The 115,343-nt window shown below is 71.2% G+C and carries 101 protein-coding genes and 2 riboswitches (2 of these 103 only partly in view); of the genes, 72 read left to right on the top strand and 29 right to left on the bottom strand.

Going from position 1 to position 115,343, the window contains the following annotated elements; all coding sequences use genetic code 11:
* On the bottom strand, nt 1–283 hold the start of the coding sequence (locus tag ABD286_RS04150) for a glycosyltransferase family protein (protein WP_344190560.1). The gene continues 839 nt to the left of window position 1, outside the view; the window shows 283 of its 1,122 coding nt (coding positions 1–283); it begins with the start codon at nt 281–283; its stop codon lies off the left edge, out of view.
* A 143-nt stretch (nt 284–426) separates the two neighbouring features.
* Nucleotides 427–1,134 carry a GAF and ANTAR domain-containing protein gene (locus tag ABD286_RS04145; RefSeq protein WP_344190558.1) on the bottom strand — a complete coding sequence of 236 codons (708 nt, stop codon included), beginning with the start codon at nt 1,132–1,134 and terminating at the stop codon, nt 427–429.
* A 304-nt stretch (nt 1,135–1,438) separates the two neighbouring features.
* Between ABD286_RS04145 and ABD286_RS04140 the strand changes: the two genes are divergently transcribed.
* The 8 genes from ABD286_RS04140 to ABD286_RS04105 all read left to right on the top strand — a co-directional run bounded on the left by ABD286_RS04140 (nt 1,439) and on the right by ABD286_RS04105 (nt 11,613).
* A complete protein-coding gene (locus ABD286_RS04140; RefSeq protein ID WP_344190556.1) occupies nt 1,439–2,194 on the top strand; it encodes a sigma-70 family RNA polymerase sigma factor in 756 nt (251 codons plus the stop codon).
* A 97-nt stretch (nt 2,195–2,291) separates the two neighbouring features.
* Entirely contained in the window at nt 2,292–2,759 is a 468-nt protein-coding gene (locus ABD286_RS04135) for a DUF4396 domain-containing protein (protein ID WP_344190554.1), read from the top strand.
* A 233-nt stretch (nt 2,760–2,992) separates the two neighbouring features.
* On the top strand, nt 2,993–5,890 hold the full coding sequence (gene leuS, locus ABD286_RS04130) for a leucine--tRNA ligase (RefSeq protein WP_344190552.1): 2,898 nt from the start codon (nt 2,993–2,995) through the stop codon (nt 5,888–5,890).
* Nucleotides 5,891–5,899: 9 nt separating this feature from the next.
* Nucleotides 5,900–6,391 (top strand): anthrone oxygenase family protein, encoded by a 492-nt coding sequence (locus tag ABD286_RS04125; protein WP_344190550.1) that lies wholly within the window; start codon nt 5,900–5,902, stop codon nt 6,389–6,391.
* A 9-nt stretch (nt 6,392–6,400) separates the two neighbouring features.
* Nucleotides 6,401–7,285 (top strand): DegV family protein, encoded by an 885-nt coding sequence (locus tag ABD286_RS04120; protein ID WP_344190548.1) that lies wholly within the window; start codon nt 6,401–6,403, stop codon nt 7,283–7,285.
* Nucleotides 7,286–7,291: 6 nt separating this feature from the next.
* Nucleotides 7,292–7,936, top strand: coding sequence for a glycerol-3-phosphate 1-O-acyltransferase PlsY (plsY, locus tag ABD286_RS04115; protein ID WP_344190546.1), 645 nt, complete (start codon nt 7,292–7,294; stop codon nt 7,934–7,936).
* A 492-nt stretch (nt 7,937–8,428) separates the two neighbouring features.
* Nucleotides 8,429–9,166, top strand: coding sequence for a ComEA family DNA-binding protein (locus ABD286_RS04110; protein ID WP_344190544.1), 738 nt, complete (start codon nt 8,429–8,431; stop codon nt 9,164–9,166).
* A 107-nt stretch (nt 9,167–9,273) separates the two neighbouring features.
* Nucleotides 9,274–11,613, top strand: coding sequence for a ComEC/Rec2 family competence protein (locus tag ABD286_RS04105; RefSeq protein WP_344190542.1), 2,340 nt, complete (start codon nt 9,274–9,276; stop codon nt 11,611–11,613).
* 3 nt (nt 11,614–11,616) lie between these two features.
* Here the strand turns inward: ABD286_RS04105 and ABD286_RS04100 are convergent, their stop codons facing one another.
* Together ABD286_RS04100 and ABD286_RS04095 are read right to left on the bottom strand one after the other, a co-directional pair.
* Complete coding sequence (locus ABD286_RS04100; RefSeq protein ID WP_344190539.1) at nt 11,617–12,546, bottom strand: LysR family transcriptional regulator; 930 nt, start codon at nt 12,544–12,546, stop codon at nt 11,617–11,619.
* Between the two features lie 85 nt (nt 12,547–12,631).
* Nucleotides 12,632–12,949, bottom strand: coding sequence for a hypothetical protein (locus tag ABD286_RS04095; protein ID WP_344190538.1), 318 nt, complete (start codon nt 12,947–12,949; stop codon nt 12,632–12,634).
* Between the two features lies 1 nt (nt 12,950).
* Between ABD286_RS04095 and ABD286_RS04090 the strand changes: the two genes are divergently transcribed.
* From ABD286_RS04090 to ABD286_RS04070, 5 genes are read left to right on the top strand one after another with little or no spacing between them, the layout of a single operon-like run.
* Nucleotides 12,951–13,361 (top strand): DUF6318 family protein, encoded by a 411-nt coding sequence (locus ABD286_RS04090; protein WP_344190536.1) that lies wholly within the window; start codon nt 12,951–12,953, stop codon nt 13,359–13,361.
* Complete coding sequence (locus ABD286_RS04085; RefSeq protein ID WP_344190534.1) at nt 13,316–13,969, top strand: hypothetical protein; 654 nt, start codon at nt 13,316–13,318, stop codon at nt 13,967–13,969. The genes ABD286_RS04090 and ABD286_RS04085 overlap by 46 nt, the downstream gene beginning before the upstream one ends.
* On the top strand, nt 13,966–14,283 hold the full coding sequence (locus ABD286_RS04080; RefSeq protein ID WP_344190532.1) for a hypothetical protein: 318 nt from the start codon (nt 13,966–13,968) through the stop codon (nt 14,281–14,283). The genes ABD286_RS04085 and ABD286_RS04080 overlap by 4 nt, the downstream gene beginning before the upstream one ends.
* Nucleotides 14,284–14,316: 33 nt before the next feature.
* Nucleotides 14,317–15,597 (top strand): patatin-like phospholipase family protein, encoded by a 1,281-nt coding sequence (locus tag ABD286_RS04075; protein WP_344190530.1) that lies wholly within the window; start codon nt 14,317–14,319, stop codon nt 15,595–15,597.
* A 48-nt stretch (nt 15,598–15,645) separates the two neighbouring features.
* Nucleotides 15,646–16,536 (top strand): NAD-dependent protein deacetylase, encoded by an 891-nt coding sequence (locus tag ABD286_RS04070; protein ID WP_344190528.1) that lies wholly within the window; start codon nt 15,646–15,648, stop codon nt 16,534–16,536.
* On the opposite strand, the gene ABD286_RS04065 is transcribed toward ABD286_RS04070, so the two are convergent.
* Complete coding sequence (locus tag ABD286_RS04065) at nt 16,517–17,125, bottom strand: class I SAM-dependent methyltransferase (RefSeq protein ID WP_344190526.1); 609 nt, start codon at nt 17,123–17,125, stop codon at nt 16,517–16,519. The genes ABD286_RS04070 and ABD286_RS04065 overlap by 20 nt on opposite strands.
* Before the next feature lie 18 nt (nt 17,126–17,143).
* Between ABD286_RS04065 and ABD286_RS04060 the strand changes: the two genes are divergently transcribed.
* On the top strand, nt 17,144–17,668 hold the full coding sequence (locus ABD286_RS04060; RefSeq protein ID WP_344190524.1) for a GNAT family N-acetyltransferase: 525 nt from the start codon (nt 17,144–17,146) through the stop codon (nt 17,666–17,668).
* Between the two features lie 3 nt (nt 17,669–17,671).
* On the opposite strand, the gene ABD286_RS04055 is transcribed toward ABD286_RS04060, so the two are convergent.
* Nucleotides 17,672–18,556 carry an SGNH/GDSL hydrolase family protein gene (locus ABD286_RS04055; protein ID WP_344190522.1) on the bottom strand — a complete coding sequence of 295 codons (885 nt, stop codon included), beginning with the start codon at nt 18,554–18,556 and terminating at the stop codon, nt 17,672–17,674.
* Nucleotides 18,557–18,817: 261 nt separating this feature from the next.
* Between ABD286_RS04055 and ABD286_RS04050 the strand changes: the two genes are divergently transcribed.
* Nucleotides 18,818–19,231 (top strand): DUF4259 domain-containing protein, encoded by a 414-nt coding sequence (locus tag ABD286_RS04050; protein WP_344190520.1) that lies wholly within the window; start codon nt 18,818–18,820, stop codon nt 19,229–19,231.
* A gap of 30 nt (nt 19,232–19,261) precedes the next feature.
* On the opposite strand, the gene ABD286_RS04045 is transcribed toward ABD286_RS04050, so the two are convergent.
* Both ABD286_RS04045 and lexA read right to left on the bottom strand, forming a co-directional pair.
* A complete protein-coding gene (locus ABD286_RS04045; RefSeq protein ID WP_344190518.1) occupies nt 19,262–21,652 on the bottom strand; it encodes an FdhF/YdeP family oxidoreductase in 2,391 nt (796 codons plus the stop codon).
* Between the two features lie 207 nt (nt 21,653–21,859).
* Nucleotides 21,860–22,585 carry a transcriptional repressor LexA gene (lexA, locus tag ABD286_RS04040; RefSeq protein ID WP_056915027.1) on the bottom strand — a complete coding sequence of 242 codons (726 nt, stop codon included), beginning with the start codon at nt 22,583–22,585 and terminating at the stop codon, nt 21,860–21,862.
* Between the two features lie 239 nt (nt 22,586–22,824).
* Between lexA and ABD286_RS04035 the strand changes: the two genes are divergently transcribed.
* Nucleotides 22,825–23,244, top strand: coding sequence for a LysM peptidoglycan-binding domain-containing protein (locus ABD286_RS04035; RefSeq protein ID WP_344190515.1), 420 nt, complete (start codon nt 22,825–22,827; stop codon nt 23,242–23,244).
* 48 nt (nt 23,245–23,292) lie between these two features.
* Here the strand turns inward: ABD286_RS04035 and ABD286_RS04030 are convergent, their stop codons facing one another.
* Nucleotides 23,293–24,384, bottom strand: a complete 1,092-nt coding sequence (locus tag ABD286_RS04030) for a CHAP domain-containing protein (protein WP_344190513.1) — start codon at nt 24,382–24,384, stop codon at nt 23,293–23,295.
* A gap of 140 nt (nt 24,385–24,524) precedes the next feature.
* Entirely contained in the window at nt 24,525–25,613 is a 1,089-nt protein-coding gene (locus ABD286_RS04025; protein ID WP_344190511.1) for a winged helix DNA-binding domain-containing protein, read from the bottom strand.
* A gap of 47 nt (nt 25,614–25,660) precedes the next feature.
* On the opposite strand from ABD286_RS04025, the gene ABD286_RS04020 reads away from it, so the two are divergent.
* Complete coding sequence (locus ABD286_RS04020; RefSeq protein ID WP_344190509.1) at nt 25,661–26,080, top strand: SRPBCC family protein; 420 nt, start codon at nt 25,661–25,663, stop codon at nt 26,078–26,080.
* 41 nt (nt 26,081–26,121) lie between these two features.
* On the opposite strand, the gene ABD286_RS04015 is transcribed toward ABD286_RS04020, so the two are convergent.
* Nucleotides 26,122–26,730, bottom strand: a complete 609-nt coding sequence (locus ABD286_RS04015; protein ID WP_344190507.1) for a GNAT family N-acetyltransferase — start codon at nt 26,728–26,730, stop codon at nt 26,122–26,124.
* 69 nt (nt 26,731–26,799) lie between these two features.
* Nucleotides 26,800–27,561 carry an SDR family NAD(P)-dependent oxidoreductase gene (locus ABD286_RS04010; protein ID WP_344190505.1) on the bottom strand — a complete coding sequence of 254 codons (762 nt, stop codon included), beginning with the start codon at nt 27,559–27,561 and terminating at the stop codon, nt 26,800–26,802.
* A gap of 145 nt (nt 27,562–27,706) precedes the next feature.
* Between ABD286_RS04010 and ABD286_RS04005 the strand changes: the two genes are divergently transcribed.
* The 3 genes from ABD286_RS04005 (at nt 27,707) to ABD286_RS03995 (ending at nt 32,438) form a co-directional block, all read left to right on the top strand.
* Nucleotides 27,707–28,432 (top strand): ZIP family metal transporter, encoded by a 726-nt coding sequence (locus ABD286_RS04005; protein WP_344190503.1) that lies wholly within the window; start codon nt 27,707–27,709, stop codon nt 28,430–28,432.
* Between the two features lie 407 nt (nt 28,433–28,839).
* Nucleotides 28,840–29,352 (top strand): transcriptional regulator NrdR, encoded by a 513-nt coding sequence (nrdR, locus tag ABD286_RS04000; RefSeq protein WP_344190501.1) that lies wholly within the window; start codon nt 28,840–28,842, stop codon nt 29,350–29,352.
* Nucleotides 29,353–29,504: 152 nt separating this feature from the next.
* A complete protein-coding gene (locus ABD286_RS03995) occupies nt 29,505–32,438 on the top strand; it encodes a vitamin B12-dependent ribonucleotide reductase (protein ID WP_344190499.1) in 2,934 nt (977 codons plus the stop codon).
* Nucleotides 32,439–32,987: 549 nt separating this feature from the next.
* On the opposite strand, the gene ABD286_RS03990 is transcribed toward ABD286_RS03995, so the two are convergent.
* On the bottom strand, nt 32,988–33,830 hold the full coding sequence (locus ABD286_RS03990) for a protein NO VEIN domain-containing protein (RefSeq protein ID WP_344190497.1): 843 nt from the start codon (nt 33,828–33,830) through the stop codon (nt 32,988–32,990).
* Nucleotides 33,831–34,070: 240 nt separating this feature from the next.
* Between ABD286_RS03990 and ABD286_RS03985 the strand changes: the two genes are divergently transcribed.
* Complete coding sequence (locus tag ABD286_RS03985; RefSeq protein WP_344190495.1) at nt 34,071–35,081, top strand: aldo/keto reductase family protein; 1,011 nt, start codon at nt 34,071–34,073, stop codon at nt 35,079–35,081.
* A gap of 96 nt (nt 35,082–35,177) precedes the next feature.
* Here the strand turns inward: ABD286_RS03985 and ABD286_RS03980 are convergent, their stop codons facing one another.
* Nucleotides 35,178–36,056, bottom strand: coding sequence for a zinc metalloprotease (locus ABD286_RS03980; RefSeq protein WP_344190493.1), 879 nt, complete (start codon nt 36,054–36,056; stop codon nt 35,178–35,180).
* A 534-nt stretch (nt 36,057–36,590) separates the two neighbouring features.
* Between ABD286_RS03980 and ABD286_RS03975 the strand changes: the two genes are divergently transcribed.
* On the top strand, nt 36,591–37,925 hold the full coding sequence (locus ABD286_RS03975; RefSeq protein WP_344190491.1) for a nuclease-related domain-containing protein: 1,335 nt from the start codon (nt 36,591–36,593) through the stop codon (nt 37,923–37,925).
* 10 nt (nt 37,926–37,935) lie between these two features.
* On the opposite strand, the gene ABD286_RS03970 is transcribed toward ABD286_RS03975, so the two are convergent.
* Entirely contained in the window at nt 37,936–38,268 is a 333-nt protein-coding gene (locus ABD286_RS03970) for a TfoX/Sxy family protein (protein WP_344190489.1), read from the bottom strand.
* Between the two features lie 157 nt (nt 38,269–38,425).
* Between ABD286_RS03970 and ABD286_RS03965 the strand changes: the two genes are divergently transcribed.
* Complete coding sequence (locus ABD286_RS03965) at nt 38,426–39,895, top strand: HNH endonuclease signature motif containing protein (protein ID WP_344190486.1); 1,470 nt, start codon at nt 38,426–38,428, stop codon at nt 39,893–39,895.
* Between the two features lie 288 nt (nt 39,896–40,183).
* A complete protein-coding gene (locus ABD286_RS03960; protein ID WP_344190484.1) occupies nt 40,184–40,459 on the top strand; it encodes a hypothetical protein in 276 nt (91 codons plus the stop codon).
* A 49-nt stretch (nt 40,460–40,508) separates the two neighbouring features.
* On the opposite strand, the gene ABD286_RS03955 is transcribed toward ABD286_RS03960, so the two are convergent.
* On the bottom strand, nt 40,509–41,879 hold the full coding sequence (locus tag ABD286_RS03955; protein WP_344190481.1) for an MFS transporter: 1,371 nt from the start codon (nt 41,877–41,879) through the stop codon (nt 40,509–40,511).
* A 265-nt stretch (nt 41,880–42,144) separates the two neighbouring features.
* On the opposite strand from ABD286_RS03955, the gene ABD286_RS03950 reads away from it, so the two are divergent.
* The gene (locus ABD286_RS03950) at nt 42,145–43,020 is read left to right on the top strand and encodes a LysR family transcriptional regulator (protein WP_344190479.1); all 876 of its coding nucleotides are present in this window, start codon (nt 42,145–42,147) and stop codon (nt 43,018–43,020) included.
* 80 nt (nt 43,021–43,100) lie between these two features.
* Here ABD286_RS03950 and ABD286_RS03945 read toward each other — a convergent pair whose 3' ends face one another.
* Together ABD286_RS03945 and ABD286_RS03940 are read right to left on the bottom strand one after the other, a co-directional pair.
* Entirely contained in the window at nt 43,101–43,400 is a 300-nt protein-coding gene (locus ABD286_RS03945; protein ID WP_344190477.1) for a hypothetical protein, read from the bottom strand.
* A gap of 54 nt (nt 43,401–43,454) precedes the next feature.
* Complete coding sequence (locus ABD286_RS03940; protein WP_344190475.1) at nt 43,455–45,803, bottom strand: FG-GAP-like repeat-containing protein; 2,349 nt, start codon at nt 45,801–45,803, stop codon at nt 43,455–43,457.
* A gap of 245 nt (nt 45,804–46,048) precedes the next feature.
* On the opposite strand from ABD286_RS03940, the gene ABD286_RS03935 reads away from it, so the two are divergent.
* The 3 genes from ABD286_RS03935 to ABD286_RS03925 all read left to right on the top strand — a co-directional run bounded on the left by ABD286_RS03935 (nt 46,049) and on the right by ABD286_RS03925 (nt 50,017).
* On the top strand, nt 46,049–48,307 hold the full coding sequence (locus tag ABD286_RS03935; RefSeq protein WP_344190473.1) for a glycosyltransferase: 2,259 nt from the start codon (nt 46,049–46,051) through the stop codon (nt 48,305–48,307).
* A complete protein-coding gene (locus ABD286_RS03930; RefSeq protein WP_344190471.1) occupies nt 48,304–49,617 on the top strand; it encodes a nucleotide disphospho-sugar-binding domain-containing protein in 1,314 nt (437 codons plus the stop codon). Before ABD286_RS03935 ends, ABD286_RS03930 begins: the two co-directional genes overlap by 4 nt.
* Before the next feature lie 73 nt (nt 49,618–49,690).
* The gene (locus ABD286_RS03925) at nt 49,691–50,017 is read left to right on the top strand and encodes a putative quinol monooxygenase (RefSeq protein ID WP_344190468.1); all 327 of its coding nucleotides are present in this window, start codon (nt 49,691–49,693) and stop codon (nt 50,015–50,017) included.
* Between the two features lie 92 nt (nt 50,018–50,109).
* Here ABD286_RS03925 and ABD286_RS03920 read toward each other — a convergent pair whose 3' ends face one another.
* Nucleotides 50,110–50,343 (bottom strand): hypothetical protein, encoded by a 234-nt coding sequence (locus ABD286_RS03920; RefSeq protein WP_344190466.1) that lies wholly within the window; start codon nt 50,341–50,343, stop codon nt 50,110–50,112.
* Nucleotides 50,344–50,447: 104 nt separating this feature from the next.
* On the opposite strand from ABD286_RS03920, the gene ABD286_RS03915 reads away from it, so the two are divergent.
* The 6 genes from ABD286_RS03915 (at nt 50,448) to ABD286_RS03890 (ending at nt 56,051) form a co-directional block, all read left to right on the top strand.
* Nucleotides 50,448–50,876 carry a hypothetical protein gene (locus ABD286_RS03915; RefSeq protein WP_344190464.1) on the top strand — a complete coding sequence of 143 codons (429 nt, stop codon included), beginning with the start codon at nt 50,448–50,450 and terminating at the stop codon, nt 50,874–50,876.
* A gap of 75 nt (nt 50,877–50,951) precedes the next feature.
* Nucleotides 50,952–51,152, top strand: coding sequence for a DUF4177 domain-containing protein (locus tag ABD286_RS03910; protein WP_344190462.1), 201 nt, complete (start codon nt 50,952–50,954; stop codon nt 51,150–51,152).
* A 2-nt stretch (nt 51,153–51,154) separates the two neighbouring features.
* A complete protein-coding gene (locus ABD286_RS03905; RefSeq protein ID WP_425565312.1) occupies nt 51,155–53,539 on the top strand; it encodes an ATP-binding cassette domain-containing protein in 2,385 nt (794 codons plus the stop codon).
* 118 nt (nt 53,540–53,657) lie between these two features.
* A complete protein-coding gene (locus ABD286_RS03900; protein ID WP_344190460.1) occupies nt 53,658–55,211 on the top strand; it encodes an RNA polymerase sigma factor in 1,554 nt (517 codons plus the stop codon).
* Between the two features lie 41 nt (nt 55,212–55,252).
* On the top strand, nt 55,253–55,618 hold the full coding sequence (locus ABD286_RS03895; RefSeq protein ID WP_344190458.1) for a hypothetical protein: 366 nt from the start codon (nt 55,253–55,255) through the stop codon (nt 55,616–55,618).
* Nucleotides 55,611–56,051 carry a hypothetical protein gene (locus tag ABD286_RS03890; RefSeq protein WP_344190456.1) on the top strand — a complete coding sequence of 147 codons (441 nt, stop codon included), beginning with the start codon at nt 55,611–55,613 and terminating at the stop codon, nt 56,049–56,051. The genes ABD286_RS03895 and ABD286_RS03890 overlap by 8 nt, the downstream gene beginning before the upstream one ends.
* On the opposite strand, the gene ABD286_RS03885 is transcribed toward ABD286_RS03890, so the two are convergent.
* The gene (locus ABD286_RS03885) at nt 56,039–56,476 is read right to left on the bottom strand and encodes a nitroreductase family deazaflavin-dependent oxidoreductase (RefSeq protein WP_344190454.1); all 438 of its coding nucleotides are present in this window, start codon (nt 56,474–56,476) and stop codon (nt 56,039–56,041) included. The two genes, ABD286_RS03890 and ABD286_RS03885, sit on opposite strands and share 13 nt — an antisense overlap.
* A gap of 93 nt (nt 56,477–56,569) precedes the next feature.
* Between ABD286_RS03885 and ABD286_RS03880 the strand changes: the two genes are divergently transcribed.
* The 8 genes from ABD286_RS03880 (at nt 56,570) to hrpA (ending at nt 69,968) form a co-directional block, all read left to right on the top strand.
* The gene (locus ABD286_RS03880; RefSeq protein ID WP_344190452.1) at nt 56,570–56,881 is read left to right on the top strand and encodes a hypothetical protein; all 312 of its coding nucleotides are present in this window, start codon (nt 56,570–56,572) and stop codon (nt 56,879–56,881) included.
* A gap of 24 nt (nt 56,882–56,905) precedes the next feature.
* Nucleotides 56,906–58,144 (top strand): hypothetical protein, encoded by a 1,239-nt coding sequence (locus ABD286_RS03875; RefSeq protein WP_344190450.1) that lies wholly within the window; start codon nt 56,906–56,908, stop codon nt 58,142–58,144.
* A 75-nt stretch (nt 58,145–58,219) separates the two neighbouring features.
* Nucleotides 58,220–59,677 carry an FAD-linked oxidase C-terminal domain-containing protein gene (locus tag ABD286_RS03870; protein WP_344190448.1) on the top strand — a complete coding sequence of 486 codons (1,458 nt, stop codon included), beginning with the start codon at nt 58,220–58,222 and terminating at the stop codon, nt 59,675–59,677.
* Nucleotides 59,677–60,930, top strand: a complete 1,254-nt coding sequence (locus tag ABD286_RS03865; protein ID WP_344190446.1) for an FAD-binding oxidoreductase — start codon at nt 59,677–59,679, stop codon at nt 60,928–60,930. Before ABD286_RS03870 ends, ABD286_RS03865 begins: the two co-directional genes overlap by 1 nt.
* On the top strand, nt 60,930–62,318 hold the full coding sequence (locus ABD286_RS03860) for a (Fe-S)-binding protein (protein ID WP_344190444.1): 1,389 nt from the start codon (nt 60,930–60,932) through the stop codon (nt 62,316–62,318). The genes ABD286_RS03865 and ABD286_RS03860 overlap by 1 nt, the downstream gene beginning before the upstream one ends.
* Before the next feature lie 60 nt (nt 62,319–62,378).
* Complete coding sequence (locus ABD286_RS03855) at nt 62,379–64,127, top strand: L-lactate permease (RefSeq protein ID WP_344190442.1); 1,749 nt, start codon at nt 62,379–62,381, stop codon at nt 64,125–64,127.
* Nucleotides 64,128–64,280: 153 nt separating this feature from the next.
* Nucleotides 64,281–64,393, top strand: a riboswitch (SAM riboswitch).
* A gap of 110 nt (nt 64,394–64,503) precedes the next feature.
* Complete coding sequence (locus tag ABD286_RS03850) at nt 64,504–65,823, top strand: bifunctional o-acetylhomoserine/o-acetylserine sulfhydrylase (protein WP_344190440.1); 1,320 nt, start codon at nt 64,504–64,506, stop codon at nt 65,821–65,823.
* Nucleotides 65,824–66,020: 197 nt separating this feature from the next.
* Nucleotides 66,021–69,968 (top strand): ATP-dependent RNA helicase HrpA, encoded by a 3,948-nt coding sequence (gene hrpA / locus ABD286_RS03845; protein ID WP_425565311.1) that lies wholly within the window; start codon nt 66,021–66,023, stop codon nt 69,966–69,968.
* Nucleotides 69,969–70,103: 135 nt separating this feature from the next.
* Here hrpA and ABD286_RS03840 read toward each other — a convergent pair whose 3' ends face one another.
* Nucleotides 70,104–71,654 carry an MFS transporter gene (locus ABD286_RS03840; RefSeq protein ID WP_344190438.1) on the bottom strand — a complete coding sequence of 517 codons (1,551 nt, stop codon included), beginning with the start codon at nt 71,652–71,654 and terminating at the stop codon, nt 70,104–70,106.
* Between the two features lie 61 nt (nt 71,655–71,715).
* Nucleotides 71,716–72,345, bottom strand: coding sequence for a TetR-like C-terminal domain-containing protein (locus ABD286_RS03835; RefSeq protein ID WP_344190436.1), 630 nt, complete (start codon nt 72,343–72,345; stop codon nt 71,716–71,718).
* A gap of 258 nt (nt 72,346–72,603) precedes the next feature.
* Here ABD286_RS03835 and ABD286_RS03830 point away from each other — a divergent pair, with 258 nt between their 5' ends.
* Nucleotides 72,604–73,527, top strand: coding sequence for a PAC2 family protein (locus ABD286_RS03830; RefSeq protein ID WP_344190434.1), 924 nt, complete (start codon nt 72,604–72,606; stop codon nt 73,525–73,527).
* Nucleotides 73,528–73,628: 101 nt separating this feature from the next.
* Here the strand turns inward: ABD286_RS03830 and ABD286_RS03825 are convergent, their stop codons facing one another.
* Nucleotides 73,629–74,426, bottom strand: coding sequence for a DUF1206 domain-containing protein (locus ABD286_RS03825; RefSeq protein ID WP_344190432.1), 798 nt, complete (start codon nt 74,424–74,426; stop codon nt 73,629–73,631).
* A gap of 68 nt (nt 74,427–74,494) precedes the next feature.
* The gene (locus ABD286_RS03820) at nt 74,495–76,252 is read right to left on the bottom strand and encodes a DNA polymerase (RefSeq protein WP_344190429.1); all 1,758 of its coding nucleotides are present in this window, start codon (nt 76,250–76,252) and stop codon (nt 74,495–74,497) included.
* Nucleotides 76,253–76,432: 180 nt separating this feature from the next.
* On the opposite strand from ABD286_RS03820, the gene ABD286_RS03815 reads away from it, so the two are divergent.
* On the top strand, nt 76,433–77,959 hold the full coding sequence (locus ABD286_RS03815; RefSeq protein ID WP_344190427.1) for a S8 family serine peptidase: 1,527 nt from the start codon (nt 76,433–76,435) through the stop codon (nt 77,957–77,959).
* Between the two features lie 134 nt (nt 77,960–78,093).
* On the opposite strand, the gene ABD286_RS03810 is transcribed toward ABD286_RS03815, so the two are convergent.
* The gene (locus ABD286_RS03810) at nt 78,094–78,528 is read right to left on the bottom strand and encodes a SufE family protein (RefSeq protein WP_344193248.1); all 435 of its coding nucleotides are present in this window, start codon (nt 78,526–78,528) and stop codon (nt 78,094–78,096) included.
* A 26-nt stretch (nt 78,529–78,554) separates the two neighbouring features.
* Nucleotides 78,555–79,472 (bottom strand): sulfurtransferase, encoded by a 918-nt coding sequence (locus ABD286_RS03805; RefSeq protein WP_344190425.1) that lies wholly within the window; start codon nt 79,470–79,472, stop codon nt 78,555–78,557.
* 94 nt (nt 79,473–79,566) lie between these two features.
* Here ABD286_RS03805 and ABD286_RS03800 point away from each other — a divergent pair, with 94 nt between their 5' ends.
* From ABD286_RS03800 to ABD286_RS03775, 6 genes are all read left to right on the top strand, one after another.
* The gene (locus ABD286_RS03800; RefSeq protein ID WP_344190423.1) at nt 79,567–80,280 is read left to right on the top strand and encodes an EcsC family protein; all 714 of its coding nucleotides are present in this window, start codon (nt 79,567–79,569) and stop codon (nt 80,278–80,280) included.
* Nucleotides 80,281–80,289: 9 nt separating this feature from the next.
* Nucleotides 80,290–80,733: a YkvA family protein gene (locus ABD286_RS03795; RefSeq protein ID WP_344190421.1), complete on the top strand. Its 444-nt coding sequence runs from the start codon at nt 80,290–80,292 to the stop codon at nt 80,731–80,733.
* Nucleotides 80,734–80,930: 197 nt separating this feature from the next.
* Entirely contained in the window at nt 80,931–82,337 is a 1,407-nt protein-coding gene (locus ABD286_RS03790; protein ID WP_344190419.1) for a DUF4192 domain-containing protein, read from the top strand.
* Between the two features lie 96 nt (nt 82,338–82,433).
* Nucleotides 82,434–82,544, top strand: a riboswitch (SAM riboswitch).
* 15 nt (nt 82,545–82,559) lie between these two features.
* Nucleotides 82,560–83,696: a homoserine O-acetyltransferase MetX gene (gene metX, locus ABD286_RS03785; RefSeq protein WP_344190417.1), complete on the top strand. Its 1,137-nt coding sequence runs from the start codon at nt 82,560–82,562 to the stop codon at nt 83,694–83,696.
* 68 nt (nt 83,697–83,764) lie between these two features.
* Entirely contained in the window at nt 83,765–84,166 is a 402-nt protein-coding gene (locus tag ABD286_RS03780; RefSeq protein ID WP_344190415.1) for a universal stress protein, read from the top strand.
* Between the two features lie 232 nt (nt 84,167–84,398).
* The gene (locus tag ABD286_RS03775; RefSeq protein ID WP_425565309.1) at nt 84,399–86,018 is read left to right on the top strand and encodes an RNA polymerase sigma factor; all 1,620 of its coding nucleotides are present in this window, start codon (nt 84,399–84,401) and stop codon (nt 86,016–86,018) included.
* Nucleotides 86,019–86,108: 90 nt separating this feature from the next.
* On the opposite strand, the gene ABD286_RS03770 is transcribed toward ABD286_RS03775, so the two are convergent.
* Genes ABD286_RS03770 through ABD286_RS03760 form a run of 3 tightly spaced genes read right to left on the bottom strand, consistent with a single transcriptional unit; the run spans nt 86,109 to nt 90,793 of the window.
* Entirely contained in the window at nt 86,109–88,484 is a 2,376-nt protein-coding gene (locus ABD286_RS03770) for a transglutaminase TgpA family protein (RefSeq protein WP_344190413.1), read from the bottom strand.
* On the bottom strand, nt 88,481–89,740 hold the full coding sequence (locus ABD286_RS03765) for a DUF58 domain-containing protein (protein ID WP_344190411.1): 1,260 nt from the start codon (nt 89,738–89,740) through the stop codon (nt 88,481–88,483). Before ABD286_RS03765 ends, ABD286_RS03770 begins: the two co-directional genes overlap by 4 nt.
* A gap of 9 nt (nt 89,741–89,749) precedes the next feature.
* Nucleotides 89,750–90,793 (bottom strand): AAA family ATPase, encoded by a 1,044-nt coding sequence (locus tag ABD286_RS03760; RefSeq protein ID WP_344190409.1) that lies wholly within the window; start codon nt 90,791–90,793, stop codon nt 89,750–89,752.
* A gap of 443 nt (nt 90,794–91,236) precedes the next feature.
* On the opposite strand from ABD286_RS03760, the gene mraZ reads away from it, so the two are divergent.
* The 22 genes from mraZ to dnaE all read left to right on the top strand — a co-directional run.
* Nucleotides 91,237–91,668, top strand: a complete 432-nt coding sequence (gene mraZ / locus ABD286_RS03755) for a division/cell wall cluster transcriptional repressor MraZ (RefSeq protein ID WP_344190407.1) — start codon at nt 91,237–91,239, stop codon at nt 91,666–91,668.
* Between the two features lie 224 nt (nt 91,669–91,892).
* Complete coding sequence (gene rsmH, locus ABD286_RS03750; protein ID WP_344190405.1) at nt 91,893–92,882, top strand: 16S rRNA (cytosine(1402)-N(4))-methyltransferase RsmH; 990 nt, start codon at nt 91,893–91,895, stop codon at nt 92,880–92,882.
* Nucleotides 92,879–93,559: a cell division protein FtsL gene (gene ftsL, locus ABD286_RS03745; RefSeq protein ID WP_344190403.1), complete on the top strand. Its 681-nt coding sequence runs from the start codon at nt 92,879–92,881 to the stop codon at nt 93,557–93,559. Before rsmH ends, ftsL begins: the two co-directional genes overlap by 4 nt.
* A gap of 19 nt (nt 93,560–93,578) precedes the next feature.
* Complete coding sequence (locus tag ABD286_RS03740; protein WP_344190401.1) at nt 93,579–95,642, top strand: peptidoglycan D,D-transpeptidase FtsI family protein; 2,064 nt, start codon at nt 93,579–93,581, stop codon at nt 95,640–95,642.
* 17 nt (nt 95,643–95,659) lie between these two features.
* Nucleotides 95,660–97,288 (top strand): UDP-N-acetylmuramoyl-L-alanyl-D-glutamate--2,6-diaminopimelate ligase, encoded by a 1,629-nt coding sequence (locus ABD286_RS03735; RefSeq protein WP_344190399.1) that lies wholly within the window; start codon nt 95,660–95,662, stop codon nt 97,286–97,288.
* Entirely contained in the window at nt 97,285–98,721 is a 1,437-nt protein-coding gene (locus ABD286_RS03730) for a UDP-N-acetylmuramoyl-tripeptide--D-alanyl-D-alanine ligase (RefSeq protein WP_344190396.1), read from the top strand. The genes ABD286_RS03735 and ABD286_RS03730 overlap by 4 nt, the downstream gene beginning before the upstream one ends.
* On the top strand, nt 98,718–99,800 hold the full coding sequence (mraY, locus tag ABD286_RS03725; protein ID WP_344190394.1) for a phospho-N-acetylmuramoyl-pentapeptide-transferase: 1,083 nt from the start codon (nt 98,718–98,720) through the stop codon (nt 99,798–99,800). Before ABD286_RS03730 ends, mraY begins: the two co-directional genes overlap by 4 nt.
* A gap of 51 nt (nt 99,801–99,851) precedes the next feature.
* Nucleotides 99,852–101,381 (top strand): UDP-N-acetylmuramoyl-L-alanine--D-glutamate ligase, encoded by a 1,530-nt coding sequence (gene murD / locus ABD286_RS03720; RefSeq protein WP_344190392.1) that lies wholly within the window; start codon nt 99,852–99,854, stop codon nt 101,379–101,381.
* Nucleotides 101,382–101,383: 2 nt separating this feature from the next.
* Nucleotides 101,384–102,658: a putative lipid II flippase FtsW gene (gene ftsW, locus ABD286_RS03715; RefSeq protein WP_344190390.1), complete on the top strand. Its 1,275-nt coding sequence runs from the start codon at nt 101,384–101,386 to the stop codon at nt 102,656–102,658.
* Entirely contained in the window at nt 102,658–103,800 is a 1,143-nt protein-coding gene (murG, locus tag ABD286_RS03710) for an undecaprenyldiphospho-muramoylpentapeptide beta-N-acetylglucosaminyltransferase (RefSeq protein WP_344190388.1), read from the top strand. Before ftsW ends, murG begins: the two co-directional genes overlap by 1 nt.
* Entirely contained in the window at nt 103,797–105,236 is a 1,440-nt protein-coding gene (gene murC / locus ABD286_RS03705) for a UDP-N-acetylmuramate--L-alanine ligase (RefSeq protein WP_344190386.1), read from the top strand. Before murG ends, murC begins: the two co-directional genes overlap by 4 nt.
* A gap of 176 nt (nt 105,237–105,412) precedes the next feature.
* Nucleotides 105,413–106,141, top strand: a complete 729-nt coding sequence (locus ABD286_RS03700) for a cell division protein FtsQ/DivIB (RefSeq protein WP_344190384.1) — start codon at nt 105,413–105,415, stop codon at nt 106,139–106,141.
* A 305-nt stretch (nt 106,142–106,446) separates the two neighbouring features.
* Nucleotides 106,447–107,697, top strand: a complete 1,251-nt coding sequence (ftsZ, locus tag ABD286_RS03695; RefSeq protein ID WP_344190382.1) for a cell division protein FtsZ — start codon at nt 106,447–106,449, stop codon at nt 107,695–107,697.
* Nucleotides 107,698–107,846: 149 nt separating this feature from the next.
* A complete protein-coding gene (gene pgeF, locus ABD286_RS03690) occupies nt 107,847–108,572 on the top strand; it encodes a peptidoglycan editing factor PgeF (protein WP_344190380.1) in 726 nt (241 codons plus the stop codon).
* On the top strand, nt 108,569–109,270 hold the full coding sequence (locus tag ABD286_RS03685; protein ID WP_344190378.1) for a YggS family pyridoxal phosphate-dependent enzyme: 702 nt from the start codon (nt 108,569–108,571) through the stop codon (nt 109,268–109,270). The genes pgeF and ABD286_RS03685 overlap by 4 nt, the downstream gene beginning before the upstream one ends.
* Nucleotides 109,271–109,337: 67 nt before the next feature.
* Nucleotides 109,338–109,826 carry a cell division protein SepF gene (locus tag ABD286_RS03680; protein ID WP_344190376.1) on the top strand — a complete coding sequence of 163 codons (489 nt, stop codon included), beginning with the start codon at nt 109,338–109,340 and terminating at the stop codon, nt 109,824–109,826.
* A gap of 42 nt (nt 109,827–109,868) precedes the next feature.
* The gene (locus ABD286_RS03675) at nt 109,869–110,153 is read left to right on the top strand and encodes a YggT family protein (RefSeq protein ID WP_344190374.1); all 285 of its coding nucleotides are present in this window, start codon (nt 109,869–109,871) and stop codon (nt 110,151–110,153) included.
* A 109-nt stretch (nt 110,154–110,262) separates the two neighbouring features.
* Nucleotides 110,263–111,480, top strand: a complete 1,218-nt coding sequence (locus ABD286_RS03670; protein WP_344190372.1) for a DivIVA domain-containing protein — start codon at nt 110,263–110,265, stop codon at nt 111,478–111,480.
* A 189-nt stretch (nt 111,481–111,669) separates the two neighbouring features.
* Entirely contained in the window at nt 111,670–112,488 is an 819-nt protein-coding gene (locus ABD286_RS03665) for a TraR/DksA family transcriptional regulator (RefSeq protein WP_344190370.1), read from the top strand.
* Nucleotides 112,461–113,162 carry a signal peptidase II gene (lspA, locus tag ABD286_RS03660; RefSeq protein ID WP_344190368.1) on the top strand — a complete coding sequence of 234 codons (702 nt, stop codon included), beginning with the start codon at nt 112,461–112,463 and terminating at the stop codon, nt 113,160–113,162. Before ABD286_RS03665 ends, lspA begins: the two co-directional genes overlap by 28 nt.
* Nucleotides 113,155–114,078: an RluA family pseudouridine synthase gene (locus ABD286_RS03655; RefSeq protein WP_344190365.1), complete on the top strand. Its 924-nt coding sequence runs from the start codon at nt 113,155–113,157 to the stop codon at nt 114,076–114,078. The genes lspA and ABD286_RS03655 overlap by 8 nt, the downstream gene beginning before the upstream one ends.
* A gap of 157 nt (nt 114,079–114,235) precedes the next feature.
* Nucleotides 114,236–115,343 carry the 5' portion of a DNA polymerase III subunit alpha gene (gene dnaE, locus ABD286_RS03650; RefSeq protein WP_344190363.1) on the top strand. Its footprint extends 2,504 nt past the window's final position, so the window shows 1,108 of its 3,612 coding nt (coding positions 1–1,108); its start codon is at nt 114,236–114,238; its stop codon lies beyond the right edge, outside the window.

The following is a 115,343-nucleotide window of genomic DNA, read 5'->3' as shown; positions in this document are numbered from 1 at the left end:
GGAGCGCGGCCACGACGGAGCGGAGGTCCTCCGGCGACACGGCGTCGAACCCGAAGTGCACGTGCATGACGTCGAACTCGTCCGCGTGCTCGTGGACCCACTCGGGCGTGAGCATCCGCGGCGGCCACCACGGGGAGTCCGGAGACGACCCCGATGGCGGGTCGGGCAGCCGCACCACGGCCGGGCTCCCACCCGGCGCAGCGGTCGGGCGGGTGGCAGGGACGGGGGACAGGTGCCGGACGTAGACGTGACCGGACGGGACCGAGGCGACAACCGTGCTCAAGACTTCCTCCAGGGAGGGGAGTCGAGCCTGCGTCAGCAGAGCCCGACAGGGCAGCTGGCGCGTGGTTTGACCGGCTAGTGGTTACTTCTGCCCAACCTAGACCCCTGCACCGACAACGGCGACCCGCGAGCACGGGGACGGGGTCAGGACGTGCTGCGACCGTGGCTGCCGGTGATCTTCTCGGCGATCGCGGCGAGCTTGGTGTTGGTGCGGCTCGAGGCGCTGCGCAGGATGTCGAACGCCTGGTCGGCATCGACGTCGTGGGCGGCCATGATCAGACCCACGGCCTTGCCGATCTCGCGGTTGCTGTCGAGACCGCGACGCAGGTTCTCGACGTCCGCCTGCCGCTCGGCGGCCGTGAGGGCGATCGAGGTGAAGGCGGCGAGGACGGCGCCGATGTCGGCCGACTCGCTGGTGAGGGCGCCGGGAGTGTCGGAGAAGACGTTGAGCGCGGACCGGCCGTCGGTGCCGTGCTGCAGGCGGTAGCCGATCATGCCGCGGACCGGGGTGCGGCCGATGGTGAGCTCGGCGAGGGCCGGCCAGGTCGAGAAGCTCGTGATGTCGTCGTCACGCTGGAAGGACTCCTCGACGATGCTGTCGAGGCAGGGACCCTCACCTGCCTCGGTCTCGAGGCGGTCCATGAGTGACGCCACGTCGTCGCTGGCGGCCCGGGAGATCAGGGCCTGGTCCTTGCCCAGCGTCGCGATGGAGACGTGGTCGGCACCCGGGATGATGTCGACGGCCCGTCGACAGATCGTGTCCAGCACCTCTTGGTGGTCGGCGCCGGAGTAGACGAGCTCGGCCAGGGAAGCGAAGGCCTCGGTGGCCTCGAGGGGGATGCTCGGTGACATGGGAGCAGTATCACTCGCGTCGGTCGCCGGGCACAGCCCGGGGAGGCTCCCCTGTTGCGGGTGGGGCTCTACGGTGGTTGTGTTTAAACGAAGACACGTGGTCCAACAGAGGCGCCATGGTTCTCCTCCACGTGATGGGACCCTCATGGCCGCACGACCCGCTTCATCGATCGCACTCCGACCCCAGAGTCCGGCTCCGGGCACCAACCCCCTCACTGGGGCCGTTTCGGCTCGGGCCGCCAAGCCATCCTCGAGCACCAACCCGTCTTCGGGTGGCAGCCCTGAGGACGGCACCAACCCTCCGTTGACCGGTCACGAGCTGGCTGACCAGCTGCTCGCCCAGGCCGAGGGTTGCGGGGACTCTGCCATGGTGGGCAGGCTGCGCCAGCAGGCGGTGCTGCTCACCCTCGACCTGCCCGACCGGGTCGCTCGCCGCTACCGCGGGCGCGGCATCGACAGCGACGACCTCGTCCAGGTCGGCCGCATGGCCCTGGTCAAGGCCGCCAACGGCTATCGCGTCGGCGCCGGCAACGGTTTCGTCTCCTACGCCCTGCCGACCATCCTCGGCGAGGTGAAGCGCCACTTCCGCGACACCGGCTGGGCCGTTCGTCCTCCCCGCCGCCTCCAGGAGGTCCGGGTCCAGGTCATCGCCGAGGAGGACAGGCTGAGCCAGGACCTGCGGCGCTGGCCCACGCCCGGTGAGCTCGCCGTCGCCCTCGCCGTCGACGTCGAGGAGGTGCGCAGCGCCCGGCAGTCCGGCGCCGCCTACACCGCGGTCTCGCTCGACCTGCCCGGTGACGAGGACGGTGGTGGGGTGGACGTCGTGGCGCGTGAGAGCGCCGACATCGACAGCCTCCTGCGCTCGCGCGTCGTGTGCGACGGCGTCCGTCGCCTCACCGAGCGCGAGCGGCTCATCGTGCACCTGCGCTTCGTCGAGGAGCGCACCCAGTCGGAGATCGGCTCGGTGCTCGGGGTGAGCCAGATGCAGGTGTCGCGGCTGCTCACGTCCATCATCGACGGCTTGCGACGAGACCTCGTCGACGTGGCGTCCGCGGCCTAGCCCGCGGTCCCGGTTCCCGGTCGGGACGGCGCGCCGTGACCCAACCGGCCTCGCCGCCCCGTGGAATACACCCCCTGGGGGTATCGTTCGACGAGTCATGGGCACCCATGAGATGACCAGTTCCGGCAGCTCCCTGTGGCAGCAGGCCGTCGCAGCGACCCTGCACTGCCTCACGGGATGCGCCATCGGTGAGGTGCTGGGCATGGTCATCGGCACCGCGCTCGGCCTGCACGACCTGGGGACGGTCGCCCTGTCCGTCGCCCTGGCCTTCGTCTTCGGCTACGCCCTGACCATGCGGTCCGTGCTCGGCTCCGGGCTGGCGCTCAGGGCCGCCCTCGGCGTGGCACTGGCCGCCGACACCGTGTCGATCTCGGTCATGGAGGTGATCGACAACGCTGTCATGCTCGTCGTGCCCGGCGCGATGGACGCAGGCCTGGCCGGCTGGCTCTTCTGGGGCGCCCTGGCCACCTCACTCGCGCTCGCCTTCGTCGTCACCGTGCCGGTCAACCGGTGGCTCATCGCCCGGGGCCGGGGCCACGCCGTCGTCCACGGACTCCACCACTGACGCGCGGTCCGTCAGCGGGCGCGTGCTCCCGATCTGCCCGAACTGGGCTGCGCTAACCTAGGCGCATGGCACGGCAGCTCCTCCTTCGATAGCCGCGTCGGCCCCCGGACCACCGAGGCCGCCGCGGCCAGCCCCTCCTGCGCGAGGGGCTTTGTTGTGGGTACCGCCTGTCGTGGGTACGAGCAGCGAGAGCAGCACCCCGTCCGCCAGACGCGACACGACACGAGGATGAGATGAGCGAGACGCCGCACCGCTACACCGCCGAGATGGCCCAGCAGATCGAGCTGGCCTGGCAGGACCGTTGGGAGGCCGAGGGCACCTTCCGCGCGCCGAACCCGGCCGGTCCCTGGGCCGAGCCCGACAAGGTCGCCGACCGCGAGAAGCTGCTCGTCCTCGACATGTTCCCGTACCCCAGCGGTGCGGGCCTGCACGTCGGCCACCCGTTGGGCTACATCGCGACCGACGTCTTCGCGCGCTACCACCGGATGACCGGCAAGAACGTCCTGCACTGCCTGGGCTACGACGCGTTCGGCCTGCCCGCGGAGCAGTACGCCGTCCGCACGGGCCAGCACCCGCGCACGACGACCGAGGCCAACATGGTCGTCATGAAGCGCCAGCTCCGGCGGCTGGGGCTGGGTCACGACGACCGTCGCACCATCGCGACGATCGACCCTGGCTACTACAAGTGGACCCAGTGGATCTTCCTGCAGATCTTCAACTCCTGGTACGACCCGGAGGCCGTCCGTCCGGACGGGGGAGTGGGGAGGGCCCGTCCGATCGACGAGCTGGTGCAGGAGTTCGTATCGGGCGCGCGCGCGGTTCCCGGTGGCGCCGACTGGGCGGGGCTCACCCCCGCCGAGCGGTCCGACGTCCTCGACGACTTCCGCCTGGCCTACACCTCCGAGGCGCCCGTCAACTGGGCTCCGGGCCTGGGCACCGTGCTCTCCAACGAGGAGGTCACGAACGACGGTCGCTCTGAGCGCGGCAACTACCCCGTCTTCAAGACCAACCTGCGCCAGTGGATGATGCGCATCACCTCCTACTCCGACCGCCTGGCCGACGACCTCGACCGCGTGGACTGGCCGGAGAAGGTCAAGGCCATGCAGCGCAACTGGATCGGTCGCAGCCAGGGTGCTCGAGTTGCCTTCCCGGTCGTCGGCCACGACGCCTCGATCGAGGTCTTCACGACGCGGCCCGACACGTTGTTCGGCGCGACCTTCATGGTCTTGGCCCCCGAGCACCCGCTGGTCGACACCCTGGTGTCCGACGGTGACTGGGCCGAGGGGACCAACCCGGCGTGGACGTCCGGTGAGGCGTCACCGTCGGCGGCGGTCGCGGCATACCGGTTGGCGGCGTCGCGCAAGAGCGACCTGGAGCGGCAGACCGAGGGCAAGGACAAGACCGGTGTCTTCACCGGCGCCTTCGCGACGAATCCCGTGACGGGACAGCAGGTCCCGGTGTTCATCGCCGACTACGTCCTGATGGGTTACGGCACCGGCGCGATCATGGCCGTGCCGGCGCAGGACGAGCGCGACTGGGACTTCGCGGCGAAGTACGAGCTGCCGGTCATCCGCACCGTGCAGCCGTCCGACAGTCACCCGGAGGACCAGGCGTTCACCGGCGAGGGTGCGGCCATCAACTCGTCCAACGACGAGATCTCGCTCGACGGCCTGCCCGTCGCCGACGCCAAGGCCGCGATCATCGAGTGGTTGTCCGCCAAGGGGTTCGGACAGGGCACGGTCAACTACAAGCTGCGCGACTGGCTGTTCAGCCGGCAGCGCTACTGGGGTGAGCCGTTCCCCATCGTCTTCGACGAGGACGGCGTCGCCCACGCGGTGCCCGAGTCGATGCTGCCCGTGGAGCTGCCGGACGTCCCTGACTACTCTCCCAAGACCTTCGACCCCGAGGACTCGTCCTCGCAGCCCGAGCCGCCGCTGGGTCGGGCGCGCGAGTGGGTCGAGGTCGAGCTCGACCTCGGCGACGGCCGCGGCGTGCAGAAGTACCGCCGTGAGACCAACACCATGCCCAACTGGGCCGGCTCCTGCTGGTACTACCTGCGCTACCTCGACCCGGCCAACGACGCCGCGTTCGTCGACCCGGAGAACGAGAAGTACTGGATGGGGCCGCAGGCCACCACCGTCCCGGGTGCTCCCGAGGGCGTGACGGATCCGGGCGGTGTCGACCTCTACATCGGTGGCGTCGAGCACGCGGTGCTGCACCTGCTGTACGCCCGGTTCTGGCACAAGGTGCTCTACGACCTGGGTCACGTCAGCAGCGACGAGCCGTTCCGGAAGTACTTCTCCCAGGGCTACATCCAGGCGCCCGCCTACCGCGACGACCGGGGCCAGATCGTCCAGGCGACCGAGGTCGTCGAGGTGCCGAACCACGACGGTGGCGAGCCCTCCTACACGTGGCAGGGCCAGCCCGTCACGCGCGAGTTCGGCAAGATCGGCAAGTCGCTCGGCAACGTCGTCAGTCCCGACGAGATGTGCGAGCAGTACGGCGCCGACACCCTGCGCGTCTACGAGATGTCGATGGGCCCGCTCGAGCTGAGCAAGCCCTGGGAGACGCGGGCGGTCGTCGGGGCCCAGCGGTTCCTGCAGCGCTTGTGGCGCAACGTGATCGACGAGGAGACCGGTGAGCTGCGGGTCGTCGACGCACCGCTCGACGACGCTACCGCCCGAGCCCTGCACAAGACGATCGACGCGGTGTCGCGCGACTTCCCGACGCTGGGCTTCAACACGGCCATCGCGCGGCTGATCGAGCTGAACAACGCCCTGACCAAGCTCGACGCCGTGCCCCGAGAGGCAGCGGAGAAGCTCGTCGTCATGACGGCTCCGCTGGCGCCGCACATCGCCGAGGAGCTGTGGTCGAAGCTGGGACACGACGAGACGGTGACGTTCGAGCCGTTCCCGGTGGCCGACCCGGCGCTGCTGGTCGAGGACACCGTGACCTGCGTCGTGCAGATCAAGGGCAAGGTCCGCGACCGCCTCGAGGTGCCTGCCGACATCAGCGAGGACGCCCTGCGCGAGCAGGTCCTCGCCCTCCCCAAGGTCGTGGCAGCGACCGAGGGCGGCATCCGCACGGTCATCGTGCGGGCGCCCAAGCTCGTCAACGTCGTGCCGGTCTAGGTCGCTGCGATGAGCTGGGTCGAGGTCGTCGTGGCGCTGACCGCGCTGGCCTCGGCCCTGCTCTCGGGAGCGCTGTTCTCGTTCTCCGCGTTCGTGATGCGCTCCCTGGGTCGCCTCGACGTGCCCGAGGGGATTCGCGCGATGCAGCGGATCAACGAGGACGCACCCCGGAGCCTGCTCATGGTGCCCCTGGTGGTCTCTGCGGTGGGCTCGGTCGTCGTGGTCATCGCCCCGGTCGCCGGCTGGGTCGCGCCCGGATCGTCACTCTCCGGTGACGGCATCCTTCTCGTCCTCGGCGGCCTCCTCGGCATCCTGGCGTTCGTGGTGACGGCCGCGGCGAACGTGCCCCGCAACAACGCCCTCGCGACCCTCGACTCCGGTGACCCGCGCGCCGCGGGTGAGTGGGCGGCATACCGGGCGTCGTGGACCCGCTGGAACCACGTCCGGGTGGTCCTCGCCCTCGGCTCGGCGGTGCTGCTCGCCGTGGCCCTGCACGGGTAGCCTTCGGACGTGTCCGTCGCCATCGTCACCGACTCCACGGCCTACCTGCCGCAGTCGGTCGTCGACGCCCACCACATCCACGTGGTCCCGCTGCACGTGGTCATCGGCGGCACGGAGTTCAGCGAGGGTGTGGACGTGACCACCTCGCAGGTCGCGACGGCGCTGCGTGCGTTCCGGCCGGTGTCGACGTCCCGCCCGTCGCCGCAGGCGTTCCTCGAGGCGTACGAGAAGGCTGCCGCCGGGGGCGCGGACGCCGTCGTCTCGGTCCACATCTCCGCCGACATGTCCTCGACCGTGGAGTCCGCCCACCTCGCAGCGAAGCAGTCCCCGGTCCCCGTGCACGTGGTCGACTCGCGTTCGTTGGGCATGGCGATGGGGTATGGCGTCGTGTCCGCCGCCCTGCTCGCTGCCTCCGGCGCCTCCGCGGAAGAGGTTGCGGCACAGGCACTTTCGCGTGCCGCGGGCGCGCGCGTGGTCTTCTACGTCGACACCCTCGAGCACCTGCGCCGAGGCGGCCGGATCGGTTCGGCATCGGCGTTCCTCGGGTCGGCGCTGGCCATCAAGCCCATCCTCGAGCTCGTCGACGGACACATCAGGCCGCTGGAGAAGGTGCGCACCTCGACCCGCGCCCTGGCCCGGCTGGAGGAGATCGCAGCGGCGGCGGCGACGGCGGCGACCGGTGCTGTGGACATCGCCGTCCACCACCTCGACTCCGCGGCGCGCGCCGAGGACCTGGCCGAGCGGCTGCGGACGCGGGTCCCCAGGGCCCACGAGGTGTCGGTGGTCGAGCTCGGCGCGGTCGTCGGGGCGCACGTCGGCCCCGGCACGCTGGCAGTCGCGGTGTCGCCACGCCCGGCACCGGGGTCCGCGACGGACGTTCCGCAGGAGGGCTGACCGGTCGTGGTCTCGCTCGTCCTGCTGGAGCACGCGTCGTTCTGGGAGCTGGCGAAGGTGCCGGTGGCTGCGGCCGTGGCCTTCGTCCTCGGTGCCGTGAACCCGGCGACGATCCTGGCCAAGATCCTCGGGAAGGACCTGCGCACGTCGGGGTCGGGCAACCCGGGCGCCACCAACGCCGGACGTGTCCTCGGCGCCAGGTGGGGCGTCGTCGTCGGCGTCCTCGACGTCCTCAAGGGGCTGCTGCCGGTGCTGCTCGCGGCGCACTTCCTGGGATCGATCACGGCGTTGGTCGTCGGACTGGCCGTGGTGCTCGGCCACATCTGGTCGCCGTTCCTCAAGGGTCAGGGCGGCAAGGGCGTCGCGACGTCGCTGGGGGCGATCCTCGCGGTGGAGCCGTGGTTCGCGCTGGTGATGGTGCTGGTGTTCGTCGTGCTCGTTTGGCGGCTCCGCTGGGTCGCGGGCGCCTCGGTGTCGGCCTGCCTGCTGCTGCTCGCGCTGGGGGTGGTGTCCTGGCTGGAGTGGGTGCCGTTCGGGTCGCGGGACACCGGGGCCTGGTGCGTCGTGCTGGCGCTGCTGGTGATCTACCGGCACCGCCGCAACATCGAGCTGTGGGTCTCGGCTCGCCGCGACGCGTCGTCCACACCCTGAGTCCTCGCTGACCGTTGTCCACAGGGATTCGTCCGTGGGTGCGGTGGTGAGGGGTTGCCTTCCTAGCGTGCTCGTATGCCGCTGCGTCGCCGCCCGCCCGAACCCTCACCTCGCCTACGTGCCCTGCTCGCCTCGACCTCGGTGTCGCTGGGATCGGGACAGGGCCCGGAGGGGACTGCGGGGCCAGGTGATCGCACGCGTGACACTGCAGGAGAGCGTACGTCGTCGTCCGGCAGCCGTGTGTCGGCGACCGGGCGAACGCGGGCGTCCGATCCGTCGCTCACGCCGTGGCAACCCGATCGCGACTGGATCGCGGGCACCGGCGCGGGCACCGACGTGGGCGCCGTCACCGGCGATGGCGCCGAGCGCCCCCGGGGCGCTGCTCGCGGCGGGCGGCACCGTCGTCCCGGGCCGCCGCACCCAAGGTTTCTGACGCTGCCCGAGGCCTTGGCCGGCGCTCGGTGGACTGGTCCGCGGGCAGCGGTCGCTGGATTGCTCGTCATCGCCGTCCTCGCGTCGGTGGGGTTCGGGGTCCGGGTGGCCTGGGCGCGCGCTGCCAGCACCCCGGAGGTGATCGCCCCGGCCCAGCCGGGGTCAGCAGTGGTGGGCGGCGGCACGGGAGCGACCGGGTTCGCCTCATCGAGCACGGCGTCCGGGGGCGGCGGTCCGCCCGGCGCAGCGGCAGCGACCGGAGGCGGGGCGACCAGGGCTGCCGGGCTCACCGTCCATGTCGTCGGTCAGGTGAAGAAGCCCGGCATCCTCACGCTGCCCGCAGGCTCCCGCGTGGCCGACGCCGTCGCCAAGGCGGGCGGTGCTCTCAGGGGTGCCGACCTGGCCGCGGTGAACCTGGCTCGGCCGCTGGTCGACGGCGAGCAGGTGCGCATCCCGAAGCCGGGGGAGTCTGCGCCGCCCGCCGATGGCACGGGCGCAGCCGGAGGTGGTGCGGGTGGCTCAGGTGGCTCAGGTGGCTCCGGCGGCAGCGCCGGTGGCTCGACTGGGGGTGCGGCCGTTGGAGGAGGAACAGGAGGTGCAGCAGGGGTGAAGCTCGACCTCAACCGGGCGACGGCTGCCGAGCTCGAGGAGCTTCCCGGTGTCGGCCCCGTGCTGGCCCAGCGCATCCTCGACTGGCGCACCGAGCACGGTCGGTTCGCGTCGGTCGACGAGCTCGGTGAGGTGAGCGGCATCGGCGAGAAGATCTTCAGCCAGCTCCAGCCCAAGGTGACGGTGTGAGCGACGCCAGGAGGTCGTCAACGCCGGTGCCCTCAATGTCGTCAGGGCCGTCGTCCCCGCAGCCGTCGTCCCCTTCGTCGTCGACCTTCCTGGGTCAGCCCAACTCCTTGGACCTGCGGTTGCTGGTCCCTGCCGTGGTCGCGTGGTCGTTCACGGCAGCGGTCCTCGCCTGGCCGGTGGCCGCCCTGCTCGTCGTGGCGGCAGGAGCGGTGGGCTGCGCCGCCGTGGTGATGACCCTCGGCGGCCGAGGGCGGGGCCGCTCGCCCGCGCGGACGGTGGTGGGACTGTGCCTGGCCGCCGTCGCCCTCGTCGGTGTCTCGACGGCTGGGCACACGGCAGCTCGGACGGCTGGGCCGCTGACCTCGCTGGCGCGGGCCCACGCGGTGGTGACCGTCGAGGGGGTGGTCGCCACCGAGCCGACGGTCCGCACCCTGCCGGGGCGGGACACCGTGCTGGTCCGTTTCCGGCTCACCGCCACCGAGGTCTCTGCTCGCGGCACCCGGTCGGCGGTTCGGACCCCGGTCCTCGTGATGGCCGACGAACGATGGCAGCACGTCCAATGGCGTGAGGGCCTGCGCGTCAAGGGCAGGGTCGTCCCCGCCGAGGGCGGTGACGACGTCGTCGCGGTGATCCGGCCGATGGGCGGCCCGGTCTCCACCCATCGACCGGGACCGGTGGAGCGCGGGGCGGAGCATCTCCGTGCCGGGCTGCGCGAGGCCGCCGAGCCGTTGCCTCGGGATGCGCGAGGCCTGTTGCCTGCGCTGGTGATCGGCGACACCAGCCGGACGCCCCAGGACCTCACCGACGCGATGCTCGCCACAGGGATGACCCACCTCAGCGCCGTCTCAGGGAGCAACGTCGCCATCGTGCTCGCGTTCGCCCTGGGCGCAGCCGGGCTGCTCGGCGTGGGCCGTCGATGGCGACCGCTCGTCGCCGGGCTCGCGCTGGCAGGTTTCGTGGTGCTCGCGAGACCAGAGCCCAGCGTGGTCCGAGCCGCGACGATGGGGGCGATCGGCCTGATCGGCCTCAGTCGATCGCGCCGGGCCGCCGGCATCCCGGTCCTCTCGTCGGCAGTGCTGGTCCTGCTCGTCGCCGATCCCTGGTTGTCGCGCTCCTACGGTTTCGCACTGTCGACGCTTGCCACCCTCGGCCTGCTCGTGTTCACCCGGTCGTGGGGTCGGGCCATCGGGCGGCGGCTGCCACGTCGTATCCGCTCGTGGGGTCCGGCGATCGCGATTCCCGTTGCAGCACAGGCGATGTGCGCGCCGGTCGTCGTCCTCCTCCAGGGCAGCGTCTCGGTGGTCGGGGTGTTCGCCAACCTCCTCGCTGCCCCACTGGTCGCGCCAGCCACGGTCACCGGCGTCGCGGCAGCCCTCGTCGCACCCTGGTGGCCCTGGGGCGCCACCGTCCTGTGCTGGCTCGGCGCACTGCCCACCCAGGGCATCGCGTGGGTCGCACGCACCTGCGCGACCATCCCGGGCGGGACCCTTCCGTGGCCCGACGGCGCTCCCGGCGCGGTGCTCCTGGCGGCGGTCACTGCACTCGTCATCGCGTCGGGACGCTGGTGGGCCCACACGGCCCGCTCGAGGCCGGTCGCGATGCTGTCAGCCGCGTTGCTGGTCCTTGCTGCAGCGGCGCCGACCTCGTCCGCGACGTGGCCTGCCGAGGGCTGGAGGTTCGTCGCGTGCGACGTCGGGCAGGGTGACGGGTTGGTCCTTGCCACCACGCCTGGCCACGCGGTGCTCGTCGATGCCGGTCCCGACCCGGCTGCGATCGACGCGTGCCTGCGACGGCTCGATGTCGAGGTGCTCGACTCGGTCGTGCTGACGCACTTCCACGCAGACCACGTCGACGGGCTTCCGGGAGCCATCGCTGGGAGGGAGGTCCGTGAGGTGCTGGCGACCCCGGTCCGCGATCCCGACCACCAGTGGAAGGAGGTGCAGTCGTGGACGCGGGCACGCGGCATACCCCTCCGGGAGGTGGCCGTGGGGGACCACCTGGCCTGGCCCGGCGTGACGGCCCAGGTGTGGTGGCCGCAGCGACGCATCTCCAGCGGGTCGGTGCCGAACAACGCCAGCGTCGTGCTGGCCGTCCGCTCGGGTCCGGTGGACCTCCTCCTGCTCGGCGACGTCGAGCACGAGGCTGCGCACGCGGTGCTGCTGGCGCTGAGGCGGGACCCGCAGTGGCAGGCGCAGGCCGGGGAGTTCGACGTGGTCAAGGTTGCCCACCACGGCTCCGGCAACCTCGACGAGGAGCTCATGGCGGTGGTCGCTGCGCCGTTGGCGGTGATCAGCGTCGGCAAGGACAACGACTACGGCCACCCGTCACAAAAGGTGCTGGAGGTGTTGCGGCGCAACGGTTCTGCGGTGTTCAGGACCGATCAGCGCGGTGACGTCGCGGTCGTCGCCGACGAGGGGGCGGTGGGGGTGACGTGGCGGAAACGGTGAGCGTCAGTTGCTGGCGAGGACGCGCGGCTTGGCCTTCGCTGCCTCGCAGAGGGCGTCGATGGTGGCCTGGACCGCGGGCACCCGCTGGAGGTCAGCGGTGGTGACGACGCTGATGGTACGGCGCGAGGACGGGGTGATCGGAAGCGTCACCACGTCGTGGTGGTTGGCCGTGCGAAGGATCAGGTCGGGGATGAGCGCGACGCCGAGCCCCTCGGCGACGAGGCCCAGGACCGCGACATAGTCCTCGGTCTCGAAGCCGACGTTCGGCGTGAAGCCCTCGTTGGCGCACATCTGCAGGAGGTGGCCGCGACAACGGGGACAGCCGGCGATCCAGTTCTCGGTGGCGAGGGCCGACAGCTCGATGCCGTCGCGATCGGCCAAGGGGTGGGTGCGAGGCAGGGCCAGCCGGACCTCGTCGTCGAGGAGCTTGTGGGTGACGAAGAGGTCCATGTCCTCCTCGCCGCGACCGACGTCGGTCCCCTCGTACGCGAAGGCCACGGCGAGGTCGCACTCCCCGGCCTTGAGTGCTGCGAGGGACTCAGGCGGCTCGCCCTCGGTGAAGGTGACCTGGACGTCGGGGAAGCGCTGCTTCACCAGGGCCAGGGCCCGGGGGACCAGCGTCGCCGAGCTGGAGGGGAACGCCATGAGGCGCACCCGCCCGGCGCGCAGGCCGGCGATCGCGGCGACCTCCTCCTCGGCTGCGTCGAGGGCGGACAGCACCGCGACAGCGTGGCGGGCGAGGACCTGACCGGCCTCGGTGAGGCGGACGTTGCGGCCGACACGCTCGACGAGGACGGTGCCGGTGCGCTGCTCGAGGCGGCGGACCATCTGCGAGATGGCGGGTTGGGAGTACCCCAGGGACAGGGCGGCGCCGGTGAAGCTTCCCTCGTCGGCGATGGCCTTCATGACCCGCAGGCCGGCAGCGTCAATCATGCCGCTGATCATAACGGGTGGTTATCGAATCCAGTAGTTGATGATGCAATGGTGATGGGTTGGTGACGAGTGTGGCCGGTGTGATCTATGGGTTCAGGGTGGTTTGCCTGTGGATGAAGATCTGGCCCAAATGGTCGAAATCCGTAGAATCCATGCGATCGGCCGCCTCAGCCGCGGCTGTTCCGTGAATCGCAAGGGGGAGTGGCGTGCACTCACGACGTGGGTACGTGGTGGCGATGGTGCTCGGGGGAGCACTCGTCGCCGGGTGTACCGATGGGAGCGATCTCGATCCGACGACGTCGTCGTCGGTCTCGTCATCGGGGTCGAGTCCGACGACGAGCTCGCCCAGCTCGACGACCAGTGCACCGTCCACGACGACCAGCAGCCCGTCGTCGGAGGCCACGGTGGCGGTCCCGCCTGCTGCGACGAAGAAGACCCCCGAAGGCGCCGAAGCCTTCGCCCGCTTCTACTTCGAATCCGTCGGCGACTCTTACGTCTCGGGTAACACGGCCCTCATAGAGAAGATGGCCGACGATTCATGCGAAGGCTGCGAAGGATTTGTGCGAGCCATCAATGACAGGGCATCGAAGGGTCAGCGGACAGACAAGTCGTCGATCCAAGTGAAGCTCGCCCAGGCCACCTCCGGAAAGGCGCCCAACCTCATAGTCGAGGTAGCGGGACAGGAAGTTCCCGTCCGTGTTCTTGACGCCAAAGGAAACGTGGTCGAAACCTCGAAGCCAGGAGTCTTTACCGCCGTCACGTCCGTGACATGGCGCGAGGGTGGCTGGCACGTCATGAAGTTCGTGGCGATCTGATGCGGCTCAAGGCGTCTCTCCTCTGCCTCGCGATCGTCGTGACTGGCGTGGTCCTTGCTTCCCCCAGTCACGCTGCCGGTAAGTCATGCGGCACGGGACTTGCTTTCGTCGACTTGGCGAACGATGCGGCGGCGGCCAAAGCTGCGTGCCAGCCAACTTCGTCGGATGACGATGCCGCCTCAGTGCAGACCGCTGCATCCAAACAGAGCAAGTACATTTACCAGGTGGTGTTGGCGTGTCGGCCGGCGCGCATCTCGGACACGGCCGGTGGTGAGGCCACTAACTGCTCGTATGCGATGACTGCGTGCTCGTTCCGCAATCCGCCGTCGGACGAGGTGCTGTACTGGGTGCAGTCGCGGCCCCGGGCCAACCCGAACGCTGCCTGGACGACCGTGAACACGATGTGCGGCCTGGATGACGTTCCGCCCGGGGTTCCTGCGCCGCCGCCGATCCCGACGTTAGGGCAGATCCAGACGGCGTTCAAGCAGCTGCCGTTCTCCAAGCCGAGGGTGGCGGTCCAGCCGGCGGGCAATGTCACCCTGGTCAACCTGCCCACCTACTACCGCGCCACCTGGCCCAACGATGCGGTCTGCAGCCGGGTGAGGTGAGCAAGGCGGTGCAGCTGTTGTCGTGGTCGGTGGAGTTCAAGATCGCGCCGCGGTCGTACGAGTTCCACTACGGCGACGGCTCGAGCAGCGGCCCCGTGACCGATGCCGGTGGGGTGTACCCGGATGGCGCGATCCGGCACACGTACGCCGAGCCCAAGGACGCAGCCAGGGTGAGTGTCGACTCCACGCTCACCGGCCAGTACCGCGTCAACGGCGGCTCGTGGACCGACATCAACGCCATCGCCGACCTGCAGAACGAACCCGTCACCACCCTGCAGGTCCGCGAAGCCGAGGCCCGGCTCGTCGAGCGCTGAGTGTCGGCGTCCTCTGGTTACATCGGATCCACGATGCACCCCGAGCCCACCGCCACCAGCCACGCCGCACATGAGCCCTTCGACGGCGACCACCCCGCGGCCGATCAGCCATCGGCTGCCGAGGGCAACCGTCGCCGCGGCAAAGCCCTGTGCCTGTCCGGCGGCGGCTACCGCGCCGCGTTGTTCCACCTCGGCGCGGTCCGGCGGCTCGACGAGCTCGGCATCCTGAGCCAGCTCGACACCATCAGTGGGGTCTCGGGTGGTTCGCTCGTCGCGAACCTCCTGGCCGATGCCCGTCTCGAGTTCCCGAGCGACCCAGCCGCAGGGGAGCGCGTGGGTGGCCTCGACGACCTCGTCGCAGAGCCGCTGCGACGACTCACCTCGCGCAACATCCGGACGGCCGCCCTGCTGAGCAAGCTCAAGCCGTGGCACTGGTTCACCGACGACGCGGCTGTTCGCGCCCTCGCCGACGAGCTGGCCGAGGTCGTCGAGTGGTGGTCGATCCCCTTGCGCGACAACGCAGTAGCCGGCCCAGCGATCATCACCGGCGCGACAGAGATCGCCTACGGCGTCAACTGGGTCTTCGAGGACCCCACCGCTCACCGCCCGCACGGCCGGGTCGGCGACTACCGCCTCGGGTATGCAGCGCCGCCGCCGTCCCTGCGCATCGCCGACATCGTGGCGGCCTCCTGCGCCTACCCGCCGTTCTTCGCACCGATGGTGTTCGACGGGGACGGGATGGCGCTCACCGGGGGACACCCGGGGCTGGAGTCCCCGCAGGAGCGGCAGCGGATCAGGAGGCACATCCGGCTCACCGACGGCGGGGTGTACGACAACCTCGGCCTCGAGCCGGTCTGGAAGTCGCACCACACCGTCCTGGTCAGCGACGGCGGCGGCGTGTTCCGGGCCCGCACCGAGCGCACGATCCACGGACGCATGCTGCGCATCCTCGGCATCGCCACCAGTGGCGGCCAGTCCGTGCGCAGCCGGTGGCTCCAGGCGGGGTACCACCGTGACGTCCTCGACGGGACCTCGTGGGCGCTCGACACCGCCGCCGACGGCTGCTACCCGCGGGAGGTCACCGAGCTCATCAACGCCGTCCGCACCGACCTCGACGCCTTCTCGACGCAGGAGCAGCAGATCCTCGAGCGCCACGGGTACATGGTCGCCGAGGCGCAGGTCTGCAGCCACGCGCCAGAGCTGATCACCCGCGACGTGCCCGCCGTTCCGCCGCACCCCGAGGTCGCCGACCCCGCCGTGGCGAGCGCGGCCCTCGAGGACTCCTCGATGCGGCGCCTGCTCGGCCGGTCGTGAGCCCGGCGCGGCTCGGCAGCCCGTGACCCGCCCACGTAACCTGAGGTGGTGACCGAGGCGACGCGTGTGGACGAGACCACCGAGCGAGGCGCCCCCGCCGAGCTCGGGGCCGGGCTCGATGCCCAGCTCGATGCCGTCGTCGACCTCCTGGCCCACGGCAACGTGCTCGCCCTCACCGGTGCCGGCATCTCGACCGAGTCCGGCATCCCCGACTACCGCGGCCCGGACGGCAAGCGCAGGGTCACACCGATGCAGTTCTCGGAGTTCGTCGCGTCCTCCGAGGCGCGCCAGCGGTACTGGGCCCGCAGCTACGTCGGCTGGCAGCGCTTCAACCTCGCCCGCCCGAACGCCGGTCACGAGGCCGTGGCAAGGCTCCAGCGCAGCGGTCACCTCGGTCCCGTCATCACCCAGAACGTCGACGGCCTGCACCAGGAAGCCGGCGCCCACGAGGTGACCGAGCTGCACGGAGCCCTGGCGCGCGTCGTGTGCCTGACCTGTGGCGACCGTTCGAGCCGGTGGGACCTCGACGAGCGCATGCGGGTCTCGAATCCCTCCTTCGAGGTGACGAGCAACGAGATCCGGCCCGACGGCGACATCGCCCTGAACGACCTCGACGTCCTCGGGTTCACCGTGCCGCTGTGCCTGGTCTGCAACCACGACACCCTCAAGCCGGATGTCGTCTTCTTCGGAGAGTCAGTCCCGAAACCCTTGGTGGAGCACTGTTTCCAGCTCACCGAGGACGCCGACGTGCTGCTCGTCCTCGGGTCGAGCCTCAAGGTGATGAGCGGCTACCGGTTCGTGCGGCGCGCCGCAGCACGCGGCATACCGGTCGTGATCATCACGCGCGGACCCACGCGCGGCGACGCGGAGGCGAGCGTCCAGGTGGATGCGTCACTCGGGCCCACGCTCAGCGCGCTGGTCAGCCGGCTGGGCGCCTAGCCACGAGCACGACGTCGATGGCGTCGCCGGCGTCGGTCGGCCTGACGACCTCCTCGCAGCGTTCCACGGTCAACCCGGCCGTCGCCGCCCGCAGCGCCTCCGCGGTGTGCAGCAACGCGGGGTCGGAGGGTCCGCCGACGCCGTCGGTGAGGTTGCGCAGGGCATGGCCCACGACGACGAGCGCGCCGCCCGGTGCGAGCCACCGTGTGGTCCGCGACAGGACGTCCTCGGGCAGGTGCAGGTACGCGACGAGCACGAGGTCGAACAGCACGTCGTCGGCGGGCTGCCACGAGCGCGCGTCGGCGACCGCCCAGTCGACCCGCAGGCCGCGCGCACTCGCCTCGGCCTCGCCCTTGCCCAGCCCGACGGCGGAGAAGTCGACGGCGGTCACCCGCCACCCCCGCGCTGCGAGCCACACCGCATGACGGCCCTCGCCCGCGCCCAGGTCCAGTGCGCGACCGCCACCGGGGCCGGTGCGGTCGGGGTTCCACCCGCCGACGATGCGCTCGACCTCCGCGTTCGGCCCAGCGCTCCAGACCCGGTCGCTCGCTGCATAGCGTTCGTCCCACCTGCGCTGCCGGTCGGTCATCCCCCTAGCATCGCCGATATGAGGCCGACCGCCACCGTGACCGACGACGCGACGACCGTCCGCGACGCCACCGAGGCCGATCTCGAGGCCATGGCGGCGATCTACGACGAGCAGGTCCGCACGTCGGTTGCGACCTTCGACACCGAGCCGCGCGGGCTCGTCTACCTCGGCGACAAGCTCGCCCACGCCGGTGGCAGCGACATCGTGCTGGTGGCCGTCCGCGCCGGAGAGGTGCTCGGCTACGCCTTCTCGGGCCCGTTCCGACCGCGACCTGCCTACGACGGGACCAAGGAGGTGTCGGTCTACCTCGGCGCCGGTGCGCGGGGCCTCGGCCTCGGGAGCCTCCTGTATGGCGCGCTGCTCGCCCGCCTCGACGACCTCACCGAGGTGCACACGCAGGTCGCGGTCATCGCGCTGCCCAACGACGCGAGCATCGCCCTGCACCGGCGGCACGGGTTCACCGAGGTGGGCGTGCTGCGGGAGGTGGGACGCAAGTTCGACCGGTGGGTCGACACCGCGTGGTACCAGCGCAGGGTGGGCTGAGGGTCAGCCGGCCGGCAGGCCGAGCAGCCGCGCGACCTCGGGCCAGACGGCGCGGGCAGTCCGTTGGTGACCAAGGACCGACTGGTGTCCGAGGTCCGACCCCAGGCCGTCAAGGGAGTCCTTCACGCGGGCGGCGGCACCGCCGTCGGTGTGGCACTGCGGGATGCCCGCGCACGCCCGGGCGAGCTCGGCCTCGTAGGCGTCCATGAGACCCGTGAGCCGGGCGACCTCGCTCGGGTTGACGACCCGGTTCGCCGAGAAGAGCGCGCAGGGTCCCGAGCCCACGAGGTCCGGCGGGGTGGTGGGCAGGGAGGCGATGGCGGCGGCATACCTCGCCGGGCGTCCCGCTCCACCCACGAGGACGACGGTGACCCGAGGGGAGGAGGTGACGAGGACGGCGACGGCTTCCCGCACGGCGGCGCGGAACTCCGCGAAGTGGTCGGGATCTGTTCCGTCACAACGGATGTCGTTGTCCATGATCTGCACCAGGGCGAGCCGTGGCGTGGGGACGATCCGCAACGCGTCCTGCGCCTGGTAGGTCAGGCCATCGGCACGGGCGCCGTTGCGGGCCGTGTTGGCGACGTGGTCACCGGTCTCGGGAAGGGCTCTGCGCAGTCGCGCGAAGACGCTGTCGACGACGGGGTTCGTGCCGGTGGCCCACGAGTTCGCGAGGGCGTTGTCCTCGGGGTTGGCCGGGTCCGAGCGGAAACCGGTCAGGCCCGAGTGGCCGATCGCGACGACCCCCACCGGGTGGGCGGGGTCACCCGTGGACGTCCCTGCCGGTTGGACGGAGGCCGTGGTGACCGTCGGGCGGGCGCCGCGGTCCGTCACGACAGGGGTGCCGTGCGCGCAGGCGACCAGGGCGACGGCGCAGGAGACGACGAGCACCACGACACCGAACCGGCGCCTGCGTGGCGCACGATGAGCAGACACTGCGTCCGGACAAGGGCGGGGTGTTCGCACGTGGTCCTCCCGAAGGATCGGGGTTCCCTGCACCTCGAGGCTAGACCCGGCGAGGCGGGACGTCCCACCCCGTCCGGACTAGTCCCGAATCGACCGAACGACCACTGGCGTGTCGTGGGGATCTGTTGGCACGCTCGTCGGGTCAGGCTGTCGAGCCGCTGCACGACCGACCACAAGGAGGCCGGTATGGGAGCTACCGGGACGGGACCGTTCGAGAACGACGACGCGCTGGACTTCCTCGATGCGCTCGAGGACGCCGGGCCGGACGAACGTCGGGCCAAGGTGGAGCACGCCATGGGCCGCGTCGTCGGGTCACGGGCCTACATCGAGGCGCCGGAGATGGCCGAGGCGATCGCCGCGGCGGTCGTGGTGGCGGCCAGCGACGACTTCGAGAGCGCGATCCGGGAGCCCTACCTGCCGCGGTGGATCGAGGACGAGCCCATCGAGGTCGACGAGGGCCTCGAGGACCTGGCCACGAAGGCGCTCCACCGCGCCCTGCGCCCGGAGGACAACGAGTGGTGGGAGCTGTGGGACGAGGCCCGCGCCACCGACGACATCACCGAGCGCCTGAGCCGGTACCTCGAGACGCTCGGCGACTGACGCGCCGTACGTCCCGAGGCACCGCTCGGGTCAGGACAGGTGCTCCGGCTGCGGCTGCTTCTTGTGGCTCCAGTCGGCGCCGGTGGCGTCCTGCGTCGCGGCGTCGGAGTCGGCGGCCGCGTCGCTCCCACCGGTGTGCTCACCGGCGGACGGCGTCAGGGACACCACGACGGACTTCGACGTGGGGGTGTTGCTGCCGATCGCGGTGGAGTCCAACGGGACCAACGGGTTGGTCTCGGGGTAGTAGGCAGCCGCCGAACCGCGAGGGGTGTCGTAGGAGACCACCCGGAAGCCGTGCACGCGACGGACGACGTCGTCCTCGAGCCACCGCGTCGTGATGTCGACGAGCTGACCGTCCTGCAGGCCGAAGGCGGTGATGTCGTCGGGGTGCAGGAAGATCACCTTGCGGCCGCCCTCGATGCCGCGGTAGCGGTCGCTGAGCCCGTAGATGGTGGTGTTGTACTGGTCGTGGCTGCGCATCGTCTGCAGCAGCACGTGACCCTCGGGGACGTGGACGACCTCGATGGGGGAGGCGACGAACTCGGCCAGCCCCGACTTCGTGTCGAAGGTCCGTGAGTCGCGCGGCGGGTGCGGCATGATCATGCCGCCGGGACGACGGACGTTGACCTCGTAGTCCTCGCAGCCGGGAACGACGCGCGAGATGTGGCGACGGATGACGCGGTAGTCGTCGCGCATCGCCTTCCACTGCAGGTCGTACTGGTCCCCGAGGGTGGCCTCGGCGATGCGGGTGACGATGTCGACCTCGGACTTGAGCTGCGGTGAGGCCGGCTCGAGCGGACCACGGGAGGCGTGCACCGAGCAGGTGGAGTCCTCGACCGAGATCCACTGGTCGCCGCTGGCCTGGACGTCCTTCTCGGTGCGGCCCTTGGTCGGCAGGATCAGCGCGGTCTCGCCACAGACGAGGTGGGAGCGATTGACCTTGGTCGACACCTGCACGGTGAGCCGGAGCTTGCGCATGGCAGCCACTGCGGTGTCGGTGTCGGACACGGCCTGGACGAAGTTGCCGCCGAGGGCCATGAAGAACTGGACCTTGCCGTCGCGCATCGCGCGCAGCGAGTCGACGACGTCGAGGCCGTGCTCACGCGGCGGGTCGAAGCCGAACTCCTTCTGGAGCGCGTCGAGGAAGTGTGCCGGCGGGCGCTCCCAGATCCCCATCGTGCGGTCGCCCTGCACGTTGGAGTGGCCACGGACGGGCAGCAGCCCGGCGCCCTCGCGCCCGATGTTGCCCTGGGCCAGGGCGAGGTTGACGACCTCCTTGATGGTCGCGACACCGTTGCGGTGCTGCGTCAGGCCCATCGCCCAGCAGTAGACCGTGCGGGTCGAGCCGCGGAGCATCTGCGCCGCCTCGGTGATGAGCTCGCGCGACAGGCCGGTCACCTCGATGACGTGGTCCCAGTCGACCGCCGAGACGTGCTCGCGCCACTGGTCGAACCCGGTGGAGTAGGTGTCGATGAACTCGTGGTCCAGCGCGTCCCACTCGACCAGCAGCGAGCCGATGGCCTGGAAGAGGGCCAGGTCACCGTTGACCTTGACCGGCAGGTGCAGGTCGGACAGGGCGGTCCCGTGCCCGATGACGCCGCTGGGCTTCTGGGGGTTCTTGAACCGCACCAGCCCGGCCTCGCGCAGCGGGTTGATCGAGATGATCTTCGCGCCGTTCTCCTTGGCGATCTCCAGGGCGGAGAGCATGCGCGGGTGGTTGGTGCCGGGGTTCTGCCCGGCGATGACGATGACCGAGGCGGTGTGGACGTCGTCCAGGGTGACGCTGGCCTTGCCGATGCCGATCGACTCCTGCAGCGCGATGCTCGTGGACTCGTGGCACATGTTCGAGCAGTCGGGCAGGTTGTTCGTGCCGAAGGCACGCACGAACAGCTGGTAGGCGAAGGCGGCCTCGTTGGAGGTGCGACCCGAGGTGTAGAAGGTCGCCTCGTCCGGGCTGGCCAGGGAGCGCAGCTCGGCGGCGATGAGCTCGAAGGCCTCGTCCCACTCGATGGGCTCGTAGTGCGTGGCGCCGGGGCGCTTGACCATCGGGTGGGTGATCCGGCCCTGCTGGCCGAGCCAGTACTCGGAGCGGGTGTCGAGCTCGGCGATGCTGTGCTCGGCGAAGAACTCGGGGGTGGCCCGGTCGCGGGTGGCCTCCTCGGCCACGGCCTTCGCGCCGTTCTCGCAGAACTCGGCCGCGTGGCGGTGGCCCACGTCGGGGTCCGGCCAGGCGCAGCTCATGCAGTCGAAGCCCTCGGCCTGGTTGAGCTTGAGCAGGGTCTGCGCGGTGCGCTTGATCCCCATGTGGTCGATGGCCCGCTTCATCGAGACCGCCACCGCCGTGGGTCCTGCTGCGTGGTCCTTCTGGCCCTTGACCCTCAGGTCTGCCTCGGAGTAGTCGCCTTCGTCGTGCTTGGCCATCGTCGAACCTCGCTGTCGTGGTGCCGGGCCGCCCGAACTGCCCCGGGCCGCACCTTTCGTGTCGAACGTACCCACTGCCGCGCCGGACCAACCACTCGGAGCCCGTCGGAGGTGGGTGTCACGCACGGAGTGCGGTGAGAACCACTCGGAGGTCGCCACGGGGGTCGGTCCGTGGCGACCTCCGAGGGAGATCGGGGTGGGAAGGTCTCAGACGCGGCGCAGGACCGCGGTGACCTTGCCCAGGATCGTCGCGTGGTCGCCGTCGATGGGCTCGAACGCGTCGTTGTGCGGCATCAGCCACACCTTGCCGTCCTTGCGCTTGAACGTCTTGACCGTCGCCTCGTTGTCGAGCATGGCCGCGACGATGTCGCCGTTGTCGGCGGTCGGCTGCTGGCGCACGACGACCCAGTCGCCGTCGCAGATCGCGGCGTCGATCATCGACTCACCGACGACCTGCAGGAGGAAGAGCTGTCCCTCGCCGACGATCTGGCGCGGCAGCGGGAAGACGTCCTCGACGGTCTCCTCGGCGAGGATCGGCACACCGGCGGCGATCCGCCCCAGGACCGGGACGTAGGAGGCCTCCGGGCGACGGTCGTTCATGCCCGTCTCGTCGAACACCGCGGTCTCGTCCTCGACGCTCGCGCCGCCGCGGTAGCCGCGCATGTCGGCCGTCGAGTCGGGGGAGACGACCTCGATCGCCCGGGGGCGGTTGGGGTCGCGGCGCAGGAAGCCCTTGCGCTCCAACGTCGAGAGCTGGTGGGCCACCGAGCTCGGGGAGGTGAGGCCCACGGCCTCGCCGATCTCGCGCAGGCTCGGCGGGTACCCGCGGCGGTCGACCGAGTTGCGGATGACCTCGAGGACCCGTCGCTGGCGGACGGTGAGACCGTCGCCCCGATCGCGGTCGGGGAGCTCCTTGACGTTGTCCTCGCTCATGCCGGTTCCTCGTTTCCGCAGGTCAGGTGGCGTCTGCCGGTGCTGATCAATGACTGCTGGGTCGTGTGACAGGGGTGACTGTCAGTGGCCTCTGATGTGCTTGAGGCATGGACACAGCGTATGGCGTTCGAACGCCAGTACCAAACATGTGTTCGAGGCGTGTCTTGCTCGGTTCGAACAAGCGTGCTAGAAATCAACCAAGAGGCACTTCGTACAACCGTTCGAAGAGCGTCGACCAGATGACCACCACGGAGGACCAGATGAGTGCAGCAGTTGCTTGGGACATCGCCCCCGCACCCGTGCGTATGCCGGTTCGGCCGGTGCGCCCGCAGCTCGTCTCGGTGCCCACGGGTGAGGACGTCGTCATCCGTCCCGCCGCCCCGTTGCGGCTTACCCGCGCCGGACGCCTGGCCGTCACGATGACCGTCGTGGTCGTCGGCGTGGTGCTGGCGATCAGCCTGCTGTCGGGCGGTGCGTCGGCAGTGGTCATCGACCACTCCACGACGGTGCAGGCCGGCCAGACCCTCTCCGAGGTCGCGGCGACGCAGCTGCCGCAGCTGCCGATCAACGAGGCCGTCGCGCAGATCCAGATCGCCAACGACCTGGCCGGGTCCGACGTGCACGCCGGTCAGACGCTGCTCATCCCCGCCGCCGGCTGAGCCCGACACGGCGGGACGTGACCGCCGAGCGAGTCGGCACTCCTGCTCTCAGGACCCGATCACGATGTTCGGGAGCACCCTGACGGCCTTGATGTGCCGGTACCGCAGGGCTCCGGTCGTGGTGGCGTTCTTCAGCGCGACGTGGTCCACCAGCACCGGCGGAGAGAGCTCGGTGATGGGCAGGGTCGTCGAGTAGTAGGCGACGCCACCCTTCATCCGGTACTTCACACCCTTGGTGGTCGTGAGCATCGTCGTGTCGGCCGGCTGCGCGCGCATGCGGTTGTAGGCACCCCCGCTGCCGGCCTTGTCGATGGCCACCTGGTCGACGGTCGTGTACCCCTTGGTGCCCCCGACATTGGCCCACGCGGAGACGAAGATGGGTGCGCCGCCGGCCATGCGGTAGACCTCGCCGCGCTGGGCGCCCCGGATGAAGGTGCCGTCCGGGATCGTCGCCGGCAGCGAGGCCAGGGCCGTCGAGGAGATCGCCATCGTCGCCTTGGTCCCCCCGAAGGCGGTCCAGGTGGAGACGAACACCGGCGTGCGGCCGACGAGCCGGTAGACGCCGCCGTTCTCGCGCACCTTGAGGAAGCTGCCGGACTTGGGTGGCTGGTACGGCTGGTCCTTGAAGTGCAGGAAGTTGCTCGGCCAGTTGGCATCGCCGCGGGGGATCTTCATGCGCGAGGAGTACCCGCTCCACGCCGAGTCCGACACGACGATGTAGGAGGTCGTGACCTCCTCGACGTACCCGACGTGCCCGTTGGAGGGGGCGTAGTGGCTGCCGTAGTTCCACTGCGCGATCGACCCGACGGCGGGGGTCTTGTCGACGGGGATGCCGCGGTCGCGTGCGCTGGTGGCCCAGCTCCCACCGCTGCCCATGGAGCTCTGCTGCTTCACGCCGTTCTTCATCAGGCGGTACGCCGCGTAGTTGACGCAGTTGTTGCCGGTCGAGTTCACGGGATAGCCCCAGACGGACTTCCCCGCGTAGCCGGAGAACGAGATGCAGGCGATCGAGCTGGCCTTGCACTCTCGGGAGAGGGTGGCCGCGCCAGCCTGCGGAGCGCTGACCGCGAGACCGGTCAGGGCGAGGAGGGCGACAGAGCCTGCGCGGGCGAGGTGGGGGATCAGGCGGGAGCGCAGCATGACTTCCTGGGGGTGGGGGACAGGTCAGCGCCAGGAGACGCGGTGCCGTACCGACGTGGGGTGTGGGCAGGGCAACCGGTCCAGAGTGGACGGCGGGTGTCCGGTTTGTCAGGCAGACCCGATAAGTCCAACCGTGTAATTCAGCCGAGCCCCTGCGTGAACCTCAGGTCCTTGTCCAGGAAGTCGGCCAGCCGTTGCGCGGCTTCCGCGACGGCCGCCCGTCCCGCGTCGTCGACGCTGGGAGCGAGCCGCACCTCCACCTCGACCGCGTCACCGGTGACCGTGCGCTTCCACAGCCCCACGTTCTCCTGGTGGAGCACCACGCGAGCCCAGAACGGGTCCGGGTGCTCGCCGTCCGGATGGTCAAGCGCCACAGGGAAGTTCACGCTCGGATAGCTCAGGACCGCTTCGTCATAGACGGGGAAGAGGTATGCAGCCGGCGCGGCCGCGCTGCGCCGTGGGACGTTCGTGGGGTCGAACCAGTGCGGTGTCCCCTCGACGTCGACCTGCTCGAGCACGTCGCCGAGGTCGGCCAAGGAGGCTCGGGTACCGGCGACGGGGAGGGACGACCACCGGGTGAAGTCCTTGACGGAGGCCGGTCCGTGTCCGCGGAAGAACCGCTGCACCAGCTCCCGGTGGGCGTCGTCAGGGTCGAGGGACGGCGTCGGCTCGACCACCTCGTCGACCAGCGCGTACGAGTGGTGGACGCCCTTCGTGGGGCCTGAGCAGATCAGCCCTTGCAGCTCGGCGACCATGAGCAGGTGGCCCAAGGGCTCCCCGGCCCGGATGGGGGAGTGTCGTTCGGCGAAGGCCTCGCCGAGCTCGGGCCGGGTGTGGAAGTGCTTGTCCTGCAACAGGTCTGACAGCAGGGACAAGCCGCGGTCGAGCCGCCTGGGCTCGTCGAGGCCGAGCTGGCGGTGTCGCGCCGCCATGCTGGACAGGACCCGCACGGAGGTCAGGCCGAGGATCCAGCGCAGGTCCTCGGCAGCGACGAAGTGCCAGGTGGGGCGCAGGATGTGGGTGCGCACGAAGGTGCCCTGGTCGAGCTCGGCGCGCACGGCTGCATACGTGGTCCGACGGGTGCGCAGGCCCAGGGAGAAGAGGGCGTGGTCGCGCTCCTGGCTCTGGACGCAGGTGAGCAGGCGCACGGCCTCGGTGGCGGTCGGCAGGGGACCGGAGGCGAGGCGTTGCGTCGTGAGGCGTTGGGCCAGGACGCGGGCGGTCTGCATGGCCCCATCCTCTCGAAACGAGGCGTCGACTGGGCGATCATGGAGACATGGAACAGAGCACGACCATCGACATCGCGGCGCCGCCGGCGCGGGTCTGGGAGGTCCTGTCGGACGTCGAGCGGTGGCCGGACTGGACCGACACGGTGCGCTGGGTCCGCCGGATCGACGACGGGCCGTTGCGCACCGGGTCGACCGCCAAGATCAGCCAGCCGAAGATCCCCACCGTCGACTACGTCGTGACCGAGCTCGAACCTGGCACGTCGTTCACCTGGGTCAGCGGAGGCGGGGCCGCCAGGACCACGGCGAGCCATGTCATCGCCCCGCTGCCCGGCGGCGGGACGCGGGTGACCCTGGCGGTCCGGCAGGAGGGCTGGCTCGGGTCGACGGTGGGGCGGCTGTACCGCGGCCTCACCGACCGCTACCTCAAAGGGGAGGCCGCCGGGCTCAAGGTGCGCTCGGAGGCCTGACGCCGCATCGGCGCCCGTGGTCCGAGGGGAGGCCCACCTCGTCAGAGGTCGCGGCGCATCTTCAGTCGGGGCATCTTGCTGGCCACCGCATCAGTCGTCCCGATGACCTCGAACCCGGCCTTCTCGAACATCGCCCGGGTCCCGACGAACGCCATCGTCAGGTCCATCCGGCCCTTCGGGTCCACGGGGTGGGCCTCGACGGCGGGCGCGCCCTGCGACGCGGCATACGCCACCGCACCCTTGATGAGCTGGTGGGTGACACCTTTCTTGCGGTGACCCGAACGCACCACGACGCAGATGATGCTCCAGACCGGGACGTCGTCAACCGGGCGGATGAGGCTGGAGGACTGCAGGCGGGGGATGTCCGCGAGCGGGCTGATGCTGCACCACCCCACAGGGGTGCCGTCGAGGTAGGTGACGACGCCCGGCGGGTGCTCCCGCTCGCAGAGGGCGCGGGCGGCCTGCTCGCGACTGCCACCGCCGAGCTCCTGGATCTGTGGCGCCTTGAGACGGTGGGACAGGCACCAGCAGTGGGTGTCGCGACGGTTCGGGTTGATCACGTCGGCGAAGTCCTCGAACCGGTCCGGCGTGACCGGGTGCGTCTCCCACTTCTGCGCGGTCACGTCCTTGTGGTCGTCCTTCGTCCCCATGGAGCCACTCAACCACTGCGCGCCGACAGCGTGCAGCAGCTGGCTGAGGCCGGGTGGGGCAGGCGGACCTCAGCGGGCGAGGTAGCCGCCGTCGATCGGGTAGTAGGTGCCGGTCGCGAACGAGGCGCCGTCGCTGGCCAGCCAGGCGACCAGCTCGGCGACCTCCTCGGGCTCGCCGATGCGTTGGAGCGCGTGCTGGGTGCCGAGGTAGTCCAGTGTCGCCTGGTCGAGGTGCTGGTCGAGCAGGGGAGTGCGGATGAAGCCTGGCCCGACCGCGTTGACGCGGATCTGGTCGCCGGCGTGCTCCCACGCGGCTGCCTGGGTCATGCCGACCACTCCGTGCTTCGCCGCGGTGTAGGCGCTCGCCGTGGCGTACCCCACGGCACCCAGGATCGACGCCATGTTGACGATGGAGCCCCCGCGCCCACCGGCCTTCATGGCGCGGATCGCCGCGCGCTGCGTGTAGAAGACGCCGTCGAGGTTGATGCCGATGACCCGGTGCCAGGCCTCGTCGGTGTAGTCGCCACTGGTCAAGGCTTCGCCGCCGATCCCGGCGTTGCAGACGGCGATGTCGACGTGGCCGAGGTGCTCGACGACCGAGTCCATGGCGGTGTCGACAGCGGCGGAGTCGCTGACGTCGACGACCGCTCCGTGGGCCCGGCACTCGAACGCGTCGAGCTCCTTGAGCACCACGTCGATGGCGCCCTGGTCGAGGTCCCACACCGAGATGTCGGCGCCCGACTGCGCGAGGGTGTGGGCGCAGGCGCGGCCGATGCCGGATGCCCCGCCGGTGATGACGGCGACCTTGCCGCCGAGTCCGTAGTGGTTCATGCGTGCTCCTCTGGGTTCGGCCGCGCTCTGGCGTCCTGCTGCCACTGTCGGTGAAGGAGTGCGGCGTCGATAGGGTCCAAGGACCCTGACCCACGCAGCGCCGCACCGCCGCAGGTCGACGGCGGTTCTGCGACGGGAGAAGCACGTGTTCGAGGCAGCATTCTGGGGATTCGTCGGCGGCGCCGCGCTCCTGATCGGCGCGGCCGCCGGCATCTGGCTGCCCACGTCCAAGCGGGTCATCGGCTGGGTCATGGCGGTCGGCTCCGGAGTGCTCGTCAGTGCGCTGACGTTCGAGCTCGCCGGAGAGGCGTACGACAAGGCCGGCGGCATCGCCACGGTCCTGGGGCTGCTGGGCGGATCGGTCGTGTTCTTCCTCGGCGACTGGTGGATCGACAGCCGCGGCGGTCACCGCCGCAAGAGCCCCAACGGTCCTCAGGCCGGCGCGGCCGGGTCCGCGCTCGCGCTCGGGGCCCTGCTCGACGGCATACCGGAGTCGGCGGCGATCGGCGTGAGCACCATCGGCGGGGGAGGCGTGGGGGTGGCCGTGGTCGCCGCCGTGTTCTTGTCCAACATCCCCGAGGGCTTGTCCTCGTCGGCCGGTATGCGGTCCGCGGGGCGCAGTGCGAAGTCGATCATGGGTCTGTGGTTGGGGGTGGCCGCCGCGGCGACCGTCGCCGCCGCGCTCGGTCGCGTGCTGCTCGACGGGGCCGACCCGTCGGTGGTGGCCACGATCCAGGCGTTCGCGGCGGGCGCGATCCTCACGATGCTGGCCGACACGATGGTCCCCGAGGCGGTCGAGCACGCGGGTCGGCTCGTCGGGCTGCTGACCGTGGTCGGGTTCAGCGCGGCGTTCCTGCTCTCGATGGCCTGAGCCGGGCCCGATCGCCGGGATCGCGTGCGGAGCGGTCCACGACGTCGCGACACCAGATGTAGGGACCGATTCGTCCCGCACACCCCAGATGTGGGTGCCTCCGACGCCACAGACGTCACACCAGCACCACTTCGGGCGTGTCGCGCAGGACGTCCGCAGGGCCCTGACCTGCACAGATGCACACTGCCGGAGGAGTTTCCCGGAGCCGCTTGCGTCCCGGGTCACAGCGAGGCAGACTATCCCTACATCTAGTGGTTACACGGCTGTAGTTCGTCCACATGTAGTGCACAGGGCGAGGCCGGTTCTCCACACGTTGTCCCCAGAAGGTCCACACGCTCGTCCACAGACGAGGCGTGCGAAGTACACCAGAACCCGTCCCAGACCCCCGATGAGGGAGGAGCGCCGTCATGCACTGTCCGTTCTGCCGGCACACCGACTCGAGGGTCATGGACTCGCGCACGACCGACGACGGCAGCTCCATCCGCCGGCGTCGCCAGTGCCCCGAGTGCGGGCGCCGTTTCACGACGATCGAGACGGCCAGCCTCACGGTGACCAAGCGCTCCGGCGCGAGCGAGCCGTTCAGCCGGGGCAAGGTCCTCGTCGGGGTTCGCAAGGCCTGCCAGGGCCGTCCGGTCACCGAGGACGACCTGGCCCTCCTCGCCCAGCGCGTGGAGGAGTGCATCCGCCAGCAGGGGCAGGCCGAGGTCGAGGCCCACGAGGTGGGCCTGGCGATCCTCGGACCGCTGCGCGAGCTCGACGAGGTCGCCTATCTGCGGTTCGCCAGCGTCTACCAGGCGTTCGAGAGCCTCGAGGACTTCGAGGCCGCGATCACCCTCCTTCGCGCCGAGCGCGAGGCGACGGGGACCGAGCCCGAGCCGCAGGCCGGACTTCAGACCAAGGCGGGTATGCCGCCGGGCTGAGGCCCGCGGCATACGCCACCTCTCGCAGCACGCACCACCGCACGAGCACGTCCAGCACCAGAGCAGCACCACCCGGCACCGACCCTCACTGTCGGTGCCGCCACCCAGAATTGACACCAGAGCATCACCAGGGGCTAGGGAGGCCACCAGAAATGACTGAAACCGCAGGCGCACGTGCAGGTGCCCGCAAGAACGCCGGCAAGGGCGTCAAGGTCGAGCGCATCTACACCACTCCCGGTGTGCACCCGTACGACGAGGTGACCTGGGAGAAGCGCGACGTCGTCCAGCAGAACTGGAAGACCGGCGCGACGATCTTCGAGCAGCGCGGTGTCGAGTTCCCCGACTTCTGGTCGGTCAACGCCTCCACGATCGTCACCACCAAGTACTTCCGCGGCGCCGTGGGCACCGAGGCCCGTGAGACGGGCCTCAAGCAGCTCATCGACCGCGTCGTCCTCACCTACGTCAAGGCGGGCAAGGAGCACGGCTACTTCTCCAACGCCGAGGACGCCGAGATCTTCGAGCACGAGCTGACCTACGCCCTGCTGCACCAGGTGTTCAGCTTCAACTCGCCGGTGTGGTTCAACGTGGGCACCAAGAGCCCGCAGCAGGTCAGCGCCTGCTTCATCCTCGCCGTCGACGACTCGATGGACTCGATCCTCAACTGGTACAAGGAGGAGGGAAAGATCTTCCAGGGCGGCTCCGGTGCCGGCCTGAACCTCTCCCGCATCCGCTCCTCCAAGGAGCTGCTGTCCTCCGGTGGCACCGCCTCCGGCCCGGTCTCCTTCATGCGTGGTGCGGACGCGTCCGCAGGGACGATCAAGTCCGGTGGCGCCACGCGTCGTGCGGCCAAGATGGTCGTCCTGGACGTCGACCACCCCGACATCATGGAGTTCGTCGAGACCAAGGCGCGCGAGGAGGACAAGATCCGCGCGCTGCGTGACGCCGGGTTCGACATGGACCTCGGTGGCAAGGACATCACCTCGGTCCAGTACCAGAACGCGAACAACTCGGTCCGTGTCTCGGACGAGTTCATGAAGGCCGTCGAGGCCGGCACCGACTTCGGTCTGCGCTCGCGCACCACCGGTGAGGTCATCGACACCGTCGACGCCCGTGAGCTGTTCACCAAGCTCGCCGAGGCCGCGTGGGAGTGCGCAGACCCGGGCATCCAGTACGACGACGTCATCAACGACTGGCACACCAACCCCGAGACCGGCCGCATCACCGCGTCCAACCCGTGCTCGGAGTACATGTCGCTCGACAACTCCTCCTGCAACCTGGCCTCGCTGAACCTGCTCAAGTTCCTCAAGGACGACGACACGTTCGACGCGGTCACCTTCCAGAAGGTCGCCGAGCTCGTCATCACCGCGATGGACATCTCGATCTGCTTCGCGGACTTCCCGACCGAGGCCATCGGCGACACCACGCGTGACTACCGCCAGCTCGGCATCGGCTACGCCAACCTCGGCGCGCTGCTCATGGCCACGGGCCACGGGTACGACTCCAACGGTGGCCGCCAGCTCGCCGCCTCGATCACCTCGCTGCTCACCGGCGCCGCCTACAAGCGCTCCGCCGAGATGGCCGGTGTCGTCGGCGCGTACGCCGGGTACGCCCGCAACGCGGACGCCCACAAGCGCGTCATGCGCAAGCACCAGAGCGCGAACGACTCGATCCGCCCACTCGACACGATGGACACCACGATCCACCGCGCGGCCACCAAGGTCTGGGACGACGTCGTCAAGCTCGGCGAGAAGAACGGCTACCGCAACGCGCAGGCCTCGGTGCTCGCGCCGACCGGCACCATCGGCTTCATGATGGACTGCGACACCACCGGTATCGAGCCCGACTTCTCCCTGGTGAAGTTCAAGAAGCTCGTCGGTGGCGGGTCGATGCAGATCGTCAACCTCACCATCCCGCGTGCGCTCAAGAAGCTCGGCTACACGGGCGAGACCATCGAGGCGATCGTCGAGTACATCGCCGACAAGGGTCACGTCATCGACGCCCCCGGCCTCAAGACCGAGCACTACGAGATCTTCGACACCGCCATGGGTGCGCGCTCGATCTCGGCCATGGGCCACGTGCGCATGATGGCTGCCGTCCAGCCGTTCCTGTCCGGTGCGATCTCCAAGACGGTCAACCTGCCGGAGAACGCCACGGTCGAGGAGATCGAGGACGTCCACATGCAGGGCTGGAAGCTCGGCCTCAAGGCGATCGCGGTCTACCGCGACAACTGCAAGGTCGGCCAGCCGCTCTCCGACGGTGGTTCCACCGCCAAGGACGCTGCCGCTGACAAGGCGACCGCTGCTGCCGAGGCCAAGGTCGAGAAGGTCATCGAGTACCGCCCGGTGCGCAAGCGCCTGCCGAAGCGTCGTACCTCGCAGACCACGTCGTTCGCCGTGGGTGGCGCCGAGGGTTACCTCACCGCCGGCACCTACGAGTCGGGCGACCTGGGCGAGATCTTCCTCAAGTTCGGCAAGCAGGGCTCGACCCTCGCCGGTGTGATGGACGCCTTCTCGATCGCGGTCAGCATCGGCCTGCAGTACGGCGTGCCGCTGGAGACCTTCGTGGAGAAGTTCACCAACCTGCGGTTCGAGCCTGCCGGCCTCACGGACGACCCCGACGTGCGGATGGCGCAGTCGATCATGGACTACGTGTTCCGTCGCCTGGCGCTGGACCACATGGACTTCGACACCCGTTCGTTCATGGGCATCCACACGGCCGCCGAGCGTGCGCGTCAGCTCGAGACCGGTTCCTACCAGGCCGCCGAGTCCGACGAGTCGGACGAGGAGCTCGAGGACGAGCTGGAGAACTTCAGCCAGTCCGCCCCGGTCTCTGTCACCAAGCCGGCCGCCGCCTCGACTCCCGTGGTCGAGGGCAAGTCGCTCAAGGCCGACACCGTGAAGTCCGGTGCCGGTGCGGCCTCTGCTCGTGAGGTCTCGGCAGAGGTGCACTCGTCCGCAGAGCTGCTGGAGAAGTTCCAGGGCATCTCGGCCGACGCGCCGATGTGCATGACCTGTGGGACGAAGATGCGCCCCGCTGGTTCCTGCTACGTCTGCGAAGGCTGCGGAAGCACCAGCGGCTGCAGTTGATGACGAGTTGCGCGGAAGTGTCACGCACGAGTTGCGCGGAGTGTCACGTAGTTGCGTGAGTGACAGTTCTTATCGTTATCGCTTCCCGAAGCGATAACGCCGACAAAGCCGTCGCCCCGGGCCCCTCATGGGGGTTCCGGGGCGACGGTCGTTGTGGAGAAGGAATGTCAGAGCAATCTGATCCACTTCTCCCCGGACAAACAGAACGCCCGGCCTTGCCGGGCCGGGCGTTCTCAAAGCTGCGAGAGGTGGTCTCGAGCGTTGGTGTCAGAACCAGCATGAGACCACTTCTCGCGGGACATATGCAAGTCCACACCCGCGGGAAGGAGGTAAAGGTTGTGCCCAGGAACTCGAAACAGACGGGCGCCGCTGCTGCACGTGCAGCGAGCCGGACTCTGACGAGTCGTTCGGCGTCGAAGTCGGCCAAGACGGCCGCTGCAAGCGCGCTCGCGCAGACGCCGAAGCGCAAGAAGTAGCGAGTGGCGGCCGGCGTCCGGCGTCGGTTGGACGTCGGCCGCTGTCGGGGATAGATGCAGAGAGCCCTGACGCCTAGCTCGCACGCTTCCGAATCGGCTGAGCAACGTATGAGTCAGGCACTAGGAGCGCCGTCTCTTTGAGAGAGCCGGACATCTCGTAGAAGCCCGGATTTCGCTCGAGATGAAAGACCCTTACAAGGGTGAATCTATCTTGCGCTTCCTCGGAGAAATCAACCTCGTTGGCACTGACATAGAAGGGCTGCCGCTGCGACCTGATGGTCGTCTTCACTTCCAGGAATCGTTCTTTACCGGTCGGATCGAAAGATCTCACGTCGTAGCCCAGCCCATCACCGTCCTCAACTGAAACATGGCGTACAAGCTTCGATAGGTCGGGACGACCAAGGTCAGCCAACAACCGTCTCTCCCTGTGAAGCACCATCAGTTCCCCCGCGAGGCCACGTGCGGAGTTCGTGGCTTCCAGAGCGTTGAAGTCCACTGACCGACCGCGCCGCGATCGGGTGGCCGTTCGGTCAGGCAGAACGAGGTCATCAGGAACAGGAACTGGGTCACCCAAGGCGCGTTCGCCGTCGGTGGGTTCGCTAGCCGCTAGGTGGATCATGAGGCGACGAAGTTCAGGGTCACCAGCGAGGCGCTCCTGGGCGCGGGTGCGAAGGAGTTCTTGCACATTCGCAAGGGGCTTGTAGCCCTCAACGAAGGTCGCGCCCATCTCCGCTAGCACCGCCGACACGTTGCTGAACTTGTACCCAACGGCGTTCTCGCTGCGACCGATCGTTTCGCTCAAAGGCCGATAGAAGTCAACCTTGCGATACGTGTCCCCCGCCAACTCCAGACGAAACATTTCGAAGTAGGCGTCAAGCGTGCGCTCAACCTCACTCTCGCTCCACCCCTCGCTCACGGTCGGGAGTCTTACAGACCGCAGCGTGGGATGGGAGCGATTGCCCGATGGAACTCCTCGGAATCGAGGATTCGGGCGGGGTGACTGACTTCCGATGACCGTCCCGAATCGTTCCAATGGCGCTGCCATGCCTGCACGACAACGGACGCGCTGTGCCCGACGTCCGCGCGAACCGCCTAGGTCCCCAGCGCGCGGGGTGCCGGGCGCGCGGCGCCGAGCCGCGCGGCATACGGTTGAAGCATGGAATTCCGATACCTCGGCAACAGTGGTCTCAAGATCTCCGAGATCACCTACGGCAACTGGCTCACCCACGGCTCGCAGGTCGAGAACGACGTCGCCACGCAGTGCGTGCGCGCGGCTCTCGACGCGGGCATCAGCACCTTCGACACGGCCGACGTCTACGCCAACACCAAGGCGGAGACCGTCCTCGGCGACGCCCTCAAGGGCGAACGGCGCGAGAGCCTCGAGATCTTCACCAAGGTCTATTGGCCGACCGGCCCGGGCGGGAAGAACGACACCGGCCTGTCCCGCAAGCACATCATGGAGTCGATCAACGGCTCGCTGCAGCGCCTCCAGACCGACTACGTCGACCTCTACCAGGCGCACCGGTACGACACCGAGACGCCGCTCGAGGAGACGATGACGGCCTTCGCCGACGTCGTCCGCCAGGGCAAGGCGCTCTACATCGGCGTCAGCGAGTGGACCGCCGACCAGATCCGCGAGGGTGTGAAGCTCGCCAAGGAGCTCAATATCCAGCTCATCTCGAGCCAGCCGCAGTACTCCATGCTGTGGCGCGTCATCGAGGACGAGGTCGTCCCCACGAGCAAGGAGCTCGGAGTCAGCCAGATCGTCTGGAGCCCCATCGCCCAGGGCGTGCTCACCGGCAAGTACCAGCCCGGCCAGAAGCCGCCGGAGGGCTCGCGCGCCGCGGACGAGAAGGGCGGCGCCGACATGATCAAGCGGTTCATGAACGACGACGTGCTCACCCGCGTCCAGAAGCTCAAGCCCATCGCCGACGAGGCGGGCCTGTCGATGGCCCAGCTCGCTGTCGCCTGGGTCCTCCAGAACGACAACGTCGCGGCCGCCTTGGTGGGTGCGAGCCGTCCCGAGCAGGTGCACGAGAACGTCAAGGCCGCCGGCGTGAAGCTCGAGGCCGCGCAGCTCAAGGCCATCGACGACGCGCTGGGTGACATCGTCGAGCGCGACGCCGGCAAGACCAAGGAGACTGCGCCCCAGTCGCGTGTCGCCTGAACCCAGACAGGGCAAAACCCAAGCAACACCAGCAGGTATGCCGCGGGGCGGCCGGTTCACGACGAACCGGCCGCCCCGCGGTGTGTCAGGTGACGGTCACGAGGTGAAGCAACGACCGACCCCGAGCTGCCTCAGGCCTTCGAGGTCGCCGTCGCCGAACGTGGTGCGGCCGTCGTTCCTCGCAGCCATCAGCTCGCCCGGGTTGGCGACGTGGGTGAGACCGACGAGGTGCCCGAGCTCGTGCATGACGATGGCGCGGGCCTGGGCCCAGCCGTCGGGGCGCCGCAGGATCGCCCGGAACGTCGGACCATCGAGGTAGACCAACCCACTGACCCAGTGCTGGTCGATACTCTTGGCGTACGTCGCGCCGTCCGGTCCGCCGAGCCCAGCGACATCCCCCGCGAGCCGGGGGACGACGGTCGGGTTGGTCCAAGCGAGCAGCACCGGCGACCAGCGGTTGCCGTACCTCGCGCCGTCGATCGCAGGACGTTTCTCCGACGGAGGTTCGTCGGTCGGACCCTCGACGACGAACTGAAGACCGGTCGCCCTGCTGATCTCGCTGGCGCCCTCGGCGAGCAGGCGGTCGGCCTCGGGCGGTGCATCGGCCGCGTTGACGACGATGTGGATCGGGCGGCACGGGTCCCACGCGACCGGTGCACTCGTCGGCCCGCCGGTCCGCTGCATGAACACGTAGTCGGTGGAAGTCGACCGGGACAGCGGCGGTCGTCCGAGCGGCTCGTCCTTCGCGTCGACGGGCACGGGCGGCCACATGGCCCGGATGCCCTGCACCGATCCCGGCACGACGGGATCGGGTTGTGAGTAGTCGATCCCGTTGGTACCCCACGTGATCCCGCTGATCGGCAGCGACGACCTGTCAGCGCCCATCAGCTGGGGAATGCCCCACAGTGCGCCACCGACGATGACCGCGGTGAGCAGCAGGGAGACCACGGTCCGCGGGCGGCCGCCACGCGCCATACGTCGTCTGCGGCCGTGACGAACGCCCCTCTCTCCATCGATCACCTGGAGGTGAGTTGGCGCGGCAGACCAGTCGTCGCCTGAACGGTCGGCGGCGAAGGCACCGGACGGGCCGGGGGAGGTGAGGGCGAGCTGCTCCGGCCATTCGGTGACCGAGTGACGACGTCGGGGGCGGGGACGTCCGGCCTGCACGTCCGCCAGGCACCACAGGCACACCGGCGAGGGTTCGGCCGCGAGCAGGCCGGCGCGTTCGCCCGCTCGCAGCGGCTCACCGCACGCACACTGCGTCGGCCGCTCCACGTGGATGATCTCCACGCGTCCGTCGGTCCCCACCTGGCCTGCCCCCACATCCGTGCCGATTGCTCCCGAGGATCGTAAGTCGGACGCGAGCCGCGCGGCCGGGAAACCGGACCTTCGCCCACGGCGGACCCCGGTTGGCGACCCTTCCTCGGGCAAGCAGCCGTGAACGACCTTTCGTGCCAAGTTGCCTTAAACCGTGCACGCGAACCCGACCGACACGGCACCATCGTCGGCGTGGTGAGTGCAGGGGGCAGCGCGGACGAGCACGCGAAGAAGCTGAGGGACGAAGCCGCTCGGTGGGAAGCCGGCGCCGAGGGGGAGCGTCGGGTCGCGGCAGCGCTGGCCTCCCTCCCCGCCGGCTGGACCGTCGTCCATGACCGACTGCTGCGTCCCGGTCGCTCCGAGGCCAACCTCGACCACGTGGTCGTCGGCCCCACCGGCATCTACCTCGTCGACGCGAAGAACCGCGCCGGACGGGTGACGGAGCACGAGGGTGGCCTGTTCCAGCACCGGCACCGCGACGGTCGATCCGAGAGCGTGAGCCTCGCGAGCGAGCTCACCAAGGTGCACGGCATGGCGGCTTACATGGCAGCCGAGAGCGACCGGCCGGTCACGCCTGTGTTGTGCCTGGCTGGCTCGCACGCGGGCGAGTTCGGTGAGCCTCGTATGGTGCGGGGAGTCTGGGTGGTGCCTGTTGCGGCCCTGCCGGGCTGGTTGCGAGCTCGTCCGGTGGTCCTGTCGCCCGAGGTCGTTCCCACCGTCGCGACCCGGGTCATCACCGACTTCCCCTCGACCACGACCGACCAGCTCCTGCTGTCGGCCATGGCGGGCAAGCCGCCCGGTCGGACCGCGCGGAAGCGTAGCCCTCGACCCTCGCCGGCCCGCCCTCGTAGAGCGGCCCGACGCCTGAGGAAGGCGTTCGTGGGCGGGCTCATGGTGGTGGGTTTCCTTGTGCTGCTGAACAACCTCCCGGCGATCCTGACGGCCGGCGTCGAGTCGCTGGCGACGGCAGGGCAGCCCTCGACAGCAGCCGGGAGCCCGTCACCGACGACGGCAGCGGCGGCGGCCAAGCCCGTCGACCTGAAGAAGAGCCCGACGAAGGGTGCTGCCGCGAAAAAAGCCGCCACACCGACGAAGTCCAAGGCCCGACCCAAGCCGCTTGGACCGCCGGACTGTGCTGACGCCTCGGCTGCTGAGATCAAAGCCATCATCAAGCGCAGTGTGAAGCCGGTCGTCACCAGTCAGGGATGTGCGTGGGGAACGCGACTCGACGACCCGTCGACCGTCCTGGTGACCATCACGATGGCTGCCGAGCACAACTCCTGGGACACGAACCTGTCAACGTCGGTCCGGCAGAAGAGGGTCGTCTTCTCTAGTGGCTATGACTCGTCGTACCGGTCCGCGACGACGGCATCTGTGGCGACGGGCCAACCGATGATCAAGGGCGTCAAGCCGGTTCGCGCTCGAGCGGACACCGTCGTGAAGGTGGCGTCGGAAGCGCTGGGCGTCTCCGACGACCGCGCGAGGCAGATGGCGGTGGCAATCGCGGCTGCGGCCAACGGTGGCTGAGCGGCTCGTCCTACTTGTGGGGGAGGGTCCTGGCGAACTCGATGCTGCGGTCGACCCACTCACGTAGCTCGTCGTCCGTCGCGTACCCCGCCTCGGTCACGCGCAGCCAGCCCTTCATCGGCCGGTCCTGCATCACCATCGGCGTCACCACCGGCGGATCGAGCAGAGGGGTGGCGTCATCGATGTCGAGACGGACCATGAGACCGCCACTGCCGCTCACCGCGACAGACATGTTGCCGTTCACGAGGAACGCCAACCCGCCGAACATCCGCTTCTCCGTCACGTCCAGCTCGCCCACGACGAGCTCGCGGATCCGCTGCGCCACACCCTCGTCGTACGCCATGCGACCCATCATGACAGGCCTGCGCGCCTAACGGGAGGTGCTGGTGTGACCAGTGGTTCGATGTACTCGCGGATCACGAATATCGCTGACCTGCAACGACTTCGGGGTGTCTGCGGAGCCAAGGGCGTTGTCAGTGGTCGCCGATAGTGTCCTTGGTATGGCGACGACTCCGGACTCCCCGCACCCCACCTCTGGTGGTCGTGTCGGTGGCGCGCGCCTGGGTTCCCGGTCCGTACTGGGCTCCGCACAGGCGGCACTGCGAGAGTTGACCGAGGAGCTGAGCCGACCCGATGCCGCGGGTCTGTGGGAGCTCCAGGACGGTGAGGTCGCGCAGGCGCTCGGCGTGCTCGCGGAGGTCGTGGCGGCGGCGCGGGCACAGGTCGCAGCAGTGCTGGCCGAGGCCAAGGGGCGCAGCCTCGGCGCTGGGCAGGGCTGGGGCCCCGTGGACTGGGCCCGTGCCGTCGCGCCGGCACTGACCGCACGCGAACTGCTCGACGCGAATGTCGTCGCGACGGCGGTGGCGTCCCTCGGCGGTGCTGCTGGCCCGGGGGTCGGGGGCGACGCGCGGCTGGAGGGCCTGGTCGACGCGGTGCTGGGGGCGGCATCGCCGGACCCGCAGGAGCGGGTGAATGCTCTGGGGTTGGGCAAGGCCGCGCAGCTCTGCCGGTTCCACACGAGCATCCGGGGTCTGGCTGCACCCGACGACCTGGCGGAGGCGTTCGCCGCGCTGGTCGAGGTGGCGCGGGGAGACGACGGGATCGACGAGCGCCGGCTGGGGTTCGCGCTGCAGCGCGCTGGGGAGGTGATCCGCCCCGACGCCGCGGTCGAACGCGACGCCGATCGGCGGCGGGCGCACCGGTCGCTGGTCAATGGCAGGGGACCCGTCGGGATGAGCCGGTACACGCTGGTCCTCGACGAGGAGGGGGCGGCGATCGTCGACGCCGCCGTCGACGCCCTGGCCAAGCCCCGCCGCGACGAGGACACCGGTGAGCACGACCCCCGCACCCCTGCCGCCCGACGGGCCGACGCGCTGCTGGACCTCGTGGGTCGGGCCGTGTCCGCCCCTGACGGGATCCCGCGCCAGGCCAAGACCTCACTGGTGGTCACGGTGCCTTGGGAGGTCCTCAAGGGGCAGTGTCGCGGCGCGGGCCTGACGCTCGACGAGCAGGCGTTGACCCCGGGTGTGGTGCGTCGGCTCGCGTGCGACGCACAGGTCGTCCCAGCGGTCCTCGGGTCGGCCGGTGAGGTCCTCGATCAGGGGACAGCGGTCCGGTTGTTCGATCGCGCCCAGATCCGACACCTGTGGCTCAGGGACGGCGGATGCACGTTCCCGGGTTGCTCGAAACCGGCGGCGTGGACAGACGCCCATCACCTTGTGCACTGGGTCGACGGCGGGCCCTCGGACATCGACAACGCCGCCCTGCTCTGCCGGGCGCACCACACGGTCGTGCACCAGCAGCGGTACGCCGGTCGGGTCGTCCGGGACGGTGGCGGCGGCCACCCCGGGGTCGGGGAGAGACAAGGGCGACCACGGGTGGTGTGGGATCTGGCTGTCGGGTCCTACGACACCGCGCTGCGTGACTGGCGAGAACGAACTCGGCCCCGCTCCGTACCCGCTGCAGCCTGAGCGGGCGATGGGTCACGCCACCGTGCGGCCCGCCGTCGTGCCCCACCCGGCGTCCTGCTGACCGAGCGTCCCTTCGCGGTTGGCCTGCTGCTGGGGGGTTCCGCTGCTGGGTGGCCGGCTGACTGACGGCCGGCTGCTGGGCGCTCGGCTGCTTGGCCGGCTGACTGCTGGCCGAGCGCATCCTGCTTGTGGCTGGACGGCGGCACGACCAGCTACTGCGCTTGCAGGGAGGAGATCCTCCACCGTTCGTCGGAGGCAGGGGTGGACCGATCGGGCCATGATCGGCAGATGCTTGACCACGACCGGATCGACGCGACGCACACCTGGGTGGTCTACGAGGGGCCACCGTTCGCCGACCCTCTGCTCCAGCGCCCGGGACCTCTCGTCGCCGCCTGTGCCGCCATGAGTGATGCCGAGCTCGAGGAGCTCTGCGGTCACTGGGAGTGGCGAGCAGGCGTCGCCACCGAGGAGATCGACCGGTGGTGGAGCTGGACGGTCGTGCGGTTCGGGCAGCGGCTGCTGGCCGGGCGCCGGGCTGCCCAGTGGCGCGAACAGGCTTCCTGACGCAGGCGGTACTGCCTCACGCGTAGTGGTTTGCCGCAGCCCCTGGGGTCTAGCCGCGCGAAGTGACGCTGACCCGGGGCAGCCGCACCGAGATCGTCGACAGGCTCACCCGCAGCGACCCGAGGTGGGCCAGGTGCCGGCACACGAGCACGGTCACCAACGCGGGTACGGCACCAGAGACGAGCAGGGCCACGCGGGCGCCATACGCCTCGGCGAGCCAGCCCACGACCGGTCCGCCGACGGCGCCGCTGCCGATGAACACGAGCATGTAGAGGCCGACCACGCGGCCGCGCAGGTGGGGGACCGTCGCCAGCTGGACGAGGGACTGCGCCTTGGTGAGGAAGCCGAGGTTCGCCGCCCCGACGAGCACGAGCAGCAGTGTGAAGAGCAGCTGCTGCGGTGCGGCGGCAGCGAGCAGGAGGGCGCAGGCGAGGGCCCACGCGGCGTACCCGACCGTGCGGAGCCGCAGCGGACGTTGGCGGCGTGCAGTCGCCAGGGCGCCACCCATCGCACCAAGCGCCACCATCGCGTTGAGCAGACCGAGTCCGCTCGCCCCGGTGTGGAACTCGTCCTTGGCGAAGGCCGCCAGGGTGACCGGCAGGCTGATCGTGAAGAACCCGAAGGCTCCTGCCATGACGATCGGCCACAGCACCGTCGAGGTCTGCAGGGCGTAGATGACCCCAGCGCGTGCCCCGGGCGCCGCAGTCGGCGTGGCTCCCGGCGCCCCCGAAGCTGCACCCACCTGCTCCGACGAACGGGCGACGGCGCCACGACGACGGATCGGGGTGCCCCGCATCATGGACAGGGCGATGATCGGGGCGACGAAGGTCAGGGCGTTGAGGGCGAAGGCGTACCCCGCGCCGACGGTGCTCATCAGGACGCCACCGATGACCGGGCCCGTCATGGCACCGATCTGGAAGGTGCACGACACGAGGCTGATGGCGTTGGGCAGCTGCGGCCCCTGCACGACCTCGGACACGAACGACTGGCGGGTCGGGTTGTCGACGGCGGCGATGATCCCCAGGACGAAGGCCAGCGCGAACACGTGCCAGACCTGCACGACGCCCGTGAGGGTGAGGACGGCCAGGGCGGCAGCGGTCAGTGACATCGAGACCTGCGTGGCCAGCAGCAGCGCCCGCTTGGGCAGGCGGTCGGCGAGCAGGCCGCCGTGCAGACCCAGCAGGATCGTCGGCGCGAACTGGAACGCCGTGACGACTCCGACGGCGGTGGGGCTGTCCGTCATCGTCAGGACGAGCCAGTCCTGCGCGATGCGCTGGATCCAGCCTCCCGTGCCCGAGACGAGGAGCCCGGACAGCAGGAGTCGGAAGTTACGGTTCTCCAGCGAGGGGAAGGTCCGCGAAAGACCTCGCGGGAGAGTCAGTTTCGGGAAGTGGACTGGGGCGGAGGCGGCGGAGCTCATGTCGTCCTGGCGAGAGTTGCGTTCGGGTGGAGTCGTGGGGCGGTCAGGTGGGGTCGCGGTCAGCTGGGCAACAAGCCCGGCGGTGGAGAGATTCCGGAGCGACGAGGCGACCCGTCAAGTGTGCTCCTCCAGTCGGCGTGCTCGCGGTATTCTGAGACAGAATCAGTCCTATAAGTGCCATTGCGAATCGCAATGAGCCAGCATGAGCCATCACGAGTCACCACGAGTCACCATGAGCCATCGCGAGTCGGCAGGAGGAGCTGGGATGTACGAGCCCGAACAGCTGCGGACCTTCCTCGCGGTAGCCCAGACCCTGAGCTTCACCAGGGCCGCGGAGTCTCTCGGGATCCGTCAGCCGACGGTGAGCCAGCACGTGCGACGCCTCGAGGAGGCGGTCGGTCGACCGCTGTTCCTGCGGGACACCCGCAGCGTCACGCTGACCTCAGACGGTGAGGCGATGGCGGGGTTCGCGCGCGAGATCATGGCGGCGCAGCAGCGGGCCGTCGGGTACTTCACCGGCTCGCACCTCGCGGGCCGCCTGCGGTTCGGGGTCACCGACGACCTGGCCCTCACCCCGCTGCCGAGGATCCTGCGCGACTTCCGCCAGCTGTACCCGCGCATCGACCTCGAGCTCGCGGTCCTGCAGAACGACAGCCTCATCCGCCGCATCGAGTCGGGCCACCTCGATGTCGCCTTCGTCAAGCGCAGCCCGGGCACCCCCACGCCGACGCGCGGTCAGCTCGTCCGTCGCGACCACCTCGTCTGGGTCGGGACCGACGGCACCCGGCTCGACCCCGAGCAGCCCGTGCCCCTCGTCGTCTACCAGGCACCGAGCCTGTCCCGGGCGGTCAGCGTCCAGGCGCTCGAGAAGGCCGGTCGGCGCAGCCGCATCACCTGCACCGTCCGCGGCGTCAACGGGGTGCTCGCCGCCGTCCGGGCCGGGCTGGGGATCGCGGTGATGGCGCGCACACTCACGCCGGCCGACCTCATCGAGCTGCCCCCGAGCCTGGGCCTGCCCAAGCTGCCGCACCTCGACCTCGTCCTCCTGACGAACAAGGCCGCCCCGGCCGAGCCCGCGAAGGCCCTCACGTCCGCGATCCTCGCGAGCGGCGCCCCCCTCGGTCCGGTCACCGGTCGCTGACCCGCACCCCGCTTCGAACGCACCACACTCCCTACGCGCCACCCTCCATCTGCCCGGGGGAGCAGGGCGGGCAGAGGGGCTCAGCGGCGCTGGAAGTCCCAGGCCAGCCGGATGGCTTCGCGTATGGCGTCCGCGTCACCGTCGAGCTCGGCCTGCACCTTCTGGTGCGCCTCCCACCGGGGCGGGACCCCGAACGTGCCGGGGTGGGCGTCGACGAGGCGCTCACGGTCGGCGAAGTCGACCCGGACGAGCACCGTCCCGGGCAGGTCCTGGCGCACGACGAGGCGGTCGTCGACGTACCACGCGACCCGTCCCGGGTGACCCTTGCGCCGGCAGCCGGGCAGGGAGGTGGCGAACTCGTCCACCTCGTCGAGGGTCACCGCAGGCTCCTGCGCCGCACGCCGCCCACGCTACGCCCGTCGCTCAGAGCCGGGTCAGCGCACCGCGACCAGTCGGGTGGTCGCCGCCCACGGGGTCGCGATCTTGCGTCCCGACAGGAAGCCGCCCCTGCCGTTGCCCGGGTAGACGAGGGTGACGTTCGCGGTGCTGCGGGCCAGCAGGTCCGGCCGGCCGTCACCGGTGAGGTCGCCCATGGACACGATCGACGCGTAGGACTGCCAGCCACGGCTGAGGACCTGGCCGGGCTGGTACCCCAAGCCGGAGGTCCCGGCGCCGGTGCCCCGGTAGAGGTAGAGGTTGCCGTTGGTCGCCCGGGCGACGAGGTCGACCCGTCCGTCCCCGTCGAGGTCGCCGGGGGTGGCGAAGTCGGTGAAGATCTGCCAGCCCGTGCCGATCTTGCGCGCCGTCCCGACGAACCCGCCGCGGCCGTCGCCGGTGAGCAGCCAGAGCTCACCGTTGACCTTGCGGGCCAACAGGTCCGGCTTGCCGTCGCCGGTCCAGTCGCCGGGTGCGATGAGCAGGGTGGTGGTCTTGAACCCGCTGCCGACCACGACCTTGCCGGCCTTGAAGGAGCCGCGTCCGTTGCCCCGGTAGAGCAGGACGTCGCCACCCTTGGTCAGGGCGAGCACGTCGGAGAAGCGGTCGCCGTCCCAGTCACCGGGGGAGAGCACCTGGGCGAACCCGCCCCAACCCGTGCCGGCCTTGGCGCCCGTGACGATGCTGCTGCCGATGACGGGGTAGAGCACGAGGTCGCCCGAGCGGGTCCGGCCGAGGAGGTCGCCGCGACCGTCGGAGTTGAAGCCGCCGCGTGAGGTCGCGGTGAGCGACAGGACGCGGGTGTAGTTCAGTCCCGACAGGGCCTTCCAGTCGTTCGCTGCGACCTTGCCGGTCACGGCGACGCGCGCTGCCTTCTGGAACGCCGACACCCCGGCGGTGGTCTTCGCGCCGAACGCGCCGTCTGCCGTCCCGACCGCGTAGCCACGGCGGTTCAGCTCGAGCTGGAGGTCGCGGACCGACCAGCCGGTCGCGCCGGCGGCGAGGGTGAGCGAGCCGTACGCGGCATACAGCTTCTCGGTGGTGACCGGTGCGGGCGGCGGGGTCGTGACGGGCGCCGGGGTCGCGGCCCAGGTGGCCGCCTCGCTGCGGATGGTGTCCATCTTCGGGTAGAGGTAGCGGCCGGGGCAGAGCGTGTAGGACGTGTTCTGGTGTGCGTGGACCGTCGGCAGGGTGACGGTGACACCAGCGGCGTACTTCGCCCCGGTGCCGCCCTGCGAGGTGAGCTGCGTCGTCCCGCGCGGGTTCACGCCGTACTGCGACAGCTTCCACCCGGCGACCCGCGCCAGTGCGTCGACCATGACCGTGGGGGCGCTGGCGGTCTCGTAGTTGCCCATCGCGGCGATGCCCATGGTGTTGGTGTTGAAGCCCATCGAGTGGGCACCGCGCACCGGCTCGGTGATCGACCCGGCGCGGCCCTCGTACACGCGACCCCACTTGTCGACGAGGAAGTTGTACGCGATGTCGGCCCAGCCCAGGCCCAGGGTGTCGTACGCGTAGATGCCGCGGACCTGGGCGGCTGCGGTCTCCGGCGTGTAGTCGTTGGTGCCGGCGGTGTGGTGGATGGTGATCGCCTTGACGGTGCTGCTCAGCGTCTTGCTGCCGCGCAGGCTCTCGTCGGCGCCCCACTGGGCCCGCGTGATGATCGTCGGCTGGGCGGCGGTCGTCGCCGCGGCCGCCGAAGCGGTGGAAGCGGGCGTCTTGGCGGTGAGGTCGTCGTCGGCGGGGGAGGTGCCGGGGTCGATGGTGCTGACCTTGAGGTCGGGCAGCCGGAGCCCGCCGGCCGTGTCGACCCGCACCTGGACGGCGGTACCGCCCTCGGTGACGATCGGGGTGGTGCCCAGGCGTGCACCGACGGCCTCGGCCGTGCCCGCCTCGGGACCGTCGTCCGGCACCGGGAGCACCTCCCACGCCGTCCAACCGTCAGCCTCCTTGACACGGATCCGCACGGTCACGTCGTCGGCCGACAGGTCGGTGGTCCCGGCCCAGGACACTCCGGCGACCGAGAACCGCGGGCGCTTCTGCTCGCCGGTGAGCACGGTGGTGACCTGGCCGGTACGACGGGCGGGGGCCTTGTCGCGGGGGTCCGTGGCGGCGGCGGCGGAGCGTGCCGCGTCGGAGGTCACCGTGGCGGCGACCCGACCCGTGGCGAGGCCGCGGCCGGCCGCGGCCTCACGGTGCGAGGCCGCGGGGTCGATGCCCGAGAGGGGGGTGCTCACGATCGTGGGGCGCACCGGCCGGGGGGTGTCGGTGCTGGCGAAGGAGACGGTCGGGAGGGCGACGAAGGCGGGGGTGAGGGCAATCGCGAGGGCAGCAGAGATCAGTCGCATCAGGGAAGTCCGGAGGGTCAGCAGGGGCGGGTGTGACGACAGTGAAGACTCGCACCCGACGGTGGCGCAGACCGGACTAGTACAAAAAGATGAGCCATTCGGACGACCCGCCCACCGGCGTGTCGCTTCGGCCACCCGCGTGTCGCGTATGGCGCGGGTCAGCGCCGCCGCTGGCCTCCGAGGGCGGGCTGAGACGGCCCGCCCGCTGGGGTGCGGCCCCCACCGCCCCGACCTAGGGTCGAGACGTGAGTGGCAACGCGGCCCGGTCGACGCATCCGGCACGAGCGGTGCGCGAGGCCCTTGAGGCCGTGCGCAGCGCACCGACCATCCTCGAGGCGCTGCGGCGGGTGGCCGCAGTCTCGGCCGCAGCAGCCGACGACCACGCCGGCGCCGGGCTGACCGACCTCCGGGAGGCCAGCAACGACCGCGATGCCGTCGTCGCCCTCGCCGCCGTCCACGCTCTGGCGGCCCTCCCCGTCGCCGACACGGCCACCCTGGTCCGGCTCCTGGACTCCGGCGACCCCTTCCGCGCCGAGCACGCGGCGTGGGCCCTGCACCTCGCCGCTCCCGCAGCCGAGGCCGCGCCCGCCCTGGTCGAGCTCGTCCGCGCCGGCGGCGTGACCGGCATGCTGGCCCAGCGCACCCTCGAGCAGTGGGCGCCGCAGGCGCCGGACACCGTCCTCGGCGCGCTTGCAACAGCCCTGACGACGCGGCGCCCGACGACGAACGGCGTGGTTGCCGGCGGCACCGACGACGTCGCGCGGACCCGGCTCGTCGAGACCGTCGGTCTGGTTCCCGGCATGGCAGCGACAGCGCTGCTGCTCGGGGTGGTCGACGACGACACCGAGTCCCTGTCCACCGTGACGGCGGCGACGGCGGCGCTCGGTGACTGGTTCACCTCGCGTCCCCGTCGTGGTGCGGCTGGCCGCGGTGCCGGCCCCGCGGCATACCCGGGGACCGGTCTGACGGTGGTGCAGCTGTTCCTGCACGCCGACATCGACGGCGAGCTGAGCAGCGCCGGCAAGGGCGACACCGGGGGCATCGCCACCCTGCTCGTCCACCTCGGCAACGCCCTGCTGGAGACCCGGGCGGTCGAGCGAGTCGTGACGATCTCGCGCGGGCGCCTCGGCAGTGACGTCGTGCCCGACGACCTCTCGGCCCCCGGTCACCACTACGCCCAGGTGCCCCTGTCGGGACCTCCCGTCGGCATGGCCGACGCCTGGATGCACCGGGTGGCCGTGCGCCGCGGCGTACGTCGCATCCTGCGCGCCGCCGGTCACGTCGATGCGATCCACCTGAGGATGGCCGATGTCGGGTCGTTCGCCGCTGCCGAGGCGGCCCGCGAGCTCGGGGTGCCGGTCGTCTTCACCGTCGCGCCGGATCCGCACGCCCTGCTCGCATCGCGAGAGGCCTCGGGCGCGTTGACCCGAGAGACATTCGCAGCGGCAGATGCGTTGGAGCACCTGACATTCCGCGATCACCTGGTGCGTTCGCTGGCGCGGGACGCCGACCAGCTCGTGCTGTTCCCGCGGCCCGAGCTCGAGCGCGACAGCAGGGACCTGCTCGGCCTCGACCTGGCCGTGGACGGTCACCGTTCGAGCGTCGTCGCCGAGGGGATCGACTTCCGCGCCGTCGACCGGGCCGGTGCTGCCCAGAAGCGCGGCGCCGCCGCTGCCGACGACGTGACCGGTCAGGCCATGGCTGAGCTCGACACCCTGTTGTCCGCGCTCCCTGCCGAGCGCAGGCACCTGCCCCTCGCCATCACGGTCGGACGCCTCAACCGGGTCAAGGGCATGGCCACCCTCGTCGAGACCTGGCACGGGGACGCCGACCTCCACAGCCGGTGCAACCTCCTCGTCGTGGGCGGCGACCTCGACGACCCGTCCGGGGACGAGGCGGCCGAGCTGGCCCGCATCGACGCCGTGGTCCCACGCTCCACGGCCGCTGCGGCCGGTCTGCTGCTGCCCGGCCACCGCCCGCACTCGACGGTCGCGGCGTGGCTCGCTGCGACCCTGCGCGGGCGACGGGGTCTGGCCGGCTCGTCGGGCGTGTACGTCTCGGCCAGCCTCAAGGAGGAGTTCGGCCTGGCCATCCTCGAGGCGATGGCGGCCGGACTCGTCGTCGTGGCCCCCGACGGCGGTGGACCGGCGACGTACGTAGAGCCGGGCACCACCGGCGTCCTCACCGACACCTCGTCCCGCCCCGCGCTCGCCGACACCGTCCGCGAGGCGCTCGTCATGGCCGCGTCGCCCGCGACGGCGATGCGCCAGCGCCGGGAGCTGGCGACGCTGCGGGACCGTTTCAGCATCACCACGATGGCCGGCGCGCTCGCCGAGGTGTATGCCGCCGCGGCGCTGCCCGCGGGCGCCGGTTCTGTGGTCGTCGGATCCGGGTTTGCAGGATCCGCGTCCCTGGGAGCCGCCGGCGCCCCACCGGTGGGCCGACCCGCTGCCGGGCCGCCGCGCGGTGACGACCACGTGTCACCGGCCGGGGCTGCCTCGTGACGCTGCTGGTCATCAGCCCGGACTACGCCTCCCACCTCTACCCGCTCGCCACCCTGGCGACGGCGTGGGCGCAGGAGGGGGAACGCGTCGTCGTCGCGACGGGGCCGGCCACCGACGCGATCGTCACCGGCTTCGGGTTCGAACGGGTGCACCTCCAGCTCGGTCGCGGCTCCAACCCGGGCGTCATCCGGGCCGAGGAGCAACCCACCGGTGAGGACGACGCCCTCCGCGGGTTCTTCGACGCGACCCGGCGAGGAGCGTTGGAGACACTGGAGTTCCAGGCGAGGGCTCGGGCCGACGACCTGCTCTGGGAGCCGGTGCAGGTCGGCCGCGCGGTGCTCGACGTCGTCGATTGGGTGCGCCCCGACACGGTCATCGTCGACCACCTCGCCTTCTCGGCGAGGTTGGCCCTGACCGCTGCCGGGGTGCCGCACGGCGACGTCGTCCTGGGCCACCCGACGGCGCTCCCCGTGGGCGAGGAGGTCTACGGCTGCCCGCCCGCCTTCCCCGCAGCCTTCGACATCGACCCCGACGCGCTCGCCCACCTGCGCAGCCTCTGCGAGGACGTCCGGGACGCCTTCACCCGCGAGTGGAACGCCGCGTCCAGGGCGCTGTCACCGTCCGCGGTCGCGGTCGGCGACGCGTTCGCCGTGACCGGTGACGTCCTGCTGCTCAACTACCCCGGTGAGCTGCACGACCCCGCCCGCACCGCGCTCCTGCCACCGCACCGGTTCCTCGGCTCAGCCGTCCGCGGCGAACCCACCGATCCCGAGGTCTCGCAGTGGCTGGCGTCCAGCGACCAGCCGGTCGTCTACGTCAGCCTGGGCAGCTTCCTGTCCGTCCGCGGCGACGTCCTGGCTCGCGTCGCCGACGCGCTGAGGGGCCTCGACGTCCGGGTCGCCCTGGCCCACGGATCGACCCCGGCCGGCGAGCTCGGCGATCTGCCGACCGGCTGGCTCGTCCGTGAGGTCCTGCCGCAGGTGACCCTGCTGGAGTCGGCAGCCCTGGCCGTCACCCACGGTGGCAACAACAGCGTGACGGAGGCCCTGACGGCCGGTGTCCCCATGCTTGTCCTACCGCTGTCGACCGACCAGTTCGCGGGTGCTGCATCGCTGGAATCGGCAGGAATGGCAACGGTTCTGGCGCCAAACACGGCGACACCGGCTGAGCTGCGCGACGCCATACGGGACCTGCTCGAGTCCACCGACACCGCCGCGCGCCTGCGCGACCTGGCGAGGGCCCTCCACGCCCTGTCCGGGGCGCAACGTGCCCGTGCAGCCCTCGCCGCGGTGCAGGCTGCGGGCTCCTGACGGCCGTGGCAGGGTGGGACGGATCCCCGCGTCCCAGCGGCGTGGACCCACCCGTCGACCAAAGGAGCTCTCCTTGATCTTCATCACCGCCAAGTTCCCCGTGAAGTCCGAGCACGCCGACTCCTGGCCGGAGCTCAGTCGTGCCTTCACCGAGGCCTGCCGCGCCGAGGACGGCTGCCTGTGGTTCGACTGGTCACGCAGCGTGGACGACCCGAATGAGTACGTCCTCATCGAGGCCTTCCGCGACGACGAGGCCGGTGGCGCGCACGTGCAGTCCGACCACTTCAAGACCGCGACGCAGGAGCTCCCGCAGTACCTGTCGGCCACGCCCCGCATCGTCAACACGACGATCGAAGGGACCGGCTGGTCCGAGCTCGGCGAGATGGCCGTCAAGGACTGACCCACGACGCAGCGGGCCGCGGCGTCGTCACCACCGGTGGCGGCGCCGTCGTGCTGGGGTGCCGGACCTTGGCGCTTGGAGGGGTGCTGGCCTCAGCTGGTGAGCCAGGACTCCTCGGTGCCGAGGCCTTGGAGCTCGGCGTCGAGCTGGCCGATGGCGCGGACGGCGAGCAGGCGGTTGACCAGCAGGTCGGCGGAGGCGGCCACACGAGCCGTGTGCTCGGGGGTGCCGACGGCGGCAGGGGCGTCCTGGGGCTGCTGGGAGCTTGCGCGGTCGTTGTCCACGAGCAGGACGGTATTGAGCCCGCGACCGGGTCTGGATGCCAACGGCGATGTCCTAGGCCGAACGTATGAGCAACCTCCCCGAAAGGGACGAGCCGGGCTGGGGATAACTCGGAAGGGGCGGCTCCGAATCGCGGCACCATGCCGTCATGAGCTACCACGACCTGCCCCGGGACCTGCTTTCCGTCCCCTTGACCGACACCGAGCTGCAGGGGGACGTGGTCGACCTCGTCCTCGGCATCGAGGACTGCCGCAGCGGGGCGCTGGCCCTGATGCTGTGCGACGAGCAGGACCGCGGCGTCCAGCCGGTCGTCCTCACGGACCTGCCCGAGCTCGGTGCGGTCGAGGACCTGCGGCAGGTCCTCGACCTCCTCCTGCCGCTGGTGGGGGAGCGGCAGGGGGCGGTCCTCGTCGGGCGAGGACGCCGTCGTGGGCTGTTGCCCACCGACGTCGACCGCGCGTGGCACCAGGCCACCATCGAGTCCTGCGCCCGGCACGGCGTCCGCCTCCTCGGCTACCACCTCGCCTCCCCGGACGGCGTGGCCGCCCTCCCGGCACCCCTGCAGGAGGCCTCCTGACGTGCCACCGCGCACCCCTCGATCGAGGTGGCCGAACCCCTCCACCACGAGCCGTGGGCGAACTAGTCTGACGCCATGTACGAGTACAAGGTCGTCCAGGTCCGCGAAGGTCTCATCGGCGGGAAGATGTCCGCCGACAAGCTGGAGAAGGTGCTCAACGAGTGGGCCGCCAAGGGATGGCAGCTCAAGTCGATCACCGCGGTCGAGGTCAAGGGCCGGATCGGTCCCGGGTCGACCGAGGGCGTCCTGGTCACCTTCGAGCGCCCGACCCGCTGACCGTGGCAGCGAAGACCGCCGCCAAGACCGCCGCCGCGCACGTCGCCGATGCCCACGACGTCATCCGGGTCCAGGGCGCCCGGGAGAACAACCTCAAGGACGTCTCCGTCGAGATCCCGAAGCGACGCCTGACGGTCTTCACCGGGGTGTCGGGCTCGGGCAAGAGCTCACTGGTGTTCGGGACGATCGCCGCCGAGTCGCAGCGGATGATCAACGAGACGTACAGCACCTTCGTGCAGGGGTTCATGCCCAACCTCGCCCGTCCCGAGGTCGACCTGCTCGGTGGCCTCACCACCGCCATCATCGTCGACCAGGAGCGGATGGGCGCCAACCCGCGCTCGACCGTCGGGACCGCCACCGACGCCAACACCATGCTGCGGATCTTGTTCAGCCGCTTGGGAACTCCGCACATCGGCCCGCCCACGGCCTTCGCCTTCAACGTCCCCACCCGGGTCGCCAGCGGCGTCATGCGCACGGACAAGGGCGGTCGCGAGGAGAAGTCGGTCGTCCGCGACGCGGTCTACCAGGGCGGCATGTGCTCGCGCTGCGAGGGCATGGGCGCGGTCAACGACTTCGACCTCACCGCGATCTACGACGCGAGCAGGTCGCTGTCCGACGGGGCGCTGCTCGTCCCGGGCTACAGCATGGACGGCTGGTACGGCCGCATCTTCAGCGGTGCGGGCCTCCCCATGGACAAGCCGGTCGAGAAGTTCACGGCCAAGCAGCTCGACAAGCTCTTGTACGGCCAGCCGGAGAAGATCCGTGTCGACGGGGTCAACCTCACCTACGAGGGCGTCCTGACCAAGGTGCAGAAGTCGATGCTGTCCAAGGACCTCGAGGCGATGCAGCCGCACGTGCGCCGGTTCGTCGAGCGGGCGGTCACGTTCACCACCTGTCCGGACTGCAAGGGGACGCGTCTGTCCAGGGAGGCGCTCTCCTCGAAGATCAACGGCAAGAACATCGCCGAGCTCTGCCAGATGCAGATCAGCGACCTGGCGGTCTGGCTGCGGGACCTCGACGCCCCGTCGGTGGCCCCGCTCGTCGGTGGGCTGCAGCACCTGCTCGACTCCTTCGACGAGATCGGGCTCGGATACCTCTCCCTCGACCGGCCGGCCGGCACACTCTCCGGTGGTGAGGCCCAGCGCACCAAGATGATCCGGCACCTCGGGTCCTCGCTCACCGACGTCACGTACGTGTTCGACGAGCCGACGATCGGGCTGCACCCGCACGACATCGAGCGGATGAACCAGCTGCTGCTCCAGCTGCGGGACAAGGGCAACACCGTCCTCGTCGTCGAGCACAAGCCGGAGACGATCGCGATCGCCGACCACGTCATCGACCTCGGGCCCGGCGCCGGCACGGCGGGTGGGACGGTCTGCTTCGAGGGCACGATCGAGGGGCTGCGGGCCAGCGACACCACGACCGGTCACCACCTCGACGACCGCGTGAGCCTCAAGGAGTCGCTGCGGGCCCCGACCGGCGCCATGGAGGTCCGTGGCGCCTCGGCGCACAACCTCAAGGACGTCGACGTCGACCTCCCGCTCGGGGTCCTGTGCGTCGTCACCGGTGTCGCCGGGTCAGGCAAGAGCTCGCTGGTGCACGGCTCGGTGGCGGGCCGGGACGGCGTGGTGGTCGTGGACCAGGGCGCCATCCGCGGGTCCCGCCGCAGCAACCCCGCGACGTACACCGGGCTGCTGGAGCCGATCCGCAAGGCGTTCGCCAAGGCCAACGGAGTCAAGCCCGCGCTGTTCAGCTCCAACTCCGAGGGCGCCTGCCCCGCCTGCAACGGTGCCGGGGTCATCTACACCGAGCTCGGGGTGATGGCGACGGTCGAGTCCACCTGCGAGGAGTGCGAGGGCCGCCGGTTCCAGGCCGCGGTGCTCGAGTACCGGCTCGGCGGCCGCAACATCGCCGAGGTGCTGGCGATGCCGGTGGCCGAGGCGTTGGCGTTCTTCGGCGAGGGGGAGGCGCGCACGCCTGCCGCCCACACGATCCTCGAGCGGCTCGTCGACGTGGGGCTGGGCTACCTCACCCTCGGCCAACCACTCACCACCCTCTCGGGCGGCGAGCGGCAGCGCCTCAAGCTGGCCACCCAGATGGCGGAGAAGGGCGACGTCTACGTCCTCGACGAGCCCACGACCGGCCTGCACCTCGCCGATGTCGAGCAGCTGCTCGGCCTGCTGGACCGCCTCGTCGAGTCGGGCCGGTCCGTCATCGTCATCGAGCACCACCAGGCGGTCATGGCGCACGCCGACTGGATCATCGACCTCGGTCCCGGGGCCGGGCACGACGGCGGTCGGGTGGTGTTCGAGGGAACCCCCGCCGACCTGGTCGCCACGCGGGCGACGCTCACCGGCGAGCACCTCGCCGCCTACGTGGGCAGCTGACCGTGCTCTAGCGGCCGGACCGCGCTCTAGCAGCCGGACGGTGCGATGGCGGGGATCCGACGTGAACACGGCCGAACGGATGACCCCGGCAGCCGACGATCGGCCCGATACTGGTGACGTGCTGGGGAGCGCGTTCACGGGAACGTTCAGAGAAGCCCAAGCCGGGGACGAGCAGGCGTTCACCCGGCTCTGGCGCGACGCCAACCCCCTGATGGTCCGCTACCTGCGCGTCATCGACGCGGACGACCCGTACGACGCCGCCTGCGAGGGGTGGATCACCGCGGTCCGCGGCCTGGCCGGCTTCTCCGGCGACGAGTCGGCATGGCGCGTCTGGCTCCTCGCCTGTGCGCGCCAGCGCGCGGAGCAGGGGACCGAGCGCCAGCGCTGGGCGACCGTCACCCCCATCGACCGCCGAGCCTTCTCGGTCGCCTCCGCGGCGTCGTCCGCCGCCTCGGCGGCCAGCGCCGCGACGGCCGCGACGATGGCGAGCAGGTCGCGCACGGAGGACGACGAGCTCGACATCGACGCCCTCCTCGACTCGACTCCGGACATCGATCCCGAGCACCGGGGCCTCGGCGACACGGTCACCGCCCTGCGGGCGCTGCCCCTGGGGCAGGGCGAGATCCTCGTGCTGCGGCTCGCCGGACGGCTTCCCGTCCACCTCGTCTCCGACATCGTGGGCTCCGACGCCGAGACCGTCCGTCGCTCGGAAACCCGTGCCCTGGAACGGCTCGGCGCCGATGCAGAGCTCATCGCCTGGTCGCTCGACGCCCCCGCCACGCCCGCTGAGCTCGCCGACGAGCGGGTCGCGCTCGGTGCCTTCCGCAGCATCCCGAGGCCGCCGTCCTGGTCCGTACCCCGTACCCGTGTCGTCACCGTCGGCAACGCCCCCTCACGTCGTGGGGACGGTCGCCACCACCGGGGGATCGCCAACGCCGCCGGCCGCTCACGCACGGCGTTGCTCGGCATCGCCGCGGTCTCCGCATCGATCATGTCGCTCGGTGGCCTCAGCGCTGCGGCGTACGTCGGCGCGCTCCCCAGCGGGATCCAGCAGGTCATGTCCGACGCCATCGGGGCCCCGGCTCCGCCATCGACCACGTCGTCGGTCAAGAAGGCCCCGGGCTCGCCGACCGCGTCGGGCCGTGCGAGCGAGGGTGGCGCCGGCGTCGGCCCCAAGGCCGACTCGAGCTCCGACGCGGGGCAGTGCCGAGCCTGGAGCAGCGACCGTGCCAAGGGCCTGTCCCGCGACCGGTCGGTCGCCTTCCGCAACCTCGCCGCCGCCGCCGGGGGAGAAGGCAAGGTCGACTCCTACTGCGCCACCGTGGCCGGCAACCCTGCGGTCCAGCCCACCGCGCAGGTCCCCAAGCCGACCAAGAGTGTCGGGAAGCCGACGAAGACGCCGGCCGCGACGACGCCCACCAAGACGGGTTCGACCCCGAAGGGCACGGGCTCGCCGACGCGCACCCCGTCCTCCTCCACCGTCACCAAGGCGCCTGCCGCCCCGGCGCCCCAGGCGACCCGCACCAAGGCTCCGTCGACCAAGTCCACCCGCACCAAGGCCCCCGGCGGCGGGACGACGAAGACCAAGGCACCGACCGTCGACGAGGGGACGGCCACCACCACGACGGCGCCGGGCCCCACTTCGACGACCGACGTCACCCCCGTCGGCTGAGCCGTCGATCCGCCGGGGTCGTGCTCGCGTAGGCTTCCCGCGTGCTCTTCCCCCTGACCGTGGTCGTCCTCGTCACCGCGGTGGCCCTGCTCGCGGTCGCGGGCGTGTATGCCGCGCGCACGCGTCTGGTCGACGACCGCCTCCTGCTCGTTGCGGCGGTCCTCGAGCTCGGGCTGCTCGTCCAGGCCGGGGTGGCGCTCGCCCGCCTCGGCAGCGTGCCCGGCGACGACGCCGAGACGGCGACGTTCGCGGCCTACGCGATCACGTTGCCGTTCCTGCCCCCCGCGGCAGTGTTCCTCGCCCTCAAGGACAAGACCCGCTGGACCATGGGGGTCGTCGCCGTCGCGGCCTTCGCCGTCGCGGTCATGACCGCCCGCCTGCACCAGATCTGGAACCTCGATGGCTGACGCGCCCCGCTCGACCCGTTCGGGCCCGGGCATCGTCCTGGTCGCCGTGTACGGGCTGCTCGCCCTGGCTGCGACCGGTCGCTCCGTCCTGCAGATCACCGAGTACTTCTCACGGGCGCCGCTGGCCTACGTCCTGTCGGCCGTCGCCGCCGTGATCTACCTCGTCGCCACGGTGGCCCTGGCCCGGGGCGACCGCACCTCCCGGCGGGTGGCGACGGCCGCCATCACCGTCGAGCTCGTGGGCGTGCTCGTGGTCGGGCTCGCGTCCTTCGTCGCCGAGGAGGCCTTCCCGGACAAGACGGTGTGGTCGCACTTCGGGTCGGGGTACGGCTACGTGCCGCTGGTGCTGCCCGTGCTCGGCCTCTACTGGCTGCGTCGGACTGCGACGCAGCCAGTGAGCCGCAACACCACCGGACCGGCTCAGCCCTCGTAGGGCTCGAGCAGCAGCACGGGGATGAGGCGGTCGGTCTTGACCTGGTACTCGGCGTAGGGCGGGAAGGCTGCGACGCACCGCTCCCACCACTGCTCGCGCTCGGTGCCCTCGATCTCGCGGGCCCGGACGGTCCACGTGCGGTCGTCGTCCTGGAGGTCCAGGACAGGGTTCTTGCGCACGTTGGCGTACCACGCCGGGTGCTCGGGGGCCCCGCCCTTGCTGGCCACGGCGGCATACACACCGTCGTGCTCGACACGCATCAACGGCACCTTGCGGACCTTGCCGGACACCCCGAGCATCGTCAGCATGACCACCTCGCGGTCCTGCACGCTCACCGAGCGGGTCGTGCCGGTCTCCTCGATCTTCTCGACCTGCTCGCGGACCCACGCGGTGGGACTGGGGACGTACTCACCCTGAATCGTCATGGAGCCATGCAAGCACGCCGTCCCGACCGGCGCACGACCGGGACCTGTGGACAACGGGCGGGCAAGGTCCCGCACCCGTCCTAGCCTCGGAGCATGCCCACGGGTTCGAGCACATCACGGATCGAGGTGCAGCCCGGTGCGGTCGCCGCGCTCGGGGTGGCGCTGTCCCTCGTCGCCACCGACCTCCAGTGGCACGCCGCCGCCGCGGCCGACGCGTCGTGGTCACTGGGCCCCGGCCACAGCGCGGCAGCGCTCACGGAGGTGCTCGGGGACTTCGAGCACCAGCGGCTCGTGCTCGGTCGGGCGCTGGACGAGCTGGGGAAGGCTGCCCGCCACGCGGGGGCGCTGTACGTCGAGGTCGAGCAGCAGGTCGGGGGCAGGTTCGGCCCCGGAGCACCATCGTGAGCGCCGTCTCGTGAGCGCCGTCTCGTGAGCGACCTCGGGGGAGGCGTCGTGCTGGCGCCGATCAGCGGCGACCCCGGGGAGGTGCGGCGGGTCGCGGCGGGGCTCGGCGCCGAGGCGGACCTCCTCGCCTCCCTGGCGCGCACCGTCCGCGGGCTCGCCGACCCGTCGATCACGGTGTGGGCGAGCCCGTCGGGGCAGGCGTTAGCGCAGCGCGCAGGAGCCGTGCCTCAAGTCGTCGAGCGGGTGTCCCGCCGGTACGGCGTGGCCGCCGCCGCACTGCGCACGCTCGCCGAGGCCCTCCAGGAGGCGCAGGCCCAGGTGGCCTGGGCCCAGCGGGTGCACGAGCAGTCGTGGGGACCCTTCCTGGCGGCCGGGGAGCAGATGGGGATCGCCGAGGGCAGCGCCGACCCCGCGCAGCGAGCCCTCGCCGGTCGGCACCGCGCCGAGATGGTGGCCCACGGTGAGCGCGTCCAGCTGGCGGTGCGCAGGCACGCAGACGCCAGGGACGCGTTCGGCGTCGCCGATCGGGCCTGCGCGGCAGTGCTGCGCGGACTGCTCGACGACGGGCTCGCGGACAGCCGCGCGTACGACGTCCTGACGGGGACGGGCCGCGTCGCGGGCGAGGTGTCGGAGGCGGCGGGCTACGCGTCCCTGGTCCCGGCCCTGCGACCGCTGGGGGTGGTGTCAGGGGTGGCCGGAGGGGTCGGCGTCACGGCCGACGCCGTCGTGCTGGCGGCCTACGGCGACGGCGACGTCGTGAGCCTGGCCCTGGCGGCCGGCTCGGCGGCCACGGGCGGGCTGGGCTCGGTCCTCAAGGCCGGTGGGCGGGCGACGAACGCGCCTGCAGTGGCTGCGGCCACCTCCCGGTCCGCCCGCCGGGAGCTGCGGCTGACGGCGCGTGACCGGATCGCGACCGGAGTGCTGGGCAGCCGCGCCACGGCCGCGAAGCAGGTCCGGATCGTCGCCCTCCCGGCGAAGACGCCGGCGCCGCGGTGGACTCCGCCACCCCGGTCGGCGACGGCCCTGCGCCCGTGGGTGCGCGAGCAGACCGAGGTCCGCGCGGTCCAGTGGGCCCGAGCCCGGTGGGTCGATGACCTCGCCGTGGTCCTCGGCGCGAAGGGCGCCTCCGCACGCTGGTACGGCGCGGGGCTGGTCGCCGATGGCACGGCCGCCGGGCTGGACCAGACCGGGCGGGTGCGCGGGAGGCAGCTCGACGCGCGCGAGGAGGCCGACCTGCGCCAGAGTGGGGACCGGCACCGTTGACCTGTCCCGTATGCCGGAAATAGGCTCCGTGGTGCAGAAGCCGTTTTCCGCTATGTGGAATCGTGAGGCACCCCCATGGACACCGATGTCCTTGCTCGACGGCTGCGCGCCCTCGTGGGCGAGCACGCCGTCATCACCGACCGCCAGCAGCTGCGCACCTACGAGTGCGACGGGCTGACCCACTACAAGGTCGTCCCCGCCCTGGTGGTGCTGGCCGAGACCACCGTCCACGTGGCTGCCGCCGTCACCGAGTGCGCGCGTGAGGGCATCCCCTTCGTCGCCCGCGGCTCCGGCACCGGTCTGTCCGGTGGGGCCCTGCCGCACGCCGACGGGGTGCTCATCGTCCTCAGCCGGATGCGCCAGATCCTCGAGGTCGACCGCGCCAACCAGCGGGCGGTCGTCGAGCCCGGGGTGATCAACCTCCAGCTGAGCGACACCACCCGCTCCGAGGGCTACTACTACGCGCCGGACCCGTCCAGCCAGCAGGTCTGCTCGATCGGCGGCAACGTCGCGGAGAACTCCGGGGGAGCGCACTGCCTGAAGTACGGCTTCACCACCAACCACGTCACGGGGCTCGAGTTCGTCACCCCCCGGGGCGACGTCGTCGTCCTCGGCGGGAAGGCCCCCGACCCGACCGGCTACGACCTGCTCGGGGCGGTCGTCGGCTCCGAGGGAACTCTCGGCGTCGCCACCCAGGTCACCGTGCGGCTCACCCGCACCCCGGAGGACGTCAGCACCCTCCTCGCGGCGTTCGCGTCGACCGACCAGGCCGGGGCTGCCGTGTCGGCCATCATCGGCGCCGGGGTCATCCCGGCGGCGATCGAGATGATGGACGCACTCGCGATCGAGGCCGCGGAGGAAGCCGTCCACTGCGACTACCCCGCGGGCGCCGGCGCCGTCCTCATCGTCGAGATCGACGGCCCGGCCGCTGATGTCCAGCACGTCTTCGCCGAGGTCGAGCGGCACTGCCGGGAGGCCGACGCCTTCGAGATCCGCATCGCCGCCGACGACGCGGAGCGCGCGCTGTTCTGGAAGGGCCGCAAGTCCGCGTTCGCCGCCGTGGGCCGGATCAGCCCCGACTACATCGTCCAGGACGGCGTCATCCCACGGACCGCCCTGCCCGAGGTGCTGCGCCAGATCGCAGCGCTGTCAACAGATTCCGGCGTGCGCGTCGCCAACGTCTTCCACGCCGGCGACGGCAACCTGCACCCGCTCGTGCTGTTCGACGAGTCCAGGCCGGGCGAGGGGGAACGGGCCGAGGAGGTGTCCGGCGCCATCCTCGACCTGTGCATCGAGCACGGCGGCTCCATCACCGGCGAGCACGGGGTCGGCAGTGACAAGGCGAAGTTCATGCCGCGCATGTTCACCGACGACGACCTCGACACCATGCAGCTCGTGCGGTGCGCGTTCGACCCCGACTCGATCTCGAACCCCGGCAAGATCTTCCCGACGCCGCGCCTGTGCGGCGAACGCCCCGGCCGCCACCAGGGTGTCCACCCGCTCGCCGAGTCCGGCGTGGCGGAGGTGTTCTGATGGCCGCCGCACCCGAGGCGCTGCTGCGCGCCTGCGACGGGTACCTCACCGAGGCATCGGACGACGACGCCGTCCTCGGTATGGCGCCGCGCTGGGTCGCGTCGCCCGGCACCACCGCGCAGGTGTCGGCCGTCATGGCCGCGGCCACTGCCGACGGGCTGGCTGTCGTCCCTCGCGGCACCGGGAGCAAGCTGGGCTGGGGCAACCCCCCGCGCCGGCTCGACGTCGTCCTCGACACCACCCGCCTCGACACGCTCGTCGAGCACGCGGCCGGCGACCTCATCCTCGTCACCGGCGCCGGTCGCCGGCTGACCGCGTTGCAGGACGATGTCGCCGGCTCCGGCCAGCGCCTCGGCATCGACCCGACCCGCAGCGGCACCATCGGTGGCACCGTCGCCACCGGCACGAGCGGGCCGATGCGGTTGCGGCACGGGGCAGTTCGCGACCTCGTGATCGGCATGACGCTGGTCCGGGCTGACGGCGTCGTCGCCAAGAGCGGTGGCAAGGTCGTCAAGAACGTCGCGGGCTACGACCTCGCGAAGCTGCTCACGGGGTCCTTCGGCACCCTCGGCGTCATCACCGAGGTCGCGTTCCGCCTGCACCCGGTGCCCCCCGCCCGACGCTGGGTGACCCTCGCGGTCGACGGACCGGAGCAGGCCCAGGCCGCCGTGCAGGAGCTCGCCCACAGCCAGCAGGCGCCGGTCGCCGTCGAGGTGGACTGGGCCGAGGGCCGCGGCGAGGTGAGTGCCCTGCTCGAGGGGCACGCGGACGCCACGGAGGACTGCGCCGAGACCGTGGCGCGAGGTCTGGGGGACGGTGCCCGCGTCGACGACCACGCCCCCGACTGGTGGGGGACCGACCTCGGCGCTGCCGACCTCCATGCTGACGGCGCCGGACGCACCCTCGTCCGCACCACCCACGAGATCGCCGGGACCGGCCCGCTGCTCGGGTCGATCACGTCGCTGTCCGAGGCCCCCGGGGTCAGCGCCGCCTACCGCGGCTCGCCCGCCGTCGGTGTCGGCTGCGCCCTGCTCGTGGGTGAGGTCGATGCCGTCGTCGCGGCGACCGAGGGGCTGCGCGCCGCAGCCGCGGCGGTCGGTGGCGCGGCCGTGGTCCTCGAGGCGCCGGACGACGTCCGGGCCCGGGTCGACGTGTGGGGACCAGCCACGGCCCTCGACCTCATGCGCTCGGTCAAGGCGCGCTTCGACCCCGAAGGCACCCTCGCCCCCGGCCGCTTCGTAGGAGGCATCTGATGACCAGCACCGCACGCCCCGCCGGTGGCGGCGGCCCCGTCGACCCGCAGGCCCACGGGGCGTTCGACGCCCACCGTCCACCGTCCGCAGAGCTGCTCGCCGACTGCGTGCACTGTGGGTTCTGCCTGCCGAGCTGTCCCACCTACGTCCTGTGGGGGGAGGAGATGGACTCGCCGCGGGGCCGCATCCACCTCATGTCGCAGGTGCGCGAGGGTGAGCCGCTGACCCAAGAGGTGGCGGGGCACTTCGACGCCTGCCTCGGCTGCATGGGGTGCGTGACCGCCTGCCCTTCGGGCGTCCAGTACGACGAGCTCATCACCGCCACCCGTGCCCAGGTCGAGCGGAACACCAGCCGGCCGCCGGCTCAGCGCCTCCTGCGGTCGGCCATCTTCGCCTTCTTCCCCTACCCGCGTCGCCTGCGTGCCCTGCGGGGACCCTTGCGGCTGCACCAGCGCTCCGGCCTGTCCCGGCTGCTGCGCAAGAGCGGTGTGCTGCAACGGATCTCACCGCACCTGGCTGCGATGGAGTCGTTGGCGCCGCCGCTGGGTGCCGCCGAGCCCGTCCCCGAGGTCACGCGGGCCGCCGGGCCCAGGCGCGGCACCGTCGGCCTGCTGCTCGGGTGCGTGCAGCGTGAGTTCTTCCCCGGGGTCAACGCCGCCACCGCGCGGGTGCTGGCGGCCGAGGGTTTCGACGTGCTGGCCCCCGCGAGCCAGGGCTGCTGCGGCGCCCTCTCCGCGCACAACGGGCGCGAGCCCGAGGCGGCCCGCTTCGCCAGGCGCCTCATCGACACCTTCGAGTCAGCGGGGGTCGAGCACGTCGTGGTCAACTCGGCGGGGTGCGGCTCCTCCATGAAGGAGTATGCCGCGCTGCTGGCCGACGACCCCGCCTACGCCGCCCGCGCGGAGGCGTTCGAGGAGAAGGTGCGCGACGTCAGCGAGTTCCTCGCCGAGGTCGAGCCCGTCGCCACACGGCACCCGCTCGAGGTGAGCGTGGCCTACCACGACGCCTGCCACCTCGGCCACGCCCAGGGGATCCGCAGCCAGCCCCGTCAGCTGCTCGGCGCCATACCGGGGCTGGAGGTGCGGGAGGTCCCGGACGGGTCGCTGTGCTGCGGCAGCGCGGGGATCTACAACCTGCTCAACCCCGGCACGGCGCGCGAGCTCGGTGACCTCAAGGCGGCGAACGTGCAGCGCACCGGCGCCCAGCTCCTCGTCACCGCCAACCCCGGCTGCCTCATGCAGATCCACTCCTCCCTCGAGCGGGCCGGCACCCCCATGCCGCTGGCCCACACCATCGAGGTCCTCGACGCGTCCCTGCGGGGACGGCAGCCGTCCGACCTCGGGGTCCCCGGCGCCACGCGCAGCACCGGGGGGTCGCCGACGCCCTAGACGCACGAACTCCCGAATCCCGATGTCGCACAACGACATGTCTCACAACGAGGTGACCACGTGTACAGACCGGAACTCGATGCCGTCGCCGGCTCACTGACCATCACCGCCCTCGTGGCGATGCTGCCCCTGCTGACCCTGTTCGTCCTGCTCGGCGTGCTGCGCCTGGCCGCGTGGAAGGCCGCCCTGATCTCGCTGGCGGTCTCGCTCGTCGTGGCCCTGGCTGCCTACTCCATGCCGGTCGGACCGGCCCTGTCCGCGGGGGTGGAGGGCGCTGCGTTCGGCTTCTTCCCGATCCTGTGGATCGTCATCAACGCGATCTGGGTCTACAACATGACCGTCGAGACGGGGCACTTCGACGTGCTGCGGCGCTCGTTCGCCAAGGTGAGCGACGACCAGCGGATCCAGGCCGTGATCATCGCATTCTGCTTCGGTGCGCTGCTCGAGGCGCTGGCCGGGTTCGGCACCCCCGTCGCCATCACCAGCGTCATGCTCATCGCGCTGGGCTTCCGGCCGATGAAGGCTGCCGTCGTGGCCCTGGTCGCCAACACGGCGCCGGTTGCGTTCGGGGCGCTGGCCGTGCCGATCACCACGCTGGCCACCGTCAGCGGTGAGTCGGAGAAGGTGCTGTCGCAGATCGTCGGGCGCCAGACACCGCTGCTCGGGGTGTTCGTGCCGATGGCCCTGGTCTACATCGTCGACAAGGGCAAGGGCGTCCGCGCCACCCTGCCGGCGACCCTCACGTGCGGCATCGCCTTCGCCGTGGCGCAGTTTGCGACGAGCAACTACCTCTCGACCCAGCTGACCGACATCGTCGCCGCCCTCGTGGGTGCGCTCTCGGTCGTGATCCTGCTGCGCGTGTGGCAGCCGTCGGACACCTACGTCGAGACCGAGACCGACAAGGACGAGCTCGTCGGTGCCCGCAGCAGTGCGTCGTCCTCCGGTGGGTCCTCCCGCTCCACCGGCTCGGCGTCCACGCGCCGCGGTGAGTCCCGTCGGCACGACGAGCCCGTGCCCTCGACGACGGTCAACGACCTTGCGGCCCGCGACGCCGGGAAGGTCGACAGCACCGGCGAGGTGGTCAAGGCCTACGCGCCCTACCTCATCATCATCGCGCTGTTCATCGTCGCCCAGCTGCCCGGCATCAAGGGAGCGCTGGACGCCCCCACACGGTCGTTCGCGTGGCCCGGCCTCGACGGCCTCCAGACGGCTGCGGGCAAGGAGTCGACGCTGCCGACGTTTAAGCTCAACTGGCTCAGTGCCGCCGGCACCCTGATGCTCATCGCCGGACTGTTCACGATCCCGGCGATCGGCATCTCGCCGGCCAAGGCGCTCAAGGCCTACGGCGCGACGTACAGGCAGCTCGCGTCGGCGATCCTCACGGTGATGGCGGTCCTCGGCCTCGCCTACGTCATGAACGCCTCGGGTCAGACCGCGACGCTCGGCTCGTGGATGGCCGGTGCGGGAGCGGCGTTCGCGATCCTCTCGCCGATCCTCGGCTGGCTGGGGGTCGCGGTGACCGGGTCCGACACCTCGTCGAACTCCCTCTTCGGTGCCCTCCAGGTCTCGGCGGCCAAGGACGTCGGACTCAGCCCTGCGCTGATGGCCGCGGCGAACTCCTCCGGTGGTGTCCTCGGCAAGATGATCTCGCCGCAGAACCTCGCCATCGCCGCCGCCGCGGTCGGTCTGTCCGGCCGCGAGGGCGACCTGTTCCGCAAGGTCGTCGGGTGGAGCCTGGGCTTCCTCGCGTTCATGTGCGTCATCGTGTTCCTCCAGTCCACCTCGGTGCTCGGCTGGATGCTGCCCTGACCGGCGGTGGCCGCAGCCTGACCGCGGCCTGACCGCGGCCTGACCGTTGTCCGACGGCGGCAGGACCGGCGCGCTCCGGGAGGAGCGGACCGGGTCCGCGATGAGAGACGGGTATGCCGCGTCGGCGACGACGCGGCATACCCTTGTCCCGTAGGTCATGAGTGCCAGTGCCAAGCCCCGGCTCGCTGGCCGGCAACCCTCCTCCGCGGTGGGGTGCCCCGGGTGAGGACCAGGCGCACGGCACCTGTCGTGCGCAAGCGCGGGAGACCCACCACGTGTCCCGCACCGTCTCCGGCGGTGGCGACCTGCAGCACCCACCCTCGGTGACGGACCACATCGACGCCGCCTGCGGCACCCGAGAGTGAAGGTCACTGACATGAGCAACGCCAACTGGTCGTTCGAGACCCGCCAGGTCCACGTGGGGCAGGAGCCCGACTCGGCCACCGGGGCCCGCGCCCTGCCGATCTACCAGACGACGTCCTACGTCTTCAAGGACACCGAGCACGCGGCAAACCTGTTCGCGCTCAAGGAGTTCGGCAACATCTACACCCGCATCATGAACCCCACGCAGGATGCTGTGGAGCAGCGCGTCGCGTCCCTCGAGGGCGGTGTCGGCGCCCTGCTGGTCGCCTCCGGCCAGGCGGCCGAGACCCTCGCCATCCTCAACATCGCGGAGGCCGGAGACCACGTCGTCGCCAGCCCGTCGCTCTACGGCGGCACGTACAACCTGCTCAAGCACACGCTGCCGAAGTTCGGCATCCAGGTGAGCTTCGTCGCCGACCCCAACGACATCGAGTCGTGGAAGGCCGCCGTCCAGCCCAACACCAAGCTGTTCTTCGGCGAGACCATCGCCAACCCCAAGTCCGAGGTGCTCGACATCGAGGCCGTCGCCGCGGCCGCCCACGAGGCAGGGGTGCCGCTCGTCGTCGACAACACCATCGCGACGCCGTACCTCATCCGCCCGCTGGAGTGGGGCGCGGACATCGTCGTGCACTCGGCGACGAAGTACCTGGGCGGCCACGGCACGTCGATCGCCGGCGTGATCGTCGACGGTGGCACGTTCGACTACGCCGCCGACCCGGAGAAGTTCCCCAACTACAACACCCCAGAGGAGAGCTACCACGGGCTCGTCTTCGCCCGCGACCTCGGCGTCGGCAGCCCGCTCGGGGCCAACCTCGCCTTCATCCTCAAGGCGCGCGTGCAGCTGCTGCGCGACCTCGGCCCGTCGGTGGCGCCGTTCAACGCGTTCCTCATCGCCCAGGGCATCGAGACCCTCAGCCTCCGCATCGACCGGCACCTCGAGAACACCCACAAGGTGGCCGAGTTCCTCCAGGGGCACGAGCAGGTCGAGAAGGTCGTCTGGGCCTCGCTGCCGGACCACGAGTCCTACGAGAAGGCGAAGAAGTACACGCCGCGGGGCGCTGGTGCGGTGCTGGCGTTCGAGATCGCCGGCGGGGTCGAGGCCGGGCGCCGGTTCGTCGAGGCGCTGGAGCTGCACAGCCACGTCGCCAACATCGGTGACGTGCGGTCGCTGGCGATCCACCCGGCGTCCACGACCCACTCGCAGGGCCCGGACAGCGACCGCCTCGCCGCCGGGGTGACCCCCGGCCTGGTGCGCCTCGCCGTCGGCATCGAGCACATCGACGACATCGTCGCCGACCTCGAGCAGGGGTTCATCGCCGCCAAGGGCGCCTGACCGGAGCGCAGACCCCGGGTGCAGCAACCTCTGCCAGCAGGGGTTGCTGCACCCGGGGCAGGGAGCAACCTGGGTGCGGGGCAGCAACGTCTGCTGGGTGGCGGCCACCCGACCTCAGGCGAAGGCCGCGGAAGCGACGCCGCGAGGGGCAGGGACAGCACGGTGTGGGCTCGCGCGGCCTCCGTATGCTGGCCTGCATGCCCTCCGCCGACGCCACCGAGCCCGGTGCTGCCCGGACGGCGGACGCAGTGAGCGAGGGCGCCCCCCGTGGCGCACGCAGCCGTCGCGGTCGACGCCCCGCTCGGGCGAACCGTGGCGCGGACACGGCGGACATGACGCGGGGGAGCAGGAGACCACGGCCGGTACGGGTGCCGCCACCGGTCCCGGAGCTGACCTACCCCGAGAACCTCCCGGTCGTCGCACGCAAGGACGACATCGCCGCTGCCATCCGCGACCACCAGGTCGTCATCGTGGCGGGGGAGACGGGCTCGGGGAAGACGACCCAGCTCCCCAAGATCTGCCTCGAGGTCGGTCGTGGGCAGGCCGGTCTGGTAGGCCACACCCAGCCGCGGCGGATCGCGGCCAGGTCGGTGGCCGAGCGCATCGCCGACGAGCTCGAGGTCGAGCTCGGCACGGCCATCGGCTACCAGGTGCGGTTCACCGACCAGAGCAGCGACAGCACCCTGGTCAAGGTCATGACCGACGGCATCCTGCTCAACGAGATGCAGCGCGACAAGCTGCTGCGCAAGTACGACACGATCATCATCGACGAGGCCCACGAGCGCAGCCTCAACATCGACTTCATCCTCGGCTACCTCAAGCAGCTCCTGCCTCGTCGCCCCGACCTCAAGGTCGTCATCACCTCGGCGACCATCGACCCGCAGCGGTTCGCGGAGCACTTCGCCTCCGCTGACGGGACGCCCGCCCCGATCATCGAGGTCTCCGGTCGCACCTACCCCGTCGAGCTGCGCTACCGACCGCTTGTCGACCCCGACCGGCCCGACGACAGCGAGCGCGACCAGGTCACCGGTGTCTGCGAGGCCGTCGAGGAGCTGTGGACCGAGAACCGCGAGGGCGACATCCTCGTGTTCCTGTCCGGGGAGCGCGAGATCCGCGACACCGCCGACGCCCTGACGTCGATGAAGCTCCCGCAGACCGAGGTCCTCCCGCTCTACGCGCGGCTCTCGGCGGCCGAGCAGCACCGCGTGTTCGGCCGAGCGTCCGGACGACGGATCGTGTTGGCCACCAACGTCGCCGAGACGTCGCTGACGGTCCCCGGCATCCGGTATGTCGTCGACGCCGGCACGGCGCGCATCTCCCGCTACAGCCAGCGCACCAAGGTCCAGCGCCTCCCGATCGAGCCCGTCTCGCAGGCCAGCGCCAACCAGCGTGCCGGCCGGTGCGGGCGCGTGGCGGACGGCATCTGCATCCGGCTGTACTCGGAGGAGGACTACGACAGCCGTCCCGAGTTCACCGAGCCGGAGATCCAGCGCACCAGCCTCGCCTCGGTCATCCTCCAGATGACCTCGCTCGGGCTCGGCGACGTCGGGCGCTTCCCGTTCGTCGACGCCCCCGACCCGCGTCAGGTCGCCGACGGCGTCCGCCTGCTCGAGGAGCTCCAGGCCTTCGACCCCGAGGGTGAGGGGCGACGAAGTCGGCAGCTGACGCCATACGGGCGGTCGCTGGCCCGGCTCCCCGTGGACCCGCGGCTCGGGCGGATGCTCATCGAGGCCGGCAGGCTCGGCTGCACCCGTGAGGTGCTCGTCATCGTCGCCGCCCTGTCCATGCAGGACCCCCGCGAGCGTCCCGCCGACAAGCAGACGCAGGCCGACCAGTCGCACGCGCGCTTCAAGGACGAGCACTCCGACTTCATGTCGCTGCTCAACCTGTGGGCCTACCTCAAGGACCAGCAGAAGGCGTTGAGCCACAGCGCTTTCCGACGCATGTGCCGGAACGAGTTCCTGCACTACCTGCGTGTGCGCGAGTGGCAGGACCTGCACAGCCAGCTGCGCAAGGCCTGCCAGGACGTCGGCATCGACCCGAAGCAGGCGACCTCGGCGCCGGATGAGGACCCGAACGCCGACACCATCCACCAGGCGCTGCTGGCCGGGCTGCTCTCCCACGTCGGTCTGCGCGACGAGGCGAAGCGTGACTACCTCGGCGCCCGTGGTGCACGATTCGGCATCTCGCCGGGGTCGACGCTGTTCCGGCGGCAGCCCACGTTCGTCATGTCGGCCGAGCTCGTCGAGACCACCCGCCTGTGGGCGCGGACCAACGCCCGCATCGACCCCGTGTGGGCCGAGCGGCTCGCGCCGCACCTGGTCAAGCGCAGCTACTCCGAGCCCCGGTGGTCCCGCAAGCAGGGCGCGGCACAGGCGACCGAGCGCGTCACGCTCTACGGCGTGCCGCTGGTCGCGGCACGCACCGTCAGCTACGCCCGCATCAACCCCGAGGAGTCGCGCGAGCTGTTCATCCGGCACGCCCTCGTCGAGGGCGACTGGGAGACGCACCACGCCTTCTTCCGGGCGAACCAGGCTCTGCTGCAACGACTCTCGGAGCTCGAGGAGCGGGCCAGACGCCGCGACATCGTCGTGGACGACGAGGACCTCATCACGTTCTACGAGCAGCGGGTGCCCGCCGAGGTCGTCTCCCAGCGCCACTTCGACCGCTGGTGGAAGGATGCGCGCAAGCAGACGCCCGACCTGCTGACGTTCACCGAGGAATTCCTCACCCGTGACTCGGCCGATGGCGTCTCCGCCCAGGACTACCCGAGGACCTGGCGCCAGGGCGGGCTCGAGTTCCCGGTGACCTACCAGTTCGAGCCGGGTACCGCCGCCGACGGCGTCACCGTCCACCTGCCCGTCCAGGTCCTCAACCAGGTCGAGGACGAGGGCTTCGACTGGCAGGTCCCGGGACTGCGCGCCGACCTGGCCACCGCGCTGATCCGGGCCCTGCCGAAGGCCACCCGTCGTCACTTCGTCCCCGCGCCCGACCACGCCGCGGCCGCCCTGGCCGACGTGCAGCCAGGAGGGGGCCGTCGCCTGGACGAGGAGCTGGCCCGCGTCCTGCACGCACGGACCGGTGTGCGCATCCCCGCCGAGGACTGGGGGGCCGAGCGCGTCGCAGACCACCTGCGGATCACCTTCAGCGTCGAGGACGACCGGGGGAAGGTGCTGGGCAGTGGCAAGGACCTGCGGGCGCTCCAGGACGAGCTCGCCGGCCAGGTCCAGCGCCGGATGTCGCGTGCTGGAGCCTCGGTCGAGCGAAAAGGCCTGCAGCGGTGGGACTTCGGCGAGCTGCCGCAGACGTTCGAGACGCGCTCGGGAGGCCAGGTCGTCCAGGGCTACCCGGCGCTGGTCGACCGTGGCGAGTCCGTCGACCTCCAGGTGCTGGCGGGGGAGCGTGAGGCCCGGGCCGCCACGGCCCTCGGTGTGCGACGGCTGCTCCTGCTCAACACGACCGCCCCGTGGAAGCGGGTGCTCGCCCGGCTCTCCAACACCCAGAAGCTCACCCTCGGCGACAACCCGCACGGCTCGGTGCCTGCTCTCCTGGAGGACTGCCTCGCGTGCGCCGTCGACGCCCTCGTCGCCGAACGGGCAGGCGCCGCGTCAGGGGTGCGCAGTCCGGAGGCGTTCGAGGAGGTGCTGGCGAGCGTGCGGACCCACGTCGCCACCCGTGTCCTGCTCGTCGTCGACGAGGTGGAGCCGGTGCTCGGGGCGGCCCGCGAGGTGCGCGCAGCCCTGGACCGCCTCACGGCTCCCACCACCGCGGCCCTCGTCGCAGACGTCCGTGCCCAGCTCGACAGCCTCGTCTATGCAGGCTTCGTCGCAGACACGGGACTGGCACACCTGCCGCACCTGCGCCGCTACCTGCGCGCCATGGCGCAACGCCTCGAGAAGGCCCCATCCTCGCCTGCTGCCCTGGCCCGCGACGCCGCGAGCCAGGAGGTGGTGGACCGGATGGAGATCGCGTATGCCGACCTGCTGGACTCCCTGCCGCCCGTGGACCGCCGCTCGGAGCCCGTCCGCGCGGTGGGGTGGATGGTGGAGGAGCTGCGGGTGAGCCTGTTCGCGAACGGCATCGGCACGGCACACCCCGTCTCGGAGAAGCGGATCCGCGCCGCCATCAAGGCCCTCGACGCCTGAACGATCCGGGTTCGGGACCACCCGACGCGGTCACCACCTGCTCCTCAACGAGCTTGGGGGCGCCGGCGTGACTCGTGGTCACTCCGGCGCCCCCGAACCGTGGAGACGGTGCCCCCTCGGGGGCTGGTGGTGCGGTCAGGCGAGGTGGACGTTCTCGTGGCCCTCGGTCGAGAGCTTCTCGTGCTTGACGTTGAGGAACGCGAAGGTGATGGCGGCACCGACGAGGATCATGGCGGCACCCACGAGGTAGGCCTTGCCCGAACCGTAGGTCTGCGCCTGGAGTCCGATGAAGGCCTTGGCCTGGGCGAGCTGCTCCGGCGTCATGCCACCGGCGGTGGCCTTGGTCTGCAGCTCCGCGCCGAGCACGGCGGCCCGGTCGGTGAGGGCGCTGGCGAAGACGGTGCTCAGGGTCGCCAGGCCCAGGGAGCCACCGACCTGCTGCATCGTGTTGAGGACGGCGGACGCGACGCCCGAGTCCTCCTGCGCGACACCGGCCACGGCGGTGAGGGTCATGGGCACGAAGACCAGACCCATGCCGAACGCCATCACGATGATGAACGGCAGCAGGTGTCCGGCGTACGAGCTGTCGACCTCGAGGCGGGAGAACCCGAACATGGCACCCGACGCGAGCAGCGCACCGGTGCCGGCGATCCAGCGGGGGTCGACCCGGGTCATGAGGGCCGAGGCGACCTGGGCCGCGATGACGATGCCGAACGAGAACGGCAGGAACGCGAAGCCGGCCTTGAGCGGGGAGTACCCGAGCACCTGCTGGATGTAGAGGCCGAGGAAGTAGAACATCGAGAACATCGCGGCGCCGACGACGAGCATGACGACGAACGACGTGCCACGGGTGCGGTCCTGCAGGATGCGCATCGGCAGCAGCGGGTGCTCGGAGCGGATCTCGATGACCAGGAAGAGTGCGAGCAGCAGGACGCCGGCGACCAGGGTGCCGATGGTGACACCGTCGGTCCACGAGGTGGAGGCGGCGTGCGTCAGGCCGTAGACGAGGGAGACCAGGCCGGCCGTGCCCGTGATGCCACCGGGGACGTCGAGGCTGCCGCGACCGCGCTCGGACTCACGCAGGACGCGCGGGGCGAGGAAGAGGACGAGCAGGCCGATCGGCACGTTGATGAAGAAGGTCCAGCGCCAGGACGCCTCGGTGAGAGCGCCACCGAGGATGAGGCCGATGGCGGCACCCGCACCGGACATCGCGGCATACACGCCCATGGCGCGGTTGCGCGCCGGGCCTGCGGGGAAGGTCGTGGTGATCAGGGCCAGGGCGGTGGGTGAGGCGAGGGCCGCACCGACACCCTGGAGCGCCCGCGCGCCGAGGAGGATGCCCTCGGTCTGGGCGATGCCGCCGAGGAGGGAGGCGAACGCGAAGACGACGACACCGGTCATGAAGACCTTGCGTCGGCCGAAAAGGTCACCGAGGCGACCGCCGAGCAGCAGCAGGCCACCGAAGGCCAGGGTGTAGGCGTTGACGACCCACGAGAGGTTGCCCGGGGTGAACCCCAGGTCGGTCTGCAGGTGGGGGAGGGCGATGTTCACGATGGTGCCGTCGAGCACGACCATGAGCTGGGCCGCACTGATGACCGTCAGCGCGAGACCGAGGCGCTGCGGGGCCTTGGACGGCTCCGCACCCTCGGGCGTCGAGGTGTGCTCGACCGCAGAGGTGGATGACATGGGAGTCCTAGGTGGTGAGGTGGGCCCGCCGCCGTGTGCGGGTTCCGGTGTGGATGGAGGGTCAGGCGCGGTGCAGCGTCGCTGCGCAGGCTGGGAGGACGACGCTGTCCACCAGGAGGACGAGGCGGTCCTGCGAGGGGTGGGAACCCGTCAGCATCGCCTCGTGGATGGAGATCGCCGGCAGCAGTCGTGCCAACGTGTCGAGGTCGGCGTCGTCGCCGATCTCACCGCGCTGCTGGGCAGCACGGAAGGGTCGGACCGCGGCAGCCATCTTCGGCGCGATGAGGCGCGTGACGATGGCGTCGTGGAGCTCGGGGTCGCGCTGCATGGAGTTCATCAGCGAGCCGAACACCTTGATCGGGCGGTCGTCGGACAACCCGCCCTTGGCGCAGGCCTGGGCGATGAGGTCACCGCGGAGGCTGCCCGTGTCGGGGTGCCGGTCCGCCTCGACGCCCAGCATGAGCTGCATGGCGTCGAGGACGAGGTCGACCTTGGCCGGCCAGCGGCGGTACAGCGTCGCCTTCGACGCCTTGGCCGCTGTCGCGACCGCGTCGAAGCTCAGCTTGTCGTAGCCGTGCTCGACGAGGGCCTCGAGCGTCGCCTCGAGGATCTCGCGCTCGCGTTCGCCCTCGACCCGGGGCCGGGTGCGGACCGGCTCCTCGGTGCTGGGGGTCGCGCTGGTCGTGCTCACTGCTGCTATCCTCCGATGGTACGAAACTGTTTCGTTTCATCTGAACAGTAGGCCGTGGCGGTCCATTCCCGCAATCTGTTTCCGTGTGATGGTCGGTCTGTTCCGGCACCGTGATGCGTGTCCTGGACTGTCCTGGACTGTCCTGGACGGGCCGCGCGGAATCCCCTGCCATCCTGAGGTGTTGGCACTGACGTACCACCGACCACGGAGGTACGCACCGCAGGCGCACCACCCGAGAACCCCACCGCTGGAGTCATCGTGCAGAACCCATCCGAGCTCTACCACTTCGAGACCGACACCGACCCGCAGGAGCTGCGTGCCACCGTCATGGTCGTCGCGCTCGGCGGCTTCATGGACGCCGGCCACACCCAGCGGCTGCTGACCGACCACCTCCTCGCCACCTCCGAGTCGACGGTCGTGGCCGCCTTCGACACCGACCAGCTGATCGACTACCGCAGCCGTCGGCCCACGATGGTGTTCGACACCAACCGGTGGCTCAGCTACGAGGACCCCTGCCTCGCTCTGCACCGGCTGGCCGACCGCGACGGCACGCCGTACCTGCTGCTCACCGGGCCCGAGCCGGACTTCCAGTGGGAGCGCGTCACGGAGGCGGTCCGCCAGCTCGTCGTGCTGCTCGGCGTCGACCTCGTCGTCACCGCGCACGGCATCCCCATGGCCGTCCCGCACACCCGGCCGATCGGCCTGACGTCGCACGCGACCGACCCGCGCCTCGTCCCGCCGCAGGACAACCCCTTCGGTCGTATCGAGGTGCCGGGCAGCCTCTCGTCGCTGCTCGAGCTGCGGCTCGGCGAGTCCGGTCACGACGCGATCGGGTTCGCGGTCCACGTGCCGCACTACCTCGCCCAGGCGGAGTTCGCCGACGGTGCCGTGACCGCCCTCAACGCGATCACCGGTGCCACAGGCCTGTCCCTGCCCACCGACGACCTCATGGCGCAGGCCGGTCTCAACCGGGCGGAGATCGCCCGCGAGGTCGAGGGGTCCGAAGAGGTCACCCAGGTGATCGAGGCCCTCGAGCGCCAGTACGACACCTTCAGCGAAGGCCGCCAGAAGCCGAGTCTGCTCGCCACCGACGTGAGCGAGCTGCCGTCGGCCGACGAGATCGGTGCGGAGTTCGAGCAGTTCCTGCGCGACGTCTCGGACGACGGTCCGTCCCAGGACTGACCCGCGCTGCGACGCACCGCGCACGAGGCCCCCGGCGACTGCCGGGGGCCTCGTTCTCTGCGGGGGGTCGTGGGTCCGCCGTGGCGGACGGGTTTGGCGCGTCAGACCTTGGCGTACCGGGCGCGAGCGAAGCTGTAGACGCCGAAGGCTGCGAACCCGAGAGCCATGACGACGAGCAGTGTGGTCCCGAAGGACTCGTCCCGCAGCGACTTGAGCGCGCCGTCGAGGCCACTGGCCTCCTTGGCCTTCTTGTGGAACCCGGCGGCGGCGAAGAGGAACCCGACGATGACCAGGGCGACACCCTTGGCGATGTAGCCGACCTGTCCGGCCCGGGTCGCCCAGGTGCCGGGGTGTCCGGCGAGGTCCTCGAGGAACTTCTTCGTGGCGCCCTTGTAGACGTGGTAGATGCCGACGCCGATGACGGCGAGGCCGATGATGATGATCAGGACCCGGCCACCGGGCTTCTCCAGGAGGCTGGCGGTGAAGTCGACGCTCTGCTTGCGGCTGTTGCTCTCCTTGCCGCGCGCGAACCCCAGGGCCGACCAGGCGAGGACGAGGTAGAGGACGGCCTTGCCGCCGGCCTTGGCACGACCGCCCCAGGCGTCGGCGTCGTCGCCCGGGTGCCCGACGATCGCATCGGCCACCTGCCAGATCGCCAACCCGAAGAACCCCAGCACGCTGATCCACAGGGCCAGCTGGCCCGCGCCGTTGCCCGCCAGCGACGACAGGGCGCCGCTCTGGTCGGCGCGACCGGTCTTGCCGAGCGCGACCTGCAGCGCGATCCAGCCGATGAGGAGGTGGAGCAGCCCGCTGGTCGCGTAGCCCACCCGGGCCGCGGTCTCCAGCGCCGGGTGGTCGGACGCCTCGGAAGCCGCTCGCTTGACGTCGTGTTCATCCATGGGGGACACCTAACCACCAATGGGGGCGCCCCACGGGGACACCACCGGATTGTCCCGCTCGTCCTTCCCTACTCCTTGGCCTCGGACCAGCGGCGGATGACGGAGGCGTCGGCGACGAACCGCACCTGCGTCGACCCCGTCCACCGGCGGGCGCTGTCGTCGAGGGCCGCGACGACCCGCGCCCTGGCCTCTTCGGCGTGTTGCTCCGGCACGTGGACGAGTAGCTCGTCGTGCAGGCAGAGCACGATCTGGGCGCCGAGGTCGCGGGTCGTGGCACGCACGGTGGCCGCCCACGCCTTGAAGAGCTCCGCCGCGCTGCCCTGGATGACCGCGTTGCGGGCGAACCGGCCCCTCGCGGCGTCGTGGGCGGCAGCTCCCTCGACCGGGACGTCGGACAGCACCTGGTCGAGGCGGATGAGGCGTCCCCCGTAGGTGCGCAGCGGCTCGCGCCGCACCCCCGCGGCATACGCGCCGTCGAGGTAGCCCATCGCCACGGGGTAGGCGCGCTCGAGGCCCTTGAGGGCCTCACCGGCGGCGCCGCTGCGCTGGCCGTACATCGCGGCGAGGACGGCGATCTTGGCGACCGGCCGGTCCACGCCGAGCGTCGCGGCGACCGGCGCGTAGAGGTCGTCGGCCCGGGTCGCCGCGGCGAACGACGCGTCGCCGGCCACGACGGCCAGGACGCGCGGTTCGATCTGGCCGAGGTCGGCCCGGACGAAGACGTGGCCGGGGTGCGCCGCGACCGCAGGACGCAGCGCGGCGGGCAGGTTGTGCAGGCCGTTCTGCGCGGTCATCCGCCCCGCTGCGCCGTCGCACGCGGTCCACCCGCCCCGGAGCCGGTCGTCGGGGCCGACGTGGGTGTCGAGCCAGGTGTGGCCGTACGTCGTCGCGATCCGCTCGGCCTTGCGCCATTCCAGCAGCGCGCCGACGACGGAGTGCGTCTCCCGGAACGGCTCGAGCACCCACTTGCGGGTGTTGGGCACCACCACCCCCACCGAGGCCAGCAGCTCACGCACCTGCACGGGGTTGCGCAGGTCCGTGGACTCGCGACCGGGGGTGTGGGCCAGCACGGCGGCGTCGCGCCCGGCCCGGATCCTGCGGGCGTCGGCCTCGTCGGTGGGGCGTGCCCCGGCACTGGCCTCGATGAGCTCGCGAGCCACCTCCCGGTCGATGGGCAGGCCGTCGCGGGTGAGCTCCACGCAGAGGTATGCCGCGGCCGACTCGGAGTGGGCGGCGGCGACGCTGCGGGGGCCGAGCCGGTCGAGGGCCGCGGCCTGCGCGGTGGCGCAGTCCAGGGCGGCCCTGCCCCAGGCCACGAGGGCCTCGTCGGTGGGCCGCCACTGCGGCGAGCCCGCGTCGGGCACGAGGTAGCCGTCCGGCCGGACGACGACGTCGACCGGGTCGTCATCGGTCGCGTGGAAGTCGAAGAGGTCTCCTCGCGACGCCGGCGGGAGGCCGCCCCGGTCCAGGCCGTGGGCCGCGGCCCAGGCGACCTGGGGAGACGCGTCCCACCCGCCGAGGAGCAGTCGGTGGGCCTCGGCGACGTCCCAGCACCGGGCCACGGGCACGCGGGCGGCGACCAGGGGTGCTGCGTCGATCCCCGCAGCCCACCACGTGAACCGTGCCGCTCCCGCCTCGACGAGCTCGGCCACCCTGCGGACCGCCTCACCCAGTGGCAGCACCACGGCGGCGTCCACCGCGGGGTGCACGCCTGCGTCCACGGATCCCCCCGGACCGGCCGGCGGGCGGACTGCCGCGCCGTCCGCCGGGACGATGGCCGCCCGGGCGTCGGGGGAGGTCACGAACGCGACGAGGGGAGCAGCCATGGCGGTCGTCATCCTGTCAGGCCCCACCGACGGTCCGGCACGAGCACCGAGCGGCAGGGAGGTCCGGTGAACGATTGAAACGCTTCCAAAGCCCCATGTGTCGGACCTTTCGGGCACAGTGCCACAGTGCCCCGATCCGCAGGGCGCTTGCACGACACCCCCACACCAGGAGGATTCCCGATGTCCGTACGGACTCACCGACCCCACCGGTACGCCGGCGCGGCGTTCGCCGCCTCGGCCGCGCTGCTCGCCAGCGCGATGCTCGCGTCAGGGAGCGCCAGCGCGGCGACGACCGCCGAGGACGCCTCGACCCCGGTGCCCGTCGTCACCACCGACGGCAAGCTCATGAGCTACGTCGTGAACGCCAAGGTCGCCAACCCCGGCCAGACCGCGCTCGTCGAGAAGGCCGTCAAGGCCTCCGGCGGCGTCGTGGTCCAGTCGTGGCCGCAGATCGGCGTCGTCATCGCCCACTCCGACCGCGGCGCGTTCCGCACCGACGTCGTGAAGAACGGCGCCAACGCCGTCAAGTCCGTCGGCGCGAGCCGCACCGCTGCCGTGACCGAGGGCACCCCCACCGACCTCAGCGCCTCCTGGGGCAAGGGTGCGTCGGGGTACAAGCAGGGCCACGCCAAGCCGGCGAACGGCGACCTCTCCGGTGCCACCGAGAACACCACGGCTCCGGTCGCGGACCCGCGTGAGGGTGAGCAGTGGGACATGACCGCGATCAAGGCCGACCAGGCGCACCGGATCACCGACGGTGACCGCTCGGTCGTGGTCGGCGTGCTCGACAGCGGCATCGACCCCGACCACCCGGACCTGCAGGCCAACATCGACGTCGCCGACTCGGTCAGCTGCGTCGACGCCGGCCGCCCGGACACCACCCCCGGCGCCTGGGCCCCCACCACCTCCGACCACGGCACGCACGTCGCCGGCACGATCGGCGCCGCCCGCAACGGTGTCGGCATCGTCGGTGTCGCCCCCGGCGCCCGGATGGCCTCGGTCAAGGTCGTCAACGACGACGGCTTCATCTACCCCGAGTACGCCATCTGCGGCTTCGTCTGGGCCGGCCAGCACAAGATGGACGTCACCAACAACAGCTACTACATCGACCCGATGATGTACTGGTGCGGTGACCAGCCCGACCAGGCTGCGGTCCTCGAGGCCGTCGGCCGCGCGGTCGCCTGGTCGACCAAGCAGGGCGTCGTCCACGCCGCTGCCTCAGGCAACGCCGCCACCGACCTGTCGAACAACACCACCGACACGTCGAGCCCCAACGACACGACGCCGATCGCCCGCACCATCGACGAGGGCTGCCTCGACATCCCGGCCGAGCTGCCCGGCGTCGTGACGGTCTCGGCGACGACCAGGACGGGTCAGCTCGCATCGTTCAGCAACCGCGGGCTCGGCGTCATCGACGTCGCCGCCCCCGGCCGCACGATCCTGTCCACCGTCGTCGCCAACAACGGCTACGGCACCAAGAGCGGCACCTCGATGGCCTCCCCGCACGTCGCCGGTGTCCTCGCGCTGATGAAGTCGGCGCACCCGGACTGGACGCCCGCCCAGATGGTCGCCAAGCTGCGCGCCCAGGCCGTCGACCACGCCTGCGCCCCGGCCGAGAACAACGGTGGACCGGCGTGCGTCGGCCCCGAGGCCGACAACAGCTACTACGGCGAGGGCATCGTCGACGCCCTCGCCGCGGTGCGCTGACCGACCTCCGCGTCGGCACCACCCACCCGCAGCACCCGCACACCGCGAAGCCGCGGTCCCCGAGAGGGGGCCGCGGCTTCGCCGTGCACCACGCGCCATACGCAGTGGTGTGCCGGTGGTGACGGAAAGCGTTGCTAGGACTGCGACTTCAGCGCAACCTGGCGCTTGATCCGGCTGAGCATGCCCACCATCCCGCGCAACCTCAGCGGGGAGACCGCCTCACCGAGGGAGAACTGGTACGGCGCCACCTCCGGCACCGCGAGCACCTCCGCGACGCTGAGGCCGTCGAGGCCCTCGTGCAGGATCCCTGCGAAGCCGCGCGTCGTCGGCGCCTCCTGGGGGGCCGAGAAGAACAGGTGCACCGGCCGTTCACCCGGGGTGTCGCGGGGCTCGTCCCCGACCTCGACGGCGAGGAAGATCGGCGACTGGCACTCGTGCACCTGCTCCATGGAGTCCAGCGACCCGGCATACCGCTCGGGCAGCTCGGGCAAACCCTCGCTGAACTCGAGCAGCAGCTGGAGCCGTTCCGGAGCGGTGAGCTCGGCGAAGTCGTCGGCGATCTCGCGCATCGCCGACGGCAGGTCGACGCTGTCGGTCACTTCTGGGCGCCCTGCTCGACGGGGATACGCACCGAGTTGCCCCACTCGGTCCACGAGCCGTCGTAGTTGCGGACCTGGTCGAAGCCGAGCAGGTGGGTGAGGACGAACCAGGTGTGCGAGGAGCGTTCCCCGATGCGGCAGTAGGCGATCGTCGCGTCGGTCGGGGTCAGTCCCTGCTCGGTGAGGTAGATCGCCTCGAGCTCCTCGCGGGACTTGAAGGTGCCGTCCTCGTTGGCCGCACGGGCCCACGGCACCGACCGCGCGCCGGGGATGTGTCCGCCGCGCATCGCCCCCTCCTGCGGGTAGTCGGGCATGTGCAGCAGCTCGCCGCTGAACTCACCGGGGGAGCGGACGTCGACCAGCGCGCCACCGAGGTGGGCCAGGACGTCCTCCTTGAACGCGCGGACCGGCGCGTCGTCCCGCTCGACGACCGGGTATGCCGCGTCGCCGGTGAGTGGGGACACCTGCGGCACGTCCTTGGTCATCTCCCGGCCCTCGGCCACCCACTTGGCGCGGCCACCGTCGAGGAGGCGCACGTCCTCGTGGCCGAAGAGCGTCATCACCCACAGGGCGTAGGCGGCCCACCAGTTGTTCTTGTCTCCGTAGATGACGACGGTGGTGTCGCGGCCGACCCGGCGTGCGGACATCACGGCGGCGAACTGCTCGGCGTCGACGTAGTCGCGCATCACCGGGTCGTTGAGGTCCTGGTGCCAGTCGAGCTTGAGCGAACCGGGGATGTGGCCGGTGTCGTAGAGCAGCACGTCCTCGTCGGACTCGAGGACGACGATGCCGTCGGGTCCGCCGACGGCGCCGGCCCCGACCTGCTCGGCCAGCCACTGCGTGCTGACGAGTCGTTCGGGGTGGGCGTACGCGGCGAAGGTGGACTCGGTGGACGGTGCGGTGGGGTCAGCCATGCTCCCAAGGCTAAACCTGCTGGTCGCGGAGCCGCGTGGCAGGATGGCGAGAGAGCTTCGTACCGTAGCTGACGACGACATCAGGGAGTACAGCGTGGCGTTCCTCGGGTTGGGCAAGGACGAGCCGGAGGTCAAGACCTCCGCTCTCGAGCAGGCCAGGGCCGGCAAGGAGGACTCGGGGATGCTCACGAACGCCGTGACCGGGCTTGTCGAGAACCTCCTGGACGTGGGCATCGACGGCCGCGGGCGGTTCGACTCCGCGCAGAAGGTCGCCGACGTCAAGCGTGCCGAGCGCCCGGACGCCGAGGACGCGATCGACGCAGTCGTCCGTGGTCACCTCAAGCTCGCCGCCGCCGGTGGTTTCGTCACCGGGCTCGGTGGCTTCATCACGCTCCCCGTCGCGCTGCCCGCGAACGTCGTCGAGTTCTACGTCGTGGCCACCCGCATGGTCGCCTCGATCGCGTCGCTGCGCGGGTACGACATCAAGCAGCCCGAGATCCGTTCGGCCGTCCTGCTGACCCTGGTCGGGGCCGACGCCGACGACCTGCTCCAGAAGGCCGGGGTGATGGCGACCGGTCGGCTGTCCAACCTCGCCGCCCAGCGCCTGCCCGGACCGGCGCTCATGGTCGTCAACAAGGCCGTGGGCTTCCGCCTGCTGTCGACCGCAGGGAAGAAGACGCTGACGCGGTTCGGCAAGGGCGTGCCGGTCATCGGTGGTGTCGTCGGTGCCGGTCTCGACAGCTACCTCCTCAAGCGGATCGCCGTCCACGCCCGCCACGAGTTCCCCAAGAAGACCACCGGGACCTGAGGAGCAGACATGGCCGTGAACCGCCTGGGAGCCCTGCGCTCCATCGCCACCGCACTGCGCACCGCGCTCCGTCCCGGGTCGCCGGGGCTGGGCGAGCGCTTCGTCAGCTTCCCGCGGCTGGTCAGTGCGACCCTGCGGGGGGACTACCACGGCAGCACGCGCGGTCGGTTGTTCATGATGGCCGCTGCCGTCCTGTACATCGTGTCGCCGATCGACCTCGTTCCGGAGGCGTTCCTGTCCGTCCTCGGCCTCGCCGACGACGCCGTCGTCGTGTCGTGGCTGGCGGCGGCCTTCGTCAACGAGACCGAGAGCTACCTGCGCTGGGAGCGCACCGTCCGCGGCACCGCCCATCCCACCGGCAGTGGCGGCGCAGGGTATGGCGCCGGGCCGGCTCCCGACGCCGGCTCCACCTCGCCCGGGGGCACCACCGTCCCGGGTCACGTCGTCCGCTGACCCGGGACGGCGGCCGGGCCGTCGTCACGGGCGATCCGTCGTCACAGCCGATCCGTCGTCACAGCCGATCCGTTGTCACAGCCGATCCGTCATCACAGCCGGGGCGTCGTCCACAGTCGAGTGGATCCTTAAGCGGTGTCCACAGGCTGGTGACGGCGCCCTCGGCGTGGGCGATGACGCGCGGCAGCGTGGGCGCCATGGAACCCATCCGTCTCGCCGGACCCGCTGACGTCCTGGCCGTCCTTCCCTACCAGCTCGGCTACCACCCGAGCGACTCCCTCGTCGCGATCGCGTTGCGGGACCGCCAGATCGGGCTCGTCGAGCGCATCGACCTCCCGCCTGACGCGGCCGTCCCCGAGGCGTGCGCCGCCGTCGTCCCGCCCCTGGTGCGCGAGGACCCGGACGGGGTCCTGCTCGTCGGGTACGAGTCGAGTCCGGGCGCGGCCCTGCCGCTGGCCGACGCGGTCCGCGACGACCTCGTGGCCGCGGGCGTGCAGGTCCTCGACCGGCTCGTCGTCCGTGCCGGCCGGTGGTACGCCCCGGACTGCGACACCGGCTGCTGCCCGACCGAGGGACAGATGCAGGAGGTGCCTCGTGACGCACCGGCCGTGGCCCAGTTCGTGGCCCTGGAGGTGTCGCCACTGCCCGGGCGGGAGTCCTTGGCCACCCTCGTGGCCCTGGATCCCGAGCGCGCCGGACCGGTGGCGCAGGCGCTCGCGGGGCTCGGTGCCCGGTCCGACGGGCGGGCCTTCGGGCAGCGCGCCGTCGACGTGCACCGGCTGCGGTTCCTGGCCACCTGGGCGAAGCTGCTCGACGTCACCGACTCGGCGTGCGACGACACCTGCGACGCCACGGACGGCGACGCCACGGAGCACGTCGCCAAGGACGATGTCGCCACGGACCACGTCGGTGCCGGCCAAGGCGCCATCGGCGACGACGTCCTCGGTCCGGCCGGTGCCGACCGCGCGTGGAGCGGTCAGCTGCTCACCCCGGACGAGGTGGCGCTGCTCGTGGTGAGCCTGCGCGACGTCGAGCTCCGTGACGGCATCATCGCGTGGATCTGCCCGGGCACCCTGCCGCTCGACGTCGTCTCGCCCGACCTCGCCGACGCGCTGCACAGCTGCCTGCCGCAGCCCGCCTGGGAGCCGGTCGTCGGCTCCGTCGACCCCGCCACCCGGGAGCGAGGCGCGGCGCCGGACCTCGGTGGCTCGGGACGTTGGTCGGAGCCTCGCCCGACAACCCGCTCCGCACGTCGTCGGGCGCGGGCTCGACGTGCGGGCCGACGTGACGGCTCTCGTCCCGACAGCACCGAGCAGACCGTGGTGGCCGGTCGGCGCGTGCTCGCCAGGCTGCAGACAGCGGTCCGGGCGGTGCCCGACGAGGAGGCGGCCGCGTTGCTGACCGTGCTCGCGAACCTCGCGTGGTGGCTCGGCGACGGCGCCCTCACCAGGGTCGCCCTGGACAGGGCCCTGGAGCACACACCGGGGTACCGCCTCGCGGTCCTGCTCGAGCGCATGGTCGACCTCGGGGTCCGTCCGCGCGCCGAGCGGGGTCGCCCAGCATCGTCGGGGACCAGTGCGCTGGGTGGTGGGCTCTCGGCGTGACCGGCAGGGGGCCGCCCGGTGCGGGCACCCGATCGTTCTGGTCCAGTGTCCGGACGAGCCGGACAGGCGCGGGACCGGCTCGTATGATGGGCGTCAGGTGATGAGTCCCAGCGACAAGCCCCGGCTGGCTGGGCGGCAACCCTCCTCGCGGTGGGGTGCCCCGGGTGAGGACCGGGCCGACCCAGATCTGGGCGGCAAGCGCGATGCCACAGGAGCACTCTCATGACCACCACCTCCCGACCCCCGACGACCTCCGGGGCCTGGCGCGGCGGGGACCCGGTCGGCGACCGGAAGTTCATCGGCCTCGGAGCGGTCGAGCTCGAGCGTGGCGGTGTGCTGCCCGACGTCACCCTGGCCTACGAGACCTGGGGCGAGCTCAACCCGGCGCGCGACAACGCGATCCTCGTCGAGCACGCCCTCACGGGCGACAGCCACGTGACCGGCCCGTCCGGCCCCGGGCACCCGACCCCCGGATGGTGGCACGGCCTCATCGGGCCCGGCTGCCCCCTCGACACCGACCGCTTCCACGTGGTGGCTGCCAACGTGCTCGGCGGGTGCCAGGGCAGCACGGGGCCCGCGTCGCCCGGACCGGATGGTCAGCCGTGGGGGAGTCGTTTCCCGTTCGTCACGGTCCGCGACCAGGTCCGGGTCGAAGCCCTGCTCGCCGACCGGCTGGGGATCGACCGTTGGAGCCTGGTCCTCGGCGGATCGATGGGTGGCATGCGCGCCCTCGAGTGGGCAGTGACGCACCCGGAGCGAGTGGCGTCGGCACTCGTGCTGGCCAGCACCGCGTACGCGTCCGCGGAGCAGATCGCGTGGTGCCAGGCCCAGCTCCTCGCGATCCGCAGCGACCCCCACTTCCGCGGGGGCGACTACTACGACCAGGAGACCGGGCCCGACACAGGCCTGGGGATCGCCCGGCGGATCGCCCACGTGACCTACCGCAGCGAGGTCGAGCTGCACGAACGCTTCGGGCGCTCGCCGCAGGGCGAGGAGGACCCGTTGGGCGGTCGCGGCCGTTACGCCGTGGAGTCCTACCTCGACCACCACGCCGGCAAGCTCGCAGGCCGCTTCGACGCCAACTCCTACGTCGTGCTGACCGAGGCGATGAACTCCCACGACGTGGGCCGGGGTCGTGGCGGGGTGGAGTCTGCCCTGGCCCGGGTCACCGCGGACCTCACCGTCGTCGCGGTGGACTCCGACCGGCTCTACCCGCCGCGGCTGTCCCACGAGGTGGCTGCGGGAGTGCCGGGGGCCCGCCTGCACACCGTGCACTCGGACTACGGGCACGACGGCTTCCTCATCGAGCTCGAGCAGGTGGGCGCCGTGGTGCGGCGCGTCCTCGGAGACCCTGCCTGACCGGGGGATTTCCGATAGCGTCGGGCGGGCGGTCACTGCCGCAGCTGTCGACGAACGAGGAGGTTCCCGTGGCCATCGTTGTGGGGTATGTCCCGACGAAGGAAGGGCGAGCAGCGCTACGACGCGCTGCGGACGAGGCGCTGCTGCGCAAGTCCAAGCTCATTGTCATCAACTCCAACCGTGGAGGCCGGGACTACGACAGCGACGAGGCCCAGCGGTTCGAGACCGACCTGGTGCGCGTCCAGGGAGAGCTCGAGGAGCAGGGGCTGGAGCACGAGGTGCGCCAGCTCGTCCGAGGCAACGAGCCGGCCGAGGACCTCATCGCGGTCGCCGAGGCCGAGCAGGCCGAGTTCATCGTCATCGGGCTGCGCCGCCGCACGCCGGTGGGCAAACTGATCCTGGGGTCGAACGCCCAGCGCATCCTGCTCGACGCGTCGTGCCCCGTGCTGGCCGTCAAGGCCGACGCCTGACGGCTCGAGAGCTGGCGAACAGGGCCCTGCCGGGCCCGATTTCGTGCGGGAATGCGGGATTGCGGGCCTTGTCGTTTTACAATGTCCAGAACGAGGTCGCACCGAGTCCCCAGCGGGCTCATCCGGTCCGACCTCGGCAATACTTCCGCCCCCGCAGTTGTTGTCGTAGGCATGCCCCGCCATGCCCGTGATGGCGTGCGCCGTGCCGCGATCCCGCGACGAAAGGTAGTCCGTGTCGCCTGTGTCCAAGAAGGCTGCGAGCCCCGCACCATCTCTCCCCACCGAGTTCACCCACCCAGCCCTGCAGCAGCTGCTGATGCAGGGCCGGACCAACGGCTCGGTCGACAGCGCTGCCCTGCGTGAGGCGCTGGAGAGCGCCGAGGTGCCGCCGAAGCGGATGAAGGTCGTGCTGCGTTCACTGGACGAGCAGGGCATCACCGTGACCCTGGACGCCGTGACCGCCTCCCGTGCCGTCGCTGCGACGACGACCCGTCGCACCGCCACGGCCTCGGCGAAGAAGACCGCTGCCAAGAGCACCGCCACGAAGGCTGCCGCCAAGCCGGCCGCCTCCGAGGACAAGCCGACGGCCAAGACGGCCACCAAGGCTGCCGCGAAGACGGCGACCAAGGCCGCTGCCAAGGCGACGACGACCGCGAAGGCCGCCGCTGCTGCGGCCGAGCCGGCCAAGCCCGCCGCCAAGAAGACCGCGGCTGCGAAGAAGGCTGCTGCCAAGGCAGCTGCCGGTGACGCTCCCGCCGACGGCGAGGAGACCACGGACGCCGAGCCGACCGACGTGGTCGAGTCCGAGCTCGAGGACGTCGTCATCGAGGACGAGACCGACGACAAGAAGAAGGACGGCGAGGAGGAGGAGTCCTCCTCCGGCTTCGTCCTGCGCGACGACGACGAGGACGACGCCCCGGTCCAGCAGGTCGTGACCGCCGGCGCGACCGCCGACCCGGTCAAGGACTACCTCAAGCAGATCGGCAAGGTCGCCCTCCTCAACGCCGAGCAGGAGGTCGAGCTCGCCAAGCGCATCGAGGCCGGCCTGTTCGCCGAGGAGCGCCTCAACTCCGGCGACAAGATCGACATGAAGCTCAAGCGTGAGCTCTGGTGGATCGCCCAGGACGGCAAGAAGGCGAAGAACCACCTGCTCGAGGCCAACCTGCGCCTCGTGGTCTCGCTCGCCAAGCGCTACACCGGTCGCGGCATGCTCTTCCTGGACCTCATCCAGGAAGGCAACCTCGGTCTGATTCGTGCGGTCGAGAAGTTCGACTACACCAAGGGCTACAAGTTCTCGACCTATGCGACGTGGTGGATCCGTCAGGCCATCACCCGCGCCATGGCCGACCAGGCCCGCACCATCCGCATCCCGGTGCACATGGTCGAGGTCATCAACAAGCTGGCCCGCGTGCAGCGCCAGATGCTCCAGGACCTCGGGCGCGAGCCCACCCCGGAGGAGCTCGCCAAGGAGCTCGACATGACCCCGGAGAAGGTCGTCGAGGTCCAGAAGTACGGCCGCGAGCCCATCTCCCTGCACACGCCCCTCGGTGAGGACGGTGACAGCGAGTTCGGTGACCTCATCGAGGACTCCGAGGCCGTCGTCCCTGCGGATGCCGTGAGCTTCACGCTCCTGCAGGAGCAGCTGCACTCGGTCCTCGACACGCTCTCCGAGCGTGAGGCCGGTGTGGTCTCGATGCGCTTCGGCCTGACCGACGGCCAGCCGAAGACCCTCGACGAGATCGGCAAGGTGTACGGCGTGACGCGCGAGCGGATCCGCCAGATCGAGTCCAAGACGATGAGCAAGCTGCGGCACCCGAGCCGTTCGCAGGTCCTGCGCGACTACCTGGACTGACGTACGTGGACTGACGACGACGAGAAGGGGCCGTGGACGATGTCCACGGGCCCTTCTCGTCGTCCACGCGCCATACGGGGCGACGGGTGGTCAGCCGCGGTCGGCGCGCCGCTCCTGCCAGCGGTCCCAGGGGGAGCGCAGCACGCGGACAGCGTGGTCACGACGTTCGCGCCACTCGAGGAGCCCGTCGCTCGGCCACCAGACGGCCCGCATCCGGTCCTTGCGACGGCGCACCCCCGAGACCGCCTTGACGACGTGCTCGGTGTCGGGGCGGACGTCGGCGAGCGTCGTGCCGGGCGGGGCGTAGCGCGAGCGCTCCACCCCGTCGACGACCCTGCTGAGGGCCTGCGACTGCTCACCCTCGAGGTAGGCCTCACGCTGGTAGAAGCGGCCCGCCTGTCGTGGGGTGCTCCCGCGGGGAGGTATGACGCCCAGGTCACCGAGGCGCTCGACCATCGCCTGCCACTCGATCTCGACCCTGGTGGCCTCGTCCGGGGCCTCCTTGAGCCGTCGGCGCATCCGGGCGCGAGCGGCGAGCGGCACGGCCATCGACCCCAGCGCACCGACGACCAGTCCGAGCAGCACCCACAGCAGCACCGTGCGGGTCTGCGGTCCGAGGATCGAGGTGGTGTCGTCCTGCGTGCCCGAGGTCGTCGTCGGGTCCTCGGCGCCGGGGTCGTTGGCGCCGTCGGCCCGGGTGTTGGAGGAGGCCGAGCTGCTCGAGCTGGCCGTCGACGACGGGTCGTTCGACTCAGGGGTGGTCGGTGCCAGGGAGTAGGGCGGGGCCACGGTGTTCTGGGTGCCCGACGGGGTGGGCTCGAACCGCAGCCAGCCGACCCCCTCGAAGAAGAGCTCGGGCCAGGCGTGGGCGTCGGAGGCCCGCACGGTGTACGTGCCGCGGTCGGCCGTGCCGGGCAGGAAGCCGATGGCCATCCGGGCCGGGATTCCGCTCTCGCGAGCCATCATCACCATGGCGGTCGCGAACTGGACGCAGTAGCCGACCTTGGTCCGCAGGAACAACGAGATCGCGTCGGGGCGCTCGGACTGCCCGAACTCGTTGGTCACCGTCTCGGGCAGCTCGAGGGAGTAGCTGAACCCCCCGCTGGTGCGCAGGTAGGTCTGGATCGCCCGGGCGGCCTCGATGCGGCTGGCGCCGTCGGGGACGACCTGGTCGACGAGCTCACGGACCAGGGGCTCGGACGACGGGTCCACCTGCAGCTCGGGGGGCAGCAGCGCGCCGGTGGCACCCTGCACCGGCTGGTCGAGCGTCTCGGCGGCCGGGTTGAGCGCGAGGTAGTTGAAGCTGTACGAGCTCGCGGTCCGGTTGACGCTCGCCACCGACGTCTGGCGGTCCAGGCCCCACGCGACGCCGTCGAGGTCGCCGGAGACGAGCGGCGTCGGCGCCGCGATCTGGGGTGCCTCGATGCGTGACTCGTCGACCGAGAGGCGGTAGGTCTCGCGGGGGACGTCGTCGTCGAGCTCGGCGGGAAGCTGGAGGTCGGGGCGCCGGCTGAAGCTCACGTCCGCGTCGTCGGGTCGCCACTGGTCGTTGGCGTAGTTCTCGAGCACCCCCACGCGCAGCGGCGTGAGGATCGGGGCGTTCGTCGTGTAGGTCAGCACCGGTGCCGTCGAGGGACTCTGCAGGCTGCGGGTCAGGTCGAGGGTCGACTTGAGCCCGATCTGTCCGTCGCTGAACCCGGTCGCCTCGCTGGACCGCCCGAGGCCGTCGATGAGGTACCGCGTCGGCAGGTGCGGGATGACGACGGGCAGGGCGACAGCCGTGACGAGGCCGGCGACGGCGAGCGTGCGGCCCACCGCGGCATACCCGTAGGCGCCGTCGTGGTCGTCGGAGCCGCGCCGTCCCGTGGTGCTCATCGGGGTCGTGGTGCTCCACCGGCGCAGCGACGAGATGCCCTGCCGACCGAGCATGAGCAGCCAGATGCCGCCGGCGGCGACGAAGTACATGGGGTTGAGCGAGTCGCCGGAGTTGGAGGCGGAGATGAGGAACGCCGTGAGCAGGGGGAGTCCGGCCATGGCGGGGGAGCGGCGCATCACGGCGAGGTGGTCCACGACCACCGCCGCCACGCCGATGGCCAGGCCGATGCCGAGGATGACGCCCCGGTTCGTCGGTGCGGGGGCGGCGTAGTTCTGGATGGTGAGGCGTGCCTCGTAGAGCAGGTTGTTGAAGGCCAGCACCGTGTCGAGCGAGGGCAGCCCGAACCACAGGTGGCCGCGGCCGTGCATCCACCCGGCGACCAGCACGATGGCGACGAGCTGGGCCGCGGCGACGAGGGTCTTGGACGTCGTGAGCAGCCGTGCACCGATCCCGGCGGCGACCACGACGACCACCATGACGAGGGTCGGCCGCACCCAGGTGTTGGGGGTGAACAGCGTGGTGATCGGCCAGGCGACGACGGCGGAGGCCGCCCCGGCGAGCAGGGACTCGGGGATCCGGCCGCGGCTCATGCGACACCCACTCGCTGGGTGCCACCGGAGAGGACGCCCCAGACCGAGGCGAGGTCGTCACCGGACCCCACGACGGCCACGCCCCACCCGGCGCCGCGCAGGACGGGCACGCAGGGCAGCTCAGAGCTGGTGCCCGGCCGGCGCCGGGTCGCCCCGAAGCCGTGGGGGTCGAGGACGATCGCGAGCGCGGTCCCGCCCGGCTGGCGCAGGGAGGCGACCTGGCGGGCCACCTCCTCGTCGAGCTCGGTCACCACGGCGAGCACGAGGCCACCGGAGGAGGTCGCCGGGTGCGCGGCCTGGAGCACGTCGCCGAACTGGTCCTCCGAGCCCGGCTCGGCCATCGCGAGGACGTCGAGCAACGGGTCGAGCTCCATGGCGGCCGCCGCGCGGCTGTCGTCGGCGGTCTCGTCGGTGATCAGGTGCACGGCATACCCCTGGTCGAGGAGGTGCACCGCGATCGAGGCGCACGCGGTCACGGCCCACTCGAAGGAGCCGGAGCTGCCCGAGCCGTGGTGACCGCGCGAACGCGAGTCCAGGACGACGACGGCGCGGCGACGGGCCGGGCGGTCCTCCTGGCGGACCATGAGCTCGCCGGTCTTCGCGGTCGCGGGCCAGTGGATGCGGCGCAGGTCGTCGCCGTCGCGGTAGGAGCGGATGGACACGTCGTCCTCGCCGTGGAGGGCGACCATGTGGGGTATGGCGCCCTCGGCACCGACGCCGCTGCCCGGCGGGAGACCCCCACCGAGCGGCAGGATCCGGGGCAGCACGAGCACGTCGCTCGCCCCGGAGATGGCGGCCACCCGGGTGCTCAGGCCGAACGGGTCGCGCAGCCGGACCCCGAGGGGGCCGAGGCGGTGCCGGCCACGGACGTGCGAACGCACCGTGTAGTGGACCTCCTGGCGGTCACCCCTGCGCAGACGAGGCACGACGAAGCGGGGCCGGTCGCCGAGGGCGTAGTCGAGCTGCTCCTCGGCCATGAGCAACGGGCTGGCGGCGCCGCCGGCGTTCTCGATGCCGAGGGTCACGACGGACTGCTCGTCGACCTGGATGCGCCCGGGGACGGCGGTCCGCTCGAGGGAGAAGCGCAGGTCGTGTCGGCGCATGAGCAGGCCGCTGAGGAGGGGCAGGGCCACGAGCAGGACACCGATGCGCGTCAGGTCGGTGAAGCCGAGCCCGATCCCGCACAGCACCAACGTGGTCCCCGCGGCGACGAACGCCCGTCCGCGGGTGGTGAGGAGGTCGCGAAGTCTGCGCACGCCGGCGCCTCAGCGCCCGGCAGCCGGGACCGGCACCCGCCGCATCAGGTCCTGGAGGACCTCGCCGGTGCTCCGGCGGGCGAGCTGGGTCTCGCCGGTGGGGATGACGCGGTGGGCCAGGACGTGGACGACGATCGCCTGGACGTCGTCGGGCAGCACGTGGTCGCGGCCCTCGAGCGCGGCGTGGGCGCGGGCGGCGCGCAGCATGTGCAGCGTCGCGCGAGGGGAGGCACCCAGGCGCAGCGCCGAGCTGGACCGGGTGGCCGAGGACAGGTCGACGACGTACTGCTTGATGGCGTCGCTGGTGAAGACCGAGCGCACGGCCTTGACCATGGCCGTGATCGTCGCGGCGTCCGTCACAGGGCTGAGCGTCTCCAGCGGGGAGACCTGACCGTGCGTGTCGAGCATCGCCACCTCGGCCCGCGAGGACGGGTAGCCGAGGGAGATGCGTGCCATGAAGCGGTCACGCTGGGCCTCGGGGAGGGGGTAGGTGCCCTCCATCTCGATGGGGTTCTGGGTCGCCATGACGATGAACGGCTTCGGCAGGTCGTAGGTCTGACCGTCGACGGTGACCTGGCCCTCCTCCATCGACTCGAGCAGGGCCGACTGCGTCTTGGGCGAGGCGCGGTTGATCTCGTCACCCACGACGACGTTGGCGAAGATCGCGCCGGGGCGGAACTCGAAGTCCCGCACGTCCTGGTTGAACACGCTCACGCCCGTGATGTCGCTGGGCAGCAGGTCGGGCGTGAACTGCACGCGACGGACCGAGCAGTCGATGGTCTTGGCGAGCGTCTTGGCCAGCATCGTCTTGCCGACGCCGGGCACGTCCTCGAGCAGCAGGTGACCCTCGGCGAGCAACACCGTGATCGCGGTGTGCACGACGTCGGGCTTGCCCTCGATGACGGAGTTCATCGCGCGGGCGAGGCGCCCGGCCACCTCGGTCACCTGGCTGAGGGACGCGGGGGAGCCGGCAGGCAGGGAGAGCAGGCTCTCCGACGCCGATCCCTGGGCGGACCCCTGAGGACCTGCCTGACCGCCCATGGACCCTGTCATCGAACCCTGCATCGGGCCCCCGCCCTGGTTCTCGTACCCACCCTGCACCGGCTGTCCTTCCGTCGTATCCGTGGTCGCCACGCTGCGCCCTGCGGATGGTCTCGATCTTTCCCCACATCGCTCCACCGGGACAGCAGGTATGCCGTCTCGTGACCTGTCGGGACTGGTTCGGGAACGCCCGGGGCCCCGAATCGGTGCCCTCGACGCCCTGCGTGGGTCCATCCACTGGGCATTCGGTGCGGACGAGCTCGGCGGCGGGTGGATCGAGCCGTCGTCTCAGCGAAATCTGCACCACTTTGCACCACCATGCTGACCTGCAGAAACAGCCAAACAGATGAGGAAAACACGACGAACCGGGCCCACTCGGGGGTGGGTGTGGAGTAAAGTGGGGGAAACAAGAGGGCCGTGGGGTCCTGCAGTCGAGTCAGGGGGAGGTGGTCACCGTGTTCCTCGGGACGCACAGCCCCCGCCTCGACGAGAAGGGCCGCCTCTTCCTCCCCGCGAAGTTCCGCGAGCGGATGGCCGGCGGCCTGGTCGTCACCCGCGGCCAGGAGCGCTGCCTCTACGTCTTCCCGATGCAGGAGTTCGTCCGCGTCACCGAGCAGATGCAGTCGGCGCCGACCACGAGCAAGGCCGTCCGCGACTTCACCCGCGTCTTCCTGTCCGGCGCCTCCGACGAGGTCCCGGACAAGCAGGGCCGCGTGACCATCCCCGCCAACCTGCGCGCCTATGCCGGACTGACCCGCGATTGCACCGTCATCGGTGCCGGCTCGCGCGTCGAGGTCTGGGACACCGAGGCGTGGAACACCTACCTCGAGAGCACCGAGCAGGGCTTCGCCGACCAGTCCGAGGAGGTGATCCCGGGCCTGCTGTGACTTCCACGGGCACCGGCTCCACCGGTGCCCGCGGTCCCTGCCGCCAGGTCTCCAGCCGCTCCGCTTCCCGGGACGACTTCCCCCGTCCCGGGCCGCATCCCTTGGAGCGGATGGGGACCTGACCGCAGGGCCCACCCCAGCAGGGCCGGGCCACCACCCAGGACCACCAGCACCACCCCGCACCACCAGCACCACCACCCGCACCACCGAGCAGGAGCACCGCGATGAACTCACGAGGAATGGCCGCCGACCGGCACATTCCCGTGCTCCGCGACCGCATCGTCGAGCTGCTCGCCCCGGCGCTGACCGAGCCCGGCTCGGTCTACCTCGACGGCACCCTCGGCATGGGGGGCCACGCCGAGGCGATCCTCGAGAGCTGCCCGCAGGCCCGGGTCGTCGGCATCGACCGCGACCAGGAGGCCCTGGCGCTCGCGGCCGAACGGCTCGACCGGTACGCCGACCGCACCACCTTCGTCCACGCCGTCTACGACGAGGTGCCCCGGGCGCTCGCCGAGGCCGGGGTCACCCACGTGGACGCCAGCCTCTACGACCTCGGGGTCTCCTCCCTCCAGCTCGACGAGACCGACCGCGGCTTCTCCTACAGCCAGGACGCGCCGCTGGACATGCGGATGGACCAGTCCACCGGCATCACCGCCGCCGAGGTCCTCAACACCTACTCGGCGGCCGACCTCGAGGGCATCCTGCGCGAGTTCGGCGAGGAGCGGTTCGCCAAGAAGATCGCCGGAGCGGTGGTGCGCGAGCGGGAGACCGAGCCGTTCACCACCTCCGGCCGCCTCGTCGAGCTGCTCAAGAAGTCGGTCCCTGCGGCGTCGCAGAAGAGTGGGGGACACCCGGGCAAGCGGACCTTCCAGGCGCTGCGCATCGAGGTCAACGCCGAGCTGTCCGTCTGGGCCCGGGCCCTGCCGCGCGTCATCGACGCCCTCGGGGTCGGTGGCCGCGTCGCGGTCCTGTCCTACCACTCGCTCGAGGACCGCATCACCAAGCGCGTGCTGGCGCAGGGAGCCAAGGGGAGCAGCCCCGAGGGCCTGCCCGTCGAGCTCCCCGAGCACGCGCCATACCTGCGGCTGCTCACCCGCGGCGCCGAGGAGGCGTCCGCTGACGAGCAGGCCGCCAACCCCCGATCTGCCTCGGTGCGCCTGCGCGCCGCCGAGCGCACCCGACTTTCCACCGCAACGAAGGGAACCCACCGATGAGCCAGCAGACTGCGACGGCGAGGGTCGCATCTCGGGCACCACTGCGTCGGACCGCACCGCCCCAGCCGCTCCGGGTCGTGCCCGCGGCGATCGGGCAGCCGGGCAACGGCGTGTTCGCCACCCTGTGCATGGCCCTGCTCGGGGCCGGCCTGGTCGCCCTCCTCATGCTCAACACGGCCATGGCCGAGGGGTCCTTCACCCTGCACAACCTCCAGGCCACCTCCGGTGAGCTCACCGACACCCAGGACGCGCTCACGCAGGCGATCGACGCCCAGCGCAGCCCCGCCAACCTCGCGGCGCGCGCCGCCAAGCTGGGTATGGTGCCCGCCGACTCCGCGGCGTTCCTGCGCCTCAGCGACGGCAAGGTCCTCGGCGTGGCGAGCCCGGCCAAGAAGCAGGACGGCTTTACCGTGGTCACGGCTCCGCAGGCGACGTCAGCGTCGTCCGCCGCGAAGAAGGACACCGGGCCCAAGGCCACGGTCAGCACCAAGGGGGACGTGACGACGACGACCGTGAAGGTCACCAAGCCCGACGGGTCGGTCGTCACCACGGTCACCAGTGTGGACGCGAAGACGAAGGCCACGACCAGCACGAGCACCACCACGCCGGCGAAGACCACGGCCACCCCGGCCACCCAGGCCACCACGACGCCGACTCCCGCCACCCCGCAGCCCTGACGCAGACACGAGGTACCCAGTGACGCAGACCCGAGGCACCCGCCCCGGAGCCCCGCGCCCTCGTCCTGCGCACGGTGACGCACCCCGCCGCCGCCCGGCCGAGGGAGCATCCGCGGGCAAGGAGCGGATCGCCGCAGCCAAGGCCGGTCGCCCCGCCTCCGGCGCCCCCCGCACCCGGACGTCCGCGCCGCGCCCCACCCGGACCGCCGCACCCCGCGCCACGCGCCCGACGGCTCCGCCGCGGCGCCCCACCGGTCGCCGCGTGAGCCTGGACGGCTCCAATCCCCGTCGGCGGATGCGCACGATGACCGTCGCGATCCTCTTCGTCTTCAGCATCTTCGGCGCCCAGCTGCTACGGCTCCAGGGGTTCGACGCCTCGGCCGTCTCCGCGGACGCGCAGACCAACCGCACGGCCACCGTGCCGCTCCCGGCGATGCGGGGCAGCATCGTCGACCGCAACGGCACGATCCTCGCCTCGAGCATCGAGCGGCGGACCGTCACCGTGGACCAGACGGCGGTGCCGGAGTACATCAAGACCGTGGACGGCGTCCGGACCACCGTCGGTGTCGCCGGTGCCGCCCAGGACCTCTCGCCGCTGCTCGGGATCCCGGTCGACGACCTCGTCACCAAGCTCACCGGCACCTCGCGCTACCGCGTGCTGCAGAAGAACATCACGCCGCTCAACTGGCGCAAGATCTCCGAGCTCGGCATCAACGGCATCTACTCCGAGGCCACCTCGGACCGCAACTACCCGACGTCGACCGCGGCCGCCTCGCTCGTCGGCTTCGTGCAGTCCGACGGGTCCGCCGGCGGTGGGCTCGAGGTCCTGATGGACAAGACCCTCAAGGGCAAGGCCGGCCGGACCATCTTCGAGCAGTCCCAGGACGGCCGGGCCATCCCGAACGCCCGCCAGGAGACGATCTCGCCGGTCCCCGGCAAGGACGTCAAGCTCACCATCGACTCCGACCTGCAGTGGTTCGCCCAGAACGCCGTGGCGCAGAAGGTCATCGAGACCAAGGCCCTGTCCGGTTCGGTCGTCGTGCAGAGCGCCAAGACCGGCGAGCTGCTCGCCGTCGCGTCCTACCCGACCTTCGACCCCAACCAGCCCGGCCAGGCCACCGAGAACTGGACCAACAGCGCGTTCAACGACGTCTACGAGCCCGGCTCGACCGGCAAGGTCATCACCGCCGCGGCGGCCCTCGAGGAGAAGGTCGTCACCCCGTCCGAGGTCGTCGAGGTCCCCAACCGCATCCGCCGCTCCGGGACCGAGTTCAAGGACAGCCACGACCACCCGACGGAGTACCTCACCTTCGCCGGCGTGCTCGCCCAGTCGAGCAACATCGGCACCATCCTCGCCGGGGAGAAGGTCAAGGCCTCGACGATGTACGACTACTTCAAGCGGTTCGGGCTCGGCTCGACCTCCGGCATGGGCTTCCCCGGTGAGGGGCCCGGCCTCCTGACCGACTACCGGGACTGGAGCGGCTCCCAGCGGTACACCGTGCTCTTCGGGCAGGGCCTGTCCGTCAACGCCCTCCAGGCCGCGGGGGTCTTCCAGACGATCGCCAACGACGGTGTGCGCGTGCCGCCGCGGATCGTCTCCGCCACCAGTGACGGCCACGGCAACTACACCCCGGTGGAGAAGGCCAAGGGCGTGGAGGTCGTCTCCCCGGAGACGGCCAAGAAGGTGCGCGACATGCTCGAGGGCGTCGTCGGCAAGGAGGGCACCGCCCCCGAGGCGAAGATCCCTGGCTACCGCGTCGCCGGCAAGACCGGCACGGCCGACCGCTACGACGCGAAGGTGGGCGGCTACTCGGGCAAGACGTCGAGCTTCATCGGCTTCGCGCCCGCCGACGACCCCGAGATCGTCGTCGCGGTGACGCTCCAGCGCCCGATCAAGGGCTACTTCGGTGGCGTCGTCGCCGGACCGGTGTTCAAGGACGTCATGACCTACGCCCTCCAGGAGCTCCAGATCCCGCCGACCGGCACCAGGTCGCCGGTCGTCAAGGTCAAGGCCGACGAGACCCCTGACCCGTCCGACCCGACGATCCTGCGGGACAAGGCGTCGGCCGCATCCCGTCCCTGACGGTAGGCTCGTTGCCCGTGCCATCCCCCCGACCGGCGTCCCTGCACGCCACCCCGATCTCTGCCTTGGCCACCCTCGTGGGCGGCACCGTCCGGGGTGAGGACGTCCTGGTGAGCGGGGTCACCCTGGCCTCCCAGGACGTCGTGCCGGGAGACCTCTACGCCGCCCTCCCGGGGGCCAACGCCCACGGTGCCCGGTATGCCGCCGCCGCGCTGGAGGCGGGCGCCGTCGCCGTCCTGACGGACTCCGATGGCCTCGACCTCCTGGTCGCCGACGGGGTCACCGCGCCGACCGTCGTCGTCGAGGGCCCGCGCAGCGTCGTCGGTCCCGTGGCCCGCACCCTCTACGGCACCTCCGAGCTCGGCCTGCGGCTGTTCGGCGTGACGGGCACCAACGGCAAGACCACCACGGCCTATCTCATGGACTCGGCGCTGACCGCGCTCGGCCAGACCACGGGGCTGATCGGCACCGTCGAGACCCGCATCGGGGACGAGCGGCTGCGCAGCCTGCGCACCACGCCCGAGGCGACGGTCCTGCACGCGCTGCTCGCCGTCATGCAGGAACGCGGCGTCGACTCCTGCGTCATGGAGGTCTCCAGCCACGCGTTGACCCAGCACCGGGTCGACGGCGTCGTCTACGACGTGGCGCTGTTCACCAACCTGTCGCAGGACCACCTCGACTTCCACCCGACGATGCGCGACTACTTCCTCGCCAAGGCCTCGCTGTTCACGCCGCAACGATCACGTCGCGGGATCGTCTGCGTCGACGACGAGTGGGGCCGCGAGCTCGCGACCATCGCCGGCGTCCCGGTCACGACGATGACCTCGCTGGCCGACGTGGAGGCCGACTGGCACCTCGTGGCCGAGGCCGCGCCCCCGGCTGGCGGCTCAGACGATGCGTCGGACGGTGCGTCGGGCGGTGCCTCGAACCACGACCCGGCCGACTTCACGCTCTCCGACGGGTCCACCACCCTGCGGCTGCGCTCGGCGCTGCCCGGCGACTTCAACCGCGTCAACACCGCCATGGCGGCCCTGGCCCTGCTCGCCTCGGGCCTCGACGCGCCGACGGTCGAGCGGGCCCTGCGCAGCGACCCCCACGTGCCCGGACGGATGGAGAAGGTGTCCCTCGACCCGGCCACCGACGGAGGCGAGCATCCCTCGCTGCCGCTCGTCGTCGTGGACTACGCCCACACCGCCGACGCCGTGGCTGCCGCCCTCAAGGCGCTGCGACCGCAGACGACCGGGGCCCTCGTCGTCGTCCTCGGCGCGGGCGGTGACCGCGACCGGGGCAAGCGCGCCGCCATGGGGCGGGCCGCGGCTCTGGGCGCGGACGTCGTGGTCGTCACCGACGACAACCCGCGCTCCGAGGACCCCTCGGTGATCCGCGAGGCCGTGCTGGCCGGGGCGCGCGACGCCGCCGGTGAGGGCGGCACCACGGATCTGCACGACGTCGACGGCCGGGCCGCCGCCATCGACACCGCCGTCCGCGTGGCCCACGAACGCGGCCCCGGCAGCGTTGTCGCCGTCGTGGGCAAGGGCCACGAGACCGGCCAGGACGTGGCCGGCACCATCCACCCCTTCGACGACCGCGAGGAGGTGGCCCGCGCCCTGCGCGCGGTCGCCACCGGCACGAGAGGTTCGCTGTGATCCCGTTGTCCCTGGCGGAGATCGCCACCATCACCGGTGGGCGGCTCCACGGCACGACCGACGCCGAGGCGGCTCGACTGGTCGTCGACGGCCCCGTCGTCACCGACTCCCGCGAGGCGGGGCCCGGTGGCCTCTACATCGCCCGCGTCGGCGAGCAGATGGACGGCCACCAGTTCGTCGCCTCCGCCGCTGCCCTCGGCGCCGTGGCGGCGATGACCACGCGCGAGGTGCCCGAGCTGCCCTGTGTCGTCGTCGAGGACATCCAGGCGGGGCTGGCCTCGCTCGCCCGGGCCGTCGTCGACCGCCACCCCGACCTCACCGTCATCGGCATCACCGGCTCGTCCGGCAAGACGTCCACCAAGGACCTCCTGGCGAGCGTGCTGTCGTCCGCGGCGCCGACGGTCGCCCCCGTGGGGTCGCTCAACTCCGAGGTCGGCGTGCCGCTCACGGTCTTCCGGGTCACCCCGGACACCCGCTTCCTCGTCGTGGAGATGGGTGCCCGCGGCGTCGGGCACATCGAGTACCTCACGACGATCGCCCCACCGCGGATCGGTGTCGAGCTCAACGTCGGCACCGCCCACGTGGGGGAGTTCGGCTCCCGCGAGGCGATCGGCGTCGCCAAGGCCGAGCTCGTCGCAGCACTGCCCGCCGCCGGACTCGCGGTCCTCAACGCCGACGACACGGTCGTCCGGGCGATGGCCGCCCGCACCCCTGCCCGGACCGTGCTGGTCGGCACCGCCCCCGACGCCGCCGTGCGCGCCGCGGACATCGTCCTCGACGCCACCGGGCGACCGACCTTCCACCTGTTCACCCCGGCGGGGGAGGCCGAGGTGAGCCTGCCGCTGCACGGCGAGCACCACGTCGGCAACGCCCTGGCCGTCGTCGCCGTCGCCCTCGAGTGCGGCCTGGCCCTCGACGCGGTCGTCTCGGCACTGGCGTCGGCCACCCCCGCCTCGCGCTGGCGGATGGAGGTCGTCGAGCGGACCGACGGGGTCACCGTCGTCAACGACGCCTACAACGCCAACCCCGACTCGATGCGGGCTGCGCTCAAGGCCTTGGCCGCCATGGGCCGAGACGCCGACGGGAACGAGCGTCGGACCTGGGCCGTGCTCGGCTCGATGCTCGAGCTCGGTGGGGAGTCGACGACCGAGCACGACGCCATCGGCCGCCTCGCGGTGCGGCTCAACATCTCCCGCCTCGTCGTGGTCGGTGACGTCGCCCGGCCGATGGCCAGCGGCGCCCAGCACGAGGGGTCGTGGGGCGACGAGGCGGTCTGGGTGCCCGACGCCGATGCGGCCCAGGCCCTGCTGGAGGAGAATCTGCGCCCCGGTGACGTCGTGTTGTTCAAGTCGAGCCGCGATGCCGGACTACGGTGGCTCGGGGAGACGATCGCCGCGCAAGGCGGCCCCGACAGCGAGGAGGACGCGACGTGAAGGCGGTCCTGATCGCTGCCGTCGTGTCCCTCGTGGGCGCCCTGTTCGGCACGCCGATGTTCATCAAGTACCTCGTCAAGCAGGGCTACGGCCAGTTCATCCGCGACGACGGCCCCACCTCGCACCACACCAAGCGCGGCACGCCCACGATGGGTGGTGCGGTGATCATCGGCTCGGCCCTGGCCGCATACGCGGTCGCGCACATCGCGACCGGCACCCCGGTGACGTGGAGCGGCGTGCTCGTCCTCTTCCTCATGGCGGGGCTGGGGCTGGTCGGGTTCCTCGACGACTACATCAAGATCTCCAAGCAGCGCAGCCTCGGGCTGCGCTCGCGCGAGAAGCTCGCCGGCCAGACTCTCGTCGCGGTGATCTTCGCGGTGCTGGCGCTGCAGTTCCCCAACAGCAAGCACCGCACCCCGGCGTCGACGTACATCTCGTTCGTCCGTGACACCCCGGTCAACCTCGCGTTCGCGGGGACGCTGGTCGGGATGATCTTGTTCGTCATCTGGGCCAACATCATGATCGCGGGCACGTCCAACGGCGTGAACCTCACCGACGGCCTCGACGGCCTCGCGACCGGCGCGTCGGTGATGGTCTTCGCGGCGTACGTCCTCATCGGCATCTGGCAGGGCAACCAGAACTGCCAGATCACGCCGGGACTGAAGTGCTACGAGGTCCGCGACTCCCGTGACCTGGCGGTGGTGGCGGCAGCCTGCATGGGCGCCTGCTTCGGGTTCCTGTGGTGGAACGCCTCACCCGCCAAGATCTTCATGGGTGACACCGGCTCGCTGGCCCTCGGCGGCGCGCTCGCCGGCCTGGCCATCACGACGCGCACCGAGCTGCTCATCATCATCCTCGGTGGCCTGTTCGTGACGATCACCCTCTCGGTGATCATCCAGGTCGGGTCGTTCAAGATGACCGGCAAACGGGTGTTCCGGATGGCGCCGTTGCAGCACCACTTCGAGCTCCTCGGGTGGAACGAGGTCACCATCGTCATCCGGTTCTGGATCATCGCCGGACTCTTCGTCGCCCTCGGCCTCGGCCTCTTCTACGCCGAGTGGGTCGTCGGCGCGCAGTAGCCCGGCACCACCGCAGCAGCAGACAGCACCAGCAGTGAGGAAGCACCAGCAGTGAGCAGCACACCGGTCGGCGGACGACTCGACGGACTCACGAACGGCAGCGCCGACTGGAGCGGCCTGCGGGTCGTGGTCGCGGGCCTGGGGGTGAGCGGGTTCGCCGCCGCCGACGCGCTCCACGAGCGCGGAGCCCACGTCGTCGCGGTCGACGGCGGCGACCCGGACGTGAACGGGCCGCTCGGGGAGCGGGCCCGCATCCTCGACATCCTCGGCGCCGACGTCCGTCTCGGGCCCGAGCACGTGGCCGGGATGCCGCAGGGCTTCGCCGCCGACCTCGTCATCACCTCCCCGGGGTGGCGACCCGACCAGCCCCTCCTCGTCGAGGCCGCCGCGGCCGGCGTCCCGGTGTGGGGCGAGGTCGAGCTCGCGTGGCGGATGCGGGCCGCCGTCGGCCCGGCGCCGTGGCTGACGATCACCGGCACGAACGGCAAGACGACCACCGTGACCATGCTCGCCCACATGCTGCGGGCGGCCGGGCTGCGGGCGACGGCGGCCGGCAACGTCGGGACCCCGATCCTCGAGGCGGTGCTCCACCCCGAGCCCTACGACGTCATCGCCGTCGAGCTCTCGAGCTACCAGCTGCACTGGTCGGACTCGATCGCCCCCCACGCGTCCGTCTGCCTCAACGTCGCCCCGGACCACGTCGACTGGCACGGCTCCTTCGAGGAGTACGCCCGGGCCAAGGGCAAGGTCTACGCCAACACCAAGGTCGCCTGCGTCTACAACGTCCAGGACGGCGCCACCGAGCAGCTGGTCATGGACGCAGAGGTCCAGGAGGGCTGCCGCGCCATCGGTTTCACCCTCGGCATGCCCGGCCCCTCGATGGTCGGCGTCGTGGACGACATCCTGGCCGACCGGGCGTTCGTCGAGCAGCGCAAGACGTCTGCGGCCGAGCTCGCGACCCTGGACGACGTCCGAGGGGCCGCGCCCAGCCTCGCGCCGCACAACCTCGCCAACGCCCTGGCCGCCGCGGCGCTGGCCCGCGCCTACGGCGTCCCGCCCGTCGCGGTCCGCGACGGCCTGCGGGCGTTCCGCCCCGAGCCGCACCGCATCGCCGACGTCGCCGAGGTCGACGGGGTGCGCTGGGTCGACGACTCCAAGGCGACCAACCCGCACGCCGCGCTGGCGTCCCTGCTCTCCTTCGAGCACGTCGTCTGGGTCGCGGGCGGGCTGCTCAAGGGCGCCGACGTGGACGAGCTCGTCCGTGAGGCGGCACCGCGTCTACGGGCGGTCGTCCTCATCGGGGTCGACCGTTCGGCCATCGCTGAGGCGCTGGCCCGACACGCGCCGGATGTCCCCGTGGTCGACGTACCGAGCACGGACACTGGAGCCATGGATGTCGTCGTCGAGCACGCCGCCGGCCTCGCCCGGCCGGGTGACGTCGTGCTGCTCGCACCGGCGGCGGCCTCGATGGACATGTTCACCGACTACGGCGCACGCGGTGACGCCTTCGCCGCCGCGGTCGCCCGGCACGCCGGCGGGGGCACCGGTCCCACCGCTCCGTCCGACCAGCAGGGGGAGTAGGCGTGAGCAGCGTGACCGCAGCGCCCCCGTCGAAGCCGAGGGCCCGCGCCGCCGCGAAGACCGAGGAACCGACCCGGTTCGGCACGTGGCTGGCCCGCCTCGACTCACCGGTGACGAGCTACTACGTCCTGCTGTCGGTGGCGGTCGTCCTCGTCGTCATCGGCCTGATCATGGTGCTGTCCGCCTCGTCGGTGAAGTCGCTCGTGCAGACCGACAACGCGACGCCCTACGTCTTCTTCCGCAAGCAGCTCCAGTTCGCCGTCCTCGGCGGCATCGCGATGGCGGTCGCCGCGCACGTGCCCGTCCGCACGTGGAAGGCGCTGTCGGTGCCGATCCTCGTGGGCGCGCTGTTCCTGCAGGTGCTCGTCTTCACCCCGTTGGGGGTGTCCGTCAACGGCAACCGCAACTGGCTCGGGGTCGGCCCCGTGTCGCTCCAGCCCTCGGAGTTCGCCAAGGTCGGGCTCGTCCTGGTCGGCGCCGCGGTGCTGTCCGCGAAGCGCCGTTCGCTCGGGCGCCTGCGCCACGTCATCGTGCCGTTCCTCTTCCCGGTCGCCCTCGCGACCATCGGGCTGGTCCTGCTCGGCCACGACCTCGGCACGGTGATGGTCATGGGTGGCATCGTCGCCGCCCTCCTGTTCGCCGCCGGCGTGCCGCGGCGCCTGTTCATCTGGGGTGCGTCGGCCTTCACCACCCTTGCCGTGGTCATGGTCGTGACCAGCCCCAACCGGCTGGCCCGGTTCGACGTGTGGCTGGGCAAGGACACCGACCCGTACGGTGCCGCGCGCCAGCCGCTGCACGGCCGGTACGCCCTCGCCGACGGTGGCTGGTGGGGCGTCGGCCTCGGCGCCTCCCGCGAGAAGTGGTCCTGGCTGCCCGAGGCGCACAACGACTTCATCTTCGCCATCCTCGGCGAGGAGCTCGGCTTGCCGGGCACCCTCGTCATGCTCGGCCTCTTCTGCGCCCTGACCCTCGTCTGCTACCGGATCGTGCTGCGCAGCAAGGACATGTTCGTCCGCATCGCCACCGCCGGGGTCATGGCGTGGATCGTCTGCCAGGCGATCATCAACATCGGCGCGGTCATCGGGCTGCTCCCGGTGATCGGCGTCCCCCTCCCGCTCGTCTCCTACGGTGGTTCCTCCCTCATGACGACCATGTTCGCCCTCGGCATGCTGCTGTCGTTCGCCCGGCAGGAGCCGGGCTGCGCCGAGGCCCTGTCCGCCAAGCCCTCGGTGGTCAAGCGCTCCCTCGCAGTCCTTCCCGGGCGGCGGAATCGCTGATGACTGCTGACACCCCCACGTCGGTCCTGCTGGCCGGTGGCGGGACGGCCGGCCATGTCTCGCCGCTGCTCGCCCTCGCCGACTGCCTGCGCCGCCGCGACCCCGACATCACCGTCACCGCCCTCGGCACCGAGACCGGGCTGGAGAGCCGGCTCGTGCCCGAGCGCGGCTACCCCCTCCTCACCGTCCCCAAGGTCCCGCTGCCGCGGCGTCCCTCGGCCGACCTGTTCCGCCTGCCCACCAGCCTGCGGACCGCTGTCGCCGCGGCCGAGCGGGCCATCGACCAGACGCAGGCGCAGGTCGTCGTCGGCTTCGGCGGGTACGTCTCCACGCCTGCGTACATCGCCGCCCGGCGACGCGGCATACCCGTCGTCATCCACGAGCAGAATGCCCGTCCCGGGCTGGCGAACCGGCTCGGCGCGCGCATCACGCGCTACGTCGCCACGACGTTCGCGAGCACGTCGCTCCCGCACGCCACCCCGATCGGGATGCCGTTGCGCCGCGAGATCAGCCAGCTCGACCGGGCTGCCTCGCGCGCCGAGGGCCTGGCCCACTTCGGGCTCGAGGACCACTGGCCCACCGTGCTGGTCACCGGCGGGTCGCTCGGGGCGCAGCGGCTCAACTCCGCCTTCCAGGCCCGGGCCGGGGTCCTGCGCGCCGCCGGGGTCCAGGTCCTGCACCTCACCGGGGCGGGCAAGGAGTTCGTGCCCGAGGTCGAGGGACCGGGCGCGCCCTACGTCACCGTCCCCTACGCCGACCGGATGGACCTCGCCTATGCCGCGGCCGACCTCGTCGTCGCCCGGGCCGGCGCCAACACGGTGTGCGAGCTCACCGCGGTGGGCCTGCCGGCGGTGTACGTCCCGCTGCCCATCGGCAACGGCGAGCAGCGCTTCAACGCCGCCGACGTCGTCGCTGCCGGAGGTGGCGTGATCGTCGACGACGCCGCGCTCAGCCCCGACTGGATCGACACCACGCTGCTGCCGCTGGTCATCGACGGCGACCGCCTCGAGGCGATGGCCGCCGCGTCCGCGGCGTCGGGTGCGCGGGGTGCGGACGAGGCGCTGGCCGACCTCGTCGTGCGCGCCTGGCGCGAGTCCGGTGGCGGCTCCGGCGCGACGCCGGGTCGTGGGGCGCAGCGATGAACGGCGCGAACGAGCGCTTCGACTTCACCGAGCCGGTCCCCCCGCTCGAGGACCTCGGGGCGGTGCACTTCATCGCGATCGGTGGCGCCGGCATGTCCGGGGTCGCCCGGGTGATGCTCGCCCGTGGGTGCACCGTCTCCGGGTCCGACGCCAAGGAGTCGCCGGTCCTCACCGCGCTCGGCGCCGAGGGGGCCACGGTCCACGTCGGCCACGACGAGTCCCACCTCGACGGCGCCGGCACCGTCGTCATCTCCTCGGCCATCCGCGAGAGCAACCTCGAGCTCGCCGCCGCCCGGCGGCGCGGCCTGCGCGTCCTGCACCGCTCGCAGGCGCTGGCCAGCACGATGGCGGGCTCGCGCCGGGTCGCGGTGGCCGGGGCGAACGGCAAGACGACCACCACGTCGATGCTCACGGTCGCCTTGCAGCACTGCGGGATCGACCCGTCGTTCGCCGCCGGGGGAGAGCTGGCCAAGCACGGCACCAACGCGCACTGGGGGACCGGTGACGTCTTCGTCGCCGAGGCCGACGAGAGCGACGGCTCGTTCCTCGTCTACCGCCCCGAGGTCGGGGTCGTGACGAACGTCCAGCCCGACCACCTCGACTTCTACGGCACGTTCGAGCGGGTGCAGGCCGCCTACTCCGACTTCGCCGCCTCCATCGAGCCGGGCGGACTGCTCGTCGCCTGCCACGACGACGAGGGGTCCCGCGCCCTGGCCCTCGCTGCCCGTGCCGATGGGGTCCGGGTCCTCACCTACGGCTTCGACCCCGCCTCCGACGTGATCCTGCGGGACGAGGTCGCCCGCGGGCTGATGAGCCGGGTCACCCTGACCGGCCCGGACGGCGTGGACCGCGCGCTGCGGATCAACATCCCCGGTCGGCACAACCTGCTCAACGCCGCAGCGGCCTACACCGTCGCCGTCGAAGGGCTCGGGCAGGACCCGACCCGTGTCCTCGACGGGTTGTTCGGGTTCACCGGCACCCGGCGGCGCTTCGAGCTCAAGGGCTCCGCAGCAGGGGTCACCGTCGTCGACGACTACGCCCACAACCCCGGCAAGGTCGCTGCAGTCGTGAGCACCGCGGCCGAGCTCGTCGGGGACAGGGGCCGGCTCGTCGTGGTCTTCCAGCCCCACCTCTACTCGCGCACCCGCGACTTCGCCGAGGCCTTCGCCCGGGCCCTGGCCCCGGCCGACCTCGTCCTGCTCATGGAGATCTACGGCGCCCGCGAGGACCCCGTGCCGGGTGTCTCCTCGGCCCTGGTGGCCGACGCCGTCACCGCGGTCGACCCCGCGGCCGACGTCCGGGTGGTGCCCTCCTGGTCGGCGGTCGCCGACACCGTCGCCGGGCTCGTCACGCCGGGGGACCTGGTCCTCACCGTCGGCGCCGGCGACGTCACGATGATCGGCCCGGAGATCCTGCGGGCCCTCGGGCGACCGTGACCCCGCCGACCGAGGGCCCCGGTCCCGGGCGTCCGGCCCGGCCGCGAGCCACGGGCTCGCCGCGCCCCGCCCGCGCCCCACGCCCGGCGGGTGCCGACGGCTCGTCCCCACGCCCCCGTCCTGCCGCGCCCCGTGAGAAGCCCCGGCCGGCCGGGCCCCGGGTCTCCCGTCCAGCCGTGCCCACCGGGCTGGCCTCCTCGGCGGCGAGGTTCCAGCGCCGCGCCCAGGACGTCCGGCGACGCCCGGTGCGCCTGGTCGCGTATGCCGCCGGAGCCCTCCTCGTCGTCGGCCTGCTCGTCTGGGTGGTGGCCTTCAGCCCCCTGCTCGCGGTGCGCACCGTCGAGGTGGTCGGGGTGCCCAGCTCGGAGGTGGCGCCGATCCGCGCCCTGGCCCGCGTGCCCCTCGGGCAGCCGCTGGCCCGGGTCGACCAGGACCTCGTCGCCGCCCGCGTGGCCGAACGTGCGACGGTGGCCGATGTGTCCATCGAGCGCTCCTGGCCGGGCACGTTGGTCATCCACGCCAGCCCGCGGGTGCCCTTCCTCGTGGTCAAGAACCCTCAAGGTCAACTGAAGGTTGTGGATGCCGAGGGGGTCGCGTACGCCCAGGTGAGTGCTGCCCCGAAGGGGGTTCCGACCGTGAACGCCGCCAGCGAGGCCGCCCTGTCACGCGACGCCCTGGCGGCGGCCGTCAGTGTCGTCAAGGTGCTTCCGGTGGGTGTGCAGCACCGGGTCGGCAACGTCACGGTGAGCAGCGCCAACCTCGTCACCCTCAAGCTGGGGAAGACGACCGTGATCTGGGGCGGAGTGGGCGAACCGGAGCGCAAGCTGGCGATCATGACTGCCCTGCTGCGGTCCTCGCCGAAGGTCATCGACGTGAGTGCTCCCGACACCCCGGTCACCCGCTGATCCCTCGTCGGTTCCACGCTGGTTCCCCCGCTGGTTCCCCTCTCTTCCCCGCGTGCGACAGTGGTGCTCGTGGGGCAGTTGTGACTGCTGTGGCGACCGTCCCCCGACGTCGGCCGAGAATCCCCGGAATCGGACGAATCCGTGCTGCGACACGCGGGGCGAAACTTGGCCTGCCGCCCACCCAGCGCATAGCGTCGGCGGCACCGGAAAGTTGACATAAGTGTAACCCTCGACTTGACGTCCAGACATTCAGCAGCACATCCAGCACCGCACTCAGGCACCGCATTCAGGAGAGGCCCACCGCCGTGGCAGCACCACAGAACTACTTGGCCGTCATCAAGGTCGTCGGCATCGGCGGAGGTGGCGTCAACGCCATCAACCGCATGATCGAGGTCGGCCTCAAGGGCGTCGAGTTCATCGCCATCAACACCGACGCCCAGGCGTTGCTGATGAGCGACGCCGACGTCAAGCTCGACGTCGGCCGTGAGCTGACCCGTGGGCTCGGCGCCGGCGCCGACCCCGAGGTCGGCAAGAAGGCCGCGGAGGACCACGCGGAGGAGATCGAGGAGGTCCTCAAGGGGGCCGACATGGTCTTCGTCACCGCGGGCGAGGGCGGCGGCACGGGCACCGGTGGCGCCCCGGTCGTGGCCAAGATCGCCCGGGGCCTCGGCGCCCTGACGATCGGTGTCGTCACGCGTCCCTTCACCTTCGAGGGCCGTCGTCGCGCCAACCAGGCCGAGACCGGCATCAGCAACCTGCGCGAGGAGGTCGACACCCTCATCGTCATCCCGAACGACCGGCTCCTGTCGATCAGCGACCGCGCGGTGAGCATGCTCGACGCCTTCCGCTCCGCCGACCAGGTGCTGCTGTCCGGTGTCCAGGGCATCACCGACCTCATCACCACACCGGGTCTGATCAACCTCGACTTCGCCGACGTCAAGTCCGTCATGCAGGGCGCCGGTTCGGCCCTGATGGGCATCGGCTCCGCCCGCGGTGACGACCGCGCGGTGCAGGCCGCCGAGCTCGCGATCTCCAGCCCGCTGCTCGAGGCCAGCATCGACGGCGCCCACGGCGTCCTGCTGTCCATCCAGGGCGGTAGCGACCTCGGGCTCTTCGAGATCAACGAGGCAGCCCGACTGGTCCAGGAGGCTGCCCACCCCGAAGCCAACATCATCTTCGGTGCGGTCATAGACGACGCCCTCGGTGACGAGGTGCGGGTGACGGTCATCGCCGCCGGTTTCGACGGCGGCGCTCCGCTCAAGCGCGACAACGACCGCGCCATCGGTCAGGTGCAGGGCACCTCCCGCCCGGCTCCCCAGTCGGCACCCGCCCCGGCACCGCAGGCGGCCCAGCCCGCCCCGGTGCAGCAGCCGGCGCCGGCGGCCCAGCCCCAGGCGCAGCCGCACCGCGAGCAGCCGAACCCGATGTTCCAGCCGTCCCAGCCCGCGGCGCCGACCCAGGAGCCGGCCGCCCCGCGCGAGCCGGCCGGGCGTCCGCCCCGGACGGTCACCTTCGACGAGGGCGACGACCTCGACGTGCCGGACTTCCTCAAGTAGGACGCTCGGCTCGAGCCAGCAGCACGCCGACAGGGGCGCCCGGACCACGAGGTCCCGGCGCCCCTGTCGTGTGCCCCGACGGCCGCGGTCACGTCGGCGGCCAGGGGCGGGCGGCCGGACCGCCCGAGCCGGGCAGTAGGTTTGGGGGCGTGTTCTTCGCGCGTGGTCGGTCCGGTCCGGTGCAGTGGGGTTTCACCGATCGTCAGGGCGGCGTCAGCGCCGGCGACTTCGGGTCGCTCAACCTCGGCGGCCACGTCGGCGACGACCCCGACGCGGTCGAGGCCAACCGGTCCCGCGTGGCGCAGGCCGTCGGCGTCGAGCGCGACCACCTGCTCTTCCTCCAGCAGTGCCACGGCAACGACGTCCTGCTCGTCGACGGACCCTGGGGCCCGGAGGGCTCGCCGCCTGCGGACGGGGTCGTGACCACGACACCCGGCCTGGCGCTGGCTGCCCTGGTCGCCGACTGCACCCCGGTGCTGCTCGCGGACCCCGAGGCCGGGGTGGTCGCCGCCGTGCACGCAGGACGTCCGGGCATGACCGCACGCATCGTCGACGTCGCCGTCGACCGGATGCGCGACCTCGGTGCCAGGCGGCTCCTCGCAGTCGTGGGGCCGTCGGTGTGCGGGCGCTGCTACGAGGTGCCGCTGGAGATGCGTTCGGCGGCTGCCGACGTGGCGCCGGAGTCGGCCGCGGTGTCGTGGGTGGGCACCCCTGCGATCGACGTCGCCTCCGGCGTCGTGGCGCAGCTGCACGCGAAAGACGTTGCCGTGCAGTGGATCTCGGGATGTGCCCGGGAAGAGTCCTCCCTCTACTCGTACCGTCGGGACGGGCGGACCGGCCGGTTCGCCGGCGTCGTCGTGCTGGACGCGGCATGAGCGGCGAGCGGCGCGCCGAGCTGGCGGCCAACCTCGAGGTGGTGCGCGAGCGCATCGCCCGCGCCTGCGACGCTGCAGGGCGCGACCCCGCAGACCTCACCCTCATCGCGGTGACCAAGTTCTTCCCCGCCTCCGACGTGGACCTGCTCGCCGACCTGGGCATCACCGCCATCGGCGAGAACCGCGACCAGGAGGTGTCCGCGAAGCTGCTCGAGGTGCGCGACCGCGACCGCCTCGACGTCCACTTCATCGGGCAGGTCCAGTCCAAGAAGGCGGGTTCGGTCGTCGGGTATGCCGACGTCGTGCAGTCCGTCGACCGACCCAAGCTCGTCACGGCCCTCGACCGGGCGGCCGGGACCGCGGGGAAGGTCACCGACGTCCTGGTCCAGGTGAACCTCGACGAGGCGAGCGGTCGCGGGGGAGTGGCGCCCTCCGGCGCGCAGGGGCTGTCCGACCTCGTCGCTGCCACCGACCACCTGCGCCTGCGCGGGGTCATGGCCGTGGCGCCGCTCGGTGTCGACCCCGCGCCCGCCTTCGCGCGCCTGCAGGAGCTGGCCCGCGCCATACGGGAGGAGCACGCCGGGGCGGGCTGGGTCTCGGCGGGGATGAGCGGTGACCTCGAGGCTGCCGTCGCCCACGGTGCGACACACCTGCGTGTCGGGAGCGCAATCCTCGGAACTCGGCAGTCACACCGGTAACTTCGGTCGCGAGCACGGACGACTCCGTACGACCCGAACGAACCTGAAACCCTGAAGGAGCTCTCACATGGCTGGGGCACTGCGCAAGACCATGGTGTACCTCGGACTTGCCGAGGACGAGCGCTACGACGGGTACGACGAGTACGACTACGACGAGCAGCCGGCCCGCGCCGAGGCGCAGCCGCAGCAGCAGCCCGAGCGCTCCGCCGCCGTCACCCCGCTGCCGCAGCGCACCCCGGTCGCCCGGGTCGTGCGCGACGTCGAGGTCGGCGCCCTCAACCGCATCACGACGATCCACCCGCGGACGTACAACGAGGCCAAGAACATCGGCGAGAGCTTCCGCGACGGCACCCCCGTCATCATGAACCTCTCCGACATGGACGACTCCGACGCCAAGCGCCTGGTCGACTTCGCCGCGGGCCTCGTCTTCGGCCTGCACGGCCAGATCGAGCGCGTGACCTCCAAGGTCTTCCTGCTCTCGCCGGCCCACGTCGAGGTCTCCGCCGAGGAGGGTGCCCCGGCGCCCACCGCTCGCGGCCTGTTCAACCAGAGCTGACCCGCACAGTCCGCACCCAGCCGACCATGGCAGGGTGAGCCCATGCTTGGGACCAGTGTCTTCGCGGAGATCGTCCGCTTCGTGGTGTTCGTGTTCTTCGTCGTCCTCATCGGACGACTGGTCCTGGACTGGGTGCAGGTCTTCGCCCGCGACTGGCGCCCGCGAGGGGTGCTGCTCGTCATCGCCGAGGCCATCTACTCGATCACCGACCCGCCGCTCAAGGCCCTGCGCCGGGTCGTCCCGCCACTGCAGCTCGGCAGCATCCGTCTCGACCTGGCCTTCCTCATCCTGTTCTTCGCGACGAGCATCCTGAGCCAGATCCTGTAGCTCTCTCGCCTCCTCCTGCGAGTGCTTGCCGATCCTCTAGGCTGGCGACCGGCCCAGTCTCTGGGACGCTTGACCTGCTCTGTTCACGCCTGCCAACCGAGGTGACTACATGACGCTCACGCCCGAGGACGTCCTCAACAAGAACTTCACTCCGACCCAGTTCCGTCGTGGCTACGACGAGCGCGAGGTCGATGACTTCCTCGACGAGGTCGTGGCCGAGATGCGCCGGGTCGTCAAGGAGTCCGACGACCTGCGCGACCAGCTCAACGAGTGCCGCCAGAGCAAGGGCATGCCGGCCGTCGCCAAGTCCGACGGCAAGGCGCAGGCCCAGAAGGCCGCCGACGCCAAGGCCGCCCAGGAGGCCGAGGCCAAGGCCGCGCAGCAGGCGTCCGAGCGCATCGCCGCCCACGAGGCCAAGGTCAAGGAGGCCGAGGAGGCCGCCGAGAAGCGCATCGCGGCCGCCAACGCCAAGGCCGAGGAGGCCGAGCAGGTCGCTGCCGCCCGCGCTGCCGAGGCCGAGCAGTCCGCCCAGGCCCGCATCGGCGGCGCCCAGGAGCAGGTCGAGGCCCACGCCGGTGATGCGGAGGCCCGCGCCCAGGAGGCCGAGCAGCGCATCGCCGAGGCCCAGCGCCAGATCGACGAGGCCCGTGCCCGCGCCGAGGAGGCCGAGGCCCGCGCCAAGCAGGCCGAGGAGCAGGCGACCGTCGCGGCAGCAGCCCCGGCCGCGCCGGCCGACGGCAACGCTGCCCCGATCGCCGCGGCCGTCGGTGGTGGCGGCAGCGCCGCAGCGCTGCTCGAGATGGCCCAGCGCCTGCACGACGAGCACGTCGGCCAGGGTGAGTCGACCCGGGACCGCCTGATCTCCGAGGCGCAGACCCGTCACGACGAGCTGGTCTCCACCGGTCAGTCGCAGCACGACGAGCTGGTGTCCACGGGCCAGTCGAAGCACGACGAGCTGGTCACCACGGGCCAGACCCGGCACGACGAGCTCATCGCGGAGGCCACCTCGCGCCACGAGCAGCTCATCACCGAGGCGCGCGAGCGCTCCACCGGGATGGTGCACGAGGCCCAGCAGAAGAAGGCGCAGATCCTCGAGGAGCTCGGCCGCGAGCGGAGCCTGCTCGAGATGAAGATCGACGAGCTGCGCACCTTCGAGCGCGACTACCGCGCCCGCCTCAAGAGCTACATCGAGGAGCAGCTGGCCGACCTCGACCAGACCGGCCTCGCCCCCGAGAGTGGACCGGACGACGACGCCGAGGGTGAGCACCGCGGCGACGGCGACCAGGACGCGCAGGACGGCGCAGCGCAGGACGAGCGCCAGCAGTAGCACGCCCCCGCCGGGTGCCAGAGCAGCGCCCGGCNCCGCGGTGGGCGCCTGTCGTCGTCGGTGCACACTCGAGGTGGACACAGGGTGTTTTGCCGTTGAGTCGCCGCCCTCCAGCGCTTATCCTCACCGCACCTGACAGCGCTCCCCGCGATCGTGGTGAGCGCCCTGCGACCGAGGGGCCCGGCACACATGGTTCACAAGGCACACGCCGCGACGAAGTCTGCCGCGCGCAAGGCAACCGCCACCGTCGCCCCGGCGAAGAAGAGCGCCTCCGCCGCCACGACGTCGGCGAAGAAGGCCGCGCCCGCGAAGAAGGCTGCGCCCGCGAAGAAGGCTGCGCCCGCGAAGAAGGCCGCGCCCATGAAGAAGGCTGCACCCGCGAAGAAGGCCGCGCCCATGAAGAAGGCTGCGCCCGCGAAGAAGGCGACGACCAAGGCCGCCGCGAAGTCTGCCGCTGCCACCAAGGCCGCCCCGGTGAAGAAGGCTGCGCCCGCGAAGAAGGCAGCTCCCGCGACCAAGGCGGCTCCCGCGACCAAGGCGGCTCCCGCGACCAAGGCGGCTCCCGCGACCAAGGCGGCTCTCGCGACGAAGGCGACGACGAAGAAGGCGGCCCCCGCCTCCCTGCGGGTCCGCGACGACGAGTCCCCGTGGACCGCCAAGGAGCTGCGCGAGGTGCGTGCCGAGATCGAGGGCGATGTCGCCCACCTCCGCCAGGAGATCCGGGTGGCCGAGGCCGACCTCGTCGGCCTGATGCGCGACGCCGGTGACGGCGCGGGCGACGACCAGGCCGATGCCGGTGCCAAGACCTACGAGCGGGAGCAGGAGATCTCGCTGGCCAACAACGCCCGCGACATGCTCGACCAGAACCTGCACGCCATCGAGCGCCTGGACAACGGCACGTACGGCATCTGCGAGTCCTGCGGCAACCCGATCGGCAAACTTCGCCTTCAGGCCGCTCCTCGTGCGACCCTATGCATGACATGCAAGACGAAGCAGGAGCGCCGCTGACCGCGGCCGACGAGTCCACCCCCACGCCTACCTCGAAGCAGACCGCCGCGCCCCACCCCGACCGCAGGGGGCTGTTCCGACTCCTCGCGGTGACGGCCGTGGTCGTCTACGCCGCCGACCAGCTCACCAAGATCTGGGCCCTGCAGTCGCTGACCCCCGGCGAGCCCGTCGCCATGATCGGCGAGTTCATCCGGCTCAACCTCATCCGCAACCCCGGGGCGGCGTTCTCCATCGCGAACAGCGCGACCTGGGTGCTGACCCTCATCGCGTTCGGGGTGCTCGTCTTCATCATCCGCACGGCCCGCAGGATCGGCAGCCGCGGCTGGGCGTGGGCGCTGGGGCTGCTGCTCGGAGGCTCGGTCGGCAACCTCACCGACCGCATGACCCGTGAGCCCGGCCCCGGTCGCGGTCACGTCGTGGACTTCATCGACTACTTCGGCCTGTTCATCGGCAACGTCGCCGACATCGCGATCGTCAGTGCCGCGGTGCTCATCGGCATCCTGGCGTTGCGCGGCATCGGTGTCGACGGCGAGCGTCCCGGTCGCCACGAGGCCGGTCACGACACCAACCACGACACCAACCACGACACCAGCCACGACACCAACGACGACACGAAGCACCCCACCCACCACGAACGCGGCCACGCCGCCGGTCAGGACACCCCTCATGCCTGACGCCCGCACCCTGTACGTCCCCGACGGTCTCGAGGGCGAGCGCGTCGACGCCGCCCTGGCCCGCCTCTTCGGCGTCTCCCGCACCAAGGCCGCCGACCTCGCCCAGGCCGGCGACGTCCAGCTCAACCACGCGCCGGCCGGCAAGTCCGACCGCGTGACGGCCGGTGACCTCCTCGAGGTGCTCCTGCCGACCCCGGAGGACAGCCCGAGCCTCAAGGTCATCGCCGAGCCGGTCCCCGGCATGGGGATCATCCACGACGACGACGACATCGTCGTGGTCGACAAGCCCGTCGGCGTCGCGGCCCACCCGAGCGTGGGCTGGACCGGCCCGACCGTCGTCGGTGGTCTCGCCGCCGCCGGGTACCGCATCGCCACCAGCGGGGCGAGCGAGCGCCAGGGCATCGTGTCGCGCCTCGACGTCGGAACCAGTGGCTTGATGGTCGTGGCGAAGTCCGAGTACGCCTACAGCGTCCTCAAGCAGGCCTTCCGCAGCCGCACCGTCGACAAGAAGTACCACGCGCTCGTCCAGGGCCTGCCCGACCCGGTCGTCGGCACCATCGACGCCCCCATCGGCCGCCACCCCGGCCACGACTACAAGTTCGCGGTCATGGACAAGGGCAAGCCGAGCGTCACGCACTACGAGGTCATCGAGGCCTTCCGGGCGGCGTCGCTGCTCGACATCCACCTCGAGACCGGTCGCACCCACCAGATCAGGGTGCACTTCTCCGCGCTGCGGCACCCGTGCGCGGGCGACCTCACCTACGGCGCCGACCCGACCCTGGCCGCGCGCCTGGGCCTGGAGCGGCAGTGGCTGCACGCGGTCGGCCTCGGCTTCGAGCACCCCGGCACGGGCAAGCACGTCACCTTCGAGAGCCCCTACCCGGCGGACCTGCAGAGCGCGCTCGACCGCCTCTGAGGCACCACGCACGACGGTGGGGTATGGCGCGGACCCGGGTCTGCGCCATACCCCACCGGTCGTCATCCGGTCGCGCAGGGGTGTGTCGGGAACCCGTCGCGACACGGAGGGGCGACACGCCGGAGGGCAGTCGGTGGGGCGGCTTAGACTCGTCCCGATGTCCTCCCAGCCCGCCGCCCCCACCGCTCGTTCCGGGTCGAAATCCGACTCGTTCGTCCACCTGCACGTGCACACCGAGTACTCCATGCTCGACGGTGCGGCGCGCATCGGTGACCTGTTCACCCGGGCCGCCGAGATGGGGATGCCGGCCCTGGCCACGACCGACCACGGCTACGTGTTCGGGGCCTACGAGTTCTGGAAGAAGGCCCAGGGGACCGGCGTGAAGCCGATCATCGGCGTCGAGGCCTACGTCACGCCCGGCACGCACCGCACCGACAAGACCCGCGTGAAGTGGGGCGACGAGTCCCAGTCGCGCGACGACGTCTCCGGCTCGGGCGCCTACACGCACATGACGCTGCTGGCCAAGAACAACAACGGCCTGCACAACCTGTTCCGGCTCGACTCGCTCGCCAGCCTCGACCAGGTGTACGCCAAGTGGCCGCGCATGGACCGCGAGCTGCTCAGCACCTACGGCCAGGGCCTGATCGCCACCACCGGCTGCCCGTCGGGGGAGATCCAGACCCGCCTGCGGCTCGGCCAGTACAAGGAGGCCATGCAGGCGGCGAGCGACTTCCGCGACATCTTCGGCGCCGAGAACTACTTCTGCGAGCTGATGGACCACGGCCTCGACATCGAGCGCCGCGTCCAGAAGGACCTGCTCAAGCTGGCCCGCGAGCTCAAGCTGCCGCTCGTGGCGACCAACGACCTGCACTACTCCAGCCCCGAGGACGCCAAGGCCCACTCGGCGCTGCTGTGCGTGCAGTCCGGCTCGACGATGATGGACCCCAACCGGTTCAAGTTCGACGCCGACGACTTCTACCTCAAGAGCCCGGCCGAGATGCGCCACACCTGGCGCGAGCTGCCCGAGGCCTGCGACAACACGCTCCTCATCGCCGAGATGTGCGACATCTCCTTCACCGAGGGCGAGGGCCGCTTCATGCCGCGGTTCCCCTGCCCGCCCGGGGAGAACGAGGAGAGCTGGTTCGTCAAGGAGGTGCACACCGGCCTGATGGAGCGGTTCCCCGGTGGGGTGCCGGAGTACGCGACGAAGCAGGCCGAGTTCGAGATCGACGTCATCGCCTCCAAGGGGTACGCCGGCTACTTCC

Origin of the sequence: Pedococcus aerophilus, assembly GCF_039532215.1 — a bacterium.
GTDB classification, from domain to species: Bacteria; Actinomycetota; Actinomycetes; order Actinomycetales; family Dermatophilaceae; genus Pedococcus; species Pedococcus aerophilus.
This window is presented reverse-complemented; position numbering and strand designations above follow the sequence as displayed.

Coding starts and splice junctions, on each gene's coding strand:
- ABD286_RS03680 (WP_344190376.1), top strand. CDS start 109,338: ATGGCTGGGGCACTGCGCAAGACCATGGTGTACCTCGGACTTGCCGAG.
- lspA (WP_344190368.1), top strand. CDS start 112,461: ATGCAAGACGAAGCAGGAGCGCCGCTGACCGCGGCCGACGAGTCCACC.
- ABD286_RS03970 (WP_344190489.1), bottom strand. CDS start 38,268: ATGGCGTACGACGAGGGTGTGGCGCAGCGGATCCGCGAGCTCGTCGTG.
- ABD286_RS04050 (WP_344190520.1), top strand. CDS start 18,818: ATGGGAGCTACCGGGACGGGACCGTTCGAGAACGACGACGCGCTGGAC.
- ABD286_RS04125 (WP_344190550.1), top strand. CDS start 5,900: ATGAGCTGGGTCGAGGTCGTCGTGGCGCTGACCGCGCTGGCCTCGGCC.
- ABD286_RS04085 (WP_344190534.1), top strand. CDS start 13,316: ATGGCGCGAGGGTGGCTGGCACGTCATGAAGTTCGTGGCGATCTGATG.
- murG (WP_344190388.1), top strand. CDS start 102,658: ATGACTGCTGACACCCCCACGTCGGTCCTGCTGGCCGGTGGCGGGACG.
- ABD286_RS03850 (WP_344190440.1), top strand. CDS start 64,504: ATGAGCAACGCCAACTGGTCGTTCGAGACCCGCCAGGTCCACGTGGGG.
- ABD286_RS03965 (WP_344190486.1), top strand. CDS start 38,426: ATGGCGACGACTCCGGACTCCCCGCACCCCACCTCTGGTGGTCGTGTC.
- ABD286_RS03825 (WP_344190432.1), bottom strand. CDS start 74,426: ATGGATGAACACGACGTCAAGCGAGCGGCTTCCGAGGCGTCCGACCAC.
- ABD286_RS03795 (WP_344190421.1), top strand. CDS start 80,290: ATGGCCGTGAACCGCCTGGGAGCCCTGCGCTCCATCGCCACCGCACTG.
- ABD286_RS03810 (WP_344193248.1), bottom strand. CDS start 78,528: ATGCGCGAGATCGCCGACGACTTCGCCGAGCTCACCGCTCCGGAACGG.
- ABD286_RS04060 (WP_344190524.1), top strand. CDS start 17,144: ATGAGGCCGACCGCCACCGTGACCGACGACGCGACGACCGTCCGCGAC.
- ABD286_RS03955 (WP_344190481.1), bottom strand. CDS start 41,879: ATGAGCTCCGCCGCCTCCGCCCCAGTCCACTTCCCGAAACTGACTCTC.
- ftsL (WP_344190403.1), top strand. CDS start 92,879: ATGAGCCAGCAGACTGCGACGGCGAGGGTCGCATCTCGGGCACCACTG.
- ABD286_RS03870 (WP_344190448.1), top strand. CDS start 58,220: ATGGACACCGATGTCCTTGCTCGACGGCTGCGCGCCCTCGTGGGCGAG.
- ABD286_RS03820 (WP_344190429.1), bottom strand. CDS start 76,252: ATGGCTGCTCCCCTCGTCGCGTTCGTGACCTCCCCCGACGCCCGGGCG.
- nrdR (WP_344190501.1), top strand. CDS start 28,840: ATGCACTGTCCGTTCTGCCGGCACACCGACTCGAGGGTCATGGACTCG.
- ABD286_RS03910 (WP_344190462.1), top strand. CDS start 50,952: ATGTACGAGTACAAGGTCGTCCAGGTCCGCGAAGGTCTCATCGGCGGG.
- ABD286_RS03675 (WP_344190374.1), top strand. CDS start 109,869: ATGCTTGGGACCAGTGTCTTCGCGGAGATCGTCCGCTTCGTGGTGTTC.
- ABD286_RS04145 (WP_344190558.1), bottom strand. CDS start 1,134: ATGTCACCGAGCATCCCCCTCGAGGCCACCGAGGCCTTCGCTTCCCTG.
- ABD286_RS03655 (WP_344190365.1), top strand. CDS start 113,155: ATGCCTGACGCCCGCACCCTGTACGTCCCCGACGGTCTCGAGGGCGAG.
- metX (WP_344190417.1), top strand. CDS start 82,560: ATGACCACCACCTCCCGACCCCCGACGACCTCCGGGGCCTGGCGCGGC.
- ABD286_RS04045 (WP_344190518.1), bottom strand. CDS start 21,652: ATGGCCAAGCACGACGAAGGCGACTACTCCGAGGCAGACCTGAGGGTC.
- ABD286_RS03940 (WP_344190475.1), bottom strand. CDS start 45,803: ATGCGACTGATCTCTGCTGCCCTCGCGATTGCCCTCACCCCCGCCTTC.
- murC (WP_344190386.1), top strand. CDS start 103,797: ATGAACGGCGCGAACGAGCGCTTCGACTTCACCGAGCCGGTCCCCCCG.
- ABD286_RS03815 (WP_344190427.1), top strand. CDS start 76,433: ATGTCCGTACGGACTCACCGACCCCACCGGTACGCCGGCGCGGCGTTC.
- ABD286_RS04100 (WP_344190539.1), bottom strand. CDS start 12,546: ATGATTGACGCTGCCGGCCTGCGGGTCATGAAGGCCATCGCCGACGAG.
- ABD286_RS04035 (WP_344190515.1), top strand. CDS start 22,825: ATGACCACCACGGAGGACCAGATGAGTGCAGCAGTTGCTTGGGACATC.
- ABD286_RS03790 (WP_344190419.1), top strand. CDS start 80,931: ATGGAACCCATCCGTCTCGCCGGACCCGCTGACGTCCTGGCCGTCCTT.
- ABD286_RS03985 (WP_344190495.1), top strand. CDS start 34,071: ATGGAATTCCGATACCTCGGCAACAGTGGTCTCAAGATCTCCGAGATC.
- ABD286_RS04065 (WP_344190526.1), bottom strand. CDS start 17,125: ATGACCGACCGGCAGCGCAGGTGGGACGAACGCTATGCAGCGAGCGAC.
- ABD286_RS03665 (WP_344190370.1), top strand. CDS start 111,670: ATGGTTCACAAGGCACACGCCGCGACGAAGTCTGCCGCGCGCAAGGCA.
- ABD286_RS03860 (WP_344190444.1), top strand. CDS start 60,930: ATGACCAGCACCGCACGCCCCGCCGGTGGCGGCGGCCCCGTCGACCCG.
- ABD286_RS03805 (WP_344190425.1), bottom strand. CDS start 79,472: ATGGCTGACCCCACCGCACCGTCCACCGAGTCCACCTTCGCCGCGTAC.
- ABD286_RS04010 (WP_344190505.1), bottom strand. CDS start 27,561: ATGAACCACTACGGACTCGGCGGCAAGGTCGCCGTCATCACCGGCGGG.
- ABD286_RS03760 (WP_344190409.1), bottom strand. CDS start 90,793: ATGACAGGGTCCATGGGCGGTCAGGCAGGTCCTCAGGGGTCCGCCCAG.
- ABD286_RS03980 (WP_344190493.1), bottom strand. CDS start 36,056: ATGGCGCGTGGCGGCCGCCCGCGGACCGTGGTCTCCCTGCTGCTCACC.
- rsmH (WP_344190405.1), top strand. CDS start 91,893: ATGAACTCACGAGGAATGGCCGCCGACCGGCACATTCCCGTGCTCCGC.
- ABD286_RS04030 (WP_344190513.1), bottom strand. CDS start 24,384: ATGCTGCGCTCCCGCCTGATCCCCCACCTCGCCCGCGCAGGCTCTGTC.
- ABD286_RS03670 (WP_344190372.1), top strand. CDS start 110,263: ATGACGCTCACGCCCGAGGACGTCCTCAACAAGAACTTCACTCCGACC.
- lexA (WP_056915027.1), bottom strand. CDS start 22,585: ATGAGCGAGGACAACGTCAAGGAGCTCCCCGACCGCGATCGGGGCGAC.
- ABD286_RS03865 (WP_344190446.1), top strand. CDS start 59,677: ATGGCCGCCGCACCCGAGGCGCTGCTGCGCGCCTGCGACGGGTACCTC.
- ABD286_RS03890 (WP_344190456.1), top strand. CDS start 55,611: ATGGCTGACGCGCCCCGCTCGACCCGTTCGGGCCCGGGCATCGTCCTG.
- ABD286_RS04025 (WP_344190511.1), bottom strand. CDS start 25,613: ATGCAGACCGCCCGCGTCCTGGCCCAACGCCTCACGACGCAACGCCTC.
- ABD286_RS03885 (WP_344190454.1), bottom strand. CDS start 56,476: ATGACGATTCAGGGTGAGTACGTCCCCAGTCCCACCGCGTGGGTCCGC.
- ABD286_RS04020 (WP_344190509.1), top strand. CDS start 25,661: ATGGAACAGAGCACGACCATCGACATCGCGGCGCCGCCGGCGCGGGTC.
- leuS (WP_344190552.1), top strand. CDS start 2,993: ATGAGCGAGACGCCGCACCGCTACACCGCCGAGATGGCCCAGCAGATC.
- ABD286_RS03960 (WP_344190484.1), top strand. CDS start 40,184: ATGCTTGACCACGACCGGATCGACGCGACGCACACCTGGGTGGTCTAC.
- ABD286_RS03915 (WP_344190464.1), top strand. CDS start 50,448: ATGAGCTACCACGACCTGCCCCGGGACCTGCTTTCCGTCCCCTTGACC.
- ABD286_RS03685 (WP_344190378.1), top strand. CDS start 108,569: ATGAGCGGCGAGCGGCGCGCCGAGCTGGCGGCCAACCTCGAGGTGGTG.
- ABD286_RS04135 (WP_344190554.1), top strand. CDS start 2,292: ATGGGCACCCATGAGATGACCAGTTCCGGCAGCTCCCTGTGGCAGCAG.
- ABD286_RS03880 (WP_344190452.1), top strand. CDS start 56,570: ATGCCCACGGGTTCGAGCACATCACGGATCGAGGTGCAGCCCGGTGCG.
- ABD286_RS03770 (WP_344190413.1), bottom strand. CDS start 88,484: ATGAGCCGCGGCCGGATCCCCGAGTCCCTGCTCGCCGGGGCGGCCTCC.
- ABD286_RS03840 (WP_344190438.1), bottom strand. CDS start 71,654: ATGTCATCCACCTCTGCGGTCGAGCACACCTCGACGCCCGAGGGTGCG.
- ABD286_RS03950 (WP_344190479.1), top strand. CDS start 42,145: ATGTACGAGCCCGAACAGCTGCGGACCTTCCTCGCGGTAGCCCAGACC.
- ABD286_RS03995 (WP_344190499.1), top strand. CDS start 29,505: ATGACTGAAACCGCAGGCGCACGTGCAGGTGCCCGCAAGAACGCCGGC.
- hrpA (WP_425565311.1), top strand. CDS start 66,021: ATGCCCTCCGCCGACGCCACCGAGCCCGGTGCTGCCCGGACGGCGGAC.
- ABD286_RS04075 (WP_344190530.1), top strand. CDS start 14,317: ATGCACCCCGAGCCCACCGCCACCAGCCACGCCGCACATGAGCCCTTC.
- ABD286_RS04015 (WP_344190507.1), bottom strand. CDS start 26,730: ATGGGGACGAAGGACGACCACAAGGACGTGACCGCGCAGAAGTGGGAG.